Genomic DNA, 111,702 nt, shown 5'->3' with positions numbered 1-111,702 from the left:
TCCACCGTGCCGACCACGGTCACCCCGGCGGGCAGCGGTGGCCGGCGCACCAGCACGACGGGCAGCCCGAGCTGCCGGGCGGCCACCAGCTTGGCCTCGGTCAGGTGCCCGCCGGAGTCCTTGGCGACGACGACGTCCACGCCGTGGTCGCGCATCAGTGCCACCTCCTCCTCCACCGTGAACGGGCCGCGGGCGAGCAGCAGCACCGCCCCCGCCGGCAGCGGCTCGTCGGGCGGGTCCACCGCCCGCACCAGCACCCGGCCCGGCAGCGCGGCGAAGGCGCCCACCCCCTGCCGGCCGGTGGTGAGGAAGACCGTGCCGCGGCCGCGCACCGCCTCGGCCGCCGCGGCCAGCGAGTCCACGTAGCGCCAGTCGTCGCCCGGGCCCGGCGCCCACCCGGGGCGCTGGAGCCGCAGCAGCGGGGTGCGGTGCCGGGCCGCGGCCGCGGCCGCGTTGGCGGTGATCCGCGCAGCGAAGGGGTGGGTGGCGTCGACGACGGCGGCCGGCCGGTGCGTGGCCAGCCAGTCGGCCAGCCCGTCGGCACCGCCGAACCCGCCGACCCGCACCCGGCCCTCGGGCAGCAGCGGGTCGGCCACCCGCCCGGCGAGGCTGGAGAGGACGTCGACCCCGCCGGCCACCAGCTCGGTGGCCAGCCGCCGCGCCTCGGCGGTGCCGCCGAGCACCAGGACCTGCCCGCTCACCGCGCCTCCCCCTCGCTCCCGCGGGGCGCTCCGCTCCTCGCTCGTCCCTCGCTGCGATGCACCCGCCCCTGTCCGCTCAGGACCCGGCCGCCGGGGATCATGGGCCCGTGAGCAGGGACGGCGCCTCCGGGCTGCGGCACGGCTGGACCACCGGCGCGTGCGCGACGGCGGCCACCACCGCGGCCTACACCGCGCTGCTCACCGGCGAGTTCCCCGACCCGGTGACCATCGACCTGCCGAACGACCGGCACCCGTCCTTCGCGCTGGCCCGGGAGTCGCTGGAGCCCGGCGCGGCCCGCGCGGCGGTGGTCAAGGACGCCGGCGACGACCCCGACGTCACCCACGGTGCGCTGGTGGGCGTGCGGGTGACCCACGGCGAGCCCGGCAGCGGCGTCGTCTTCCGGGCCGGCGAGGGCGTGGGCACGGTGACCAAGCCCGGCCTCCCGCTGGCGGTGGGCGAGCCGGCGATCAACCCGATGCCACGGCGGTTCATCGCTGCGCACGTGGCCATGGTGGCGCACCGGCACGGCGGCAGCGGCGACGTCGTCGTCGAGGTGTCCATCGAGCACGGGGAGGAACTGGCGCGGCGGACGTGGAACCCGCGGCTGGGCATCGTCGGCGGGCTCTCGGTGCTGGGGACCACCGGCGTGGTCGTGCCGTACTCCTGCTCGTCGTGGATCGACTCGATCCGCCGCGGCATCGACGTCGCCCGCGCCGCCGGGCACCGGCACGTGGCCGGGTGCACCGGATCCACCAGCGAGCGGACGGTGCAGCAGCTCCACGGCCTGCCCGAGGACGCGCTGCTGGACATGGGCGACTTCGCCGGCGCCGTGCTCAAGTACCTGCGCCGCCACCCGGTGCCGCGGCTGACCGTGGCCGGCGGCATCGGCAAGCTGGCCAAGCTCGCCGACGGCCACCTCGACCTGCACTCGGGCCGCTCCCAGGTGTCCTTCGCGTCGCTGGCCGACCGGGTGGCCGGCGCCGGCGGCGACCCGGCGCTGGTCGAGGGCGTGCGCGGCGCGAACACCGCGCTCGACGCGCTGCGGCAGTGCCAGGCCGCCGGGCTGCCGCTGGGCGACCTGGTCGCCGCCGGTGCCCGGGAGACGGCGCTGGGGGTGCTGCGCGGCGCCCCGGTGGCGGTCGACGTCGTGGTGGTCGACCGCGCCGGGGCGATCGTGGGTCAGGCCTGACGGCACCGCGCCGTCGAGTACAGGTGGCTGTCGGGGAACTGCTCCGCGGTGAGCACCGGGCCCACGACGACGACCGCCGTCCGTCTCACCCCGGCGGCCTCGACCTGCGCGGCGATGTCGGCGAGCGTGCCGCGCAGCACCAGCTCGTCGTCGCGGCTGGCCCGGGCCACGACGGCGACCGGGCCGTCGTCGCCGTAGTGCTCGGCGAGCTGCGGCGCGAGCTCGGCGATGCGCTGCACGGCCAGGTGCAGCACCAGCGTCGCGCCGGTGGCGGCGTACGCGGCCAGCTGCTCCCCCGGCGGCATCGGTGTCGACCGCGCCGACGTGCGGGTGAGCACGACGGTCTGCCCGACGCCGGGCACGGTCAGCTCCCGCTTGAGCGACGCGGCGGCCGCGGCGAACGCGGGCACCCCCGGGACGACGTCGTAGGGGACGCCGGCGGCGTCGAGCCGGCGCATCTGCTCGGCCATCGCGCTGTAGACGCTGGGGTCCCCCGAGTGCAGCCGGGCGACGTCGAGACCGGCCTCGTGCGCGGCGACCAGCTCGGCGGTGATCGCGTCGAGGTCGAGGTCGGCGGTGTCGACCAGGCGGGCGCCGGGCGGGGCGGTGTCGAGCAGCTCGCGGGGCACCAGCGCGCCGGCGTAGAGGCACACCGGGGCGGACGCGATGATCCGCGCCGCCCGCAGCGTGACGAGGTCGGCGGCCCCGGGCCCGGCCCCGATGAAGTGCACCGTCACGATGACACCGTCGTCCTACCGGACGACACCGCGACCAGGTGCCGTCCCCTGCCACGAGGAGCCCACCCGGCCGCTCCTCGCGGAGGCCTCCGGCCCCCACTCGTCGCGCCCATCACCACCGGGTCACCGACCAGATCGTCACGGGCATCGCCGGCTTCCAGCCGGTGAACGACCCCACCGGCTCGGCCCGCGACACCTCCACCCGCACCAGGTCACCGCCCACCTCGGCGTGCCACTGGGCGAGCACGGCCTCGCTCTCCACCGTCACCGCGTTGGCCACCATCCGCCCGCCCGGCGGCAGGGCGTCCCAGCACGTCTCGACCAGCAGCGGCGTGGTCAGCCCGCCGCCGATGAACACCGCGTCGGGGGCGCCCAGCCGGGACAGCACCTCGGGCGCGTGCCCGTGCACCACCCGCAGGTAGGGCACGCCGAGCCGGGTGGCGTTGCGGGCGATCCGCTCGGCGCGCTCCGCGGAGGCCTCGACGGCGACGGCGCGGCAGGTGCGGTGGGCCCGCATCCACTCGATGCCGATCGACCCCGCGCCGGCGCCGACGTCCCACAGCAGCTGTCCCGGCACCGCCGCCAGCCGGGCCAGCGTGACCGCGCGGACCTCGGAGCGGGTGAGCTGCCCGTCGGACTCGTAGGCACCGTCGGGCAGTCCGGGCGTGGTGGGCAGCGGCATCGTGCCCCGGTCGGCACGGCACTCGACGGCGGTGACCACCAGCGCCGGCGCCGGCTGCGACCAGGTGGCCGCGGTGCCGGTGCGCACCTCCTCGTCGGGGCCGCCCAGGCCGCCGAGCACGGTGAGCAGGCTCTGCCCGTACCCCCGGCCGGCCAGCAGCGCGGCCACCTGGGCCGGGGTCTCGCCGTCGGACCCGAGCACCAGCAGCCGCCGGCCGGGCTGCACGTGCGGGTGCAGCAGCTCGATCGGCCGGCCGACCAGGGTGACCACCTCGGTGTCCTCCACCGCCCAGCCCAGCCGGGCGCAGGCCAGCGACACCGACGACGGCGCCGGCAGCACCCGCACCCGGCCGGCGCCGAGCAGCCGGGTGAGCGTGGTGCCGATCCCCGACAGCATCGGGTCGCCGCTGGCCAGCACCACGACCGCGCGGCCGGCGTGCTGCTCGACCAGCCCGGGCAGGGCCTCGGTGAGCGGCGAGGGCCACGGGACCCGCTCGGCACCCACCTCCCCGGGCACCAGGTCCAGCTGCCGGGCGCTGCCGAGGAGCACGTCGGCGCGCTCGACCTCGGCGCGGGAGGTGGGCGCCAGCCCGTCCCACCCGTCCGCGCCGATCCCCACGACGACGACCGGCGCGGGCGGCGCCGGCTCGGCGGCCTCCGCCGTCCCGTTCACGCCGGCAGCTCCCCCTCCGGCCCGGCGGCCTCGGCCAGCAGCCGCTCGCGCAGCTCCGCGGGCAGCCGGTCGACGTAGACGACGCCGTCGAGGTGGTCGACCTCGTGCTGCAGGCACCGGGCGGCCATGCCGGTCGCCTCGATGGAGACCGGACGGCCCGTCACGTCCACGCCCTCGACCCGGGCGCGGAAGGCCCGGGGGAGCTCGGCGTAGGGCCCGGGCACCGAGAGGCAGCCCTCCTCGGTGACCTCCTCCGCCGGCTCGCCGTCGGCCGGCTGCACCGGCGTCAGCGACGGGTTGACGACGTAGCCGACGACGTCCTCGCCGTCGGCGTCGGGGCAGTCGATGACGAACACCCGTGCGTCGACGCCGATCTGGTTCGCGGCCAGCCCCACGCCGTCGGCCTCGCGCATGCTGGCGAACATGTCGAGCACCAGCCGGCGCAGCCGCTCGTCGAACTCGGTGACGGGGGCGGTCGGGCGGTGCAGCACCTCGTTGCTGCCGTAGGTGACGATCGGCCGGGCGACGCCGTCGTAACGGCCGGGCAGGCGCATGGCCGCGATCCTAGGAAGCGCCCTGGGCAGGATGGACGTCGTGCCCCGCCGCCGAGACGTCGCCTCCGCTCTCGGCCTGGCGCTCGGCGCGGGCGCCGACCTGCTGCTGGCCGACCCCGCCCGGCGGCACCCGGTGGCGGGCTTCGGCTCGCTCGCCGCCGCGCTGGAGCGCCGCCTGTGGCGGGACTCCCGGGCGGCCGGGGCCGGCCACGCCGCGGTGCTCGTCGCCGCGGCCGCGGGCCTGGGGACGGCGGTCGACCGGGCCACCCGGGACCGGCCGGCAGCGCGCACGGCCGCGGTCGCCCTCGCCACCTGGACGGTGCTCGGCGGCACCTCGCTCGGCCGGGCCGCCGGGGCGATGGCCGGTGCGCTGGCGGCCGGGGACCTGCCCGCCGCCCGGGCACTGCTGCCCACGCTGGCCGGGCGGGACCCCTCGGCGCTCGGCGCCGGGGAGCTGGCCCGCGCCACCGTCGAGTCGGTCGCGGAGAACACCTCCGACGCCGCCGTCGCACCGCTGGTGTGGGGCGCGCTGGCCGGGCTGCCCGGGCTGCTCGGGTACCGCGCGGTCAACACCCTCGACGCGATGGTGGGTCACCGCTCCCCGCGGTACGCCCTCTTCGGCTGGGCCGCCGCCCGCGCCGACGACGTCGCCAACTGGCTGCCCGCCCGGCTGACCGCCGCGCTCACCGTCGCCCTCGCACCGCTGGCCGGCGGCTCCCCGCGCGGGGCGCTGCGCGTCTGGCGCCGCGACGGCGCCGCCCACCCCAGCCCCAACGCCGGCCGCTGCGAGGCCGCGGCGGCCGGCGCGCTGGGACTGCGGCTGGGCGGGCGCAACGTCTACGGCAGCAGGGTGGAGGACCGGCCGGTGCTCGGCGACGGCCGGGCGCCGGACAGCGACGACGTCGCCCGGGCGGTCCGCCTGTCGCGGGCGGTGTGGCTGGCCGCGGCGGCGCTGGCCGCGGCCGGCCGGCTGCTCCGCCGCGGCTGACCGGTCCGGGGACCGCGCCGGTGCAGGGCCCCGCGCGGCTCCGGGAGCACGGGGAAGCCGGCCGGATCGGTGTGGAGGTGGCTGGCCGGCGGGTCGGCCGGCCCGCGCCCGCCGCGCACCGCGACGACCAGCGTGCCGGCGGCCAGGCCGCCCACGGCGAGCAGGAACAGGAGCACGAGGACTGATCCGGTGGTCATGACCACGACAGTGGCACCATCTGCACTGGACGGGACGAGTCCAATCCGGCATGGTGGCCTGCATGCCACTGGAGCGGGGCCAGTCCACTGCCGCCGAGTTGGCCGGGCTGGTCGGGCCACTGGACGACGCACCCGGTCCCCGGTACGCCGGCCTGGCCCGCCGGATCGGTGAGCTCGTCGCGCTGGGCCGGCTCCCCCCGGGGAGCCGGCTGCCCGCCGAGCGGGACCTGGCCGCGGCGCTGACGGTCAGCCGGGTCACCGTCGCGTCGGCCTACCGGCTGCTGCGGGAGCAGGGCCGCGCCAGCACCCGCCACGGCGCCGGCACCGTGCTCGAGGCGCCGCCGGTGGACGCGGTGTGGACCGCGCCGGCCACCGACCCGGAGGTGCTCGACCTCGCGCACGCCGCGCCCGAGGCCGCGCCCGAGCTGCTGCCCGCCTACCAGCAGGCGCTGTCCCGGCTGCCCGCCCTCGCCGCCGGCCACGGCTACGCGCCCGGCGGGCTGCCCGAGCTGCGCGCGGCGGTCGCCGACCGCTACACCGCCCGCGGCCTGCCCACCGACCCCGAGCAGGTCGTGGTCACCGTCGGCACCGGCGACGCCACCGCGACGGTGGTCGAGGCACTGCTGCAGCCCGGGGACCGGGTGCTGGTCGAGCACCCCACCTACCCCGGCGCGATCGGCATGGTGACGGCGGCCGGCGGGCGGTGCGTGCCGGTGGGCGTCGACGCCGCCGACCCCGACGCCGTCGTCGGTGCCGCCCACCTCGCCGTCCGGCAGAGCAGCCCGCGGCTGGCCTTCCTGATGCCCGACTTCTCCAACCCCAGCGGCGCGCGGCTGTCGGCGGCCGGCCGGCGGCGGCTGGCCGCGACCCTGTGGCAGCAGGGCGTGCTCACCGTCGTCGACGAGGTCACCGCGGAGCTGTGGCTCGACGAGCAGGGGCCGCTGCCGCCCTACGCCGCCGGCCTGCCCGACGCCGCCACGGTGACCGTCGGCGGGCTGTCCAAGGCCGTCTGGGGCGGGCTGCGGATCGGCTGGCTGCGCACCGACGCCGCGCTGGCCGCCTCGCTGGCCGCCACCCTGGGCCGCCGGCAGCTGTCGGTCGGCCTGCTCGACCAGGTCGCCGCGGCGGCGCTGGTCCGCGACCTCGACGCCGTGCTGGCCGGCCGCCGCGCGCTGCTGCGGGAACGCCGGGAGGCGCTGCTGGCCGAGGTGGCCGCGCGGCTGCCGCACTGGAGCGCGCCGCGCCCCGGCGGCGGGCTGTCGGCGTGGTGCGCGCTGCCACCGGGGACCAGCTCCGCCGCGCTCGTGGCCGCCGCGGCACCGCTGGGCCTGCTGCTGGCGGAGGGGCGCGTCTTCGGCACCGGGACGCTCTTCGACGACCGCCTGCGGCTGCCCTTCACCCTGCCGCCGGACCGGCTGCGCGCCGCGGTGGCCACGCTGGCCTCGGTGGACGCCGCTCTGCGCAGCGGTCCGGCCGTCCGGCGGCAGGCGCGGCCGGCCACGGTCGTGTGACCCGCGTCCCGTCGATGCGCCCGGACGGCGTGCGCCCGCCGCCCCGGGCGACTACGGTCTCAGGAGACGAGAGCGGCCGGTCCAGCACCGGCAACCGCAGACGGTCGAACAGCCGGCTGAGCGGCCATCGCCGGGCGCTGCCCGGTGCGCCACCCGGAGAGCACCATGACGTCGACCCCGTCCCGACTCCTGCCGCGCCACCGTCCCGTCGACCTGCGGGGCGCCGGTGCCGCACCCCCGTCGCGCCCGCCGGCACCTCCGCTGCCCACCGGCCGGCGCACCCGGCTGGCCGGGCGCTGGAGGTACGACCGCGCCACCGGCGAGTGGGAGTGGTCGGCGGAGATGAGCGCCCTGCACGGACTGCCCGCCGACGGCGCCGGCGCCTGCACCGAGGCGCTGCTGGAGGCGCAGCACCCCGACGACCGGCCGCGGACGATCGACGCCCTGTCCGCGGCGCTCACCGGTGGGCAGGCCTTCTGCCTCGAGGTGCGGATCCGCACCGACGACGGCGGGCACCGCGCCGCGATCCTGCTCGGGGAGCCGCGCCTCGACGACGAGGGCCGCGTCGTCGCCGTCGAGGGCCTGGTCGTGGAGAGCCCGCGGCCGGCCGCCGGCGAGGAGCGCGTCCGGGCCCTGGAGGTCGAGGTGGACCAGTTGCGGGCCGCCATGGCCAGCCGGGCCCCGATCGAGCAGGCCAAGGGCGTGCTGATGCTGCTCACCGGCTGCGGTGACCAGGTGGCCTTCGACCTGCTGGCGCACATCTCCAGCCACACCCACCGCAAGGTCCGCGACGTCGCCGTCGACGTGGTGGCCTCGGCCTCGGGCCGCCGGCCGCTGTCGGCCCAGGTGCGGGAGATCCTGCGCGACGCCTGTCCGCCTCCCGGCTCCGGGCACTGACCCGGTCGCCTCCCCTGCCGCCGCCCTCCTCCCGGCGGCAGGGGAGGATGCCCCGGGGGGTCCGGCGGGCGGGCCGGACCGAGGGAGGTGGACGGCGTGTTCTACCTCGTCGCGCGGTTCCTGCTCAGGCCGCTGTTCCACCTGCTGCTGCGGCCGCGGGTGCGGGGACGGGAGAACGTGCCGGCCACCGGCGCGGTCATCATCGCGAGCAACCACCTGTCCTTCATGGACAGCATCGTCATCCCGCTCGCCGCCCCGCGCCGCGTGCACTACCTGGCCAAGGCCGAGTACTTCACCTCGCCCGGTATCGGCGGGTGGCTCACCCGCACGCTGTTCACCGCGCTGGGCGCGGTGCCCGTCGAGCGGGAGACATCGCGCGCCGCGCAGGGGGCCCTCGACACCGCCCTGGGCGTGCTGCGGCGCGGTGAGGGCTTCGGCATCTACCCCGAGGGCACCCGGTCCCGCGACGGCCGGCTGGCCCGGGGCAAGACCGGCGTCGCCTGGCTGGCGCTCACCGCCGACTGCCCGGTGGTGCCGGTCGCCGTCGCCGGGACCGACCGGGTGCAGCCGGTCGACTCCCGCTGGCCGCGCCCCCACCGGGTGTCGGTCACCTTCGGCCCGGCGCTGACCTTCCCCGAGCACCGCGGGCAGGCCGGCAGGGGACGGCCGCGTCGGGAGGTCACCGACCGGATCATGGAGGCGATCGCGGAGCTGTCGGGCCAGGAGAAGGCCGGGTGGGGGCAGCAGCGGACCTCCCCGGTCGCTCCCCCCGCCACGCCGTGAGCGGCGCGCTCCTCGTCGCCGGCACCACCTCCGACGCCGGCAAGTCCGTCGTCACCGCCGGCATCTGCCGCTGGCTGGCCCGCGGGGGCGTGCGCGTGGCGCCGTTCAAGGCGCAGAACATGAGCAACAACTCGGTGGTCACCGCCGACGGCGCCGAGATCGGGCGGGCGCAGGCCATGCAGGCGGCGGCCGCGGGCGTGGAGCCCGAGGCGGCGATGAACCCGGTGCTGCTCAAGCCCGGCGGCGAGGACGCGAGCCAGGTCGTCGTGCTGGGCCGGCCGGTGGCCGAGGTGACCGCGCTGTCCTACCGGCCGATGAAGGCGGCGCTGCTCGAGCAGGTGCTGGCCAGCCTGGCCGACCTGCGGTCGCGGTTCGACGTCGTCGTGTGCGAGGGCGCCGGCTCCCCCACCGAGATCAACCTGCGCGCCGACGACATCGCCAACATGGGCCTGGCCACCGCGGCGGGCCTGCCGGTGGTGGTCGTCGGCGACATCGACCGCGGCGGCGTCTTCCCCGCCCTCTACGGCACCGTCGCGCTCATGCCCCCCGCCGACCAGCGGCTGGTCGCCGGGTTCCTGGTCAACAAGTTCCGCGGCGACGTCCGGCTGCTGCGCCCCGGGCTGGACCAGCTCACCGCGCTCACCGGCCGGCCCACCCTCGGCGTGCTCCCCTGGCTCCCCGGCGCGGCGCTCGACGTGGAGGACTCCCTGGGCATCCCCACCGGCGTCTCCGCGGCCGGGCCGCCGCACGGGGAGGACGTGCTGCGGGTGGCCGTGGCGCGGCTGCCGCGGCTGTCGAACTCCACCGACGTCGACGCACTGGCCGCCGAGCCCGGCGTCCTGGTCCGCTTCGTCACCCGCCCCGAGGAGGCCGCCGACGCCGACCTCGTCGTCCTCCCGGGCACCCGCTCGACCGTGGCCGACCTGGCGTGGCTGCGCTCGACCGGGCTGGCCGGCGCCGTCGTCCGGCGGGCCGCCGAGGGCCGGCCGGTGCTGGGCATCTGCGGCGGGCACCAGATGCTCGCCCGGACCATCACCGACGACGTCGAGTCGCGCGCCGGCACGGTCGCCGGCCTCGGGCTGCTGCCGGCCGACGTCCGGTTCGCGCGGGAGAAGACGCTGGGCCGCCCGTCCGGGGCGGCCCTCGGCCACCCGGTGCGCGGCTACGAGATCCACCACGGCCTGGTCGACTACGGGGACGGGGCCGAGCCCTTCCTCGACGGCGGCCGGGTCGGGTCGGTGTGGGGCACCACCTGGCACGGCGCCCTGGAGAACGACGGCTTCCGGCGGGCCTTCCTCGCCGAGGTCGCCCATGCGGCCGGCCGGCGGTTCACGCCCGCGCCGGACACCTCCTTCGCCGCGGTGCGCGAGCAGCGCCTGGACGCCCTCGGCGACCTCGTGGCCGAGCACGCCGACACCGACGCGCTGCGCCGGCTGGTCGAGCAGGGCCCGCCCGCAGACCTGTCCCTGCTCCCTCCCGGGGGCGCGCTCAGCCGGCGGTGAGCCGCTCGCGCACGTCGTCGGGCCAGGGCACGGGCGCACCACCGGCCGTGCCGACGTAGGTGTTGCGGACGACGCAGCACACCCGCCCCCCCACGCGGACGGTGAACCGCACGGTCACGCTGGTGCGGCCCACCCGCTCGGACTCGGCCTCGACGGTCACCGTGTCGCCCCACCGGGCCGACGACGACCACTCCAGCGTGCTGGCCTTGACCACCGGGTCGGCGCGGGCGGCGATCTCGTCCCACGGCAGGCCGAGCGAGGCCCACCACAGGTTGCTGGCCTCGTCGGCCCAGACCAGGTAGTGCGCGTTGAACACGACGCCCTGCTGGTCGCACTCGACGAAGCGGACCGGGGAGCTCCAGGTGACCGGCACGGGCAGGCAGGCTAGCCGGGCGGGCGGGTCCGGCGGTTACCGTCGTCGCCATGCCCGACGACGGCGCGCCCGCTCCCGACCCCGTCCTCGCGGGGTACCGCCCGCCCTCGCAGCTGGTCGTCGACAAGGAGATCGACCACCTCGACACCCACTGCCGCTCGTTCATCGGGCTCTCGCCGTTCCTCACGATGTCCACGGCCGACGCCGACGGCTGGCCGGAGATCTCCCCGCGCGGCGGGGACCCGGGCTTCGTGCGGGTGCTCGACGAGCGCCGGCTGGTGCTGCCCGACCGGCAGGGCAACAACCGGCTCGACAGCCTGCGCAAGGTGGCGGTCAACCCGCGCGTGGCGCTGCTGTTCTTCGTGCCCGGCGTCGAGGAGACGCTCAAGGTCTACGGCACCGGGCAGCTGCTGCCCGCCGACGCCCTCGACCTCGACCTCACCGAGTTCGGGCGGGCGCCGCGCTCGCTGCTGGTCGTCACCGTGCAGCGCGTCTACCTGCAGTGCGCCAAGGCGGTCATGCGCTCGCGGCTGTGGGACCCCGACGCGCGGATCGACCGCGCGGCGTTGCCACCCTTCGGCGTCATGATCCGCGACCACTGCCGGCTGGAGACGCCGCTGCCCGACGACGCGACGATCCGCGCGGAGCTGGCACTGGAGTTGTAGGAGGACCACCCTCCTCCCCACGCCTCGCACGCTCGGCGCGGGCCCCTGGAGGGCGGCCGTTCCAGAACGTCACCAGGGGCTGCCAGGCTGCGGGCATGGCGACCGACTTCCAGGTGGTGATCGACTCGGCCGACCCGCACGCGCAGGCGGACTGGTGGGCGGAGGCGCTGGGCTGGCAGGTGGAGCCGCAGGACGAGGCGTTCATCCGGCGGACGGTCGAGGCCGGGCACGCCTCCGAGGCCGACACCACCACGCACCGCGGCGCCCTGGTGTGGGCCTCGGGTGCGGCCGTCACCTCGCCCGACCCGGACCGCCCGCGGGTGCTGTTCCAGCGCGTCCCCGAGGGCAAGACGGTCAAGAACCGCCTGCACCTCGACCTGCGGGTCGGCGACGACCGGCGGGAGGCCGAGGTGGCGCGGCTGCTGGCGCTCGGCGCCACCGAGCTGTGGCGGGCCTCGCAGGGTCCCTTCGACTGGGTGACGCTGGCCGACCCGGAGGGCAACGAGTTCTGCGTCGCCTGACGGCTCGGGGAGCGCGGCGGGCCCGGTCAGCCGACGGGGAGGTCCCGGGCGAGGCGGCGGGAGACCACGGTGCGCTCGGCGATGCGGCGGGTCCGCCGGCGCCGGCGTCCGCGTCCGGCGCCCAGGTACCTGGCGTCCTCGACCAGCTGGAAGGCGGCGAGCACGCTGGCGCGGGGTTCGCGCGCCAGCGGGACGGCGGCGATGACGGGCTGGGCCGAGGTCATGGGGAGTCCCCTCTCCCGGGCGCGGTGGCTGCGCGCTCCGTGACTCGATGGTGCCCAGGAACGACGCTCCGGAACCAGAACCGGCCCGATTTGGTACCGGTGTGACGAACGAGTCAGTTGTGACGGCGTGTCCCCTCGCCGATCCGTACGGTGCGCGCATGAGCCGCTCGCGCCGTCTGGTGGACGCCGTCCTGTCGCTCGTGCGCACCGCCGCCCCGGCCGGTCGCCGTCCCACACCCCGCCCGGCACGCGCCACCGGGCAGCGCCCGCCCGCCGGCGTCGACACGGAGTACCGCCCGCGGGCCGACGGCCGGCCCGACCCCGGCGAGGTGGTGTGGGCCTGGGTGCCCTACGACGAGGGCGACGGCCGGGGCAAGGACCGCCCGGTGCTGGTGCTCGGCCGGCGCGGGGCGGACCTGGTGGGGCTGGCGCTCACCAGCAGGGACCACGACCGCGACGCCGCCGACGAGGCCCGGCACGGCCGGACGTGGATGGACGTCGGCCGCGGCGGCTGGGACCGGCAGGGCCGGCCGAGCGAGGTGCGGCTGGACCGCCTGCTCGTCCTCGACCCCGCGGAGGTGCGCCGCGAGGGCGCGGCCCTGGACCGGGCGGTGTTCGACCGGGTGGTGGCCGCCGCGCGCCGCGTCCAGGGATGGTGAGGGCTCAGCCCGCCGGCACCGGCGGCACCGGGCTCGGGCCGCGCTCGACGTAGGTCTGCAGCACCACGCGGGTGCGGGTGTTGCGGACGCCGGTGACGGCGTACAGGTCACGCAGCAGGTCCTGCAGGTCGTTCGGGCCGGCGACCCGCACCTTGACGAGGAAGTGCGTGTCCCCCGCCACCGAGTGCATCTCCTCGACGCGCGGGTCGTCCCGGACCGCCTCGGCCAGCGGCTCGGTCACCCAGCCCTCGGTGTCGACCTCGACGAAGGCCAGCAGGTGGCGTCCCAGCGCGTCGGGGTCCACCTCGACCGTGGTGCGCCGGATGACGCCGTCGCGGCGCAGCCGGCGCACCCGCTCGTGCACCGCGGCGGGCGAGAGGTGCACGGCGCGACCGAGCTCCGCGTAGGACGACTGGGCGTCGTCCTGCAGCAGACCCAACAGCGTTCGGTCCGTGGCGTCCACGCCTCATCCCCTCACCGGTTACGGCCGAACAGCATACGGACTCGACACTGTTCGGCCACAGGCCCGTATCGCTGAACCGCTTTCGGTCATACGGTCGGGGCGTGCCCAGCCTCCCGAACCGCCCGACCGGGGCCGTCCGGCTCGGGTCCGCACCGTGGCTGCTCATGGCGGCGGTGGCCGTCGTGGGCGCACAGTCGCTGCTGCTCGCCCCGCTGTTCGTCGACGTCGCCCGGTCGCTGGGCACCGGCCCGGCAGCGGTCGGCCGGGCCGCGGGCGCCTACGGCCTGGCCACCGCGGTGTCGGCGCTCGCGCTGGGGAGGACCGCCGACCGGCTGCCACGACGCACCGTGCTGCGCGCCGCCGCAGCGGTGCTGTCTGCCGGGCTGCTGCTCTCGGCGACTGCGCAGCACTGGGTGTGCCTGGCCGCCGGCCAGGCCGTCGCCGGCGCGGCCGCCGGTGTGCTGCTGCCCGCCGCCTACGCCACCGCAGGGGAGCTGGCACCGGCCCGCGCGCAGACCCGCGCGGTCGGCCGCGTGCTCCTCGGCTGGTCGGTGGCCATGGTGGTGGCCGTACCGCTGGCCGCGGCGGCCGGCGGCGCCGTCGGCTGGCGCGGCACCCTGGCCGGGGTCGCCGCGCTGTCGCTGGTGCTCGTCGGCCTGCTCGGGCGCCTCCCGGAGCCGCGGGCCCCGCGCGAGGGCGGCAGCGGCACCGGGTACGCGGCGGCCCTGCGGCGACCGGGCGTGCGCCCGCTGCTGCTCGTCGTCCTGGCCTACATGGGCGCCTTCTACGCGACCTACGCCTACCTGGGGCACCACCTCCGCGCGGAGGAGGGTGCGAGCGCCGCCCAGGCCGGGCTGCTGGCGCTCGCCTACGGCGCGGGCTTCGGCGCCGCCGGGCTGCTCGACGCCCGGGTCGACCGCGTCGGGCCGGCCCGGCTGCTCCTCCCGGCCGTCCTCGTCCTGGCCGCCGTCTACGGCCTGGTGCCGCTGACCACCGGCTCGCTCGCCACCGTCCTGCTGCTGGCCATGGCCTGGGGGCTGGCCAACCACCTCGGGCTGAGCCTGCTGGTCGGCCTGCTCTCCCGGGCGGGCGGGCCGGCGCGCGGTCCGGTCCTGTCGCTCTACAGCGCCGTCACCTACCTGGCCGCATCACTGGGCACCGCGGGCCTGGGGCCGGCGTACGAGCACTCCGGGCTGCCCGTCGTCGCCCTCGTCTCCGCCCTGGCGCTGCTGCTCGCCGCGGTCCCCGCCGCGCGGGTGCGTGCGAGAGTGAGGTGAGGACCTCCCTCAGCCGGTGCGGTCGCGGCGCGGCTGCGGGCCCGGCGGGCGGAGGTGGTAGACGCCGGCCTGTCCCGGCAGCGGGTGCAGGTCGTAGCGGGAGACGACCTTCGGCCCGTCGTGGAGGTGCACGTGCGTGACCGTGGGCAGCGGGTCCCCGTGGCGTGCGGCACGGATCTCCACCCGCCCGTCGAGCGGGCCGCCCACGAACAGCAGCACGGCGTCCTGCGCCGTCGCCGCCGCGTCCCCGGGCAGCTCGGTGGTGTCGACGTCGGACAGCTCGGTCTCCTCCCTCGGCGCGGTCACCCGGTCGAGGGTAGGCGCCCGGCGCACGCCGTCACCCCGGCCGGGGGCGCAGCCGACGGGCCACCAGCGGGGCCGCGAACAGCATCACGAACAGCCGCAGCACCTGGACGGCGAGCACGAACGTGGCGTCGGCGCCGCTGCCGGTGGCGGTGGCCAGGACGGCGTAGAGGCCGCCGGGCGTCGTCGCGAGGTAGCCGTCGAGCCGGCTGACGCCGGTGGCCGCGGACAGCACCAGGCCGAGGCCGGCGCAGGCGGCGACCAGCCCGAGGATGATCCCCAGCGCCACCGGCAGCGCCCGGCCGACGGTGCGCAGGCTCGCCACGGTGAAGCGCACCCCGACGGCCAGACCGATGAGCAGGAAGGACGCCGCCTCCACCCCCGGGGGTACGACCGCACCGCCGGAGACCCCGGAGAGGTCGGCCCCCGCCGCGACGAGGAGGGGGCCGAGCAGGGCGGGCACCGGCAGCCGCACCAGCCGCGCGATCAGCAGGCCGCTCAGTGCGCAGGCGGCGGTGAACAGCAGGTCCGCGGGCCGGCCCGGGCCGGGCGGTCCCGCCGGGACGGTGCCGCCGCCCGGGTCGGCGCCGTAGACCGTCGTCGCGACGACCGGCATCAGCACCACGATGAGCACCACGCGCAGGTACTGCAGGACCGCGACCATGCGGTCGTCGGCGCCGAGGTCGCGCGCCATGGCGGTGATCCCCGACGCGCCCCCGGCGATCATCGCGAAGGCGCCGGTCACCGGCGTGATGCCCGGCTGGCGGCGCAGCAGCAGCCCGGCGGCGACGGTGAGCAGCAACGTGGCGACGGTGACCAGCAGGACCGGCAGCCAGTCCTCGCCGAGGGCGGCGAGGGTGTCCGGGTCGACCAGGGTGCCGATCGCGATCCCGACGACGGCCTGCGCGGCCGCCTGCCCGGCCCGCGGCACGTCGGCGGGGGTGCGCCCGGCCAGCCCGCGGACCAGCCCGGCCAGCAGCCCGCCGAACAGCGCGGGGGACGGGACGCCGGCCCGGTCGAGCAGGACGACGGCTCCCACGGCGCCGGCGACGACCACGGCGGCGTCGAGGAGCCGGGCGCCCGCCATGCCGCAGACGGGACCCGCCCCGGCGGGCTCGCGTCAAGTCGGCGGCCCGGCCTGTCCGCCTGCGGTCGGGCGTGGTTCCATGGGCGCCGCCACAGCGACGGCAGTGGAGGAAGCCCGGTGCGACTCCGGCGCGGTCCCGCCACTGTGAGCCGGTCCCGTGCCGGTGAGTCAGGAACTCCCGCCGTCGCCTCCTGCCACCTCCGGGCGTGGACACCCGGGGAGAGGACACCTGCCGTGCGCGGTCGAGCCGCATGACCTACCCCTTCGGCGCCGTCGTCGGCATGGACGACATGCGGCTGGCGCTGCTGCTCAACGCCGTCTCCCCGGCCATCGGGGGCGTCCTGGTGCGCGGCGAGAAGGGGACGGCGAAGTCGACGACGGTGCGCGCGCTGGCCGCCGTCCTGCCGCCGGTCGCCGTCGTGCCCGGCTGCCGCTTCGCCTGCGACCCGGCCGCGCCCGACCCGGCCTGCCCCGACGGCCCGCACGACGCGGTCCCCGGGCACACGCGACCGGCGCGGCTGGTCGAGCTGCCGGTGGGCGCCTCGGAGGACCGCGTCGTCGGGTCGCTGGACCTGGAGCGGGCGCTGACCGAGGGCGTGAAGGCCTTCGAGCCGGGGCTGCTGGCCGCCGCGCACCGGGGCGTGCTCTACGTCGACGAGGTCAACCTGCTGCACGACCACCTCGTCGACCTGCTGCTCGACGCCGCGGCGCTGGGCACCGCCTACGTCGAGCGCGAGGGCGTCTCGGTGCGGCACGCCGCCCGGTTCCTGCTGGTCGGGACGATGAACCCCGAGGAGGGCGAGCTGCGCCCGCAGCTGCTCGACCGGTTCGGGCTCACCGTGGAGGTCGCCGCACCCCGCGACCCGGCCGAGCGCGCCGAGGTGGTCCGCCGCCGGTTCGCCTTCGACGCCGACCCCGCCGGGTTCGCCGCGGCGTGGGCGGCGGAGGAGGCTGCGCTCGCGTCCGGGATCGCCGCCGCCCGGGCCCGGCTGCCACGGGTGACCCTCTCCGACGCCGCGCTGCGCCAGGTGACCGCCGTCTGCGCGGCCTTCGACGTCGACGGCCTGCGCGCCGACCTGGTCACCGCCCGCACCGCGATCGCGCACGCCGCCTGGTGCGGCCGCGAGGAGGTCACCGAGGACGACGTCCGGGTGGCCGCCCGGCTCGCGCTGCCGCACCGCCGGCGCCGCAACCCGTTCGACGCCCCGGGCCTCGACGAGGACACCCTGGAGCAGGCGCTCGAGGACTCCCGCCCCGACGACGACCCGCCCCAGGGCCCGGACGACGGCGGTGCTCCCCCGCCCTCGCCTCCGCCCGGCGACGGTGCCGGTGACGGTGACGGCCCGGACTCCCCGTCGAGATCGCGCGATCTCGACGGCGACACGCCGGCGCAGGCGCCGAGATCGCGTGATCTCGACGAGGGGGACGAGCGCGGGGACGGCGGAGCGACGCCGGCGGCGGAGCGGGCGGCGGTCGCGCCGGGGGACCCGTTCCGCGCGCGCCGGCTGGAGGTGCCGGGCATCGGCGCCGGTGCGGCCGGGCGGCGGTCGCGGGCGCGGGCCGAGCGCGGCCGGGTCGTGGGGTCCACGCGCCCGTCGGGACCGGTGACCCGCCTGCACCTGGTCGACACCGTGCTCGCCGCCGCGCCGCACCAGACCGCGCGCGGCCGCACCGGCCCCGGGCTGCGGGTGCACCGCGGCGACCTGCGCCAGGCCACGCTCGAGGGCCGCGAGGGCAACCTGGTGCTGTTCGTGGTCGACGCCAGCGGCTCGATGGGCTCGCGCTCGCGGATGGCCGCGGTGAAGGGCGCGGTGCTGTCGCTGCTGCTCGACGCCTACCAGCGGCGCGACAAGGTCGGCCTGGTCACCTTCCGCGGCGCCGACGCCGAGCTCGCGCTGCCGCCCACCTGGTCGGTCGAGGCCGCCGCGGCCCGGCTGCGCGAGCTGCCCACCGGCGGGCGGACCCCGCTGGGCGCGGGCCTGCTGCGCGCCGCCGAGGTGCTGCGCGTCGAGCGGGTGCGCGACCCCCGGCGGCGGCCGCTGCTGGTGGTGGTCACCGACGGGCGGGCCACCGGCGTCCGCGGCTCCGACGCCCTGGGCACGGCGCACGCCGCGGCGCGGCGGCTGGCGGCGGAGGGCTCGGCGGCGGTCGTCGTCGACTGCGAGTCCGGGCCGGTGCGGCTGGGCCTGGCCGGCGTCCTCGGCGCGCACCTGGACGCGCGGACGCTGCGGCTGGAGGAGCTGGCCGCCGACGCGCTGGCCGCCACGGTCCGCTCGGTGCGGGAGGCCGCCTGATGCCGCAGGGACGGGTCGCGGTCACCCCGCAGGACGGGCTGACGACGCGCCAGCGCCGCAACCGGCCGCTGCTCGCCGTGCACACCGGCGAGATGAAGGGCAAGTCCACCGCCGCGTTCGGCATGGCGATGCGCGCGTGGAACCAGGGTTGGCCGATCGCGGTCTACCAGTTCGTCAAGAGCGCCAAGTGGCGGGTCGGCGAGGAGAACGCGCTGACCGCACTGGGCCGGCTGCACGAGCAGACCGGCGAGGGCGGCCCGGTGGTCTGGCACAAGATGGGCTCGGGCTGGAGCTGGTCGCGTCGGCAGGGCACCGAGGTCGACCACGCCGCCGACGCCGCCGAGGGCTGGGCGCAGATCAAGCGCGACCTCGCCGCCGAGGCGCACCGCTTCTACGTCCTCGACGAGTTCACCTACCCGCTGAAGTGGGGCTGGGTGGACGTCGACGACGTCGTCGGGACCCTCACCCACCGGCCCGGCACCCAGCACGTCGTCGTCACCGGGCGCGACGCCCCGCAGGCGCTGGTGGACGCCGCCGACCTCGTCGTGGAGATGACCAAGGTCAAGCACCCGATGGACGCCGGCCAGAAGGGCCAGCGGGGGATCGAGTGGTGAGCCCGACCGTGCACTGCCGCGGAAGTGCACGGGGCACTTCCGCGGCAGTGCACGCAACCGGGGGACGGCGGTGGTGAGCGTCCCGCGCGTCGTGGTGGCGGCGCCGAGCAGCAACGCCGGCAAGACGTCGGTCGCCACCGGGCTGGTCGCCGCGCTCACCGCCCGCGGGCTGGCCGTCTCGCCGCACAAGGTCGGCCCCGACTACATCGACCCCGGCTACACCGGCCTGGCCGCCGGGCGCCCGGGGCGCAACCTCGACCCGGTGCTGGTCGGCGAGGAGCGCGTCGTCCCGCTGTTCCTGCACGGGGCCCGCGGCGCGGACGTCGCCCTCGTCGAGGGGGTCATGGGCCTGTTCGACGGCGCCACGCGGCCGGACCTGGAGCCCGGGTTCGCCTCCACCGCGCACGTCGCCCGGCTGCTGCGCGCACCGGTGGTGCTGGTCGTCGACGCCTCGGCGCAGGCGCAGAGCGTCGCCGCGCTCGTGCACGGCTTCGCCACCTACGACCCGACGGTGCGGCTCGGCGGCGTGGTGCTCAACCGGGTCGGCAGCGACCGGCACGAGGAGATCCTCCGCGACGCGCTCGGCGGCTCCGGCGTGCCCGTGCTCGGGGCGATCCGGCGGCTGGCCGAGCTCGGCACGCCGTCGCGCCACCTCGGGCTGGTGCCCGCCGCGGAGCGGTCGGCCGAGGCGCTGGCGACCGTCGGCCGGCTCGGCGAGGTGGTGGCCGGCGCGGTCGACCTGGACGCCGTCCTCCGGCTGGCCCGCACCGCCCCCGCCCTGGACGCCGTCCCGTGGGACCCCGCGGCCGAGGTGTCCCCGGTGGCGGGCCGGCCGCGGATCGCCGTGGCCGGCGGCGCCGCCTTCACCTTCGGCTACGCGGAGAACGCCGAGCTGCTCGAGGCCGCCGGCGCCGAGGTGGTGCCGGTCGACCCGCTGCGCGACGAGGCGCTGCCCGAGGGCACCGCCGGCCTGGTGGTCGGCGGCGGGTTCCCCGAGGTGCACGCCGCGGACCTCTCGGCCAACGGGACGCTGCGCGCGGACATCGCCGCGCTCGCCGCCCGGGGCGGCCCGGTCGCCGCCGAGTGCGCGGGCCTGCTGTACCTGGCCCGCACCCTGGACGGCGTCCCGATGTGCGGGGTCCTGCCCACCGACGCGGTCATGTCCCCGCGGCTGACCCTCGGCTACCGCGAGGCCGTCGCACTGAGCGACTCCGTCCTCGCGCCGGCCGGCACGCGGGTGCGCGGCCACGAGTTCCACCGCACCGTCGCCACCCCGGCCGCCGGGGCCGCACCGGCCTGGCGCTGGGCGGGAGGCGGGCCGGAGGGGTTCGTCTCCCGGGGCGTGCACGCCTCCTACCTGCACCTGAACTGGGCCGGCAGCCCCGCGCTGGCCCAGCGCCTGGTCGCCTCCTGCGCGGCGGCCCGTCCCGAGGAGGCACGGCATGCACATCGCTGAGGGGTTCCTCCCGGCTCCGCACGCGATCGGCTGGACGCTCGCCGCCGCGCCCTTCGTCGTGCACGGCGCCCGGGCGGTGGTGCGGGAGGTGCGCGAGCACCCCGAGTCCACCCTGCTGCTCGGCGCGGCCGGCGCGTTCACCTTCGTGCTCAGCGCGATCAAGCTGCCCTCGGTCACCGGCAGCTCCAGCCACCCGACGGGCACCGGTCCCGGCGCGATCCTGTTCCGGCCACCGGTGATGGCGCTGCTGGGCACCGTCGTCCTGCTGTTCCAGGCGCTGCTGCTGGCGCACGGCGGGCTGACCACGCTGGGCGCCAACGCCGTCGCCTTCGCCGTCGTGGGTCCGTGGGCCGGCTACGGCGCCTACCGGCTGGCCCGCGCCGCCGGCAGCGGCCTGCTGCCCGCGGTGTTCGCCGGCGTCGCCCTCGCCGACCTGGCCACCTACGTCACGACGTCGCTGCAGCTGGCGCTGGCCTTCCCCGACGCGGCCACCGGGTTCGCCGGCGCGCTGGTCAAGTTCCTCGGCGTCTTCGCGCTCACCCAGGTCCCGCTGGCGGTCGGCGAGGGCCTGCTCGGCGTGCTGCTGTTCCGGGTGCTCACCGTCAACGCCCGGCCGGAGCTGGAGCGCCTCGGCCTGCTGCGCCCGGCGGCTGCGGAGGAGACGGTGGAGGAGGCCCGGTGACCCGCCGTCGGCTGGTCACCGCGCTGCTGGTGCTCGCGGTGGTCGCGCTGTTCGCGCTGCCGCTGCTGCTCGACGGCGGGGCCTCCGACTACGCCGGCACCGACGGCCGGGCCACCGCGGCGATCGAGGAGTCGGGCTACGAACCGTGGTTCGAGTCGGTCTTCTCCCCGTCGTCGGGTGAGGTCGAGTCCGGGCTGTTCGCGCTGCAGGCGGCGCTGGGCGGCGGCGTGCTCGGGTACGTGCTCGGCCGGCTGCGCGGCCGCCGCGCCGCACGGGAGACGACCTCGCCTCCCGAGCAGCCGTGACCGGCCTGGCGGTCGACGACGCCGCCTGGGCCAGCGCCTGGCGCACCCGCTCGCCGCTGGACAAGCTGCTGCTCTGCGTCGGCCTGGTCGTGTGCGCGCTGGTGCTGCCGGCCTGGCCGGGATCGGTGCTGGTCGGTCTCACCGCCGTCGTCCTCGCCCTCGGCCCGGCCCGGGTGCCGGCCCGCACGTTCGGCCGCGCGGTGCGCTGGCCGTCGGCCTTCGTCGCCGTCGGCGCGCTGACCGCCGTCGTCTCGGTCGACGGCGGCGGGCTCGGCTGGGCGCCGGGAGCCGCCGCCCGGGCCGGGGAGCTGGTCGGGCACTCGGTGGCCGGCGGTGCCGCGGTGCTGCTGCTGGCCACCACCACGCCGGTGAGCGACCTGCTGCCCGCGCTGCGCCGGCTGCGGGTGCCGGCCGCCGTCCTCGAGGTGGCCGGGGTGACCTACCGGATGCTGTTCGTGCTGCTGGAGAGCCTGCGCACCATCCGGGAGGCGCAGACCGCGCGGATGGGCCACTCGTCGCTGCGCCGCTCCTACCGGTCCTCGGGGGTGCTGGCCGCCGCGGTGCTGACCCGCTCCTGGGAGCGCGCCCGCCGGATGCAGGAGGGCCTGGCCGGCCGCGGCATGGAGACCGGGCTGCAGGTGCTGCCCGAGTCGCGGCCGTCCTCGCCGGCGTTCCTCGCCGCGACCGCGGCCGGCCTGGCCGCGCTGGTGGCCGTGGGCGGGCTGGCATGAGCCACCGCACGCTGACCGCCGAGCGGCTGGTCGTCGGCTACGGGCGCGGCTCCCGGGTCCTGGACGGCGCGTCGCTCACCGTCCCCGCCGGGCGCCGGCTCGCGCTGCTGGGCGCCAACGGATCGGGCAAGACCACGCTGCTGCGCTGCCTGTCCGGCGCGCTGCGGCCCGACGCCGGCGCGGTCGCCGTCGACGGGCAGCTGCTGCGGCACAGCCGCGGCGGCCTGCGGGCGCACCGGCAGGAGGTCCAGCTCGTGCTGCAGGACCCCGACGACCAGCTGTTCAGCGCCTCGGTGGCCCAGGACGTCTCCTTCGGCCCGCTCAACCTGGGCCTGCCCGAGGACGCGGTGCGCGAGCGGGTCGCCGAGGCGCTCGCGCTGCTCGCCGTCGACGCGCTGGCCGCGCGGCCGACCCACCAGCTCTCCTACGGCGAGCGCAAGCGCGTGGCGATCGCCGGCGCGGTCGCGATGCGCCCGTGCGTGCTGCTCCTCGACGAGCCCACCGCCGGCCTCGACCCGTCCGCCGTCGCCGAGGCGCTGACCGCACTCGAGCGCCTGCAGGCGTCGGGCTCGACGGTCGTCATGAGCACCCACGACGTCGACCTCGCGCTGCGCTGGGCCGACGAGGTCGCCGTCGTCGTCGACCGGCGGGTGGTCCAGGGCGCCCCCGCCGACCTCCTGGCCAACGACGACCTGCTCGCCCGCGCCCGGCTCGACCGGCCCTGGGCGCTCACCGTCGGCGCCCGGCTGCGCGGGCTCGGGCTGCTCCCCGACGACGGCCCGCTGCCCCGCGACGCCACCGAGCTGCTGGCCGCGCTCCCCGACCGCCCCGGTGTCTCCCCGTGGACGTGACCGTCGGCGTCGGCGCGGCCTCCGGGGTGTCGGCGGAGGAGGTGCTGGCCGCCGTCGACGCCGTCCTGCCCGCCGGCGCCCGCGTGGCGCGCCTGGCCACCCTCGACGCCCGGGCCGCCGAGCCGGGTCTCGCCGAGGCGGCGGCCGCCCGCCGCTGGCCGCTGACCGGGCACCCCGCCGCGGCCCTGGCCCGCGTCGCCGTCCCGTCGCCGTCGGCCCGGGTGGCCGCGGCGGTGGGCACGCCGTCGGTGGCCGAGGCCGCGGCGCTGCTCGGTGGCACGCGGCTGGTGGTGGCGAGGACCGTGCACGGCCGGGTGACGGTCGCGGTGGCGGCGTGACCCGGGACATCGACGACCACGTCGACCTGGACCACCACGGCGACCTCGACCTCGCGCCGGGCCTGGTCGACCTCGCCGTCAACGTCCGCGCCGGCACCCCGCCGCCGTGGCTGCGGCGGGTGCTGTCCGCGGCCCTCGACGACGTCGCCGGCTATCCCGACCTCCGCCCGGCCCGCGCCGCGGTGGCCGCCGCGCACGGCCGCGACCCGGCCGAGCTGCTGCCCACCTCCGGGGCCGCCGAGGCCTTCGTGCTGCTCGCGCGGGCGCTGCGGCCGCGGCGGGCGGTCGTGGTGCACCCCTCCTTCACCGAGCCGGAGGCGGCGCTGCGGGCGGCCGGGCACCCGGTCGAGCGGCTGCTGCTCGAGCCGCCGGGGTACCGGCTGGGGGCGGTCCCGGAGGACGCCGACCTGGTCGTCCTGGGCAACCCCACCAACCCCACGTCGGTGCTGCACGCGGCCGGCGACGTCGCCGCGCTGGCCCGCCCCGGCCGGGTGCTGCTGGTCGACGAGGCCTTCGCCGACACCGTGCCGGGCGAGCCGGAGTCGCTGGCCGCCCGCGCCGACCTGCCCGGCCTGGTCGTCGTCCGCAGCCTGACCAAGACCTGGGGCCTGGCCGGCCTGCGCGTGGGTTACGCCCTCGGGCCGGCGGACGTGGTCGCCGCGATGGCCGCCGCCCAGCCGCACTGGCCGCTGTCGACCCCGGCGCTGGCCGCGCTCGTCGCCTGCACGACCCCGCGGGCCCGCGCGGAGGCCGACGCGGCGGCGCACGAGCTGGCCGCACACCGCGCCGCCCTGCTCGCCGCGCTGCCGCCCGGCGTCGTCGTCGGCGAGCCGCGGTCGTCGTTCGTGCTGCTGCGCGTCCCCGGCGGCGAGCGGGTGCGCGCCGCGCTGCGCGGGCGGGGCTGGGCGGTGCGCCGCGGGGACACCTTCCCCGGCCTGTCGCCCGACCACCTCCGGGTCGCCGTGCGGGACCCGGCGACCTCGCGTGCGTTCGCCACCGACCTCGCTGGGATCCTCGACGGGAACGACCGCCGTCCTGGAGGAGCACCGCTGACCACCCGCCCGACCCCGTCCGCGACCCGCGGAGCGGGCCTGTGAGAGAGACCTCGTGAACGCCACCCCCGTCGACCCGGCCAGCGGCGTCGTCTACCCCGTCGGCCTGCGGCTGCTCGACCGCCGCGTCGTCGTGGTGGGCGGCGGCTCGGTCGCCCACCGCCGGGTGGCCGGACTGCTCGAGGCCCGGGCGCGGGTGACCGTGGTCAGCCCCGAGGTCACCCCCGCGCTCGAGGCGCTCGTCGAGCCCGGCTCGCTGTCGTGGGTGCGCCGCCGGTACCGGCCCGGCGACCTCGACGGCGCCTGGTACGCGGTGGCCGCCACCGACGACCCCGCCGTCAACGCCGCGGTGGCCGAGGAGGCCGAGCGGCTGCGGGTGTTCTGCGCCCGCGCCGACGACCGCTCCGCCTCCAGCGTCTGGACGCCCGCGGTGGGCCGCCAGGGCGACCTGGTGGTCGGCGTGCACGGCGGCGGTGACCCGCAGCGGGCGGTCGGCGTCCGCGACGCCGTCGTCGCCGGGCTCACCGACGGCAGCATCCGCGACCGCGCGGCCCGCGCCCCCGAGGGCCCCCGCACCGGCAGCGTCGTGCTGGTCGGCGGCGGTCCGGGCGACCCGGGGCTGATCACCGTCCGGGGGCAGCAGGCGGTCGCGCAGGCCGACGTCGTCGTGGCCGACCACCTCGCGCCGCAGTCGCTGCTGGCCTCGCTGCCGCCGGAGGTCGAGGTCATCGACGCCTCGAAGCTGCCGCGCGGGCGGTCGATGGCGCAGGAGCAGATCAACGCGCTGCTCGTCGAGCACGCACTGGCCGGCCGGCGGGTGGTGCGGCTCAAGGGCGGCGACCCGTTCGTGTTCGGCCGCGGCATGGAGGAGCTCGAGGCGTGCGTGGCCGCGGGCGTGCCGGTCGAGGTCGTCCCCGGGGTGACCAGCGCGATCGGCGTCCCCGGCCTGGCCGGCATCCCGGTCACCCACCGCGGGCTGACCCACGAGTTCGTCGTCGTCTCCGGGCACGTGCCGCCCGGGCACCCGCAGTCGCTGGTCGACTGGCCGGCGCTGGGCCGGCTGCGCGGCACGGTCGTCGTCCTCATGGGCGTCGACACCGCGGGGCCGATCGCGGCGGCGCTGGTCGAGCACGGCCGGTCGCCGGGGACCCCGGTCGCCGTCGTCGCCGACGGCTCCACCCCGACCCAGCGCGTCGTCCGCACGACGCTGGCCGACCTGGCGCGGACCCTCGCCGACGAGGGGATCCGGCCACCCGCGGTGTGGGTCGTCGGTGAGGTCGTCGGCCTGGCGCCCGCGTTGGAGCGGCCCCGCTGACGACTCCGACGGAGTAGTTGTGCTCCGGATGTAGCACTCCTACTATCAGCCGCACCCCGATGTCCGAGGGAGCGGCGATGAGCCAGCACGGATCCGAGCACCCCGTCGTCCGGGTGCGGGACCTGCGGATGAGCTACGGCAGCACCGAGGTGCTCACGGGGGTGGACCTCGACGTCCACGCCGGTGAGGTGGTCTGCCTGCTGGGCCCCAACGGGGCCGGCAAGACGACCACGATCGAGGTGCTCGAGGGCTTCCGGCTGCCCTCCGGCGGCGAGGTGGAGGTGCTCGGCGCGGACCCGGCGCGGGCCGGGGACGCCTGGCGGGCCCGCGTGGGCGTGGTGCTGCAGTCGTGGCGCGACCACGCCCGCTGGACCCCGCGCCGGCTGCTCGAGCAGCTGGGCGGCTACTACGCCCCGTACGGCACCCCCGAGCGGCCGCGCCCCTACGACGTCGGCCGGCTGCTCGACGTCGTCGGGATGGCCGAGCTCGCCGACCGCAGGATCGGCACCCTCTCCGGTGGCCAGCGGCGCCGCCTGGACGTGGCCGTCGGCATCGTCGGCCGCCCGGAGCTGCTCTTCCTCGACGAGCCGACGGCCGGCTTCGACCCGCAGGCCCGCCGGGACTTCCACGACCTGGTGCACCGGCTCTCGGACCTGGAGGGCACCAGCATCCTGCTCACCACCCACGACCTGGCCGAGGCCGAGCGGCTGGCCGACCGCATCCTGGTCCTGGCCGACGGCCGGATCGTCGCCGACGGCAGTCCCGACGCGCTGACCCGGCAGGTGGCCGGCACCTCGGAGGTGCGCTGGGCGTGCGGCGGGCAGCGGTTCGTGCACGGCACCGACGACGTCGTCGGGTTCGTCCGCGGGCTGTTCGACCAGCACGGCGACGCGCTGACCGACCTCGAGGTCCGGCACGCCAGCCTCGAGGACACCTACCTGGCCATGGTGCAGCGGTTCGAGGCCGGCGCCCGGTCCGCGCCGGTCCTCGCGGAGGTGACCCGGTGAACGCCACCCGCACCGCGATCACCCTCGGCGTCCGGCGCGGCTGGACGGAGTTCCTGCTCAGCCTCCGCAGCCCGCAGGACCAGGGCTTCTACCTGTTCGTGGGCGTCAGCACGCTGCTCTACCTGTGGTTCAACCGCGACGAGCAGCTCGAGGGCACCGACGTCTCGCTGGTCGCGTACAGCCTGCCGAGCATCCTCGCGGCGCTGCTGGCCTTCGGCGTGGTCATCGGCCCGGCGTTCTCCCTGGCGATGGAGCGGGAGGACGGCACCCTGCTGCGGCACAAGGCGGTGCCGCACGGCATGCAGGGCTACGTCACCGGCCAGGTGGTGTACCACTCGCTGGGGCTGCTGCCCATGCTGCTGGTCATCCTGGTGCCGAGCTTCCTGCTCTTCGACGGGGTGGTGGAGCGCGGCGCGGCGGGCTGGCCGACCGTCGCCTGGGTGGTCGTGCTCGGGCTGCTGGCCACCCTGCCGCTGGGCATGGTGCTGGGCTCGGTGGTCCCGAGCACGCAGAAGGTGAGCACCTGGGGGATGCTGCCGGTCTTCGTGGTCACCGCGATCTCCGGCATCTTCTTCCCCGTCCAGGCGCTGTGGGGCTGGGTGCAGGCCGTCGCGCAGGTCTTCCCGACCTACTGGATCGGCCTGGGCATGCGCTCGGCGTTCCTCCCCGACGCCGCGGCCGCCGTGGAGCTCGGCGACTCGTGGCGCACGGGCACGACCGTGCTCGTCCTGGCGGCGTGGGCGGTGGCCGGCCTGCTGGTCACGCCGCGGGTGCTGCGGCGGATGGCCCGCCGGCAGTCCGGCTCGTCGGTGGCGGCGGCCCGGGAGTCCGCGGCCCAGTGGGTGCGGTGAGCGGCGACCGCGACGCCGTCTACAACCGGATCGCGCTGCTGCGCGCGGAGCAGGGCGTGACCCGGCGGGAGCTGGCCGACGCCCTGGGGGTGCACTACCAGACGGTCGGCTACCTCGAGCGCGGCGAGTACAACCCCAGCCTGCACCTGGCGCTGCGGATCGCGGAGTTCTTCCAGGTGCCGGTCGAGGTGGTGTTCTCGACGCGGCCCTTCCCGCGGATCAGCGACGCCGCCCGCCCGGCACCGGGCGATCCCCCCGCCGCCACCGGGTGAGGTGGTGGAACGGCCCCTTCCAGGGACCCGCCCTGAGCCTCGTGACGGACTGGAACGGCCACCGTTCAGGGACCCGCGCCGAGCATGCGAGGCGTGGGGGAAGGGTGGTCCTCCTAGATGTTGGCGCCGTCCGGAGGCGGGCCCTCGGGCAGCGGCGCGGCGAACCCGTTGCCGTCGGCCGCGGGCGGCGGCATGCCGACGGTGTAGCTGGTCATCGACAGCGAGCCGTAGGCGTACCCGTCGACCAGCACCTCCGCCGTCGTCCCCGTCGCGCCGGCCATCCCGGCGATGTAGAGCAGCGGCAGGAAGTGGTCGGGCGTGGGGACGGCGAGGTCGAAGTCGCGGTGCCCGTCGAGGCGGGCGATCGCGGCCGGGTCGCTGAGCATGACGTCGCGGGCGGCCTCGTCGAACCGCTGTGCCCAGTCGAACCCGGCGTCGGGCATCGCCCGGCTGACCCCGCCCAGGTTGTGCACCACGTTGCCGCTGCCGACCACCAGGACGCCGTCCTCGCGCAGCGGGGCCAGCGCCGCGCCCATCTGCAGGTGGTAGTCGGCGCTCTTGAGCGCGTTGATCGACAGCTGCGCCACCGGCACGTCGGCGTCGGGGAAGGCGTGCAGCAGCACCGACCAGGCACCGTGGTCGATGCCCCAGCTGTCGAGGTCGGCGCCGACCCAGGTCGGGGAGACGACGTCGGCCACCTGCTCGGCCAGCTCCGGCAGCCCGGGGGCGGCGTACTCCACGTCGAACAGCTCGGGCGGGAAGCCGAAGAAGTCGTGGATGGTGCGCGGCCGGGGCATCGCGGTCACCGCGGTGGCGTGCACGTACCAGTGCGCCGAGACGACGAGGACGGCCCGCGGTCGGGGCACGGCGCGGCCGAGCGCCCGCCACGCCTCGGTGTAGCGGTTGCGCTCGAGGGCGTTCATCGGGTTGCCGTGGCCGATGAAGGCGGCGGGCATGACGGTCATCCGGCTCTCCTCCCCGGGTGCGGTCCCGTCCGGATCATCGCCTCCCGGGCGCGGGGGCGCGAGGTGCGGCGGAGACCCCGGCCCGGCCGCCCGGGGGCAGCCGGCGCAGCACCGGGGACAGCCGGCGGGCTCCGGGACCCTCCGCCCCGGCGACGTCGCCGGGGTTGGACAGGCCGCACGAGGTCAGCGACAGGCAGCCGCAGCCGATGCAGGACGACAGCCCGTCGCGCAGCTGCACGAGGGCGGCGATCTGCTCGTCGAGCCGGTCCCGCCACGAGCGGGAGAGCCGCTCCCAGTCGCGGGCCGAGGGCGTGCGCCCCTCGGGCAGCGAGGCCAGCGCCTCGCGGATCTCCGGCAGCGACAGGCCGACGTTCTGCGCCGCGCGCACGAAGGCCAGCCGGCGCAGCACCGAGCGCGGGTAGCGGCGGGCGCCGCCCGGCGTGCGCTCGGCCGACACCAGCCCCTCGGCCTCGTAGAACCGCAGGGCCGACGGCGCCAGCCCCGAGCGGGCCGCCACCTCCCCGATCGCGAGCAGCTCCACGGGCAGCCTCCTTGACCTCAACTCGACTTCAGGTCGCAGCGTAGCGCCATGACACCCACCGCCCTCGTCACCGGCGCCTCCCGCGGCCTCGGTCTCGCCCTCGCCACCGCGCTGTCCCGCCGCGGCTGGCGGCTCGTCGTCGACGCCCGCGACGCCGCCCGCCTCGCCGCCGCGGTCGCGACCCTCCCCCACCCCGACCTGGTCACCGCCCTGCCCGGCGACGTCGCCGACCCGGTCCACCGCGCCGCGCTGGCCGCCGCGGCCGGCGACTCCCTGGACCTGCTCGTGGCCAACGCCTCCGCGCTCGGGCCGACGCCGCTGCCCCGGCTGGCCGACCTCGCGCCCGCCGACCTTGAGGACCTGCTGCGGGTCAACACCGTGGCCCCGCTGGCGCTGGTCCAGGCGGTGCTGCCCGCGCTGGAGCGGGCCGGCGGCACCGTCGTCACGGTCACCAGCGACGCCGCCGTCGAGGCCTACGAGGGCTGGGGCGGCTACGGCGCGAGCAAGGCGGCGCTGGACCTGCTGACCGCCGTCCTCGCCGTCGAGCACCCGCGGCTGCGCGTCCTCGCCGTCGACCCCGGCGACATGGCCACCGACATGCACGCGGCCGCCGACCCCGGCGCCGACCCGGCCGACCTCGCCGCACCGGAGGACGTCGCGCCCGCGCTGCTGCGCGTGCTCGACGGCGACGTCGCCGGCCCGCGCGTCCGCGTGGCCGACGTCGCCGCGGCGGTGCGCCGGTGACCGCCCCTGCCCTGCCGATGGGGGCACTGGCCACCGTCCCGCCGGAGCGCCGGGGCCTGACCCGCGACGGCGTCCGGCTCCTGGCCGTCGGCCCGGGCCGCACCACCTCCGCCCGCTTCTCCGACCTGCCCGAGCTGCTCGAGCCCGGCGACCTGCTGGTGGTCAACACCTCCGCGACGCTGCCCGCCCGCCTCCCTGCCCGGCGCGCCGACGGCGCGACCACCCCGGTCCACGTCTCGACGACGCTCGACGACGGCTCGTGGGTGGTGGAGGTGCGCCGCCCCACCGACGACGGCCCCGAGACCGGCCTCGAACCCGGCACCGCGCTCGACCTGCCCGGCGGGGTGCGCCTGGTCCTGCGCGACGGCTTCCCCGACCCGGCGGCACCCGGGCGGCTGTGGCGGGCGCACGCCGGCCCGGCGGTGTCGGTGCCGGCCTTCCTCGCCCGGTACGGCCGGCCGGTGCACTACGGGTACCTCCAGGCGCCGGTGTCGCTGGCCGACGTCCGCAACGTCTACGCGACCGAACCCGGCAGCGCGGAGAACGCCAGCGCCGGGCGGCCGTTCACCGACCGGCTGCTCGTGCGGCTCCTGGCCCGCGGCGTCCCGGTCGTCCCGCTGGTCCTGCACGCGGGCGTCTCCAGCCCCGAGGTGCACGAGCCGCCGGCGCCCGAGCGCTACCGCGTCCCCGAGGTCACCGCCCGGCTGGTCACCGCGACCCGGGCGGCCCGGCGGCGGGTGGTCGCCGTCGGCACCACGGTCACCCGGGCCCTGGAGACGGTGACCGGCGAGGACGGCGTCACCCGGCCCGGCGAGGGCTGGACCGACCTCGTGCTGGGTCCCGACCGCCCGGCCCGGGCGGTGACCGGGCTGGTCACCGGCCTGCACGCCCCCGAGGCCAGCCACGTGCTGCTGCTCGAGGCGGTCGCCGGCGCCGATCTCGTGGCCCGCGCCTACCGGGCCGCGGTCGACGGCGGGTACCTGTGGCACGAGTTCGGCGACTCGCTGCTGTTCCTGCCCTGACGCCTGCCTCACCCCGGCCGGGCCGGGGGCCCGACGAGGCCGGCCTCGTGGGCGAGGACGACCAGCCGGATCCGGTCGCGTGCGCCGAGCTTCTCGAGCAGCCTCGCCACGTGGGTCTTGACCGTCGCCTCGCCGATCCCGAGCTCGACGGCGATCTCGGCGTTGGTGGCTCCCCGGGCGACCACGCCCAGCACCTCCCCCTCCCGCGGGGTGAGCCGGCCCAGGAGCCGCCGCGCGGCCGGGGTGGCCGGTCCGCGCAGGTGGCGGTCGACCAGGCGGCGGGTGACCCCGGGGTCGAGGAGGACGTCCCCCTCCGCGACGGCGCGGACCGCGGCCAGCAGCGAGGGGCGCGGCGTGTCCTTGAGCAGGTAGCCGCTCGCACCGGCCGCGAGCGCGTCGAGGACGTGCTCGTCGAGGTCGTAGGTGGTCAGCACGAGGACGCGGCACCCCGGCGCCGCGGCCTGGATCCGCCGGGTGGCCTGGATCCCGTCGAGCCGCGGCATCCGCACGTCCATCAGGACGACGTCGGGCGCGAGCTGCCGGGCCAGGGCGACCGCCTCGACGCCGTCGGAGGCGGTCCCGACGACGTCGACGTCGGGCTGGGCGCCGAGGATGAGGGCCAGCCCCTCGCGCACCAGCTCCTGGTCGTCGGCGACCAGGACGCGGATCACCCGGCACCGCCCGCCCTGGCGGGCAGCGGGAGCTCCGCCGCCACGGTGAAACCGCCCGCGGCGTCCGGCCCCGCGGCGACGGTGCCGCCGGCGGCCGTGACCCGCTCCCGCATCCCGCGCAGGCCGTGCCCGCGGCCACCGGGGCGGTGCCGCACGGGCGGGGCGCCGGGCTCGTTGTGCACCTGCACGGCGAGCCGGCCGTCGGCCACCGTCAGCCGGACCTCGGTCGTCGGCCGCCCGGCGTGCCGCAGCACGTTGGTCAGCGCCTCCTGGACCACCCGGACGGCGACCGCTCCGGTCCCCGGGTCCAGCCCGTCCGCCGCACCGGTCACGACGAGGGAGACCGGCACGCCGGCCGCGCGGACGGCGGCCACGACGGTCCCGATCTGCTCGACGGCCGACCCGGAGGGGCCCTCGCCGCGCGGGTCCACCGGCCCGCGCAGGGCCTCCAGCACCCCGCGGACGTCCTGCATGGCCGAGCGGCCGGTGTCCTGGACGTGGGCGAGCGCCCGGTGGGCGCGGTCCGGGTCGGACTCGAGCAGCTCGTCGGCGACCCCGGCCTGCACGAGCATCACGACCAGGTCGTGGGCGAGCACGTCGTGCACCTCGCGCGCGAGGCGCACGCGGTGCTCGGCAGCGGCCGCCGCCGCCCGGGCCTCGACCTCCGCCCGCGTCCGCTCGACCGCACCGGCCTGCTGGCGCACCCACGCCCCCGCGGCGTAGATCCAGACGGGGTGGAGCGCCCAGACCCAGGAGGAGGCCACGCTGCCGAGCGGGTCCCAGGCCAGGTGCAGCAGCACCGCCGCCGACCCGACGGGTACGCCGACCAGGGCCCCGGGCCGGTGCCCGTGGCGGCCGCAGGCGTAGACCCCGGCGGCGATCACCGCCGCCTGGGCCCCTGACTGGGAGGCGCCGTCGAGCGCGGCCGGCAGGAGGAGCACGGCGCAGGCGACGAGCAGGACGGTGACCGGCGCCCGGCGGCGCGCCGCCAGCACGAGCGCCGCGGACGCCCCGGCGACCGCGTCCGCGGCCGGGTGACGGGACGCCGACCCCAGGAGTGCCTCGGCGACGCACAGCCCGGCCATCGCCACGGCGGGGAGCCACTCCCCGAGGGACGTCCCGGGCAGTCCCGTCCCCGCCCGCCGGCGGTCCAGCACCCGTTGCCGGGTCACGGGGGAACGGTAGCCGCCCGCGCCCCCCGGCTGGTCCGTCCGCGGAGCGATCCGGGTCCACCGGCAGGCGGAGGCGGACCCACCTGCCGCCCGATGTGCCGGCCCACCGCCGCCCGAGAGGCTCGGACCGTCCACCGACCCACACCTGGAGGTCCTCATGGACACCCGCTCGCAGCCGCGGCGCCGTGGACCGGCAGCTCCCGACCGGACCGGTGCCGAGCACTCCCCTCCCCGGGTGCGCCCCCGCCGCCGACGGCGGCCCGCGCTGGTCGCCGCGCTCGCCGCGGCCGGGGTGGCGCTCCCCTCCGCCGCCTGGGCCGGGCCGCCGTCCACCCACTACGTCGTGACGGTCCCCGTCCAGGAGACCCACCAGGCCACCGGCGCGGACGGGGACACCGGGGTGTGCACCCCGCAGGAGACCGCCCACTTCACCGGCACGCAGACGATCCGACTGCGGTCGACGGTCGCCGGCCTGACCGACGCGCAGGTGGTCGCCCTGACCGAGAGCCCCGAGGTCGATGCCAGCGTGCTCGACGCACGCTCCGAGACGCGGGGGACCCTGGTGGTCCGCTCCGGCGCGCACACGTACACCACCCGGTACACCGACCGGTGGGCCGTGCGCCCGCGCGAGGGCGTCGTGACGATCACCAGCAGGTTCCTCGCGGTCGGCCGGTCGGAGCAGGGGACCCCGTTCACGATCTCGGCGACCGGACTGCTCGTCCAGGCCGGTGACCGGACCCTGGCCGACCGGGAGGACCAGTCCGTGCGCGGCTGCCTCCCCTGACCCCCGGCCGCGGCCACCGGCGTCACACCCGGTACCGGTCCGGCGACCCGCTGCTCCTCCGTCCCGGTGGCGGGACGGGAGCCGACCGGCGAGGCTGGCGGAGCCGGGACGACCGGGCCAGCACGGCCCTCCTCCCCGGCCACGGCGGCCGGGGAGGCCGGGATGCCAGGCACGTGGCTGCTCGGAGCACGACAGGAGGGGACGGCGGCCGGGGACGGCGCGGAGCCGCCCCGCGCGGTGCTGCTGGGGCTCCGGCCCGACGACGCCCGTGGGGACGGTGAGGGGGACGGGCACGCCGTCGACCCGCTGGACGAGCTGGAGCGGCTGGCCGACACCGACGGCGTGGCCGTGGTGGGCCGCATGGTGCAGCCGCGCCAGCACCCCGACCCGGCCACCTACCTCGGCTCGGGCAAGGTCGCCGAGCTGTCGGAGCTGGTGGCGGAGAAGGGGGCCGGGCTGGTCATCGCCGACGGCGACCTCTCGCCGGGACAGGTGCGCAACCTGGAGGACCGGGTCGGCGCCCGGGTCGTCGACCGGACCGCGCTCATCCTCGACGTCTTCGCCCAGCACGCACGCAGCAGCGAGGGCCGGGCGCAGGTGGAGCTGGCCCAGCTGGCCTACCAGCTGCCGCGGCTGCGCGGGCAGGGCACGGCGCTCTCGCGGATCGGCGGCGGGCGCACCGCCGGCGGCGCGGGGACCGGCGTCCGCGGACCGGGCGAGCAGCGCCTGGAGAGCGAGCGTCGCCACCTGCGCCGCCGGATCACCCTGCTGCGGCGACAGGTGCAGCAGACCGCCGCCCGCCGGCAGCGCACCCGCAGCCGCCGCCGGTCCAACCGGGTCCCCGCGGTGGCGCTCACCGGCTACACCAACGCCGGGAAGTCCGCCCTGCTCAACCGGCTGACCGGCGCCGACGTGCTGGTGCAGGACGCGCTGTTCGCCACCCTGGACCCCACGGTCCGCCAGGGCCGCACCCCGGACGGCCGGCACTACACGCTCACCGACACGGTGGGCTTCGTCCGCCACCTCCCCCACCAGCTGGTCGACGCCTTCCGCGGCACGCTGGAGGAGGTGGTCGAGGCCGACCTGGTCCTGCACGTCGTCGACGCCTCCGCGCCCGACGCCATGGCGCAGGTGACGGCGGTGCGCGGCGTCCTCTACGAGATCGGCGCGCGCGACCACCCGGAGCTGCTGGCCCTCAACAAGGTCGACGTCGCGCCGGACGGGTGGCTCGCCGGGCTCCGGGCGGCGTACCCGGACGCGGTGCCGGTCTCCGCGGTGACCGGTGAGGGCATCGACGACCTCCGGGCGGCGATCGCCCGCGCGCTGGCCCGGTGAGCTCGCCTCACCACAGACCCGCGGCGGCCTCGAGCAGCACCCGCCGGTGCTCCGGCGGGCGGCCCGGGCAGGCGGTGCACGTCGGCTGCCCGGGCAGCCGCAGGAGCAGGCAGCAGGAGACCCGGCGGACGAACCGGGTCCCGCCGACGTCGGTGTAGCGCGGCGCCGGCAGCGGTGGGCCGACCGCGGCGGCCACCGGCGCGGCCAGCGCGGTCACCGCCGCGACGTCGCCCAGGGCCCGGCCCAGCGCCAGCAGCCGGCCGGCCAGCGCGTCGGTGGCCACCGCCCACAGCGGGCGCTCGCGCACCCCGCCCGCCGCGGCGACGGCGGCGACGGCCGCGGCGAGCGACTCCCGCAGGTCCCCCGCCGGGTCCGGCCCGGCCGGCGCCGCGGACACCCCGGCCAGCAGCGTGCCGCCGACCTCGTACAGCGTGGTGTCGGCCAGCCGCGCCGACAGCGGGCGCCCGGTGGCCAGCCCCGCCGCCACGGGGGTCACCAGCACCGCCGACGCCGAGTACCACCACACCGTGGCCAGCGCCCGGCGGTCGCCGCTGCGGTACCGGCGGCCCAGCGCACCGACCCGCTCCGCCGTCCAGCCGGCGTCGGCCAGGAGCACCGCCGGCAGCGGCCGGGCCGCGGGCGGGGCGAGCAGACCGAGCGCGGCGGCCCCGGGCACCCGGGCCGCCACGGCCCCCTGCGGTCCGCCGTCCACCGGGCCAGTCTCCGGCAGGCCACCGCGGGGTGGTCGCGACGGGCCCTGCCCCGGCGTCCTCCGGGCCCTACGGTGTGTGCTGGGACACGCCGCCCGCCGGCGGCGCGCGACACCTGACACGGAGGGAGCCCCACGTGAGCGAGTCGACCGGGCCGGAGGGCCGCCGCTTCCCCGCGCCGGAGGCACTGGCTGCCGAGGCGAACGTCGGCCCGGACGTCTACGCCGAGGCCAAGCGCGACCGGCTGGCGTTCTGGGAGGAGGCCGCCCGCCGGCTGAGCTGGTCGCAGGACTGGGACCAGGTGCTGGACTGGAGCAACCCGCCCTTCGCGAAGTGGTTCGTCGGCGGGAAGCTCAACGTCGCCTACAACTGCCTCGACCGGCACGTCGAGGCCGGCCACGGGGACCAGGTCGCCTACCACTGGGAGGGCGAGCCGGGCGACACCCGCACGATCACCTACGCCCAGCTCACCGAGGACGTGTGCCGGGCGGCCAACGCGCTGGTCGAGCTCGGCGTCCAGGCCGGTGACCGGGTCGCCATCTACATGCCGATGATCCCCGAGACGATCGTCGCGATGCTCGCCTGCGCCCGCATCGGCGCGGTGCACATGGTCGTCTTCGGCGGCTTCTCCGCCGACGCCCTGGCCAGCCGGATCACCGACGCCGGCGCCGTCGTCGTCGTCACCGCCGACGGCGGCTACCGGCGCGGGGCCCCCAGCGCCCTCAAGCCCGCCGTCGACGACGCCCTGACCCGCACCGAGGGCGTCCGCAACGTGCTGGTCGTCCGGCGCACCGAGCAGGACGTCGACTGGACCGAGGGCCGCGACCTGTGGTGGCACGACGTCGTCGACCGGCAGTCGCCGCAGCACACGCCCGAGGCGTTCGACGCCGAGCACCCGCTCTACATCATGTACACGTCGGGGACGACGGCGAAGCCGAAGGGGATCCTGCACACCTCCGGCGGCTACCTGACCCAGGTCGCCTACACGCACTGGGCGACGTTCGACCTCAAGCCCGACAGCGACGTCTACTGGACCGCGGCCGACGTCGGCTGGGTCACCGGCCACAGCTACATCGTCTACGGCCCGCTGGCCAACCGGGCGACGTCGGTGATGTACGAGGGGACGCCGGAGACGCCGCACCGCGGCCGCTGGTTCGAGCTGATCGAGAAGTACCGCGTCACGATCCTCTACACCGCGCCCACGGTGATCCGGACGTTCATGAAGTGGGGCGAGGACATCCCGGCCGGCTTCGAGCTCTCGTCGCTGCGGGTCCTGGGCTCGGTCGGCGAGCCGATCAACCCCGAGGCGTGGCTCTGGTACCACCAGAACATCGGCGGCGGCCGCTGCCCGATCGTCGACACCTGGTGGCAGACCGAGACCGGCGCCCACATGATCACCCCGCTGCCCGGGGTCACGCGGCTCAAGCCGGGCTCGGCGCAGACCCCCTTCCCCGGCATCAGCGCCAAGGTGGTCGACGACGAGGGCAACGAGCTCGGTGACGACTCCACCGGCCTGCTGGTGCTCACCGCACCGTGGCCGTCGATGCTGCGCACCATCTGGGGCGACGACGACCGCTACGTCGACACCTACTGGTCGCGGTTCGGCAAGGAGGTCTACTTCGCCGGCGACGGTGCCAAGAAGGACGAGGACGGTGACATCTGGCTGCTCGGCCGGGTCGACGACGTCATGAACGTGTCGGGGCACCGCATCTCCACCACCGAGGTGGAGTCCTCGCTGGTCGCCCACCCGGCGGTGGCCGAGGCCGCCGTCGTCGGCGCCAGCGACCCGACCACCGGGCAGGGCATCGTCGCGTTCGTCATCCTCCGCGGCAGCGCCGAGCAGCAGGGCGAGGGCGCCACCGGCGACGACCTGGTGCAGCAGCTGCGCACGCACGTGTCCAAGGACATCGGCCCGATCGCCAAGCCGCGCCAGATCATGGTCGTGCAGGAGCTGCCCAAGACCCGCTCCGGCAAGATCATGCGGCGGCTGCTGCGCGACGTCGCGGAGAACCGCGAGCTCGGCGACGTCACCACGCTGACCGACTCGTCGGTGATGAACCTGATCAAGGAGAAGCTGCCGGCGTCCAGCGGCTCCGACGACTGAACCAGGCATTGGAAGCTCTCCCCACGTCCTGGCGCCCGGGACGTGGGGAGAGCTTCCAATGCCCGGGCCCACCCCTGCCGGACGCACCTGCGGGGGACGCCGGGGCGCGGCGGACGCGATCATGAGGGACGATCACCGTCAGGCCGTCTCCGGCGGCCGGTCCGACGAGCCCGACCAGGGAGGAGCCCCCGTGGCCCACAGCGCGTCGTCCACCCAGTCCACCGGGCGGCATGCCGTCAGCGCCGAGCCCTCGGTGGGGTCGCTGGTGCAGAGCGCCATGGCCGACGTGTCCACGCTCGTCCGCGCGGAGATCGAGCTGGCCAAGGCCGAGGTCAGCCGTTCGGCGAAGAAGGCCGGCGTGAGCGTCGGGCTGTTCGCCGTCGCGGGCGTCCTGCTGGCCTTCGCCGGCCTGTTCCTGTTCATCATGCTCGCCGAGCTGTTCACCTGGCTGGGTCTGCCCCGTTGGGTGTCCTACCTGATCGTCACGGTCGGCCTGCTGCTGGTCGCGGCCGTGGCCGGGCTGGTCGGCCAGCGGATCCTCAAGAAGATCGACAAGCCCGAGCGGACGATGGAGTCGCTGCGTGAGCTGCCCGAGGTGATGCACCGCGAGGCTCCCGGCACCCGCCGCCGCGCCCTGCCGACGGTGAGCAACGGGCGCGTCGAGCGGCGCTCCCCCGACACCTACCTGGTCTGAGCGGCGCGAGCGGGCGGCCCGGGGGCGCCCCCGCCGACGAGCGGCCCGACGCGACCAGCGTCCTGCTGCCCGGCCCCTGGCTGCACCGGGACGCGTCGGCCAACGGCGTCCGGCTGCACCTCGCCGAGGCCGGGGAGGGCCCGCTGGTCCTGCTGCTGCACGGGTTCCCGCAGTACTGGTGGACCTGGCGCGCCCAGCTGCCGGTCCTCGCCGAGGCGGGCTTCCGCGCCGTCGCCCCCGACCTGCGCGGCTACGGCGCCAGCGACAAGCCGCCGCGCGGCTACGACCTGCCGACGGCGGCCAGCGACGTCGCCGCGCTGGTACGCGCCCTCGGTGAGCAGGACGCCGTCGTCGTCGGGCACGACTGGGGCGGGCTGGTCGCCTGGACGATGGCCGCGCTGCACCCGCGCAGCGTCCGCCGTCTCGTCGTCGTCTCGATGGCCCACCCGAGGCTGCTGCGCGCGGGGCTGCGCGACCGCGCCCAACGGCGGGCGCTGCGCCACGTGCTGGGCTTCCAGGTCCCCCGGCTGCCCGAGCGGCGGCTGACCCGGGCCGACGACGACCCGGTCGCCGACTTCCTGCGCCGCTGGGCCGGGCCGGACTGGACGCACACCGCCGACTTCGCCGAGGCGGTCGAGCGCTACCGCTCCGCCGCGCGGATCCCGCAGGCGGCCTACGGGTCGATGGAGTACTTCCGCTGGGCCGGCCGCTCGCAGGTGCGGCCCGACGGGCTGCGCTTCGCCCGCCGGATGGCCGCCCCGGTCACCGCGCCCACCCTGCAACTGCACGGCGCGCTGGACCCGCTGGTCCTGCCACGGACCGCGCGCGGCTCGGGCCGCTACGTGGCCGGAGCCTACGAGTGGCGCGAGCTGCCCGGCGTCGGGCACTTCCCGCCCGAGGAGGCCGCCGCCGAGGTCAGCGCCGCGATCGCCACCTGGGCGAGGTGACGTGCGGCCCCTCGCAGGGGCCTGGTGACGTGCTGGAACGGCCCCCTCGCAGGGTCCCGCGGCGAGCCTGGTGACGTGCTGGAACGGCCTGCCCGCAGGGGCCTGCCACGAGCGGAGCGAGTGGTGGGGGGGCGGGGAGGTCCTTTCACTCGCAGGGGCCGGTGTCGGCCGCGGCGGTCGCGGTGGCGCCCGCCTGGGCGGCCGCGGCCACCTGCTGCGCGGTCAGCGCGTACCCGGTGGCCGGGTCGTCGATCGCCGAGGCGAACACCACCCCGAGCACCTGGCCGGTGGGGTCGAACAGCGGCCCACCGGAGTTGCCGGCACGCACCTCGCCGCGGAGGGCGTAGACGTCCCGCTGCACGGTCCCGGTGTCGCGGAAGTCCGGGCCGCTGATCGGGAGCCGGTCGCGGACGCGGGCGGGCCCGACGAACAGGGGGCCGCCGCCGGGATAGCCCATGATGATCGCGTCGTCGCCGGTGTCCGACACCTCCGCGGCGAAGCTGAGCGGCACCTGCGGCAGGTCCGGGACGGCGAGCACGGCGACGTCGAGCTGCTCGTCGACGTACACCGCCGTCGCCTCGTACTCCTCACCCTCGGCCTCGACCACGGGCTCGGCCACCCCGGCGAGCACGTGGGCGTTGGTCATCACGCGACCGGGCGCGTAGACGAAACCCGACCCGTCGATCTGCCGCGAGCACGACGGCGCGATACCGCTGATCTTCACCACCGACCCGCTCACCTGGCCGACGACGGGGCTGCTGGCCAGCGCCTGGTCCGGTGTGTCGACCTCGCGCGCCTCGGTGGGGGTCAACGGGTCGAGGACGTCGGGCAGCCCGCGCCGGTCGATCGCCTCCCGCAGCGAGTCGTAGACCGCCCGCACGCTGCCGGGCACCGTCTGGTCGACGGCCTGCACGAGGGCGGACTTGCGGACCTGGCCGGCCAGCTGCGGGAACGGTGCGAGGGCCAGCGGCGTGGCCACCATCCAGGCGACCAGCAGCACGGCCACCGCCGACAGCACGGCGCCCGCGACGGAGTCGAGCACCTCCGCCGGCTCCCAGGTGACCCGGCGGCGGACCGCCCGGCCGACGGCACCGGCGACCAGCTGCCCGAGCAGGGCCCCGGCGAGGACGACGACGAGCGCGGCGAACACGCGGGTGACCGGTGTGCTGTCCAGCCGGTCGGCGACGGGCCCGGACAGCTGCGCGCCGAGCACCGCGCCGCCGAGGAAGCCGAGGAAGGACGTGGCCGAGACCAGCAGGCCCTGCCGGAAGCCGGAGTAGGCGAAGACGAGCGCGAGCCCGATGAGGACGACGTCCACCAGCGACATGGCTCAGCCGCGCACCGTCATGACGCCGACCTGGCCGAGCTGGATGTGGAAGGTGCAGTCGAACGGGTGGTCGCCGGGTGCGGTCACCTCGAACTCGATGGTCTCGCTCTCCCCCGGCGCGAGCAGCGGGATCTCCTCGGTGATCTCCTCCGGACCGGCGCCGGGGCGGAACCGCAGGTTGTGGGTCATCTGCTCGGCGGTGCTGGTGAGGGTCAGCCGCACCCGCCCGGGGTCGACGGTGAACGTCTCGGGCACGAACACGTAGTCGTCGGGGGTCTCGATGGTGACCTCCTGGACGCCGTCCTCGGCCACGGTCACCCGGCCCAGCGACGGGTCGGTCGACGGCGCCGCCGCGGCCCCGCCGTCGTCGCCGGAGCCGCAGCCGGCCAGCGTCCCGGCCGCCAGCACCGCACCGGTCAGCGCCACCGGGAGGCGGCGCGTCCACATCGCGCTCATCGCCGCGGAACCGTACGCGCCGCGGGGGCGCCCGGGGCGCCGTCGGCGACCGTCGGCGCGGCGGCGTCCTCGGCGCCGCCCTCGCCGAGGGAGCCCGGGACCGCGGCCGGCCGCACCCCGGTGGAGGCCAGCGGCCGCACGTCGCGGGCGTTCCAGGGCCGGGCGAGGCCCGCGGCCTCGAGCAGCGCGTCGAGCAGGCCCGCGGTGAAGCCCCACACGACCATCCCGGCGACGCCGAACGCCGGGCCGACGTAGCCGGCCGGGTGGCGGACGCGGAACCGGTTCGCGGGGTCGGTGAGCTCGGCCAGCGGCACCCGGGCCACCCGCGCCACCTCCGCCGGGTCGCCGACCGCGACGTCGGCGGGGTCGTCCCACCACGCCACCACGGGGACGACGAGGTTGTCCGACGGGCCGAGGAACAGCTCGGGCAGCGTCGCGAGCACGCGCACGCCGGCCGGGTCGACGCCGGCCTCCTCGTGCGCCTCCCGCAGCGCCGTCGCCACCGGGTAGTCCTCGCCGGGGTCGGCGCCGCCGCCGGGGAACGCCGGCTGGCCGGCGTGCGTGCGCAGCCGGGCGGACTTCTCGATGAGCAGGACGTCGGCGCCGCGCGGGCCCTCGCCGAAGAGGACCAGCACCGCCGAGCGGCGGGCGGTGTCGCTGGGGGCGCCCAGCCGGTGCCGCAGCGGCAGGTCGGCGGAGGCGGTCAGCAGCCGCTGCAGGTACTCGGGCAGGTCGGCGGTGTCGACGCCGGGCAGCACGCCGGTCACAGCTGCACCCCGAGGTGCTCGGCGACCAGCGTGCGCAACTCGTCGACCGAGGCCACCGGGCCGACCTTGGTGTGCACGAGCGCGCCGTCGGCGTCGACGAAGTAGGTGAACGGCAGGACGTTGAGCCCGAGGGCGTCCATCAGCGCGCCGTCGCCGTCGAAGGCGCTGGGGAAGGTGACGCCGGCGTCGGTGGCGAAGGAGTCGGCCTGCGGCACGCCGTCCTTGCTGATGACGCCGACCACGGCGACCCGGCCGGCGGCGGTGTCGGCGAGGTCCTGCACCAGCGGGAGCTCCTCGCGGCAGGGGGTGCACCAGCTCGCCCACAGGTTGACCACGGTGGGCACGCCCGGGGCGCGGCCGAGATCGAGGGTGCCCCCGCCCGGGCAGGGCAGCTCCACCGCGGGCAGGGTCGCCGCCCCGCGGGCCGGCGCGTCGGGCTGCTCGGCACAGGCCTGGAGCGGCGCGCTCCAGGTCGGGGAGACGGCCGGGGGCTGCCCCGCGTCGGCGTCCTCCGCCGCCGTGCACGCCGACAGGGTGGCGGCCAGCCCGAGCAGGAAGGCGGCCGCCCGCCGTGCCGCGCTCCCCCGGGACCCGGCGCTCACTCGGTGTCCGAGGCCGCGGGCGTCTTGACCAGCTTCACGGCGGCCTCGGGGTCCGTGGGGCCGATGCCGTAGGACGGGCACCAGCGGGCGAGCCCGCACGCGCCGCAGGCGGCCTTCTTGGCGTGGCAGACCCGGCGGCCGTGGAAGATCACGCGGTGGCTGAACATGGTCCAGTCGCGCTTGGGGACGAGCTCGGCGACCTCGGCCTCGACCTTGACCGGGTCCTCCTCGGCGGTCCACCCGAAGCGGCGGACCAGCCGGCCGAAGTGGGTGTCGACGGTGAGCCCGGGGACGTCGAAGGCGTTGCCCAGGACGACGTTCGCCGTCTTGCGGCCGACCCCGGGCAGCGTGACGAGGTCGGCCATCCGGCCGGGCACCTCGCCGTCGAACCGCTCGACCAGGGCCTGTGCGAGGCCCAGCACGGAGGTGGCCTTGGCGCGGAAGAAGCCGGTGGGCTTGAGGATCTCCTCGAGGTGGGCCCGGTCGGCACCGGCCAGCGCCACGGCGTCGGGGTACGTGGCGAAGAGCGCGGGGGTGACCTTGTTCACCGTCTTGTCGGTGGTCTGCGCCGAGAGCACCGTGGCCACGAGCAGCTCGAAGGCGCTGGTGAAGTCGAGCTCGCAGTGCGCGTCGGGGTGGAGGACGGCCAGCTCACGGGCCATGCGGCGGGCACGGCGGGTGCGGGCCAGCGGCGTCTCGTCCGGGTCGAACGGAGAGGCCGGGCGGGCGGGAGCGCGGCGCCGCGAGGGGCGCGCGTAGGCCGGCGTGGACACGCGGTCGAGGGTATGCGTCACCGGCGACAGCACCGGGGCCGTGCCACCATGGCGGTGGAGGCCCGCCTGCAGCGACGGAACCAGGAGGTGACGTGGTCGCGCTCATCGTCATCCTCTTCCCGCCGATGGTCATCGCCTTCCTGCTCGTCATGGAGCGCGTCGAGGAGCCCCTGCGCCGGCCGACGTCGCCGCGCGAGGTGGCCGAGTTCCTCCAGTCGGCGACCCCGGGCGAGGTCGACACGCTGGCCGCCTCGGGCATCCGCCGGGCCATGGCGCGGTGGCGCCGCCGGCGTCGCTCGCGGGTGCAGCGCAGCACCGAACCGATCGTCTGAGCGAGGACCACCACCTCACCAGTCCGGGGGGCCCTCCCGTACCGATCGGGTGACGGCGGGCACAGCCGCCTAGACTCCCTACGGATGCGGGCGGCTCCGTCCGCAGGGAGACGCGACGCGAACGGTGGGTGGAGAGACACGTGGTGGACGAGGTGCTGGCCCAGTCCGGGCTCTTCCAGGGGCTCTCGGAGGAGGCCGTCGACCCGGTCGCCAGCCGTCTGGAGACGATCACCCTCCCGCGGGGCCGGGTGGTGTTCAACGAGGGTGAGCCCGGCGACAGCCTGTACATCGTCCTGACCGGGAAGATCAAGCTGTCCCGCCGCTCCCCCGACGGCCGCGAGAACGTCCTCGCCGTCATGGGGCCCTCCGACCAGTTCGGCGAGCTGTCGGTGTTCGACCCCGGCCCGCGCACGGCGACCGCCACCGCGGTCACCGACGTCAAGCTGGCGAAGATGCCCCAGTCGGTGCTGCGCCCGTGGATCGAGGCGCACCCGGAGGTCGGCGAGCGGCTGCTGCACGTGCTGGCCCGCCGGCTGCGCCGCACGAACGACTCCGTCGCCGACCTGATCTTCACCGACGTCCCGGGCCGCGTCGCGAAGGCGCTGCTGCAGATGGCCGACCGCTTCGGCAGCCGCGAGACCGACGGCCTGCGGGTCAAGCACGACCTCACGCAGGAGGAGCTGGCCCAGCTCGTGGGCGCTTCCCGCGAGACGGTGAACAAGGCGCTGGCCGACTTCGTGCACCGCGGCTGGATCCAGCTGCAGGGCAAGTCGGTCGTCGTCCTCGACGAGGACCGACTCCGCCGCCGCGCGCGCTGACCGACTCGACGCCAGAGGCCCAGGACCCGTCGGGTCCTGGGCCTCTGGCACCTGGTGGCGGTGTGACCCGGAGGGTCACGAGGGGAGCGGCACCACGAGGCCGATGCGGGTGCCGTCGGGGAGCTCGGCGTAGCGGCCCTCGGGGGTCGTCCGCAGCTCCGGCATGATCGGCGTCAGCGGCTCCGGCGGGCTGCCGGCCAGCGCCGAGGCCACGTCGGGGAAGGCCGCCAGCTGGCCGAGCGTGTGGATGGTCGGCGGCAGCATGGGCCGCGCGCCCGTGCGCATCTCGGCGAGCGCGGCGTCCGGCGTCAGCCAGCTGGCCTCGTCGGCCTCCCCGGAGACGTCGCGGGCCTCCTGCCCGGCGGGCAGGGCCGCGGCGAAGAACCGGGTGTCGTAGCGCCGGGTCTCCTGGGGCGGGGTCACCCAGTGCGCGAAGGGCCGCAGCAGGTCCGCCCGCAGCGCCAGGCCGCGGCGGGCGAGCAGCTCGGCCAGGGACAGCTCCCGGGTGAGCAGCGCCTGCCGCTCGGCCTCCCAGTCGTCGCCGGAGACGTCCGGGACGACGTCGCGGCCGTCGGGCGACCCGGCCAGCAGCACGCCGGCCTCCTCGAACGTCTCCCGGACCGCGGCGCAGACCAGCTCCCGGGCGACCCGCTCGTCGCACCCCAGCGACGCCGCCCACTGCGCCGGTGGCGGTCCGGCCCACGCGACGTCGGTGTCGCCGTCGCGGGGGTCGACCCCGCCGCCGGGGTAGGCGGTCATCCCTCCGGCGAACGGCATCCCGCGGGTACGCCTCAGCAGGTGGACCTCGAGGCCCGCCGCGCCGTCGCGCAGCAGCAGGACCGTGGCCGCCGGGCGGATCTCCGCCGTCATCCCCTCAGCTCGACGGTCAGCTCGACCTCCACCGGCGCGCCCAGCGGCAGCTCGGCGACGCCCACGGCGCTGCGGGCGTGCCGGCCGGCGTCGCCGAAGATCTTGCCCAGCAGCTCGCTGGCGCCGTTGACCACCCGCGGCTGGCCGCTGAAGCCCTCGGCGCTGGCCACGTAGCCGACCACCCGCACCACACGGGCGACCTGGTCGAGGCCGACGAGCTCGTCGACGGCGGCCAGCGCGTTCAGCGCGCACAGCTTGGCGTCGGCGGCGGCGTCCTCGGGGTCGACCGAGCCACCGACCTTGCCGGTGCGCCGCAGCCCGCCGTCGACGAAGGGCAGCTGGCCGCTGGTGAACACCAGCTGCCCGGAGCGCACGGCCGGCACGTAGGAGGCGACCGGCGCAGCGACCGGGGGCAGCCGGATGCCCAGCTGCGCCAGCCGGGCGTGCCAGCTCTGGGTCCGGGGGTCCTGGGCGGAGGTCATCGCGGGCGCCTCAGCCGATCGGGCGCTTGAGGTAGGCGACCGGCTGCTCGGACCCCGCCGGGCCGGGCAGCACCGTCACGAGCTCCCACCCGTCGGTGCCCCACGAGTCGAGGATCGCCTTGGTGTTGTGGATCAGCAGCGGGATGGTGGCGTACTCCCACCTGCGGCGGGCCGGTTCGCTCATGGGCCACGACGCTAGCGCAGGACCACGGCCCCGTCCCGGCCCCCGCCTCGGCCCTCCTGCAGGGCCCCGCCGTGAGCTCGGGAAGGGTGGGGAGCAGGAGGGTCCTCCGACTCCTAGGCTGGGCCGGGTGAGCCCCGACCTGCCCGTGCGCTGCCACTTCGTGACCGGGAAGGGCGGCACCGGCAAGACCACGGTCGCCGCGGCCCTGGCCCTGGCCCTGGCCGCCGAGGGGCACACCGTCCTGCTGGTCGAGTGCGAGGGCCGCCAGGGCATCGCGCAGCTCTTCGACACCCCGCCGCTGCCCTACGAGGAGCGCCGGGTGGCCGTCACCCGCGGCGGCGGGGAGGTGCGGGCCCTCGCGATCGACGTCGAGGAGGCCCTGCTCGAGTACCTCGAGATGTTCTACAACCTCCGCCGCGCCGGCCGGGCGCTGCGCAGGATGGGCGCGGTCGACTTCGCGACCACGATCGCCCCGGGCCTGCGCGACGTCCTGATCACCGGGAAGGTCAAGGAGGCGGTCACCCGCCGCAAGGACGGCCGTCGCGTGTACGACGCCGTCGTCGTCGACGCCCCGCCCACCGGGCGGATCACCCGCTTCCTCAACGTCACCAGCGAGATGGCCGGCCTCGCCCGCTCCGGCCCGATCAAGACCCAGAGCGACGGCGTCATGGCGGTGCTGCGCTCCCCGCAGACGGCGGTCCACCTGGTCACCCTGCTCGAGGACATGCCGGTGCAGGAGACCGCCGACGCCATCGCCGAGCTGACCGCGGTCGGCCTGCCGGTCGGGACGGTGATCGTCAACATGGCCACCGAGCCGGCGCTCCCGGCCGACGACCTCCGCCGCGCCGCCGAGGGCCGGCTCGCCGGGTCCGACCTCGCGCCGGGCCTGACGGCGGCGGGCCTGCCCCAGGACGGCGAGCTGGCCGACGCGCTGGCCGCCGAGGTCGTCGAGCACGCCCAGCGCTGGGCCGCCCAGGACGCGCTGCGCGCCCGCGTGGAGTCCCTGGGCCGCCCGACGGTGGAGCTGCCGCTGCTGCCCGGGCCGATGGACCTCGGCTGCCTGTTCGAGCTGGCCGGCCGGCTCGAGGACGCGCTCGGCGCGGAGGTGGCGGCGTGAGCGCGGCCGCCGCTGACGACGCCGCCGCCCGCCCGGGCCGCGCGGCCGGCTCGCCCCGGCAGGCACCGCCCATGGACCTCGCCGCGCTCATCACCGACCCCGCGACCCGCATCGTGGTCTGCTGCGGCTCCGGCGGGGTGGGCAAGACGACGACGTCGGCCGCGCTCGCGCTGGCCGCCGCGGAGGCCGGCCGCCGGGTCGTCGTCCTGACCATCGACCCCGCGCGCCGGCTGGCCCAGTCGCTGGGCCTCGAGGAGCTCGACAACGAGCCACGGCGGGTCGAGGTCCCGGGGATCCCCGGCGACCTCAACGCGATGATGCTGGACATGAAGCGCACGTTCGACGACATCGTCGTGGCGCACTCGACCCCCGAGCGGGCCGAGCAGATCCTGGCCAACCCCTTCTACCAGACCCTCTCCTCGTCCTTCGCCGGCACGCAGGAGTACATGGCGATGGAGAAGCTGGGCCAGCTGCGGGCGGCCGACACGTGGGACCTCATCGTCGTCGACACGCCCCCGTCGCGGTCGGCGCTGGACTTCCTCGACGCCCCCAACCGGATGAGCCGCTTCCTCGACGGCACGATGATCCGGCTGCTCATGGCGCCCAGCCGGGCCGGGTTCCGGTTCGCCAGCGCCGGCTTCCTCTTCTTCAGCCGGATCATCAGCAAGGTCCTCGGCGGCCAGCTGCTCCGCGACATCTCCGCGTTCGTGTCCGCCCTGGACACCATGTTCGGCGGGTTCCGCGAGCGGGCCACCGCCACCTACGAGCTGCTGCACCGGCCGGGTACGTGGTTCGTCGTCGTCGCCACCCCCGAGCCCGACGCGCTGCGCGAGGCCTCCTACTTCGTCGACCGGCTCTCCGCCGAGGGCATGCCGCTGGCCGGCCTGGTGCTCAACCGGACCCACCCGCCGGCGAGCACCCGGCTGTCGGCCACCCGTGCCGAGGCCGCCGCCGAGGCGGTCGGTGACGGCGACGGCACCCCCGCCGCCCTCGTCGCCGGGGCGCTCCGGGTGCACGCCGAGCGGATGGCGCTGGCCACGCGCGAGCAGCGACTGGCCGACCGGTTCACCAGCGCCCACCCCGAGGTGGGCATGCGGGCGGTGCCGGCCGCTGCCGGCGACGTCCACGACATCGAGGGGCTGCGGGCGATGGCCGAGGCGCTGACCGGCCCCGACGACGACACGCCGACCGGCGTGCCCCGCACCCGGGTGCTGCCCGCGCGCCGCGGCTGAGGGAGCGCCACGGGGGGTCACGCACCGTACATTGGCGGTGATGTCTGCTGCCTCCCGCGCCAGGGTCCTGGCCAAGCTCGCCGCGATGATCGTCGTGGCCGGCGCGCTCGTCGCCGGCATGTTGCTGCCCGTGGTCGGAGGCGCGGGAGTGGCGGCGCGCAACTCGGCGTCGCTGCTCGACGCACTGCCGGTGGAGCTCACCGACGCCACCCCCGCGGGCAACTCCCGGGTGCTGGCGGCCGACGGCTCGCTGATCACGAACTTCTACACCAACAACCGCACGGTGGTGACCTCCGACCAGATCTCGGAGGTCATGAAGCAGGCGCTGGTCGCCATCGAGGACTCGCGCTTCTACGACCACAACGGCCTCGACGTGCAGGGCACGCTGCGCGCCGCGGTGACCAACCTGTCGGCCGGATCGGTGCAGGAGGGCGGCTCGACGATCACCCAGCAGCTGGTCAAGCAGACCCTGCTGGAGACCGCCGACACCCCGGAGGAGCGGACGGCGGCCACCGAGCAGGACGGCGTCGAGGGCCTGTCCCGCAAGCTGCGCGAGGCCCGGCTGGCCCTCGCCCTGGAGGAGACCTACTCCAAGGACGAGATCCTGACCCGCTACCTCAACATCGTGTACTTCGGGCGCGGCGCCTACGGCATCCAGGCCGCCGCCCAGCGCTACTTCAGCGTCAACGCGATCGACCTGACCCTCCCCCAGGCCGCGATGCTGGCCGGGCTGGTGCAGAGCCCGGCCAACGACGACCCGATCACCAACCCGGAGAACGGCCAGACGCGGCGCAACCAGGTGCTGCAGCGGATGTTCGACCTCGGCCTGGTCAGCGAGGCCGAGCTGACCGAGATCTCCGCCCAGCCGGTGCAGGTGGCCGAGGGCCTCAGCCCGCCCAACGGCTGCATCGACGCCGTCGTCGGCGGCTTCTTCTGCTCCTACATGCAGGGCTACCTGACCGGCGTCCTCGGCATCACCCAGGAGCAGCTGGACAACGGCGGGCTGACCATCCAGACGACGCTGGACCCGCAGCTGCAGACCCTCGGCGACCAGGCCGTCCTCAACACCTTGCCGATGGGCGCCGAGCTGGCCGGCGTGTTCACCGCCGTCAAGCCGGGCACCGGCGACGTGCTGGCGATGAGCGTCAACCGGCGCTTCGGCTGCTCGGACCCCGACTGCGAGTCCGTCGTGCTCCACGCGGCGGCCAGCAAGGGCGCCGGCTCGACCTACAAGACGTTCACCGCCGCGGCAGCACTCGAAGCGGGCATCGGGGCGGGCACCGTGATCACCACGCCGGGCAACCAGTACACGTCCCGCGTCTTCCGCGGTCCCTCCTGCGGGGGCGACCGCGAGCAGTCCGACGGGATGTACTGCGTCCGCAACGTCGGCAACTACCCCGACACGCTCGACATGGTGGGGGCGCTCGTCCGCTCCTCCAACACCTACTTCCTCGCGCTGGAGGACCGCCTCGGCAGCGTGGAGGGCCCGGTGCGCATGGCCGAGCGGATGGGCATGACCTTCGACCAGCCCACGCAGAACTCCGCCGACACGATCATCGACGGCGAGTTCGGGTCGTTCACCCTGGGCGCGGAGGCCACCAGCCCGCTGGACCTGGCCAACGCCTACGCCACCCTGGGGGCCCAGGGCACGATGTGCCGGCCGATGCCGCTGGTGCAGGTCCTCGACCGCAACGGCCAGCCCCTCACCGGCGACGACGGCCAGCCCCTCGTCACGGACGACAACTGCACCCCGGAGTCGATCCCGGCCAACATCGCCAACACGCTGGCCACCATCCTCGTCGGTGACACCGCCCTGCCGGAGGGCACCGGCACCCGGGCGGCGATCCCCGGGCACGTGATCGCCGGCAAGACCGGTACCGCTCAGGGCCGCGACTCGGTGGCCTTCGTCGGGGTCATGCCCGAGTACGCCGGCAGCGTCATGGTCTTCAACCCCAAGACCAAGCAGGACGTCGGCGGCTACGGCGGCAACATGCCTGCGACCATCTGGCGGGACGCCTTCGCGCCCTACCTCGCCGACAAGCCCACGTCGGCCTTCCCGCCGGCCGACCCGGCACTGATGGGTGGCGGCCCGGCTCCCGGCCCGCCCGGTGGCGGCGGCAACGGCGGCGGCAACGACGGCGGCAACGACGGCGGCAACGGCGGTGGAGGAGACGGCGGCCGGGGCGGCTGGAACGGCGGCGGCGGGCGGAACGGCGGCTAGACGAGAGCGCGCGGCTCATCCCAGCTGACGGCGGACCTCCGCGGCGACGCGGCCGCCCTCGGCCCGGCCGGCGGCGGCCGCGTTGGCCGCGCCCATGACCCGGCCCATGTCCTTCATGCCGGTGGCGCCGGTGCGGGTGATCGCGTCGGCCACCAGCGCGGCGAGGTCGGCGTCGTCGAGCTGCGCGGGCAGGTAGTCGGCCACGACCTCGCCCTCGGCGCGCTCGCGGCCGGCCTGCTCGCCGCGGCCGGCGGCGTCGAACGCCTCGGCCGCCTCGCGGCGCCGCTTGGCCTCCCGCCGCAGCACCCCGAGCACCTCGTCGTCGGACAGCTCGCGGGCCTCCTTGCCGGCGACCTCCTCCGCGCTCACCGCCGCGAGCACCATCCGCAGCGTCGCGGTGCGCAGTTCGTCGCGCGACTTCATGGCGGAGGTCAGGTCGGCGCGCAGGCGATCCTTGAGGTCGGACACGCCTCCAGCCTGGCACGACGCCGCAAGCACGCCCGCGCCGGCGGCAGGGCCGGCCCGTAGGCTCGGGCACCGTGCGCTGGTACACCGCCCTGCCCACGGCCGCCGTCGCCACCGGCACCGCGACCGTGGCCTACGCCTCGCTGTACGAGCGCACCCGCTGGACCCTGCGCCGCTTCGACGTCCCCGTCCTCGCCCCGGGCTCGGCGCCGCTGACCGTGCTGCACCTCTCGGACCTGCACATGACCGCCGGGCAGCGCTCCAAGCAGGACTGGGTGGCCGCGCTCGACGGGCTCGAGCCCGACCTGGTGGTCGACACCGGCGACAACCTCGCCGGCACCGACGCCGTCCCGGCCGTGCTGCGCTCGCTGGACCCGCTGCTGGACCGCCCGGGCGTCTTCGTCACCTCGTCCAACGACTACTACGCCCCGCGACCGAAGAACCCGGTGAGCTACCTCACGCGCAGCGAGAAGCGGGTGCACGGCGACGAGCTGCCCTGGCGCGACATGCGCGACGCGTTCACCGGCCGCGGCTGGCTGGACCTCACCAACGCCCGCGGCGAGCTCACCGTCGCCGGCCGGCGGCTGTCCTTCGCCGGCCTCGACGACCCCCACCTGGAGCGGGACCGCTACGACGAGGTCGCCGGGCGCGCGGACGCCACCGCCGACCTGCGGATCGGCGTCGTGCACTCCCCCGAGCCCCGGGTGCTCGACCGGTTCGTCGCCGACGGCTACGACCTGCTGCTGTGCGGCCACACGCACGGCGGCCAGTTGCGGGTGCCCTTCTACGGCGCGCTGGTGACCAACTGCGGCATCGACCGCGAGCGCGCCCGCTGGCTGCACCGGTGGGCCGGACCGTCGCCGGAGCGGCCCGCCGGCACCTGGCTGCACGTCTCCGCGGGCCTGGGCACCAGCCCGTTCGCGCCGGCCCGCTTCGCCTGCCCGCCGGAGGCGACGCTGCTCACGCTGACCGCGCGACCCGCATGACCCGGCGCCGGGCCGGCTCCGCGGCTCGGTTACAGTGGTCGAGGCACACCCGGGGTGTGGCGCAGCTTGGTAGCGCGCGTCGTTCGGGACGACGAGGCCGCAGGTTCAAATCCTGTCACCCCGACCCACCGCTCAGGGGCCGCCGGAAGGCGGCCCCTGAGCGCGTTCCGGGCCCGTTCCGGTTGGACTCCGCCCGTGGCGGGCACCGAGGAGCCCGATGACCGAGTGGTTGCTCCTCCTCGCCGCCGTGGTGCTCACGGCCTGCACCGGCTTCTTCGTCGCGGCCGAGTTCTCCCTGACGACGGTCGACCGCGGCCGCGTCGAGGACGCCGCCCGCGCCGGCGACGCGGGTGCGGGCAGCGTCGTGGCCGCGCTGCGGTCGCTGTCGACCCAGCTGTCCGCGGCCCAGCTGGGCATCACGCTGACCACGCTGGTCGTCGGCTACCTGGCCGAGCCCGCCATCGGCCAGCTGCTGCACGGCCCGCTGGAGACCCTGGGCCTGTCCGCGGGGGCGGCCACGGGCGTCTCCTACGGCCTCGCGCTGGCCCTGGCGACGACGCTCCAGATGCTGCTGGGCGAGCTCGGGCCCAAGAACCTCGCCATCGCCAACCCGCTCGGGGTGGCCCGCTGGGTGGCGCCGGGGATGCGCGCGTTCACCGCCGTGTTCGGCGTCGTCGTCCGGTCGCTGCAGCGGCTGGCCAACGCCATCGTGCGGCGGCTGGGCTTCGAGCCGAAGGAGGAGCTGGACTCCGCGCGCGGCGCCGAGGAGCTGGCCTCCGTCGCCCGCCGCTCGGCCGCCGAGGGCGACCTCTCCCCCGTCGCGGCCCGGCTGCTCGAGCGGTCGCTGGGCCTGCGCGCCAAGTACGCCACCGACGTCATGACCCCGCGGACCCGGCTGTGGACGCTGCGGGCCAGCGCGACCGCCGCCGACGTCATCACCGCGGCCACCGAGTCGGGCAACTCGCGCTTCCCCGTCTACGGCTCCGACCTCGACGAGGTCACCGGCGTCGTGCACGTCAAGCGGGCGGTCGCCGTGCCGGAGGCCGAGCGCACCCGGCGCACCGCCGCGGAGCTGGCCGACCCGGTGCTGGCGGTGCCGTCGTCGTTGCGGCTGGAGCGGCTGCTGGACCTGCTGCGCGAGCAGGGCCTGCAGATCGCCCTGGTCGTCGACGAGTGGGGCGCCACCCACGGGGTGGTGACGCTGGAGGACATCGTCGAGGAGCTGGTCGGCGAGATCACCGACGAGACCGACCGCCCGCTGCGGACGCTGCGCCGCCTGGGGGAGAACCAGTGGGTGGTGTCGGGGCTGCTGCGGCCCGACGAGGTGCTCGAGCGCACCGGGGTCGCGGTGCCCGAGGGCCGGTACGAGACGCTGTCGGGGTTCCTCGCCGAGCGGCTGCAGCGGCTCCCCGAGGTGGGCGACACCGTCGAGCTGGAGGGTGCCCGGCTGACCGTGGAGTCCCTCGACGGCCGGCGGGTCGCGCGGGTGCGGGCCGAGCGGACGGTCGTCCTGCCGGCCGGGGCGACCGCGTCGGCCCGGCAGCGCGCCGAGCGGGCGGTGGCGGCATGAGCGACGCCGTCAGCCTGCTGGTCCTGGTCGCCCTGCTGCTGGGCAACGCGTTCTTCGTCGCCGCGGAGTTCGCGCTGGTGTCGGCCCGGGTCGACCAGATCGAGCCGCGCGCCGAGGCGGGCTCCCCGCGGGCGGTGAAGACGCTGGCCGCGATGCGCAACGTCTCGCAGAACATGGCCGGCGCGCAGCTGGGCATCACGCTGTGCTCGCTGGGCCTGGGCGCCGTCGGCGAGCCCGCCGTCGCCCACCTCATCGAGGCACCGCTGCACGCCCTCCACGTCCCCGACGCGCTGCTGCACCCGATCGCGCTGGTCATCGCGCTGTCGCTGGTGACGGTGCTGCACATGGTGCTCGGGGAGATGGTGCCCAAGAACATCACCATCGCCGGGCCCGACCGCGCGGCGATCGTGCTGGGCCCCGCGCTGGCCGCCTTCACCCGGCTGCTCAAGCCGGTCATCTGGTTCTTCAACACCACGGCCAACGTGTTCGTGCGGCTGTTCGGCGCCACCCCGACCGACGAGGTGGCGGCCAGCTTCGACGAGGCCGAGATCCGGTCGATGATCACCCAGTCGCGGCGGGAGGGGCTGCTGGGCACCGAGGTCAGCGAGCTGGCCGCCGGGGCGCTGCAGTTCGAGCAGCACACGGTCGAGGACGTGCTGCTGCCGATGGACACCGTGGTCACCGTGCCGCGCTCGGTCACGCCGCGGCAGCTGGAGGCCGTCGTCGCCGAGCACGGGTTCAGCCGCTACCCGGTCACCGGCGGGGACGGCGCCCTGCTGGGCTTCGTGCACGTCAAGGACGCCCTGCGCATCGCCGGCGGCGACCGCGACCGGCCGGTGCCCGACGAGCTCCTGACGCCGCTGGTGCCCATCGCGCCGGGCACGAAGCTGCCCGAGGTGCTCTCGGAGATGCGCGCGCAGGGCGCCCACCTGGGCGGCGTGGTGGCCGCCGACGGCGGGGAGCGGCGCACCGTCGGCCTCGTGGCGCTCGAGGACGTGCTCGAGCTGCTCATCGGCGACGTCCGCGACGCCGCCGCCGAGCACACCCGCGCGATGGCCGACCGGGCCACCCGCGGCGGCCGGAACCGCAGCGAGTACCCGGCCGGTGCCGGCGCCGGAGGCCGCTGACCGCAGGTCCCGCTGCCCCTCCCGGGGCGCGGGCACAGGTCCCACGTCGCATCATCGGGGTGACCGACGCCACACCGACGAGGGGCACGGGCATGAGCACCGACGCAGGCACCGACACCGGGGGTCCCGCCCCCGTCGACGGCTACGACGCCGCCGCCATCCGCGAGGCGCTGTACACCGAGGGCATCACCGCGCTCAAGGGCGCCTTCCCGCGCTCCTGGGTCGAGCAGCTGCGCGAGGACGTCGACGCCGCGTTCGAGGAGGCCCGCGGCCGCGAGGGCGGCGCCGTCGGACGGGGTCCCAACCGCTGGTACGTGGAGATCCACCCGCAGGCGCTGCGCGGCTTCGTCGACCTGGTCGACCACCCCTGGGTCCGGACCGCGTGCGAGACCGTCCTCGGGCCGGACTACACGATCGTCGAGGTGGGCTTCGACGTCCCGTTCCCCGGTGCGATGGACCAGCCGTGGCACCGGGACTTCCCCAGCCCGCGGGAGACGCGGGAGGAGCGGCGGCTGACCTCCCTGGCCTTCAACGTGACCACGGTCGACACGGTCGACGAGATGGGGCCCTTCGAGGTCGCCCCGGGGACGCAGTGGGAGACCGGCGAGGACTTCGACCACGGGATGTTCCCGCCGGAGAGCGAGTACCCGCGCTACGAGGCACTGGCCGTCCGGAAGTACCCGCAGATGGGCGACATCTCGGTCCGCTCCGCCCTGACGCTGCACCGCGGGACGCGGAACCGCTCCCAGCTCTCCCGCCCGGTGCTGGTCCTGGGCGTCGACGCGCCCGGAGCCGGCAACGACGAGCACCACGACCTCGCGGTGACCCACCACTACTGGGCGGAGCTGCCCCAGCGGGTGCGGGACCACCTGCGCTGCCCCGTCGTCGACGAGCTCCGCCCGATCGTCCAGAAGCACACGATCGAGGGCCTGGTGATGGGCTGAGCCCGACACCCCGACGGCGCGCTCGGGGGTGCGGGCACGATGGACCGGTGACTGCCGAGCCGACCGCGTCCACCCTCCCGCCCGACGTCACCACCCGGTGGCAGGCCCGCTTCCGCGCCCCGCGGGTCAGCCTGCCCGACTGGGCGCTGCACGCCCCGCAGCGCAGCCTGTACGCCTCCGACGTCAGCGGCGTGGTCGAGCAGTACGCCTGGGACCGCACCACCGACGCCCACCGGCAGGTCACCGACCGGGCCAACGGCACGCTGATCGGCACGCTCTCCCCCGACGGGGAGCAGATCTGGTGGTTCGCCGACACCGACGGCGACGAGTTCGGCGTCTGGATGGTGCAGCCCTTCGCCGGGGGCGAGGACCGGGTCGCCGTCCCCGAGGTCGGGCCGGCCTACCCCGCGGGGCTGGAGATCGGCTCCTCGCTGGTCGCGGTCGGCCGGTCCACCGACGACGGCAGCGAGCTGTGGCTGGCCCCCGCCGGCGGGACGCCGCGGGTGGTCTACCGGCACGAGGACCCCGCGTCGGTGGACGCGCTCACCCTCGACGACGAGCTGCTGGTGATCTCGCACTCCGAGCACGGCGACCCGCGCTACCCGGCGCTGCGCGTGCTGCGCACCGACGACGACTCGGTCGTCGCCGAGAAGTGGGACGGCGAGGGCCGCGGCCTGCACGCCCTGGAGTTCGCCCCCCTGCCCGGCGACCGGCGGCTGCTGGTCGGCCACGAGCGCCGCGGCCGCGAGGAGCTGCTGGTCTGGGACGTCGCCGCCGACACCGAGACCGAGATCGTGCTCGACCTGCCCGGCGACGTGACCGCCGGCTGGTACCCCGACGGGTCGGCGCTGCTGGTGGGCCACGACCACGCCGCCCGCAGCGAGCTGTACCGCTACGACCTCGGCAGCGGGACGCTGGAGCGGCTGGACACCCCGCGCGGCGTCGTCCGCGGCGCCACCGCCCGGCCCGACGGCACCGTCGAACTGGCCTGGTCGAACTCCGAGCGCCCGCCGGTGATCCGCCGCGCCGACGGGCCGGTGGTGCTGGCCGCGCCCGGGGAGGAGCCGCCGGCCGCCTACCCGGTCGAGGACCGCTGGGTGCCCGGCCCGGGCGGTGACGTCCACGCGCTGGTGGTGCGTCCGGCCGGCGAGCCCCCGTACGCCACGGCGTTCCTCGTCCACGGCGGCCCGGAGTCGGCCGACGACGACAGCTACCGCGCCCGGCGCGCGGCCTACGTGGACGCCGGGTACGCGGTCGTGCACGTCAACTACCGCGGCTCCACCGGCTACGGCAGCGCCTGGCGCGACGCCCTGACCGGCCGGCCCGGGCCCACCGAGCTCGAGGACGTCGCCGCCGTCTACGACGCGCTGGTCGCCGAGGGCTTCCTCGACCCGGAACGGGCGCTGATCACCGGCGGGTCGTGGGGCGGGTTCCTCACCCTGCTGGGCCTGGGCACCCAGCCCGAGCGCTGGGCGGCCGGGATCGCCGAGGTGCCGGTGGCCGACTACCTGGCCGCCTACGAGGACGAGATGGAGGGGCTGCGGGCCTACGACCGCGCGCTGTTCGGCGGCTCTCCGGAGGAGGTGCGCGACCGGTACGTGCGCTCCTCGCCGATCACCCACGTCGAGTCGGTGCGGGCGCCGGTGCTGGTGGTGGCCGGGGCCAACGACCCGCGGTGCCCGATCCGGCAGATCGAGAACTACCTGGCCCGGTTGGACGAGCTCGGCAAGCCGCACGAGGTGTACCGCTTCGACGCCGGGCACGGCTCGCTGGTCATCGAGGAGACGATCCGCCAGGTCGAGACGGCGCTGTCGTTCGCGCTGGAGCACGTGCGACCGTGACCCGGGCGGGCAGGAGCGCGACGACGGCGAGGGTGGCCAGCAGGTAGAGGTCCTCGACCACGATCCCCGTGACGCCGCGGTCGTGGTGGTGGCCGGCGCGGGCGTTGGCGAACCAGATCGCCGACGACGCGAGCACCGCGGCGGTGACGGCGGCCAGCGACCCGGCCAGCGCCCGTGAGCGGTCCCGCCACCACCGCGGCGTGCCGGCCGCGGGCGGCGTGCCGAGGGCGAGGTCGACCAGCACGACCAGGGCCGGCACCAGCCAGACGAAGTGGTGCGACCAGGAGACGGGGCTGACCAGGCAGGCGGCCAGCCCGGTGAGCGCCACACCGGCCAGGTCGTCACCGGCCCGGGTCACCCGGACCGCGCGGGTCAGGACGAGGACGAGCGCGGCGGCGGCCAGCACGGCCCACACCGCCCGCGGCGGCTCCGCGGGGTCGGTCAGCCGGGCCAGCGCGCCGAGCAGCGACTGGTTGGAGGTCTTGTCCAGCGCGCCGACCCGCTCGGTCTGCCACAGCGTCTCGGTCCAGAACCGCCACGACGTCGCCGGGGCCACCGCGAGGGCCAGCAGCGTGGCGGCGGCCGCCGTCGCCACCGCGACCCCGGCGGGCCGCCACCGGCGGGTGAGCAGCAGCCAGACGACGAACAGGCCCGGGGTCAGCTTCACCGCCGCGGCCAGCCCGATGCCCACGCCGGCCCAGCGCGAGCCGCGGCGCAGCGCCGCGACGTCGGCCAGCACCAGCGCCATCAGCATCAGGTTCACCTGGCCGAAGCCGATGGTCTCCCGCACCGGCTCGACCACGAACAGCAGCGGCAGCGCGAACAGCCAGGCCCACGGCAGTGGCCAGCCGTGCCGGCGGGCCAGCGGCGTCACCAGCCACCAGGCCAGCCCGACGAGGACGGCGGTGTTGAGCAGCACGTGCACGGTCGCCACCACCGGATAGGGCAGCAGCCCCATCGGGAGCACCAGCAGCGCGGCGAACGGCGGGTAGGTGAAGCCGTAGGGGCTGGGGCCGTAGGTGTAGTCGTAGAGGGGCTGCCCGTCGAGCCACGAGGCGACCGCGCCGCGGTAGACCCGCAGGTCGAAGAAGTCGTGCCACGGGTCGTTGGGGACGACCACCGACACGACCGCGGCGACCGCGACCAGGGCGAGGAACACCCCGACCCGGACGGCCACCCGAGTCGCCCCGTCTAGCGGCCGCGGCGGGCGAGCAGCAGCTCGGCGATCTGCACGGTGTTGAGGGCCGCACCCTTGCGCAGGTTGTCGTTGCTGACGAACAGCACCAGGCCGCGGTCGTCGTCGACGCTCCGGTCCTGCCGGATGCGCCCGACGAAGCTCGGGTCCTGGCCGGCCGCCTGCAGCGGGGTCGGGACGTCGCTCAGCTCCACGCCCGGGGCGTCGGTGAGCAGCTCGGCGGCCCGTGCCGCGGTCAGCGGCCGGGCGAACTCGACGTTGAGCGACAGCGAGTGCCCGGTGAAGACCGGCACGCGCACGCAGGTCCCGGACACCCGCAGGTCGGGGATGCCGAGGATCTTGCGGCTCTCGTTGCGGAGCTTCTGCTCCTCGTCGGTCTCGAGCGAGCCGTCGTCGACGACGCTGCCGGCCATGGGGAGCACGTTGTAGGCGATGGGCCGGACGTACTTCCGCGGCTCCGGGAAGGCCACCGCCGACCCGTCGTGGGTCAGCTCGGCGGCCTTGTCGACCACGGCCCTGACCTGCCCGTCGAGCTCCTCGACGCCGGCCAGCCCGCTGCCGGAGACCGCCTGGTAGGTGCTGGCCACGAGCCGGACGAGCTGGGCCTCGTCGTGCAGCGGCTTGAGCACCGGCATCGCGGCCATGGTGGTGCAGTTGGGGTTGGCGACGATGCCGCGCGGGATCTCGTCGAGCGCCTGCGGGTTGACCTCGGCGACGACCAGCGGCACGTCGGGGTCGCGGCGGAAGGCCGAGCTGTTGTCGACGACGGTGACCCCGGCCTCGGCGAACCGCGGCGCCTGGACGCGGGAGGTGCTCGCGCCGGCGGAGAAGAGCGCGACGTCGAGGCCGGTAGGGTCGGCGGTCGCGGCGTCCTCGACGGTGATCTCGCCGTCGCCCCACGGCAGGGCGCTGCCGGCGCTGCGGGCGGAGGCGAAGAAGCGCAGCTCGCTCACCGGGAAGCGGCGCTCGGCGAGCACCTGGCGCATGACGGCGCCCACCTGGCCGGTGGCGCCGACGATCCCGACCCGCAGGCCGTCACTGGAGAAGGTGGTCATCGTCCGGTCCCTCCGTAGACCACGGCCTGCTCCTCCTCGGTCCCGAGGTCGAAGGCGTCGTGCACCGCGCGGACGGCGAGGTCGACGTCGGTGTCGCGGCAGACCACGGAGATGCGGATCTCCGAGGTGCTGATGAGCTCGAGGTTGACGCCGGCGTCGGCGAGCGCCCCGAAGAAGCGGGCCGAGACACCGGGGTGGCTGCGCATGCCGGCACCGACCAGGCTGACCTTGCCGATGTGCTGGTCGAAGCGGACGTCGCTGAAGCCGACGGTGTTCTTGACCGCCTCCAGCGCGGCGAGCGCCGTGGGGCCGTCGCTCTTCGGCAGCGTGAAGGAGATGTCGGCGATCTTGCTGCCCTCAGCCGACACGTTCTGCACGATCATGTCGATGTTGATCTCCGCGTCGGCGAGAACGCGGAAGATCTGCGCGGCCTCGCCCGGCCGGTCCGGGACGCCGTAGACGGTGATCTTGCCCTCGCTGCGGTCGTGCGCGACGCCGGTGATGATCGCCTGTTCCACGCTGAGGTCCTCCATCGAGCCGGTCACCACGGTGCCGGGGAGCTGTGAGTAGGAGCTGCGGACGTGCACCGGGATGCCGTAGCGGCGGGCGTACTCGACGCAGCGGAGCATGAGCACCTTCGCGCCGGAGGCGGCCAGCTCGAGCATCTCCTCGTAGGTGATCGTCTCCAGCCGGCGGGCGTTGGGGACGATCCGCGGGTCGGCGGTGAACACGCCGTCGACGTCGGTGTAGATCTCGCACACGTCGGCCCGCAGCGCCGCGGCGACGGCGACGGCGGTGGTGTCCGAGCCGCCGCGGCCGAGCGTGGTGACGTCCTTGGTGTCCTGGCTGACGCCCTGGAAGCCGGCGACGATGACGATCGAGCCCTCGTCGAGCGCCGAGCGCAGCCGACCGGGGGTGACGTCGATGATCCGCGCCTTGCCGTGGCTGCTGGTGGTGATCACCCCGGCCTGGGAGCCGGTGAAGGACCGGGCCTCGTAGCCGTGGGTGTTGATCGCGATGGCGAGCAGGGCCATGGAGATGCGCTCACCGGCGGTGAGCAGCATGTCGAGCTCGCGGCCGGGCGGCTCGTCGGTGATCTGCGCGGCCTGGTCGAGCAGCTCGTCGGTCGTGTCGCCCATCGCCGAGACGACCACGACGACGTCGTTGCCGGCCTTCTTCTCCGCGACGATGCGTTCGGCCACGCGCTTGATGTGGGCGGCGGAGGCCACGGAGGAGCCACCGTACTTCTGCACGACGAGGGCCACGGGTCCACAGGCTACCGATGCCGGGGTCCGGGGCCGGGATCGAGGCAGGCCCGCGCCTTGCGTGCCCTCCCCCGGCGCGATGTGATCACCGGGTGACCGATCCCGCGGAGTGGCTGCTCGGCCCCGAGGAGCGGGGCAACGCGGCCACCGACCTGCCGGCCTGGACCGAGGGCAACCTCGCCGTGCCGCTGGTGCACGGGACCACCTACTTCGACGCGCTGGTGTCGGCCGTCGAGGTCCTCGACGAGAACGACCACCTGTTTTTCACCGACTGGCGCGGCGACCCCGACGAGGAGCTGCGGCCGGGCGGGCCGACGGTCGCGGAGCTGTTCACCGAGGCGGTGCGCCGCGGGGTGACGGTGCGCGGGCTGGTGTGGCGCTCGCACGTGGACTGGCTGTCGTTCAGCGGCCGCGAGAACCGGGCGCTGGACCGCGAGGTGGAGGACGGCGGCGGCCTGGTCGTGCTCGACCAGCGGGTGCGCCGGATGGGCAGCCACCACCAGAAGCTCGTCGTCTGCCGGCACGACCAGGACCCGACGCAGGACGTCGCCTTCGTCGGCGGCATCGACCTGTGCCACAGCCGCCGGGACGACGCCGAGCACCGCGGCGACCCGCAGTCGATCCCCATGGCCGCGGCCTACGGGCGGACACCGCCGTGGCACGACGTGCAGCTCATGGTCCGCGGTCCCGCCGTCGCGGCGCTGGACACGGTGTTCCGCGAGCGGTGGGACGACCCGACCGACCCCGACGAGGGGAACCCGATCGCACACGTGGTCGACCGGCTGCGGCGGAGCCGGATGTACGCCGACCGGCTGCCTCCCCGGCTGCCGCCCCCGCCGCCCTGCGGCCCGCACCTGGTGCAGAACCTGCGGACCTATCCCGCCATCCGCCCGCGGTACGACTTCGCCCCCGACGGTGAGCGCTCGATCGCCCGGGGCTACTCCAAGGCGATCAAGCGGGCGCGGCGGCTGATCTACCTCGAGGACCAGTACATGTGGTCGGGCGAGGTCGCCCAGCTGTTCGCCGACGCGCTGACCGAGCACTCCGACCTGCACCTGGTCGTCGTCGTGCCCCGCGTCCCCGACCAGGACGGCGCGCTGGGGTCGCGGCCGCAGTACGTGGGGCGGTGGCAGGCCCTGGAGATGTGCCGGCGGGCCGGGCGGGACCGGGTGCACGTGTTCGACGTCGAGAACCACGAGGGCACGCCCGTGTACGTGCACGCCAAGGTGTGCGTGGTCGACGACGTGTGGGCCAGCGTCGGCAGCGACAACTTCAACCGGCGGTCCTGGACGCACGACAGCGAGCTCTCCAGCGCGGTCCTCGACACCACGCTCGACCCGCGGGAGCCGCGCGACCCCGCCGGCACCGGCGACGGCGCGCGCACCTTCGCCCGCGACCTGCGCCTGGCGCTCGCGCGCGAGCACACCGACCGGGCCGAGGACGGCAGCGAGGACACCGACCTGCTCGACCCCGACACGTTCGTCGCCACCCTCGAGGCCCAGGCCGCCGAGCTCGACGCCTGGTACGAGAGCGGCCGCAGCGGCCCGCGCCCGCGGGGCCGGCTGCGCCACCACAGCCCCGAGCAGCTCTCCCTGGCCACCCGGCTGTGGGCCACGCCGCTGTACCGGCTGGTCGACGACCCCGACGGCCGCCCCCTCCGCCTCCGCCGCCGCGGCGAGTTCTGAGCCGCCGCCCGCCGCGGACCGGGAGCCGGCGCCTCCTCCGCGCCGCCGCCCGGCTCCCCGGTGTGGTGTCCTGCGCGCAGTAGTGCTCTGCCCACACCGGTGTGCAGAGCACGAGTCAGCGAGGACCCCTACCGCCAACGACCCTCGAGCTCTGACCACACCTGTGTGCAAAGCACCACTGTCCCCAGTTCCACATGCCTGGGACCGTCCGCAGCGCACCGACCCGATGCTGGCGACGTGTCCGACCTCGACCTGTCCGGCCTCCTGCGCCGCATCCGGCGCCTCGCCGACCTCTCGCAGCGCGAGATCGCGCAGGCGACCGGCACGCCCCGGGCGACGATCGCCGCCGCCGAGGCCGGCACGCGAGGACTCGACGCCCGGGCGCTGGCCCGGCTGGCGGCCGTGGCCGGGCTGCGCCTCGCGCTGCTCGACGCCGAGGGGCGGGAGGTGTCGCCGATGGACGCCGCAGCCGTCCGGGACGGCGGAGGGCGGCACTTCCCCGCCCACCTCGACACCCGGCACGGCGACGACGGCTGGTGGCACGGCCCGCACCGGTTCGACCGCGAGCCGGTCACCTACACCTTCACCCGCGTCCGGTCGCACCGGGACGAGGCACGGGCACGCCGCGGCACCCCGGACGACCACCAGCTGCCGCAGCCGGGCGACTCGCTCGCCGACCGGGCCCGGGCCCGCCGGGCGGCCGCGCGGCGGGCCCGCGAGGAGGAGCTCGAGCGACGGCGGGCGGCCGGCCTCCTCCGGCCCGCCGCCGAGTTCCGCTGCGTGTGCCCGCCGGCTTGCGACGCGTTGCTGCTCGACGAGCCCCCGCCGGCGCCGGGCCGGGCCGCGACGCCCGCCCCACACGCGCCCGACTGCGCGTGTGGCTGCGACCTGAGCTGACCCGCTGCTACCGTGGGCTCCGTGCGCGGCAGCCTCCTGCTTACCCGCCGCGGCGAGGCCTCCTCCTAGGTCGGCTCCCTCGCCGCGGAGATCCTGCCGTGGTCGATGACGTCCCGGTGCCCGCTGACCGCCCCCACAGGAGCGACAGTCCAGCCCGCGCCAGAGGAGTCAGACCACCGTGAGCAGCCCGCAGCACCCGCACGCCCGCAACCCGCAACGTCCCTCGGGGATGCCGATCTCGCGCTACGCCCCGTTCCAGCAGATCGACCTGCCCGACCGCACCTGGCCGGACCGGGTCACCACCGTCGCGCCGCGCTGGTGCGCGGTCGACCTGCGCGACGGCAACCAGGCCCTGATCGACCCGATGTCGCCCGACCGCAAGCGGCGGATGTTCGACCTGCTGGTCCGCATGGGCTACAAGGAGATCGAGGTCGGCTTCCCGGCCGCCAGCCAGACCGACTACGACTTCGTCCGCCAGCTCGTCGAGGACGACCTGGTACCCGACGACGTCACCATCCAGGTGCTGACCCAGGCCCGCGACGAGCTGATCGAGCGCACCTTCGAGTCGCTGCGCGGCGCGAAGCAGGCGATCGTCCACCTGTACAACTCGACGAGCACGCTGCAGCGCCGCGTCGTCTTCGACTCCGACCGGGCCGGCATCGTCGACATCGCCGTCCACGGCGCCCAGCTGGTGCGCAAGCTGGCCGAGCAACTGCGCGACACCGAGGTCCGCTTCGAGTACAGCCCGGAGTCCTTCACCGGCACCGAGCTGGACTTCGCCGCGGAGATCTGCAACGCGGTCACCGACGTCTGGGAGCCCACGCCCGACCGGCCGACCATCCTCAACCTGCCGGCCACCGTGGAGATGGCCGAGCCGACCGTCTACGCCGACCAGGTCGAGTGGATGCACCGCAACCTGGCCCGCCGCGACGCGGTCGTGCTGAGCCTGCACCCGCACAACGACCGCGGCACCGCCGTCGCCGCCGCCGAGCTGGGCTACCGCGCCGGCGCCGACCGCATCGAGGGCTGCCTGTTCGGCAACGGCGAGCGCACCGGCAACGTCGACCTGGTCACCCTGGGCCTGAACCTGTTCAGCCAGGGCATCGACCCGCAGATCGACTTCTCCGACATCGACGAGATCCGCCGCACCGTCGAGTACTGCAACCAGCTGGGCGTGCACGAGCGGCACCCCTATGGCGGCGACCTGGTCTACACCGCCTTCTCCGGCTCCCACCAGGACGCCATCAACAAGGGCTTCACGGCCCTCGCCGCCGACGCGCAGGCCGCCGGCAGGAGCGTCGACGAGATGCCGTGGGCGGTCCCCTACCTGCCGATCGACCCCAAGGACGTCGGCCGCAGCTACGAGGCCGTCATCCGGGTCAACAGCCAGTCCGGCAAGGGCGGCGTCGCCTACATCATGAAGACCGAGAACCACCTCGACCTGCCGCGGCGGCTGCAGATCGAGTTCAGCGCGGTCATCCAGCGGCACACCGACGACGAGGGCGGTGAGGTCACCGCGCAGCAGATGTGGGCGGCCTTCCGCAACGAGTACCTGCCCGACCCCGAGATCCCGTGGGGCCGGTTCGCCCTCAGCGGCCACCGGCACACCGCCCACGGCGAGCAGCTCGACGAGATGGTGGTCGAACTGGTCGACGACGGCGTCCCGGTCACCGTGCAGGGTCGCGGTAACGGCCCGATCGCGGCGTTCGTCGACGCGCTGGCGACCCTCGGCGTCGACGTCCGCGTCCTGGACTACGCCGAGCACGCGCTGTCGGCCGGCGGGGACGCGCGCGCGGCTGCCTACGTCGAGTGCGCCGTCGGCGACCGGGTGCTGTGGGGCGTGGGGATCGACCCGAACATCGTCAGCGCCTCGCTGCGCGCGGTGGTCTCCGCGGTCAACCGGGCCCAGCGGGGCTGACCCGGCTCCCCGGACCAGTCACCCGAGGCCGGCTCAGCGGGGTCCCGGCGATCCCGCCGGGCCGGCCTCGGGCGGGGCGTCGCCGGGCTCGTCGCCGTGGTACCGCTCGTCCTGGTGCCCGGCGCCGCGGTACTCGTCGACCAGCAACAGGTCGCGGCGCACGTGCCGGCGGCGGTAGGCCACTCGGCTCACCAGGTGCGCGCTGACCGGCGCGGTGAGCAGCTGGAAGGCCGCCACCAGCAGCAGCATCCAGGCGTTGGCCCAGCCCTCGAGCCGGATCGCCGCCCCGACCATGACCAGCAGCACCCCGACGACCTGCGGCTTGGTGCCGGCGTGCATCCGCGAGAGCACGTCGGGGAACCGCACCAGGCCCAGCCCGGCGGTCAGGCAGAGGAAGGCGCCGGCCAGCAGGCAGGCGAGGGCCACGACGTCGGTCACCGCGGTCACGACCCGGTCTCCCGCTCCTCCGCGGCCACCGGCAGGCCGAGGTCGCGGCCGTCCCCGCTGGCCGAGCGCAGCAGCATCCCGCCGATGTAGCGGGCCACCGACACCGAGCCGACGAAGGCCAGCAGCGAGACGACGACCAGCACCGGCACCAGCGTCGGGTCGCCCACCAGCGCGGCGTGGACCGCCAGGCCGGCGGAGATGATGACCAGCAGGGTGTCGGTGGCGACCACCCGGTCGAGCAGCGAGGGGCCGAGGGCCAGCCGCACGAGCGCCAGCAGCGCTCCCCCGCCGATCAGCGCGTACAGCGCGAAGTCCACGACCGTCACGGCGTCGACACCCCCGTGCTCCGGAGCCCGTCGAGGGCGGCGATGTCCGCGGCCGAGCCGAACGCCTGGACCAGGCGCCGTTCGACCACGAGGATCCCGGCCTTCTTCCGCGCCACGTGGTCGAGGTCGCGCGCGGGCAGCAGGTGGCAGGTCATCACCCGGTGTTCCCGGTCCAGGTCGAGCACCAGGGACCCGGGGACCAGCGAGGTCGCCTCGGCGACCATCGTCAGCAGCAGGTCGGAGTCCACCCGCAGCTGCACCTGCACGATGGCCGTGCTGCGGACGCCGCCCGGGCGCAGCGTCTGCCAGGCCACCTCGGCACCGGAGACGACCAGGTCGACGACGAAGTGGCCGAGGAACACCAGCATCGGCAGCAGGCGCACCCGGGCGCCGCCGACCACGTGCGGCAGCGGCAGCAACACCAGCACGGCCAGCGCGACGAGCAGGCCGGAGAGCAGGTTCGCCCAGGACCAGGTGCCCCAGAGCAGCACCCACACCAGCACCAGCCAGACGACCAGCGGGACCTGGTGGCGCAGCCGGGTGGCCGCGGGCTCGACGCTCACGCCGCCCCACCCGCCCCGAACACCGACGTGAGGTAGGGCGTGCGGTCGAGCAGGTCCACGGCGGCCCGGTCGGCGAGGCCGTAGAGCGGTCCGGCCAGCCCGGTGAGGGCGACGGTGAGCGCGACCAGGGCCGTCGTCGCACCGACCATCGTGCGCGGCAGCGGGCGCAGCGCCCGGACCGCCCCGGCCGCGGGCGGGAGGTCGGGCTCGGCCGCCGTCGCCACCGCCGTGTGCCGCCGCCAGGCGTCCTGCAGCGCGGTGCGCGGCCGGCCGTCGTCCGACGCCGCGCCGTCGTCACCGGCTCCCCCGCCCGGGCGGCGGCGCGAGGTGGCGTCGGCGGCCGCGGCGGCCGCGGTGTCCTCGGCCGGCGGCTGGCTCGGCGGACGCCAAAAGGCGCGGGTCCAGACGCGGGCGACCGCCAGCAGGGTGAGGAGGCTGGTGACCACCCCGCCGGCGACCAGCGTGAACGCGAGCGCGCTGCCCTCGGCGACCCCGGCCTGCAGCAGGCCGAGCTTGCCGATGAAGCCCGACAGGGGCGGGATGCCGGCGAGGTTCATCGCCGGCACGAAGAACAGCGCCGCCAGCAGCGGGGCGCGCCGGGCCAGCCCGCCGAGGCGGTTGACCGAGGTGGTGCCGCCCTGGCGCTCGACCAGCCCGGCGACCAGGAACAGCGTGGTCTGGATGGCGATGTGGTGGGCGACGTAGAACACGGCTCCGGCCAGCCCGGCCGCCGTCCCCAGGGCGATGCCGAACACCATGTAGCCGATGTGGCTGACCAGGGTGAACGACAGCATCCGGCGCAGGTCGCTCTGCGCGACCGCGCCGAGGATGCCGATCAGCATCGTGGCCAGGGCCGCCCACATCAGCAGGTCGTCGAGGGCGCCGTCGGGGAACAGCAGGGTCTGCGTGCGGATGATCGCGTAGACGCCGACCTTGGTGAGCAGGCCGGCGAAGACCGCGGTGACCGGGGCGGGGGCGGTCGGGTAGCTGTCGGGCAGCCAGGCCGAGAGGGGGAAGACCGCGGCCTTGATCCCGAAGGCGATCAGCAGCATCGACTGCAGCAGCACCTGGGTGCCCTCGGGCAGCTCGCCCAGCCGCACCGCCAGCTGGGCCATGTTCACCGTGCCGGTGGCCGCGTAGGTCAGCGCGATCGCGGCGAGGAACACCAGCGAGCTGGTCAGGCTGACGACGATGTAGGTGATGCCGCCGCGGATGCGCGGCGCCGTGCCGCCCAGGGTGAGCAGCACGTAGGAGGCCATCAGCAGGATCTCGAAGCCGACGTAGAGGTTGAACAGGTCGCCGGCAAGGAAGGCGTTGCCCACGCCCGCGACCAGCACCAGGAACGTCGGGTGGAAGATCGACAGCGGCGTCTCCTCCTGCCCGTCGGCCGCGCCCTGGCCGATGGCGAAGACGAGGACGCCCAGCGCCACGGTCGAGGCGACGACGAGCATGAGCGCCGAGAGCCGGTCGACGACGAGGACGATGCCCAGCGGCACCGGCCAGCCACCGACGGAGACCGCGCTCGCCCCCTCGGCGTCGGCGACGAGGAGCAGGACCACCGAGACGCCGAGCACCGCGGTGAGCACCACCGTGCTCAGCGTCCGCTGGAACGTGGGGTGCCCGCTGACCAGCAGGGCGCCGGCGGCTCCCAGCAGCGGGAGGAGCACCGGTAGCGGGGCGAGGACCTCGATCACCGGCGGGCGCTCCCGGCGGGCAGGTCGACGTCGTCGGCGAGGTCCTCGGCCTCCCGGGACAGGCTGTCGGCGTGCCCGGCGATGCGGTCGTCGGGGGACAGCTCGTCCGGGTCGAGCTCGTCGGCGTCGGTGGCCCGCCGGGCGGCGACGCGGCGGTCCTCCTCGTCGGTGCCCACGACCTCCTCGCGCACCAGTCGCCAGGAGCGGTGGATGATCGCCAGCAGGAACGCCGAGACACCGAAGGTGATGACGATCGCCGTGAGGATCAGCGCCTGCGGCAGCGGGTCGTTGATCTCCTCGGGGTCGGAGTAGCCCAGGATCGGCGCCAGGCCCGCCGGCCCGCCGCTGGACAGCAGCAGCAGGTTCGTGGCGTTGCCGAGCAGGACGAAGCCCAGCAGCACGCGGGTCAGGCTGCGGTCGAGCAGCAGGTACACGCCCGCCGCGTAGAGACCGCCGATCATCAGCGGCAGCACGACCGTGGGGGTCATCGCAGCACCATCTCCCCGGGGGTGAGCTCGACGGGGTCGGCCTCGTCCTCCTGGCGGTCGAGCTCGGCGCCGAGGCTGCGGAGCACGTCGAGGACCAGGCCGACGACGATCAGGTAGACACCGATGTCGAAGAACAGCGAGGTCACGAGCTTGACGTCGCCGAGGACGGGCACCGTGGCCTCCAGGATCGCCGTCTCCAGCACCCCGGCCCCCAGCGCCAGCCCCACGACGCCGGTGCCGCCGGCGAACAGCAGCCCGCTGCCCAGCAGCAGCCCCGGGGCGACCGGCGCGGCCTCGCCGAGCTCGTAGCGACCGCCGGCGAGGTAGCGCAGCACCAGCGCGAGGCCGGCCACCAGGCCGCCGGCGAACCCGCCGCCGGGCTCGTTGTGCCCGGAGAAGAGCAGGTACAGCGAGAACACGACGATCGTGTGGAAGAGGATCCGGGTGACCACCTCGAGCACGACCGAGCGGCGGGCCGGGTCGAGGGTCGCGGTGGCGGCCAGCCAGCGGTTGCGCGGGGCCCGCCGGCCGTGCCGGGCCCGCTGGGTCAGGTCGGCCCGCGTCGCCCGGTCGACCCCGCCGGTGCGCCCGCGGAGGAAGACGAGGCTGGCGACGCCGGTGGCCGCGACGACCAGCAGGGAGATCTCGCCGAGGGTGTCCCAGGCGCGGATGTCGACGAGGGTCACGTTGACGACGTTCTTGCCGCCGCCGAACTCGTAGGCCGGGCCGGGCCAGCCCTCCGACACCGGCGTCGCGGTGCGGGCGGACAGCGCCACCGCCCCGACGGCGGCCATGAACGCCCCCACGGCGACGGCGATGACGCCGCGGACGGCGCGCTCCCGTGGCCGGTGTCGCTCGGTGATGTCCTTGGGCAGCTTGCGCAGCACCAGCACGAAGACGACGAGGGTCAGCGTCTCGACGAGGAACTGGGTGAGCGCGAGGTCGGGGGCGCCCTGCAGCGCGAACACGACCGCGAGGCCGTAGCCGGTCACACCGACGACCAGCACGGCCGAGAGCCGCTGGCGGATCCGCAGGGCCAGTGCCGCCGCGGTGACGACGACGACCCCCACGACGGCCTGGACCGGGGTGTCCCAGGCCCGCCACTCGCCGGGCCAGGGGGCGCGGGTGAGCAGCAGGGTGCCGGGCAGGGCCAGCACCACGACGAGGATCGTGCCGAGGTAGGCCGGCAGCGAGCCGCGCTGGGTGGTGCCGGTGACCAGAACCGCGAGCCGGTCGATCGCCTGGATGACGTTCCAGTAACCCTCGTCGGCCGAGGCACCGACGGCCCGCCGCCGCTGGAAGCGGTACAGCGGGTCCCGCAGCGCGAACAGCGCGGCGCCGCCGAGCAGGGTGACCGCCGACAGCGCGAGCGCCGGCTTCCAGCCGTGCCAGAGGGCCAGCTCCTCGTACTCCGGTGCCAGCAGCGGCAGCGCCTCCGCGTAGGTCGTCACCAGCGGCGCGAGCAGCGGGCTGGCCGGCCCCGCGGCGAGGCCAGCGAGGGCCAGCAGCCCGGGGGCGGTGAGGAACAGCGGGCCGGGCGGGTGCGCGGGGTCGGTGTCGGGGACCCCGGGCTTGCGGGCGAAGGCGCCCCACAGGAAGCGCAGGGTGTAGGCGGCGGTGAGGACCGAGCCGAGGACCAGGCCGGTCAGCTCGAAGGCGGCGGCGGTCCGCGAGGGCAGCCCGCCCTCCCACAGCGCGGCGAAGGCCGCCTCCTTGCCGACGAAGCCGAGCAGCGGCGGGACGCCGGCCATGGACGCCCCGGCGAGCAGCCCGGCGCCGGCGAGCACGGGCAGCCGCCGGCCCAGCCCGGACAGCTGCCGGAGGTCGCGGGTGCCGGTCGAGTGGTCGACGACCCCGACGGTCAGGAACAGCGTGGACTTGAACAGCGCGTGGGCGACGGTCATCGTCAGCCCCGCGGCGGCCAGCTCGCGGCTGCCCCCGCCCACCAGGACGAGCAGGAACCCCAGCTGGCTGACCGTGCCGAAGGCCAGCAGCAGCTTGAGGTCGTTCTGCCGCAGCGAGCGGTAGCCGCCGACGAGCATCGTGGCCAGCCCGAGCCCCAGCACGACCGGCCGCCACCCGGGGACGTCGGCGAAGCCGGGCGCCAGCCGGGCGACGAGGTAGATGCCGGCCTTCACCATGGCCGCGGCGTGCAGGTAGGCGCTCACCGGCGTCGGCGCCTCCATCGCGGCCGGGAGCCAGAAGTGGAAGGGGACCATCGCCGACTTGGTGACCGCCCCGGCGAGCACCAACGCGGTCCCGGCGACCATGGCGGTGCCGCTGCCGGGGTCGGCGACCACCTCGGAGAGCAGGAACGAGCCGCTGGCCTGCCCGACGAGGACCAGTCCGACCAGCATGGCCAGCCCGCCGGCGGTCGTGAGGATCAGCGCCTGCGACGCCGCGCGCCGCGAGGCCAGCCGGCGTCCGGACCCGCCGATGAGCAGGAACGAGAAGACGGTGGTGAGCTCCCAGAAGACGTAGAGGAGCAGCAGGTCGTCGGCCAGGACCAGGCCCAGCATCGACCCGGCGAAGGCGGTGAGGTTGCCGGCGAAGCGGCCGGTGCCCTCGTCGTCGGGCTCGAAGTAGCGTGCGCAGTAGACGAAGACCAGGGCGCCGATCCCGGTCACCAGCGCCGCGAAGGTCAGCGCGAGGGCGTCGAGGCGCAGCGCCACGTCGAGGTCGAGGGCGGGGATCCAGGGCACCGTCTCGCGGACCTCGTCGCCGGCCAGGACGGTGCGCAGCTGCAGCACCGTCCAGACGAAGCCGGCGGCCGGCACCAGCGCCAGGACGAGGAAGGCCTGCCTGCCCCACCACCGCACGAGGAGAGGTGCCAGCAGCGCAGCCAGCAGGTGGAGGGACAGCAGTGCGATCACGGGTCTCCCGGGAGTCGGAGGGCGGCTCGGGGACCACAGACGTCGGTCGGCGACGGCCGGCGGCAGGCCCCAGCCTATCTACCCGGTGTCACCAGCCCCGACTCGTAGGCGAACGCGACCGCCTGCACCCGGTCGCGCAGCCCCAGCTTGAGCAGGACCCGGCTCACGTGCGTCTTCACCGTCGCCTCGCCCAGGTAGAGCCGGGCGGCGATCTCGGCGTTGCTCAGCCCGGCGGCGACGAGCGCGAGGACGTCGGTCTCCCGCTCGGTGAGCTGGGCGAGCGCGGCGGCCCGGCCGGGGTCGGCCGCGGGGGCGCCGGCGAAGGACCGGATCACCCGCAGGGTCACCGCCGGGTCCAGCAGCCCCTGGCCGGCGGCCACGGTGCGCACCGCGGCCACGAGGTCCTCCGGCGGGGCCACCTTGAGCAGGAAGCCGCTGACGCCGGCGCGCAGCGCGGCGGTGACGTACTCGTCCTCGTCGAAGGTGGTGAGGACGACGACCCGCGTCGGCAGGCCCCCGGCCAGGATCTGCTGCGCGGCCTCGAGCCCGTCGGTGCCGGGCATGCGGACGTCGAGCAGCACCACGTCGGGCACGAGCTCGGTGACCACCCGGACCCCGGCGGCCCCGTCCGCGGCCTCGCCGACCACCTCGATGTCGGGCTCGGCGGCGAGGACCATGCGCAGCCCCGTGCGGATCATCGACTGGTCGTCGACCAGCACCACCCGGATCGTCACGCGCCCACCGCCGCGGGCGGCACGGCGACCGGCGCCGGCACGGGGAAGCCCGCCCGCACCCGGTAGCCGCCACCGCGGACCGGGCCGACGTCGAGGTCACCACCGGCGACGGCGACCCGCTCGCGCATGTGCAGCTGCCCGTGGCCGCCCGGGGCGTGCGGGGCGGGCTCGAGGCGCGGCCGGCCGTCGTCGGTGACCGTGACCGTCACCCGGCCCGGCGTCCAGGCCACCTCCACGCGCGTGGCCGCGGCGCCGGCGTGCCGGACGACGTTGGACAGCGCCTCCTGCACCACGCGCACGGCCGAGACGTCGACCAGCGGCGGCACCTCGGCCGGCTCACCGGTGACGACCAGCTCGACCGGCATGCCGCCGGCCCGCAGCTCGGCGAGGACGGCGTCGAGCCGGGCCAGCGAGGGCTGCGGACCGGCGTCCCCGGCCGCCCCCTCGCGCAGGATGCCGACCACCCGGCGCATCTCGTCGACCGACTCCCGGCCCAGCCGCTCCAGCCCGAGGAGCACGTCCTGGGCCTCGGGGTGGTCGGGCAGCAGCCGGCGCAGGCCGCCCATCTGCAGGACCATGACGCTCACCGCGTGGGCGACCGAGTCGTGCACCTCGCGGGCGATCCGGGCGCGCTCGGCGGTGGTGGCCGCGGCGGCGACCGCCTCCTGCTGCTCGGCCAGCCGGGCGGCGAGCACCTGCAGCTCCCGCGCGCGCTCGCGCGACTGCCGGACGAGCACCCCCACGCCCCAGGCCGCCGCCGTCACGAGCAGGTAGAACACGCCCTCCCAGGTCGAGGGGCCGAACGCGACGCCCGCGACCACCACGACCAGCGTGGCCACGACGGCGGCCCGCAGCCCGCGCCGCAGCGGCAGGACGGCGGCCGCGTGCCCGACCAGCAGCGCCATGCCGACCAGCTGGGCGCCGCCCGGGCCGGGCGTGCCCAGCGCGTAGTTGCCGAGCACCGACAGCGCGCCGAGCACCGCGGCCGCCTCGGGCGCCGGGACGCAGGCGGCGACGAGCACGCCGACGAGGACGCCGGGCAGCGCGGTGTGCAGCGGGAAGTCGAACGCCTCGTCGATCGCCGTCTCGACGAGCGACAGCAGCGCGAGCAGCAGCCCGACGACCGGCCAGACGAGCCGGCGCGCGGTGGGTGAGGAGGACCAGCGGGGCACGGCGAGCACGGTAGGTGCCGCGGAGGTCACCGGGGATCACCCACGCGGCCGATGGACGGGCGCGGCGCCTCCCCCGTGCGACGGACGGCGACCGGTCCGCCGCGACGGACGTGCCCGGTACGGGTCCGGCCGCAGAGTCCTCGCCGACGCACCGCACCGACGTGGTGCCCGACCGACGAGGACCGATGACCACCTCCCCGCTCCCCACCCGCACCCCCGCCGCCACCGCGGACCGCCCGGTCCGCAGCGCCGGCTCGCTCATGCTGCCGATCGCCGGCGGTGCGCTGATCGCCGGCTCGCTGCTCTACGTGGCCGGCATGGTGACCTCGCCGCCGCAGGACTCCCAGGCCGCGGCCGACTACATCGCGGCCCTGGGTCGCGACGAGGGCCGCACGACGCTCTCGGCGATGCTGCTGCACTACGGCAACATGGCGCTGGCCCTGGCCTGGCTGGCCGTCCCGACGCTGGTCCGCGGTCGCCGCGGCCGCATCCCGACCGTCGTCGGGGCGCTGATGTCGGCGATCGGCCTGGTCACCGTGGCCGGCTTCGTGCTCTACGACTACTGGACCGGCGCCATCGGCCGCGAGCTCGACCCGGCCACCGCCCTGGGCCTCTACGACGCCGTCGGGGCCGACCCCGGCGTCGCGGTCGTCGGCGTGCTGACGCTGTTCGGGCTCCTCGGCCCGATCGTCGGCTACGTGGGTCTGGCCCGCGCCGGGGTCACCGGCTGGTGGCTGCTGGTCCCGACCGTGGGCTGCCTCGTGGCCTCCGCGGTGATCCCCTTCTCGCCGCTGACCCACGGTGCCCTCGCACTGGTCGGCGCCGTCCCCGCGGTCGTCGTCGGCCTGCGGATCCTCGCCCGCACCCGCGCCGAGGCCGCCGTCGCCGCCTGATCCGGGATCAGGTGACCTGATCGCGGCGCGTCCCCCCTCACGTCCCACCGTGAGGGAGGACGCGCTGCGGTGAGGGAGGACGCGGGTCAGCCCTCGGCGAGCTCCGCGGCGGCCAGCCAGTCGGTCTCGACCTGCTCCTTCTCGGCGTGCAGCGCCCGCAGCCGGGCGTCGAGCTCCAGCACCCGCGCGTGGTCGGTGGCCGCGGCCGCGAGGTCGGCGTGCAGCCGCTCCTCCTCGGCGCCGAGCCGCTCCAGCCGGCGCTCGAGCCGGGCGGCCTCCTTGCGGGCGGCGCGCACCTCGGCCGCCGACGGGCCTACGGGCGCGGGAGCCGCGGCCGGGGCGGGCCCGGCGGCCGCCGACGGCAGGGCCGCCTCGCCGGCGGCCCGGCGCGCGAGGTACTCCTCGACGCCGCCGGGGAGCGCGGCCAGGGAGCCGTCGCCCATCAGCGCCACCACCGAGTCGCACACCCGGTCGACGAAGTACCGGTCGTGACTGACGACGAGCACGGTGCCGGGGAAGCCGTCGAGCAGGTCCTCGAGCTGGGTGAGCGTGTCGATGTCGAGGTCGTTGGTGGGCTCGTCGAGCAGCAGCACGTTGGGCTCGGCCATGAGCAGCCGCAGCAGTTGCAGCCGCCGGCGCTCTCCGCCGGAGAGGTCGCCCACCGGCGTCCACTGCCGCGACGCCGGGAAGCCGAACCGCTCGGCCAGCGACGACGCCGACACCTCCTGCCGGCCGATCCGCGCGATCCGGGCGACCTCCTGGACCGCCTCGAGCACGCGCAGCCGGGCGGGCAGCTCGGTGACGTGCTGGGACAGGTAGGCCGGCGCCACGGTCTGCCCGCGCACCACCCGGCCGCGGTCGGGCTCCACCTCGCCGACCAGCATCCGCAGCAGCGAGGTCTTCCCCGCCCCGTTCACCCCGACCACGCCGATCCGGTCGCCGGGACCGACGTGCCAGGTCAGGTCGCGGAACAGCGGTCGCGGTCCGGCGTCGGAGGGCACGGCGAGGTCGACGTCCTCGACGTCGTACACCGTCCGCCCCAGTCGCCGGGAGGCGAAGCCCTCCAGCTGCACGGTCTCCCGCGGCGGCGGCTCGTCGGCGATGAGCGCCTCGGCGGCCTCGATCCGGAACCGCGGCTTGCTGGTGCGCGCGGGCGGGCCGCGGCGCAGCCAGGCCAGCTCCTTGCGCACGAGGTTGAGGCGTCGTTCCTCGGTGGCCGCCGCCACCCGGGCCCGCTCGGCGCGGGCCAGGGTGTAGGCCGCGTAGCCGCCCTCGTAGGAGTGCACCGCGCCGTCGGCGACCTCCCAGGTCTGCGTGCACACCTCGTCGAGGAACCACCGGTCGTGGGTGACGACCACCAGCGCGCCCACCCGCCGCGTGACGAAGTCGGCCAGCCACGCGACGCCCTCGACGTCGAGGTGGTTGGTCGGCTCGTCGAGGACCAGCAGGTCCAGCGGGCGGATGAGCTGCGCGGCCAGCGCGACCCGGCGCCGCTCGCCACCCGACATCGGCGCCACCGGGCTGTCGAGGCCCAGCCGGTCGAGCTCCAGACCGGTCAGCACGCTGCGGACCCGCGCGTCGGCGGCCCACTCGTGCTCGGCGGCGAACAGACCGGCCGGCAGCACGACGTCGCGCACGGTCGTCCCCCGCGGGAGCGTGCCGGACTGGTCGAGGGTGCCGACGGCGAGGTCGCCGCGGCGGGTGACCCGCCCGCTGTCGGGCTCCTCGCGACCGGTGAGGACACCGAGCAGGGTGGACTTGCCGCTGCCGTTGCGCCCGACGACGCCGATCCGCTCCCCGGCCGCGACGCCGAGCGAGACGTCGTCGAGCAGCACGGTCGTGCCGTGGGCCTTGGACACCCGCTCGAGGTTGAGCAGGTTCAGCGGGGCGCTCACCGGCGGGTCCAGGTCATGAGGACCCCAGTATCGCCGGACCGCGACGGCGCCCGGCGACCGCCTGACACCGGCCGCTAGTGGACCCCAAGGCCGTCGCAAGTGGCGTCCGGAGAGTCGTCCCCAGCACACCCCGGGTGCCCGGGGCGGACGAGCGGAGGACGACATGAGCACGACGGCAGCGGCCCACTCTGCGGCCCACTACGCGACGGTCCCGGCGCCGGCGACCCCCCGCCTGCGGGCGGTCCCCCCGCTGGCCGCACCCCTGCTCCCCGTGCCCGCCGCCGAGACGACGGCGCTGTGGTGGGCGCGGCTGCTGCGCCGCGGCCCCGGCCCGGTCGAGTACTCGCTGGTCGCCGTCAACTCCGACCGCTTCCCCGACGGCACCCCGGTCGACATGACCGCGGTCGACGCCCGGGGCCGCCGTCCCGCCGGCTGGCAGGTCGACGTGCGACACCGCGCCGCCGACGGCCGGGTCGTCCGCATCGACGTCGCCGACGAGATCTCCGACCGCTGCCCGCCGATCTGGTTCGCCGAGGTGCACCACGCGTCCTCCCCGGTGCCCTGCACCTCGCTGCTGGCCTTCCGCGGCAACGCCTTCCGGCCCGGCTCGCTGGTGGGGGTGCACGAGGTGGCCGCCGTCGGCGTCGCCCCCACCGACCGCATCGCCGAGGTGCGCTGGTGGACCCGCTCCGGCCTGGTCGACACCGTCAGCGTGGAGCCGGTGTACCGCCGCCGCGGCGTGGCGCAGACACTGGTCACCGCCGCCGAGGGGCTGCGGTTCCTGCGCGGCTGGGCGCCGCTGCGCTCCGACGGCCGGCTGACCGACGCCGGCGCCGGCTGGCTGGAGCAGGCGCCCCCGGCGTGGCGGCCCCGGCTGGCCGAGCGCACCGAGGTGCTGCCCGACGCCGACGTCGAGGAGGGCCTGACGGGGGTCGCCCGCCTGCTCCGTTGACGGTGCGCCACCGGTCGACCTGCAAGAAGGTCGCGCCCCGCCTATCGTCCGGGTGGTGCACCTCCCCGCGGTGAGCTGGTCGGCCGTCGAGCACCGCGCACGGGGTGTCCCCGGCGGGCCGGTCACCCGGTCGGGCGGGGACGACGGCCTGCTCGTGCGCGGCCTGGTCACCGACTCCCGGCGGGTCGTCCCCGGCTCGCTGTTCGCCTGCGTCCGCGGCGCGGCCAGCGACGGGCACCGCTGGGCCGCGGCGGCCGCCCGGGCCGGCGCCGCGGCCCTGCTGGCCGACCGGCCGGTCGACGTCGCGCTGCCCACGCTGTCGGTGTCGTCGGTGCGGGCGCAGCTCGGACCGCTGGGCGCGCTGCTGGCCGGCGACCCCGCCGACGCGCTGGACCTGGTCGGCGTCACCGGCAGCAACGGCAAGACGACCACCAGCACGCTGGTCCGCGGCGTCCTCGAGGCGGGCGGGACCCCCACCGGCGTCGTCGGCACGCTCGGGGCGGCGGTGGGCCGCCGGACACGAGGCACGGCGCTGACCACGCCCGAGGCCCCCGAGCTGCACGAGCTGCTGCGGTGGATGGTCGAGGCCGGCGCCCGGCGGGCGGTCGTCGAGGCCTCCTCCATCGCGCTGGACATGGGCCGCATCGACGGCCTCCGCTTCGACGTCGCGGTGTTCACCGGGTTCGAGGAGGACCACCTCGACCACCACGGCACGATCGAGCACTACTGGTCGAGCAAGGCGCGGCTGTTCGAGCGGGACCGGTCGGCGGCCGGCGTCGTCGTCGTCGACGACCCCTGGGGACGGCGGCTGGCCGACCAGGCGCCGGTGCCGGTGACGCGGGTGGGGTCGGCCGCGGACGCCGACGTCCGGGTGCTCGGCTGGCGCACCGGCGCGGCCGGCACCGAGGTGCTGCTCGGCGACGACACCGGCGGGCACCGGGTGTCCAGCCCGCTGGTGGGGCGGGTGCACGTGACCAACCTGGCCGCGGCGTGGGCGGCAGGACGGGCGCTCGGCGTCCCGGCCGACGCCATCGCCGACGGGCTCGCGGGCGTCGCCGCGCCGCGCGGGCGCAACACCGTGCTCGGCGGGGCCGGGCGCCCGGTCGTCGTCGTCGACTACGCGCACACGCCGCGCGCCCTGGCCGCGGCGATCACCACCGCGCGCGACCTGCGCGGCCCCGGCGGGCGGCTGCACCTGGTGCTCGGCGCGCGGGGCCGCCGCGACCGCTCCAAGCGGCAGGGGCTCGGCGAGTCGGCCCGGGCCGCCGACGTCGTCTGGCTGACCAACGAGGGCAGCCACGGTGAGGACCCGGCCGCGATCATCGGCGAGCTGCGGATCGGACTGCTCGGCGGTGGAGCGGCCGTGCGGACGGTGCCCGACCGGCGCGCGGCGATCTCCGCAGCGGTCCGCGCCGCCGGCCCGGCCGACGTCGTCCTCGTCGTCGGCCGCGGGCACGAGACACGGCTGCTCGACACCACCGACCCGCGCGACGCCGTCCACCTCGACGACGCCGAGGTCGCCAACACCGCGCTCATCGTCGAGCACGGCCCGCCGGACGCCGCCGGCGCCGACCGCGGGGAACGCGCCTCCTGACCGGAGGCGGTCCGCGGGAAGACACGAGGGCGGTCCGGCGCTACAGTCGCCACCAGTTGAGCGCTCAACGAGGAGGCCGGCCATGCCCGCCGTGACCGTCGAGGACACCACCACACTCCCTCGGGTCCCGCTGCCCGCCCCGCGCACCGTCCGCCGCCGGACCCGCTCGGTGACGACGGCGCCCGCCGGCTTCGAGGGCGAGGGGTTCCCGGTGCGCCGCGCCTTCGCCGGTGTGGACCTGCGCGACCTCGACCCGTTCCTGCACATGGACCAGATGGGCGAGGTCGAGTACGCGCCCGGCGAGCCGAAGGGCACCTCCTGGCACCCGCACCGCGGCTTCGAGACCGTCACCTACATCATCGACGGCACCTTCGAGCACGCCGACTCGCACGGCGGCGGAGGGACGATCAGCAACGGCGACACCCAGTGGATGACCGCGGGTGGCGGGGTGCTGCACATCGAGCGGCCCCCGGAGGCGCTGGTGGCCAGCGGCGGGTTGTTCCACGGCCTGCAGCTGTGGGTGAACCTGCCGCGGGCGCAGAAGTGGGTCGAGCCGCGCTACCAGGACCTGCGCGCGCGGGAGTCGGTGCTGCTGGCCAGCCCCGACGCCGGCGCCCTGCTGCGGGTCATCGCCGGAGAGGTCGGCGGGCACACCGGCCCGGGCTCCACCTACACGCCGATGGCCATGGTGCACGCGACGATCGCGCCCGGCGCCACCCTCGACATCCCGTGGCGGCCGGACTTCAACGCGCTGGTCTACGTGCTCTCCGGCGCGGGCTCGGTGGGCATCGACGGGGCGCCGGTGCGCACCGGGCAGCTCGCCGTCCTCGGCCCCGGCGACACCGTCACCGTCCGCGGCGCGGTGCACCAGGAGTCGCGGACCCCGGCGCTCGACGTCGTCGTCCTGGGCGGCCGGCCGATCCGCGAGCCGATCGCCATGTACGGCCCGTTCGTCATGAACACCCGGCAGGAGCTCGTCGAGGCCTTCGACGACTTCCGCGCCGGGCGGCTCGGCTCGGTCCCCGCAGTGCGCTCCGCCGCCCCCACCGTCCCGCACGCGGGGGTCCACGGCGAGGCCGGACAGGAGTAGGAAGCCGGTCATGAGCGACACCGAACCGCGGCCGGTCCCGCGCGAGCTGGGCGGGCTCGACGGGACCCCCGCGGGCCCGGCCCTCGACCTGCTGCCCGGCCGCGAGGTCGTGCTCGGCCCCGGTACCCCGGTGCGGCGGCTGCTGCCCACCCTCGGCCGGCGGATGGTCGGCGCCTGGGCGTTCGTCGACCACTACGGCCCCGACGACGTGTCCGGCAGCGCCGGCATGCAGGTCACCCCGCACCCGCACACCGGGCTGCAGACGGTGTCCTGGCTGATCGAGGGCCGGGTCCACCACCGCGACTCCCTGGGCAGCGACGTCACGTTCGGCCCGCGCGAGCTGGCGCTGATGACCGCCGGGCACGGCATCGCGCACGCCGAGCAGTCGCCGGTGCCGCACCCCCGGTTCCTGCACGGCGCGCAGCTCTGGGTGGCGCTGCCCGACGCCACCCGCGACACCGCGCCGGCGTTCGAGCACCACACGACCCTGCCCGGCACGACCTCCGACGGGCTGACCACCACGGTGCTCCTGGGCTCCTTCGCCGGGGACACCTCGCCGGGCACCGCGCACACCCCGATCGTCGGCGTCGACCTCGACCTCGTCGCCGGGGCCGACGTCGAGGTGCCGCTCGAGCCGGCCTTCGAGCACGCCCTGCTCGGCGCCGCGGGCGGGGCCGACGTCGAGGGCGCGCCGCTGGGCCACGGGGCGATGCTCTACCTCGGCACCGGACGCCGGTCGGTGCGGATCCGGACCGACGCGCCCGCCCGGCTGCTGTTGCTCGGCGGCGAGCCGTTCGAGGAGCGGCTGGTCATGTGGTGGAACTTCGTCGGCCGCTCCGGCGAGGAGATCGTCGAGTACGCCGAGCGGTGGAACGCCGAGGACGAGCGGTTCGGGATCGTCCCGGGGTTCACCGACGACGAGCGCCAGCTCTCGCCGGCGCTGCCGTCGGTGCCGCTCAAGGCCCGCGGGAGGGTGCGATGACCGTCGACGACCGCATGCTCGACTTCGTGGCCGGGCGCCGCTGGGGGGTCCTCGCCACGGTCAAGCGCGACGGCCGGCCGCAGGTGTCCAACGTCGGCTACGCCTACGACGCCGGGCAGCGGCTGTTCCGGGTGTCGGTGACCGCCGACCGTGCCAAGACCCGCAACCTCCAGGCCGACCCGCGGGTGACCCTGCACGTCTCGTCGGACGACTTCTGGACCTGGGTGGCCGTGGAGGGCACCGCGGAGCTCACCCCGGTGGCGGCCGACCCGCACGACGCCACCGTGGAGGAGCTGATCACCTACTACCGCGGCGCCTCCGGCGAGCACGGGGACTGGGACGACTACCGCCGGGCGATGGTGGCCGACCGCCGCCTGGTGGTCCGCTTCCGTCCCGAGCACACCTACGGCCAGGTCCGCGGCTGAGGGAGGACCTCCGGCAGCGGGTCCTCCCTCAGCACGACGACGTCACTGCATCACAGAGAAGGCCGCGCCCCATGGGTCGGTGACGACGGCGAACCGGCCGAACTCGGTGTCCTGCGCGGCCATGGTGACCTTCCCACCGGCGGCCTCGACGGCGGCGACCGTCTCGTCGGTGGACGCGACGGAGAAGCAGGTGGTCCAGCCCTTCGGCGCCCCCGGGGTCACGCCGCCGAGCCCGCCCAGCGGGCGCTCGTCGGTGGCGAAGGTCGCGTAGCCGCCCATGCCCTCGAGCTCGTCGAAGCGGAAGCCGAACACCGCGGAGTAGAAGGCCTGCGCGGCGGCCGGGTCGTCGACGGCGGCGTCGTTCCACGCCAGCGAGCCGGGCTCGTTGTGGACCTCGGCGCCGGTGTGGGTGCCGGCCTGCCACAGGCCGAACTGGTTCCCCTGCGGGTCGCGCGCCACGACCATCGTGCCCATCGGCCCGACCTCCATCGGCTCGACGACGACGGTGCCGCCGGCCGCGCGGATGCGGTCGCAGGTGGCCGCGGCGTCGCTCGCGGCGAAGTACGTCGTCCACGAGGGCGAGGCGCCCGGCTCCATCAGCGGACCGAGGCCGGCGGCCTGGCGCCCGTCCTTGAGCGCGTTGACGTAGCCGCCGAACTCCGGCGAGTCCGCCGTCCACTCCCAGCCCAGCAACGAGCCGTAGAAGGACTTGGCGGCCTCGACGTCGGCAGCGCCGTAGTCGACCCAGCAGGGAGTGCCGTCGGGCCAGGGGGTGTTCCGGGTGGGCATGGTTCCTCCTCGGGGTGGGGAGGGCACCGTCCCACCGGGCACCGACACTCCGGCAGACCCCTCGTGTGCACTTCCGCGGAAGTGCACACGAACGGGCGTCAGAAGCGGCCGCCGCCGGACCGGCCGCGGCTGCGGGAACCGCCGAAGCCGCCGCCGCGCGGCCGGCCCCCGCCGCCGAACCCGCCACCGCGCCCGCCACCGAGCCCCCCGCCGAACCCGCCGCCGTAGCCGCCGAACCCGCCGCCGCGCATGCCCCCGGCGAGGATGCCGCCGAGCACGAGACTGCCCAGGTCCACCCCACCGCGGCCGCCGTATCCCCCGCCGTGGCCGGGCCCGTGGCCGGGCCCGTAGCCGGGCCCGTAGCCGCCGCCGTACCCACCGCCGTAGCCCGACGACCAGGCCGACACGTCGGACTGCGCGTACTGCAGCGCCTGCTGGGCGAGCTGGTCGGCCAGCTGCGCCTCCTGCAACGCGGCCTGGGGATCCGAGCCGCCGATCCCCCCCGCGGCGTCGAGGTGGCGCTGGGCCTCGGCCAGCCGAGTGCGTGCCTCGGGCCCGACCGCGCCGCGCCGGGTGGCGACGAAGTCGGCGGCCGCGGCCACCGTCGACCGGGCGCGCAGCAGGGTCTGGTCCAGCGCGGCGGCCGCCCGGCGGGCACGGGTCTGCGCGTCGCGCGCCACGGCCAGCGCCTGCTCCAGCGCGAGGTCGGCCTCCTCGAGCCGGCGCAGCGCGGTGAGCGGGTCGGGCAGCGCTCCCCCGACGACGGCCATCGCCTCGTCGGCGGCGGCCAGCCCGGCCTCGGCGCGGGCGACCTGCGGCCGCAGCCCGCCGGCGTCCCCGGCGGCCACCAGCGCGCGGGCCTCGGCGAGGTCCTCCTCGGTCTCGGCGCGGACGGCGGGCAGGCGGGCGGCCGCGTCCTCCAGGTCGCGCTCGAGCCGGCCCACGGCGTCGAGCAGCGTGCCCACCTGGGCGGCGGCGTCCTCGGCCGCGCGCAGGTCGCCCACCGCCTCCCCGGACCGTCCGGCGTCCAGCGCGGCGCGGGCCTCCGCCGCCTCGTGCTCGGCGGCGGCCAGCCGGGCCCGGGCCTGCTCGACGTTGTCCGCGACCGGCGCCAGCGCGGCGGCCGCGTAGCGCTGCCGCAGCCGGGCCAGCCGCTGCTCGTCCTGGGGGAGCCGGCCGTGCAGCGCGGTGATCCGCGCGGCGAGCCCCTCCAGGACCTGGGGCGCGGTCCGCTCGAGGTCGCGCAGCTGCTCGAAGGCCTGGGCCTGCTCGTCGAGCCGGGCGTCGGCGGTCGAGGTCAGCTGCAGGATCTCGGCCAGCAGCGCCCGCCGCGTCGGCTCGTCCTCCGGCACCTCGTCGTCGAGCCGCTGACGGAGCGAGAACGCCCGGGTCAGCTCCTGCCGCGACTGCCCCAGCGCCTCGGTGAACCCGGCCACCGCCGCCTCGCCGTACTGCAGCCTGGCGAAGTCGAGGTCGAGCTGCGAGGTCTTCACCGCCTCGTCGAGGTCGAGCAGCGCGGCACTGGCCCGGCCCTGCAGCTCCTCGGTGGGCACGCCGGCGTGCGGGTCGGGCCGCTCCAGCCGGGTGGCCGGCGGTGGCTGTGTCCCGCGCCGGCGCCGCGAGCGGGACACCAGGTAGGCACCGGTGCCGACGACCGCGACCCCGCCGAGCACCGCCGCGGTCACCGCGCCGGACCCGCTGTCCGACCCGCCCGCGCCGGAGGAGCCGCCGATGCCCTCGGCGAAGGCCACCGCCGCCCCGCCCCAGTCGTCGGCGGCGAGCTCGGGCTCGACGTCGGTGGCGAGGAACGAGTCGATCTCGTCGGTGTTCTGCGGGAACGCGTCGTCGACCCAGTAGCCGTACTGCCGGTCGCCGACGGCCACGGCGAGCAGCACGTCGGTCCGGCCCAGACCCGAGGCCTCCGCCGTCTGCAGGGCCCAGTCGCCGGAGCGGATGCCGTCGAAGGAGGACACGTAGACGACGAAGACCTGCGTGCCGTCGTCGGCCTGCCGGTCGTCGACGGCCTGTTGGACCCGGGCGGCGTCCCCGCCGAGCACGCCGGCGACGTCGGTCACCTCACCGGGCACGGAGAACGGCTGCTCGGCCAGCGCCGGGCCGCCGCCGGCGAGCACGAGGGCCGCCGCGACCGCGAGGACTCCCACCATCCGGCGCACGGACCGACCCTAGGTCGGGCACGAGGGAGTCGCCGCCGGAGCGGCCGCCCAGGGTAGGACGCGCACCACCGGGTAGTGGGCTCCCGACCGCGCCCCGAGCCCAGGAGGACCCCCGTGAGCCAGTCCGACCGCATCCCCGCCGACCGGCTGCCCCCGGGGACGGTGGGCCGGGCCGGGAAGTGGGCCGTCGTCAACCGCGACGGGGAGTACTCCGCCCTCTCCCGCCGCTGCCGCCACCAGCTCGCCGACCTGTCGGAGGGGTCACTGGACGCCGACGGCTGCCTGGTCTGCCCGTGGCACCAGGCGCGCTACGACGTCCGCACCGGGGACATGGTCGAGGGCCCGCGCGGCTTCCTCGGCTACCACGGGCCGACCCCGGGCTACACCCAGCTCGTCCGCGGCTACGCGCACCTCCTGCGGCTGCGGGTCAGGAAGGCGCTGCGCCGCGGCGACGACGTCGTCGTGGAGTGAGGCCTCGCGGGCACCTGCCGCGCGCCCGCAGGAGTGGTGCGCTCAGCGCCACTCGATCGGCTCGTCGACGCCCTGCACCAGCGCGTCGGACTCCGGGTTGGCCACCCCCGTCGGGCGCACGCTGACGCCCTGGGTGGCGGCCACCTCCTCGGCCGACCGGGGCTGCAGCAGGCCGTCGCGGATCTCCTCGGCCCAGTGGCAGGCCACCAGGTGCCCCGTGCCCAGCTCGCGCAGCGCCGGGACCTCGTCGTCGCAGCGGGTCTCCTGCCGCCAGGGGCACCGGGTGTGGAACCGGCAGCCGCTGGGCGGGTTGGCCGGTGAGGGGAGGTCGCCGGCCAGCAGGATGCGCTCGCGGCTCTCCTCGACCACCGGGTCGGGCACCGGGACGGCGCTCAGCAGCGCCCGGCTGTAGGGGTGCAGCGGCTCGGCGTACAGGACGTCGGAGGGCGCCTGCTCGACCAGCGACCCCAGGTACATGACGCCGACGACGTCGCTGATGTGCCGCACCACGGCGAGGTCGTGCGCGATGACCAGGTAGGTCAGACCGAGCCGCTCCTGCAGCTCCTCGAGCAGGTTGACCACCTGCGCCTGGACGCTGACGTCGAGCGCGGAGACCGGCTCGTCGGCGATGAGCAGGTCGGGCTCGAGCGCGATGGCGCGGGCGATGCCGATGCGCTGGCGCTGGCCGCCGGAGAACTCGTGCGGGTAGCGGCGCAGCGCCGCCGAGGGCAGCCCGACGGCGTCGAGCAGGGTGCGGATCCGCTCGGCGATGCCGCGCCTGCCGCCGCCCAGGCCGTGCGCGTGCAGCGGCTCGGACAGCAGCGACTCGACGTTCTGCCGGGGGTCGAGGCTGCCCAGCGGGTCCTGGAACACCATCTGCATCCGGCGGCGCATCGTCCGCAGCGGCTCACCCTGGAGCGAGGCGACGTCGGTGCCGTCGAAGACGACCTTCCCCGCGGTGGGCTCGACCAGGCGCAGGACGGCGCGGCCGAGCGTGGACTTGCCGCAGCCGGACTCCCCCACCAGCCCGTAGGTGGTGCCGCGGTCGATACTCAGGTCGACGCCGTCGACGGCGCGGACGTGGCCCACGGTGCGGTCGACGACCAGGCCGCGCTTGATCGGGAAGTACACCTGCAGGCCCTCGACCCGCAGGAGGGGGTCGGCGGCGGGGACGGCGGTCATCGGGCGGCTCCGGACGCGGTGGCCCCGGCCGGGGACCTCGGGTGCTGCAGGGGGTGGCGGCAGCGCAGCTCGCGGCCGGGACCGTCGTCCTCGAGCGCCACGGTGCTGCCGGCGACCTCGGTGAGGCAGTCGTCCTGGGCGTTGTCGCACCGCGGGGCGAACGCGCACCCCTCGGCCCAGGGGATGACGTCGCGGGCGGAGCCGCGGATCGGGTGCAGCGGTGCGCCGCGGGCCCCGTCGAGCCGTGGCACCGAGGCGAGCAGCCCGCCGGTGTAGGGGTGGCGGGGCCGCGCGAACAGATCGTGACGGTCGGCGGACTCGATGATCCGGCCGGAGTACATGACGTGCACCCGGTCGCAGAGCCCGGCGACCACGCCGAGGTCGTGGGTGATCATCACCAGCGCTGTGCCCGAGTCGACCACCAGCTCGCGGAGCAGCTCGAGGATCTGCGCCTGGATGGTGACGTCGAGGGCGGTGGTCGGCTCGTCGGCGATGAGCAGGCGCGGGGCGCACGCCAGCGCCATCGCGATGAGCGCCCGTTGGCGCATGCCGCCGGAGAGCTGGTGCGGGTACTCCTTGAGCCGGCGGCCGGGGTCGGGGATGCCGACGCGGTCGAGCAGGCGGGTGGCCTCGTCGGCCGCCTCCTTCTTCGACATCTCCCGGTGCTCGAGCAGGACCTCGGTGACCTGGGTGCCGATGGGCACCGTGGGGTTCAACGACGACAGCGGGTCCTGGAACACCATGGCCATGTCCGCGCCGCGCAGCCGGCGCAGCGTCCGGTCCGGGGCGCCGATCAACTCCTGGCCGTCCAGCCGCACCGAGCCGCCGACCTGAACGCCGCGGCTGGGCAGCAGCCCCATGACCGCCAGCGAGGTCACCGACTTGCCGCAGCCGGACTCCCCGACCAGGCCCACGGTCTCCCCCGGCGCGACGGAGAAGCTGACCCCGTCGACGGCGCGGGTGGACTGCTCGCCCCTGCGCGTGAAGGTGACGGTGAGCCCGTCGACGTCGAGGACGGGGGCACCGGGGGCGCCCGCGTCGCGGGACGGCATCGACTCGATGGTCACCCGGTCACCTCCGGAACTTCGGGTCGAGGGCCTCGCGCAGTGATTCGCCCAGCAGCGTGAAGCCCAGGGCGACGACGACGATGCACAGGGCCGGGTAGATGGCCAGCTCCGGCCGGATGGACAGGAACGCCTGGGCGTTGGACAGCATGGCGCCCCACTCGGGACGGGCGAGATCGGGGTCGCCCAGGCCGAGGAAGGACAGCGCGGCCGCCTCGATGATCGCCGTCGCCAGCGACAGCGTCGCCTGGACGATCACCGGCGACAGCGAGTTGGGCAGCACGTGGCCGAAGACGATGCGGCCGCGGCGGACGCCCAGGGCCCGCGCGGCGAGAGCGTAGTCGCTGTCGCGCTGGGCGAGCATCGACCCGCGCAGCAGCCGGGCGAAGACCGGCACCTGGGTGACCGCGATGGCGATCATCAGCGCCCACTGGTTCGCCCCGAGGAGCACCGAGATGCTGATGGCCATCAGCAGGCTGGGCAGCGACAGCAGGATGTCGACGAACCGCATGACGACGGTGTCCACCCAGCCGCCGAACGCACCCGCCAGCACGCCGAGCGCCATGCCGACTGCGGCGCCGAGCAGCGTGGAGACCACGCCGATGAGCAGCGACTGCCGGGACCCGACGATCAGCCGGCTGAGCAGGTCGCGGCCGAGGTTGTCCACGCCCAGCGGGAAGCCCTCGCGGCTGCCGGGGATGGAACCCGGCCGGATCTCGCTGAGCAGGTACTGCGTCAGGGGGTCGCGCGGGGCCAGGAGCGGGGCGAAGGCCGCGACCAGCAGGAAGACGACGACGATGATCGCGCCGGCGATGGCCACGGGGTCGCGCCGCAGCCGGCGGAAGGCGCTGCGGGTCAGCGAGAGGCCGCCCTCGCCCTCGGGCACCTGACCCGCGCGGGCGGCGAGCTCGTCGATGCGCCGCCGCCGGACGTCGCCGACCGCGGTCATCGGACGCGCACCCGCGGGTCGAGCAGGCCGTACGAGATGTCGACGAGCAGGTTAATCAGCACATACATCACCGACAGCATGAGGATGAAGCCCTGGAGGACGGCGAAGTCCCGGGCGAATATCGAGTCGAAGATGGCCGAGCCGACGCCGCCGAACGCGAACACGGTCTCGGTGAGCACTGCACCGGAGAGCAGGAGCCCGGTCTGCAGGCCGATCGTCGTCGACACCGGCAGCAGCGCGTTGCGCAGGACGTGCCGCCGCCGGACGGTCGCCGTCGCCAGCCCCTTGGCGTTGGCCGTGCGCACGTAGTCCTCGTTCACCACGTCGAGGACCGAGGCCCGGGTGATCCGCACGATGATCGCCAGCGGGATGGTGCCCAGCGCGATGCCCGGCAGCACCAGGTGCAGGAAGGCGTCCCAGGCGGCGTCCCACTCCCGGGTGAGCAGGCCGTCGAGGACGTAGAAGTTCGTGACGCGGGTGGCGTCGATGCGCACCTCCTGGCGTCCCGAGCCGGGCAGCCAGCCCAGCTCCACCGCGAACAGCAGGCGCAGCAGGTAGGCGAGGAAGAAGACCGGGATCGCGACGCCGAGCAGCGAGCCGATGACCGACGCCGAGTCCAGCCAGCTGCCGTGCTTGCGGGCGGCCAGGTAGCCCAGCGGGATGCCGACGCCGATCGCGAACACCATCGCGAAGACCGTGAGCTCGATGGTGCCGGGCATCCGCTCGAGGAACTCCTCGGTGACCGGGCGCCCGGTGCGGGAGGAGTTGCCGAAGTCGAGCTGGACGGCGCGGCCGAGGAAGCGCAGGTACTGGACGTAGAGCGGCTGGTCGAGCCCGAACAGCTCGTTGTAGCGGGCGATCGCCTCGGGTGTGGCGCGCTCGCCGAGGGCGGCCTGGGCCGGCCCGCCGGGCAGGGCGCGCAGCCAGGCGAAGAGCAGCACCGACAGCCCCAGCAGGATCGGGATCAGCTGGAGGAGCCGCCGGACGATGAAGCGGAGCACGCGCTCGGGTCACCTCTCCACGACGGGGCACGACCGGACACGGGACCGGCCGCGCCGGGACAGGACGGGCCTGCCCCGGCGCGGCCGGCGGTGGAGCTCAGTCGCTGATCGACACCGTCGAGAAGACCTCGGCGGTCAGCGGGCTGGGCTCGAGGCCCTGCACGTTCTCGGCGACCGCCAGTGCCGGCGGGGAGTGCGAGATCGGGACACCCGGCAGGTAGTCCATGATCAGCCGGTTGGCCTCCTGGTAGAGCTCGGTGCGGCGGCTCGCCTCGGGCTCCTGGTCGGCCTCGGCCAGGGTCTGGAAGATCTCCGGGTTGTTGAAGGCCCCGAACTCCGCCTTCGCCAGGCCGTCGGCCTTCGCGGCGAAGAACGTGCCGATGAAGTTGTAGGCGTCGTTGTAGTCGCCCGTCCAGCCGAGCAGGTGGATGTCAGCGCCGCCGGCCTGCGCGACGTTGAGGTAGTCCGGGCTCCACGGCAGCGCGGTCGGCTCGATGGTGAACCCGGCGTCGGTGAGGTTCTGGTTGATCACCTGGAACATCGCGGCCGGGTCCGGCAGGTAGGGCCGGCTGACCTCGGTCGGGTAGAAGAACCGCAGCGTCGTCCCCTCGGCACCGGCCTCCTGGAGCAGCTGGCGAGCGCGGTCGGGGTCGTAGTCGTAGGTGGTGACGTCCTCGGTCCACCCGTCGACGGTCGGCGGCATGAACTGGGTGGCCGCCTCGGCGCCCTCGGGCAGCAGCGAGTTCACGATCGTCTCGCGGTCGATGGCGTGTGCGATCGCCTGGCGCACCCGGATGTCCTGCAGCGCCGGGTTGGCGCCCGAGTCCGGGATGCCCCCGCCGTTGATCCCCAGGTAGAGGACGTTGAACGGGTCACGGACCAGGATCTGCAGGCCCTCGTCCTCGAGGGTCTGGTAGTCCGCCGGGGCCACGAAGTCGTAGGCGTCGATCGAGCCGGCCTGCAGCTCCTGCCGCCGGGCGTTCCCGTCGGGGATGGCGCGGAAGATGATCTCGTCGAGCAGCGCGGCGTCGCCCCAGTAGTCCTCGTTACGGACGATGGTGACCTCGCCGTTGCCGCGGTCCCAGCTCTCGAACCGGAACGGACCGGTGCCCACCGGGTGCTCCAGGGCGTAGGCCGGATAGGTGAGCGCGTCCTCGCTGCCGGAGAGGTTGTCGGCGTCGTACTCCTGGAGCGCGGTCGGACTCGCGATCGAGAAGGCGGGCAGGGACAGGGCGGCCGGGAACTTGCTCGTCACCCGGTTGAGTCGGATCACCGCGGTGGTCTCGTCGGACGCCTCGCACCCGGCATAGATGTTGGGGGTCTCCGGCGTGCTGGCGAAGCCCCCGAAGACGTCCTGGTAGTAGGTCGAGGCGCTGGGGCTCTGCGCCAGCCCCTCGAAGTTGAACCAGCGCTCGAAGTTGAAGCAGACCGCCTCGGCGTTGAAGTCGGTGCCGTCGTGGAACTGCACGCCCTCGCGCAGGCTGAAGGTGTACTCGAGCCCGTCCTCGCTGGCCTCCCAGTCCTCGGCGAGAGCCGGAACGGGGTCCGTGCCTCCGGGCTCGTTGGTCAGCAGCCCCTCGTAGATCTGCCGGATGACCCGGAAGGTCTCACCGTCGCTGGCGAAGGCCGGGTCCAGCATCACGGGGTCGGAGGTGGCACCGAAGACGAGGGTGCCGCCGGACTGTGCCTCGCCGCCCTCCCCGCCGCCGCCGGAGTCCCGGTCGCTGGAGGCACATGCGGCCAGGGTGACGGCCGTCAGTGCGGCCGCCGAGGCGGCCAGCACTCGCTGTGGTCGACGCTGCATCGCGGGAGACCTGCCTTCTCGGCCCGGTGCTGGGCCGGATGAGATCCGGAGTGGTCGGCCGTCCGGAGCAGGACCTCCGGACGGCGTGCACAGGGACCCTAGGTCCGGCCTGTGACCGCGATGACAGAGGGAGGGGTTTCGACACCGATTCGAGACCTGACACCGTTCCCCCGCAGGTCACCCGCCGTTCACGACGAGTCAGGTGACGTGCCGGCGGGGTCCCCCCTCAGGCGTCGATGCGGCGGCGCCCCTCGAACGCGCGGCCCAGCGTGATCTCGTCGGCGTACTCGAGGTCACCGCCCACGGGCAGACCGCTGGCCAGCCGGGACACGGCCAGGCCCAGCGGGCCGACGAGCCGCGCGAGGTAGGCCGCGGTGGCCTCGCCCTCGAGGTTGGGGTCGGTGGCGATGATCAGCTCAGTGACGGTGCCGTCCATGAGCCGGGTCATGAGCTCCTTGACCCGCAGGTCGTCGGGGCCGACGCCCTCGATCGGGCTGATCGCCCCGCCGAGGACGTGGTAGCGGCCGCGGAACTCGCGGGTGCGCTCGATGGCGACGACGTCCTTGGGCTCCTCGACGACGCAGATGACGTCGTCGGAGCGGCGCGGGTCGCGGCAGATCCGGCACTGCTCGCCCTCGGCGACGTTGTAGCAGGTCACGCAGAAGCGGACCTCGGCCTGCACGCGCTGCAGCGCCGCGACCAGCCGGCCGACGTCGGCGGACTCGGCGGCCAGCAGGTGGAAGGCGATGCGCTGCGCGCTCTTGGGCCCGACGCCGGGCAGGCGGCCGAGCTCGTCGATGAGGTCCTGGACGGCCCCCTCGTACACAGTGCTCCTCGGGGAGAGACGGGAGGCGCCGGTCAGGCGCCGGGCAGCCCGGGCATGCCGGGCATGCCGCCGGCCAGCGGGCCCATGCGGTCGGCGGTCAGCTGGTCGACCAGGCGGGAGGCGTCGCGGACCGCGGCGACGACGAGGTCCTGCAGCGTCTCGAGGTCGTCGGGGTCGACGGCCGCGGGGGCGATGGTGACGGCGGTCAGCTCGCCGCTGCCGGTCATCGTGGCCGTGACCAGCCCGCCCCCGGCCGACCCGGTGACCTCCTCGCTCGCCAGCTGCTCCTGCGCGGCGGCCAGCGCCTGCTGCATCTGCTGGGCCTGCGCGAGGATCGCCTGCAGGTCGGGCTGACCACCACCGGGGAACATGACCCGAGCGTAGGCCGGGGAGCCGACATCCGGCGGGACGTGCGGTGGGCGGCCCGGCGCTCAGGAGTCGACCGGGCGCGCCCCCAGCTCGGAGCGCAGCAGCGCCAGGGCCGCCTGCTCCGGGTCGACGGCGGGCACGTGCTCGCGCTCGCCGCCGCCCTCGGACTCCTCGGCGGCTCGCTGGGCCAGCAGCTCGCGCGCCTCGGCGGCCTCGGCGGCGCGCGCGGCCTCACGGGCGGCCTCGCGGGCGCCCTCCGGGGTCGCGCCCGGCGACGGTGACCGGCCCGCCGCGCCCTCGACGACCGCCTCGACCTTCCACCGCACGCCGAGCAGCTCGTTGAGCGCCTCGCGCAGCACGTCCTTGTTGAGGTCGTCGCCGATGCGCCGGGCCAGCGCCGGGGACGCCGTGGACAGCGTCAGCACCCCGTTGGCCAGGTCGTGCACCTGCGCGTTCTTCAGCAGCGCCTCGGTCGTGCGCTTGTGCCGCTTGACGACGGCGAGCAGCTCGGGCCACACCCGGCGGACGTCGCTGGTGGTCAGCGTCCCGTCGCCCCCGGTGCCCGCCCCGGGCGGGTTCGCGGACACGACCGGGGTGGGCTCGCCGCCGCGCGGGGCGGGTGCCGACTCGGCCGCCGCGCGCGGCGGTGCGGCGGGCGGCCGCGGCTCGGCCACCCGGGCGGCGGCGGCCCGGGCCGCGGCCGGCTGCGCCGGGTGCGGCCAGTCCTCGTCGTCGGTGGGCTCGGGCGGCAGCGGGATGTCCGGCTCGCCCTGGGCGACGCGCGGGCCGGGCCGGGCCGCCGCCGGGGCCTGCCCGGGCCCGGCTGCCGGTGCGGGCGCGGGACCGGCCGAGCCGGGCGGCGTGGTCTCCGGCCAGTCGTCGGCCGCGGGCGACGGCGCGGCCGGGGCCGGACGGGACCCGCCGGAGCCCGGCGGGGTGGTCGCCGGCCAGTCGTCACCGGCGGCCGGCGCCGTGGCCGCGGGCGCGGACGGCGTCGACGGCTGCGGCGCGGGAGGCGCCGCGGGCTGGGGACCGGACGGCGCCGCGCCCGCCGGGGCGGCCTGCGCCCGCTGGGAGGGCCGGACGTACTCCCGCCGCGCCCCTCCGCCCCGCTCGGCCGGCGCCGGCTCCTCCCGGACGGGCGCCGGGCGCGGCGCCTCGCGCACCGGGACGTCGGCGGCCGCGGGGGCTCCGCCGTCGCCGGCGATCGACAGCCGCCGCTCGAGGCGCTCGAGCCGCTGCAACGTGGCGACGGCCGAGTCGTCGGTGGCCGGCAGCAGCATCCGGGCGCACACGAGCTCCAGCAGCAGCCGCGGTGCGGTCGTGCCGCGCATCTCGGTGAGCCCGGCGTGCACGGTGTCGGCCAGCCGGGACAGCGTCGCCGACCCCAGTGCCCGCGCCTGCTGGGCCATCAGGTCCAGCCGGTCGGGCGGGCAGTCGAGCAGGCCGTTGCCGCCGGCCTCGGGCACGGCGTCGAGGACGATGAGGTCGCGCAGCCGGTCGAGCAGGTCGGTGGCGAAGCGGCGGGGGTCGTGCCCGGCCTCGACGACGCGGTCGACGGCACGGAAGACGCCGGGCGCGTCGGAGGCGGCCAGCGCGTCGATGGCCTCGTCGAGCAGGGCGTCGTCGGTGACGCCGAGCAGGCCGACCGCGTCGGTATAGGTGACGCCCTCGGACCCGGCGCCGGCCAGCAGCTGGTCGAGGATCGACAGCGAGTCGCGCACCGAGCCGCCACCGGCGCGTACGACCAGCGGGAACACCGTGGGCTCGACCTGCACGCCCTCGGCGGCGCAGGTCTTCTCGAGCAGGCCGCGCAGCGTGGTGGGCGGCACCAGCCGGAACGGGTAGTGGTGGGTGCGCGAGCGGATCGTCGGCAGCACCTTGTCCGGCTCGGTCGTGGCGAAGACGAAGACCAGGAACTCCGGCGGCTCCTCGACCACCTTGAGCAGGGCGTTGAAGCCCTGCGTGGTGACCATGTGCGCCTCGTCGACGATGTAGACCTTGTAGCGGCTGCTCACCGGGGCGAAGAAGGCGCGCTCGCGCAGGTCGCGGGCGTCGTCGACGCCGCCGTGACTGGCCGCGTCGATCTCGATGACGTCGAGCGAGCCCGGGCCGTCGGGCGCCAGCGCGACGCAGGACCCGCACACCCCGCAGGGTGTCGACGTCGGCCCCTGCTCGCAGTTCAGCGACCGGGCGAGGATGCGCGCCGACGACGTCTTGCCGCAGCCGCGCGGGCCGCTGAACAGGTAGGCGTGGTTGACCCGGCCGCCGTCGACCGCGTTGACCAGCGGGGTCGTCACGTGCTCCTGGCCGACCACCTCGGCGAAGGTCGCCGGGCGGTACTTCCGGTAGAGCGCCAGAGCCACGCGGCGAGGTTACGTGGCGGGGACGACGTCCCGGGGACACCGGGACGCCGCCCGTGTCACCGGGTCAGGGCGACATGGCCAGCCGGAGCAGGAACTCGACCTGCCCGCGGTCCTCGACGCGCACGAAGCCCAGGTCGGGCGCGGTGATGCCGTGGTCGGCGAAGACCACCGGCACGGCGCCGGAGACCTCCACCCCCTCGGCGGTGCGGACGACGGCGAGGTCGGTCTGCACCTGCCGGGTCTGCCCGCGCAGGGTCAGGTCGCCGGTCACCGGGACGGTCACCGGCGTGCCGGAGAGCTCGGGCAGGTCGACCGGGCCGCGGACGGTGAACGTCCCCGTCGGGTGGGTGTCGGCGTCCATGACGTTGCCGCGGAAGTAGGAGTCCCGCTGACCGATGTCGGTGCGGATGCTCGCGACGTCGACCGAGACCTCCGCCGACGCCAGGTCCCCGCCCTGGATGACGACGGACCCGGTGACCTGGTCGGTGGTGCCGGCGACGGTGACGTTCGCGCCGTTGAGGACCTCGTCGACGCGGTAGCCGGCCGAGGACCCCGGGGTGACCGTCCAGGTGCCGTCGGTGTCGGGGACCAGCTCGACGTCGGAGGGCTGTGCCTGCACGGTCGGCGCGGCGGCGGCGTCCTCCCGGGACGCGGCGTAGAGCAGGGGCCCGATGCCGAGCCCGAGGGCGAGGAGGGCGAGGACGCCCCCGACGATCCACCAGGTGCGACGACGACGGGCCATGACCGCTCCTCTCCTTGACGGTTCAAGGATGCTGGCCCGTCAACCTGGGAACCGGCTGTGAGCCGCCCGGGAAAGAAGGGACCCCCCGCGCACCCGCCAGAGCCCGCTTATCCTTGCTGCCTTCCGGCCCTGGGGAGGTTCACAGGGTGACGCCACACGAGGGGTCTGCCCACCACTGTAGAGGACGCCGGCCGCTACGCTCCCAGGGCATGACGCCCCGGCGCGCCCTCGTGCTGCCCCCGCCCCGCTCCTGACCCGGAGCACCGCGGGCTGATCCCCGTGGCCGGTACCCGCCGGCCGCCGCTGCGCCGTGCTCCGGACCGCTGCCCCGTCCGGAACCAGCGCCCAGGAGCGTCATGTCCTCCCTCCCGTCCTCCCGCAGTTCGTCCTCGTCGTCCCGGCGTGGGTCCTCGTCGTCCCGGCGTGGGTTCGTCTTCGTCGTCCTCGCGGCCCTCTGCTGGGGCACCGCCGGCCTGTCCGGCCGCGTGGTCGCCGACCGCACCGGCCTGTCCGCGCTCGACATCGCCTGGTACCGCCTCGCGATCGGTGCGGTCGCCCTGCTCGCGGCGTGGGCGGCCACGACCCGTCGCCGCGGGCCCGCCGTCCCGCTGAGCCGGCCGCTCGCGGCCCGCCTCGTCCTCATCGGGGCCGGCCTCGCCGCATACCAGCTCGCCTACTTCAGCGCCGTCGAGCGGGCGGGCGTGAGCATCGCCACCCTGGTCGCCCTGGGTCTGGCACCGCTGCTCGTCGCCGTCGGCGGCGTCCTGCTCGGCGCCGGGCGGCCCAGCCGGTCGACGCTCACCGCGCTGGGGGTCGCCCTGGTCGGGCTCACCCTGCTGGTCGGGGTCTCCGCGGGCGCCGACACCGGGACGACGGTGCTGCTCGGCGCGCTCACGGCCACCGGCTCGGCGCTCGGCTACGCCGTCGTCACGCTGGCCGGCGGCGGGGTGCCCGCCGGCGTCCCGGTCACCCTCGCCGGGTTCGGCGGCGGCGCGCTGCTGCTCACCCCCGTGGTGCTCGCCGAGGGGCTGGCCGTGCCCTCCGACGGCGTCGCGCTGGCCGTGCTGCTCTACCTCGGGCTGGTGCCGAGCGCTCTGGCCTACGGCCTGTTCTTCACCGGCGTGCGGACGGTCCCGGGCGCGGTGGCCTCGATCGTGACGCTGCTCGAGCCGCTCACGGCGACGGTCCTGGCGACGGCGCTGCTCGGCGAGCGACTCGAGCCGGCCGCCGTCGCCGGCGGGGTGCTGCTGCTCGCCGCGGTCGCGGGGTTGTACCTGCGCGAGCTGGGCCGCCGGGCCCGGCCGGTCCCGGCGACCGGCGCGTGAACGGCGACGGGCCCCGGCGGTCTGCCGGGGCCCGTCGTCGCGGTGCGGAGGATGGGAGATTCGAACTCCCGAGGGGTTGCCCCCAACCCGCTTTCCAAGCGAGCGCCATAGGCCACTAGGCGAATCCTCCCGTGCCCCGATGGTAGCGGGCGGCGCCGCAGGGGTCAGCCGGCGGGCCGCGGGGCGCGGCGCGCCGCCCCGGGTGGTCACCTGCGGCGGTACGGGGCAGGCTGACGAGGTCGGGGAGGCCGGAGCCGGCGCACGGGAGCCGGCACAGCGGGTGAGTGCACAGACCGAGGAGCAGGACGATGAGCGAGCCGGGCCAGGTCCGACCGGAGGTGGTGGACGAGATCGTGGCCGTCCTGCGCGGCGCGGACCCCGCTGGGCTGCCGCCCTCGGCGACGGCGGAGGAGAAGGCGGCGGCCAAGGACCGCTACCTGTCGGAGTTCGCCGCCGAGCGCAGCAAGCGCGACCGCCAGGCCCAGGCCTGGGAGCTGCTGCTCACCCGCAGCTACGACGAGCCCCCGACGTGGGAGCGGCTCTTCGACGACCTGCCCCCCGGCGCCGTCGAGGAGCTCGGCGGGCTCTACGACGTCCTGCCCTCCGGCGCCCAGGAGGAGTACGCCCGCCGGTACGGCGTCCCCAGCAGCGTCTGAGGCAGGAGTGCCGGAGCGCCCGGCTGGGGTAGGGAGCGCCGGTGACCTCGACCGTTCCCGGCCGCCTGGTGGCCGGCCGCTACCGCCTGGTGTCGCGGGTGGGCACCGGCAGCATGGGCGCGGTGTGGCTCGGGCGTGACGAGCTGCTCGGTCGCGAGGTGGCCGTCAAGCAGGTGCTGCTGCCGGCCGGGACCGACCGCGCGGTGGCCGACCAGCAGCGCCAGCGCGCGCTGCGCGAGGGCCGCATCGCCGCCCGGCTGACCCACCCGCACGCGATCTCGGTCTTCGACGTCGCGCTCGAGGACGGCGTCCCGTGGCTGGTCATGGAGTACCTGCCCTCCCGCAGCCTCGCCGAGGTGCTGCACCAGGACGGCGTGCTGCGCCCGGAACAGGTGGCCCAGGTGGGCGCCCAGCTGGCCGACGCGCTGGTCGCGGTGCACGAGGCCGGGATCGTGCACCGCGACGTCAAGCCGGGCAACGTGCTGGTCGGCCGGGGCCCGCGGGTCGACGGCCTGGTGAAGATCACCGACTTCGGCATCTCGCACGCCAGCGGCGACGTCACGCTCACCCAGACCGGCCAGATCACCGGGACGCCGGCGTTCCTGGCGCCCGAGGTGGCCCAGGGCAGCGAGATGACCGCGGCCAGCGACGTCTTCTCGCTGGGCGCGACGCTCTACACCTGTCTGGAGGGCGAGCCGCCGTTCGGGATGGACGACAACGCGCTGCGCCTGCTGCACCGCGTGGCCGGCGGCGAGGTCCGCCCGCCGCGGCGTGCGGGGTCGCTGGACCGGCCGCTGCGGCGGATGCTCGAGGCCGACCCGGCGCGGCGTCCCTCGATGGGCGAGGTCCGCGACGAGCTCGCCCGGCTGGCCGCCGGGCGCGACGGCGACCCGACGACGGTCCTGCTGGCCCGCACCGCCCTGGGCGCCTCCCCGAGCCGCACCCGCACCGCGCAGCTGTCGCCCGACCCGCCGCTGCCGGTCGGCCCGCCCCCGGAGGTCGTCGACCCGCCGACCCCCGTCTCGCCGGCGACGCTCGTGGGGTCCCCGGCCACGGACCCTCCCACCGTCGAGCCCTCCCCCGCGGCGCCCCCGGCCGCGGACCCGCCCCGGCCGGAGCGGTCGGGACCGCTCGTGGGCCCGCGGCGGAGACGGCGCCGTCCGCTGCTCGTCGTCCTGGCTGTCGCGCTGGTCGCCCTCGCCGCCTCGGTGGGCACCTGGCTGGCGACCGGCGGGAACGACGACCCCGGCGGGACGTCGGCCGGCGCCGACGGTTCCTCGTCGGCCCCGGCGAGCGGGACGGAGGAGCCGGCCGCGGACCCGTCATCGGGATCCGCGCCGACGGCGGGGGGACCGCCGGCCACGGAGGCCTCCCCCACGTCGGAGAGCGAGCCGGTCTCCGAGAGCCCGGCCGAGGACCCGGGGCAGGAGAGCCCGGCGCCGGCGAACCCGGCCACCGAGGCCCGGGAGACCCTCGAGCAGTACTACGCGCTGCTGCCCGATGACGCGGCCGGCGCCTACGAGCTCACCGGGCCGACCCTGCAGTCCCGCGCGAGCCTGGGGTACTACGAGGACTTCTTCGGCCGCTGGTCGGAGGTCAACCTGCTCGAGGTGCGCGACGTCACCGACGCGGGCGACCGCATCACCGCCACGACGCGGGTCGAGTTCCTCAACCCCGGCGAACGGCTGGTCGAGACCCACGCGGTGACCTTCGTCCGCGGCGAGGACGGCCGGCTGCTCATCGACCTCGACGTGGTCGCCTGAGCCCGGACGCGACGACGGCGGCGCCCCGGGGAGGACGCCGCCGTCGTCGCGCTGCTGGCGGTGGCGGTGGGATTTGAACCCACGGAGGCTTGCACCTCACACGCTTTCGAGGCGTGCTCCTTCGGCCGCTCGGACACGCCACCGTCGGACAGACTACAGGCCCCGCTGACGGCGGAAGAACGCGCGTAGGAGCGCGGCGCTCTCCTCGGCCCGCACACCCCCGGTCACCTGCGGCCGGTGGTTGAGCCGGCGGTCGCGGACGACGTCCCACAGCGACCCGGCGGCCCCGGCCTTGGGGTCGTCGGCGCCGTAGACGACGTGCGCGACCCGGGCCAGGACGCTCGCACCGGCGCACATCGTGCAGGGCTCGAGGGTGACCACCAGCGTGGCGCCGGTCAGCCGCCAGCCGTCGCCGTGCACGCGCGCCGCCGCGCGCAGCGCCAGCACCTCGGCGTGGGCGGTGGGGTCACCCAGCCGCTCCCGCTCGTTGGCCGCCTCGGCGAGCACCCCGCCGCCGGGTCCGAGGACGACGGCGCCGATCGGCGTGTCACCCCACTCCTGCGCGGCGGCGGCGAGCTCCAGCGCCCGCGCCATCGCCGCGTCGAGGTCGTCCGGTCCCGGGGCCGTCACGGCCCGCCGTCCCGGGGAGGTGTCCCGCTGACAGTCGTGCTCTGCACACAGTGGTGTGCAGAGCACGACTGCCCGCGGAGGAGATCGTGCCCGGCGCTCACGTCAGCGGGAACCCGACCAGCGCGGACAATTCGGCCAGCGCGGCCGCGGGGTCGGTCACCTTGACGGTGTGCATCCCCAGCGCCCGGGCGGGCTTGAGGTTGATGCCGAGGTCGTCGAGGTAGGCGCAGTCGGCGAACGCCAGGTCCCGCCCGACCGCCTCGTTCAGCCGCGCCAGCGCCCGCCGGTAGATCTCCGGCTCGGGCTTGCGCACCCCCTCGATCGAGCTCTCGACGACGGCGTCGAACAGGTCGAGCAGTTCGGCCAGCCGCCCGGTGCGCTCCATCGGTGCCACGTTGTTCGACAGCATCCCCAGCGGCAGGCCCGCCGTCCGCAGCCGCCGCACGGCCTCGACCATCTCCGGGCGGATCTCGCCCGACAGCGCGGCCAGCACCCGGCGGGCGTCCACCCGGTGCCCGGCGGCCAGCGCCTCGGCCTCGAAGGTGTCGACGAACCCCTCGACGTCGAGCTCGTTGCGCTCGAACCGCGCCCAGGCGTTGGTGTCGGGGTCGGTGCTGTTGAGCCGGCGGATGAGGCCCTCGGGCAACCCGGCCTCGGCCTCGTAGGCGGCGAAGGCCAGCATCGGGCTCTCGGTGATCACCCCGCCGAGGTCGAAGACGACGGCGGAGACGCGAGCGGTCACCGTCCCACCGCGGCGGCCAGCTCGTCGGCGAACCCCAGCCGGGCGGCGATCTTGGCAACCATCTCGTCGGCCCACAGGTCGTCGGCGGTCACGATCGGCCGCAGCTCGTCGGCGGGCAGCCCGTCGTCGGCGAACACGTCGAGGTCACCTCCGGGCCAGCCGGTCTCGTCGTCGTCGAAGGCGCCGTCCTCGTCCACGGCGATCCCGTAGCGCTCGACCACCTCGGCGCCGAGCACCCACTCCTGCATCGTCGCGTCCGAGATCAGCGCCCGGACCATCCCGCCCGGGCCGTGCCGCAGCACGACGAAGTACAGGCGCGAGTCGACGACGACCACGAACGGTGCCGGCCAGGGGCCCGGCTCCCCCAGCGCCCGCTCGAGCACGGGCAGCTCGGCACCGGCGTCGGCGGCGAGCAGCTCGACCTGCCAGCGGTCCGCGGCGCGGCTGACCCGCACCGCCCAGCTCCCGCCCTCCGCGCCGCTCATCGCCGGCGCAGCAGGGTCAGGCCGTCGGCCACCGGCAGCAGCACGGTCTCCCAGCGCGGGTCGCCGGCCAGCGCCGCGTTGAGCGCCACCACCGCGTGGTCGTCGTCGGAGCGGGGATCGAGCACCCGGCCGCCGCGCAGCGTGTTGTCCAGCAGGACCAGCCCGTTGGGCCGCATCCGCGGGTGGAGCTCGTCGACGTAGGCCTGGTAGCCGGTCTTGTCGGCGTCGACGAAGGCGAGGTCGAACACGGGCTCACCGGGGAGGGCGCGCAGGGTGTCCAGCGCCTCGCCCAGCCGGACCTCGATCCGGCCGGCGACCCCGGCCCGCTGCCAGTACCGCCGCGCGATCGCCGTCCACTCCGCGTTGCGGTCCAGGCAGAGCAGCGAGCCGTCGTCGGGCAGGCCGCGGGCGATGCACAGCGCCGAGAGGCCGGTGAAGGTGCCGATCTCGATCGCCCGGCGGGCAGCCACGGCCCGGGTGAGCAGCTGCATGAAGACGCCCTGCTCCGGGGCGATCTGGAAGGTCGGTGACACCTCGCCGCGCTCGGCCAGGGCCGCGGTCTCGGCGACGAGGTCGGCCACCACCTCGTCGACCGGCTCGGAGCTGGCCCGCACGTAGTCGGCGAGCTCCGGCGTGAGGAGGAACGAGCGCGGCGTCATGCCACGCGCCTGGGGCACGGGGAGTGCGGCATAGCCTCTGATCATGGCCGATCCCGCCCCGGACCACGGTGCCCAGGTCGACGGCGCCCGGGTCGATCCCGCGCTGGCCGCCCGGCTCGCCGCCGACCCGCTCGCGGACCTGCTGGGCATCGTCCTCGAGGAGGTCCGCCCCGGGTACGCCCGTGCGGGCATGACCGTGGGCCCGCGCCTGCTCAACGCCGTCGGGACCGCGCACGGCGGCGCGACGATGGCGCTGCTCGACGTCGTCCACGCCGCGGTGGGCAACAGCCACGGCGTCGTCGCGGTCGCGCAGGACGTGCACACCGAGTTCCTCGCCCCCGGCCGGCCCGGCGAGCGGCTGGTGGCCGAGGGCACCGAGCTGCACCGCAGCCGGCGCACCGCCGTCTACCGGATCGACGCCCGCGGCGAGGACGGCCGGCTGGTGGCCACCGCTCTGGCCCGGGTCTTCCGCACCGACCGCACCTGGGGGACGCCGGAGTGAGCCTGCCGGTCCCGACGATGCCGCGTCCGCCGGTCGGCGTCGTCGGCCTGGGGCAGCTGGGCGGCTCGCTGGCCGCCGCCCTGGTCGCGGCCGGCCGCGAGGTCCGCGGGTGGGACGTCGACCCCGATGCCCGGGAGGCCGCCGCGGCGCGCGGTGTGCAGGTGACCCGGGAGCTGACCGGCGTCGTCGTCCTCGCCGTCCCGCTGCCGGTGCTGGCCACGGCACTCGACGGACTCGACGTCGACCCGGCCGCCACCGTCACCGACCTCGGCTCGGTGAAGGCGCCGGTGCTGGCCTCGGTGGGTGCCGCGCTGGGCGGACGGTTCGTCGGCGGGCACCCGATGGCCGGGACCGAGCGCTCCGGTCACGCCGCCACCGACCCGGCGCTGTTCCGCGGCGCCCGGTGGGCGCTGTGCCTGGAGCCGGGCACCGAGCTGCCCCGCTGGCTGCGCGCCGCCGAGGTGGCCCTCGACGCCGGCGCCGAGGTGGTGCCGGTGACCGCCGCCGACCACGACGCCGCCGTCGCCGCCGTCAGCCACGTGCCGCACCTGCTCGCCGCGGCGCTCGCCGCCGCCGCCGGTGCGGCCGGGCCGCTCGCCCTGGCGCTGGCCGCCGGCAGCTTCCGCGACGGCACCCGGGTCGCCGGGAGCGACCCGGCGTTCGTCACCGCGATGGTCGAGGGCAACGCCGGGCCGACGGCGGCCGCGCTGCAGCGGGTCCTCGACCAGCTCGAGCGCCCGTGGCCGGAGCTGGTGGCCGCCGGACACGCGGTGCGTGCCGGGCTCCCGGGTGGCGACGCCGGCCGGCGGACCGTCCGGGTGCCGCTGGACCGGGCGGCGCTGCTGGCCCTGGGCCGGGCCGGCGGGGCGGTCACCCGCCGGCTGGCCGCCTTCGTGGAGGGCTGGGTGCCGGAGAGCCGGCCGGGTTACGCCGCGGAGACGTAGGGCAAGGTGCGGGCATGGACGACGACGAGATCCGCCACCGCATCGACGCACTCGCCGACGAGGAGCGCCTGCTGAGGGAGAGCGGGGAACACACGGCCGAGCAGCGGGCCCGGCTCCGGCAGATCGAGGAGGAGCGGGACCAGCTCTGGGACCTGCGCCGTCAGCGAGACGCCAAGCGGCAGTACGACGAGGACCCCGACACCGCCGAGGTGCGGCCGAAGTCCGAGGTCGAGGGCTACCTCCAGTAGCAGCAGGAGGACCCCCTCGCCCCCCACCCCTCGCGAGCTCGGGGCGGGGCCTCTGCGAGGGGGCCGTTCCCGTCCCCAGCTATGCGGAGTCGCGGACCGGCCGGCGGCCTCCCGCGTCGTGGTGGCCGGTGCCCAGCAGCGCCAGCTGCCAGAGCAGCCGCGCCCGCGGGTCGGTGGGCTTGCGGCCGGTCACCGACTCGATCCGCCGCAGCCGGTGCATGACCGTGTTGCGGTGGCAGTACAGGAGGTCGGCGGCGCGGGTGGGTGAGCCGTCGGCGTCGAGGAAGGCCGACAGCGTCTCCAGCAGCACCTCGCGCTCGTCGCCGGGCAGCTCCAGCAGCCGGCCCAGGGTCTGCCCGACCAGGCGCTCGGTGATCTCCGGCGAGTTGGACAGCAGCGCCTCGGGCAGCCGCTCGTCGATGGGGACGACCCGGGCGGCGCCGGCGGGCAGCGTGCGCGCGGCGGTCTCCGCCAGCCGGTAGGCGCCGGCCACGCCCGCCGCGCCGTCGACGACGGCCGACACCCCCACCGGGCCGGTGGCCAGTCCCCCCAGCCAGCCCAGCAGCTCCGGGAGCCGGCGGGCGCCCAGGGCCACGACGCCCACCAGCGCCTGCGACCGCGTGGCCCAGGCCGAGCGGATGCCGCGCTTGAGCAGCGCCGACACCGCGTCGGGCAGCGGGCACGACCCGTCCTCCGCCGCGGGCGCGACGACGACGGCGAGCCGGCCGGACAGCGGGACGGCGAGCAGCTCGGACGCCGTCCGGACGAAGGCCGGGTCCCCGCCGCGGCCGTCGAGCAGGCCGTGGACGAGCCGCTGCTGCTCGGCGGCGTCGAGGCCGGTGCGCCGGCGCTCCTCGGCGCGGTAGCCCGCGGCCACCGCGCTGCACTCGCGGTCGTTGGTGCGCCAGAGGGACCCGGCCACCTCGAGCAGCAGGCCGTCGTCGTGGCCGGCGCACTGGCGCGAGGCCGCGACCAGCGCCTCCCAGAGCACCTGCCCGCCCAGCCGGTAGCCGCGCAGCACCGCCTCGAGCGGAACGCCCTGGGTGGCCCGCAGCCGGCCGACCTCGGCGGCCGCGGCGGCACCGGCCTCGCGCTCGGCGACCGAGCCCTCCGAGAGCAGCGCGCGGACGCCGACGGCGAGGTTGCCCTTCAGGGAGGCGTGCATCGCCGCGGGGTCGGCCTGCAGCGCCTCCCGGTAGGCCGGCTCGGTGCGCACGAGGATGTCGACCATCCGGTCGGTCATCCGGTCGAGCTCGGTGAGCAGCACCGGCGCGAGCTCCGCCAGGCGGCCGGCCACCGCACGCTGGGTCGCCTGCACGTGATCACCTCCGGTAACGCACTGCTGACAGCACAACAGCTGGCACCGATCACTGTGCGGTCAGCCCATTGTGACGCCCCCCACCGGTCGGCAGGCTCATCGGGACGGACCCGTGACCCATTCGCCACCGTGCGCTGCGGTCGCGGTCACCTCCCCGACGCAGAGGAGACGTGGGCCCCTTGGCGCACCCGCCGGACACCACGGGCAGCACCCCCCACGCGGAGAGACGGCCCACCGCCCGGCTGGAGATGACCGGGATCAGCGTCGCCTTCGGTGGGGTCAAGGCCCTCACGGACGTGTCGCTGACCGTGGAGCCGGGGCAGGTCCACGGTCTCATCGGCCCCAACGGCGCCGGCAAGACGACGCTGTTCAACGTGGCCTGCGGCCTGGTCCGCCCGACCGCGGGCCGCATCGCCTGGCGCGGTCAGGAGCTGCGGCGGCTGCGGCCGAACGAGCTGGCGGAGCTCGGCATCGCGCGCACCCTGCAGGGCGTGGGCCTGTTCCCCGGGCTGACGGTGCTCGAGAACGTCATGGTCGGGGCGCACAAGCACGCGAAGGCGGGGTTCCTCTCCGCGCTGTTCGCCCTCCCGACCTCGGACAAGGACGACGCCCGGCTGCGCGAGCGCGCCCTGGGCGCCCTCTCCGAGCTCGACGCCGAGGGCTACGCCGCCCGCTACCCCGGCAGCCTCCCCTACCCCGTGCAGAAGCGGGTGGCGCTGGCCCGCGCCCTGGTGTCCGAGCCGGAGCTGCTGCTCCTCGACGAGCCGGCCAGCGGCCTGTCCGAGGACGAGATGCACGAGCTGGGCACCACCATCGGCCACCTGTCGGGGCGGATGAGCGTCCTGCTCGTCGAGCACCACATGGACCTGGTCATGCGCGTGTGCGACCGGATCACCGTCCTCGACTCCGGGCAGCAGATCGCCGCCGGGACCCCCGAGCAGGTGCAGAACGACCCGGCGGTCACCGAGGCCTACCTCGGCGACGCCGTCGACGACACGGTCGACGCCAGCGAGCTGGCGGCGACGGACGGGGGCACGCAGCGTGGCTGAGACGCACGGCAGCACCGCCTCGGGCGCCGGCGGCCCCTCCACCGGCCTGACCAAGGGCGTCCCGTCGGGCGGCTCCGCCACGGTGACCGCCGACGCCGTCCTCTCCGTCGAGGGCCTGTCGGCCGCCTACGGCCCGGTCCGGGCGCTCGACGGCGTGACGCTGCGCGCCGAGCAGGGCCGGATCACCGCCGTGCTCGGCGCCAACGGCGCGGGCAAGACGACGCTGCTGCGGACCGTCAGCGGCCTGGTCCGCCCGACCGCCGGCCGGGTGGTCCTGAACGGCGAGGACGTCACGCGGGCACCGGTCGAGGCCATGGTCACCAAGGGCATGTCGCACGTGCCGGAGGGCCGCGGCGTCATCGCCGAGCTGACCGTCGACGAGAACCTGCGGGTCGGCTCGCTGTTCCGCGGCAAGGTCGCGCAGGAGGAGTTCGACCGGGTCTACGACCTGTTCCCGCGGATCAGGGAGCGCCGCAACCAGACGGCGCACACGCTCTCGGGCGGCGAGCGGCAGATGCTGGTCATCGGCCGCGCGCTCCTGGCCCGGCCGAAGGTGCTGCTCCTCGACGAGCCGTCGCTGGGCCTGGCCCCGCGGATCGTGGCGCAGATCTTCGCGCTGCTGCGCCAGCTCGTCGACACCGAGGGTCTGTCGGTGCTGCTGGTCGAGCAGAACGCCCGCAGCGCGCTGTCGGTGGCCGACACCGGCGTGGTCCTCAACCTCGGCCGCGTCGTCGTCACCGACGACGCCGCGCGACTCGCCGGCGACGAGGACCTCCGGCACGCCTACCTCGGCTTCTAGCCCCCCGCTCCTCCGCACCGCCTGGAAGGCAGCCTCCTCGTGCAGGAATTCGTCAACCTCACCCTCGGCGGGGTGATCACCGGCTCGGTCTACGCCGCGTTCGCCCTGGCCCTGGTGCTGATCTGGCGGTCCACCCGGATCGTCAACTTCGCGCAGGGCGCCATGGCGGCGCTCACCACGTTCATCGCCCTGTCCCTCATCGAGTCGGGCCAGTCCTACTGGGTCGGCCTCGTCGTCGCGCTGCTCGCGGGGCTGGTCCTCGGCGCGGTGGTCGAGCGGGTGGTGATCCGGCCGGTGGAGGGCGGGCCGGAGCTCAACGCGGTCATCGTCACGCTGGGTCTGTTCATCGCCATCCAGGCGCTGATCTCGGTGCTCTTCGGCGTCAACCAGCGCGCCTTCGTCCCGCCGTTCTCCAACATCGGCTTCGAGGTCGGCGACTTCACCCTGGCGCTGAGCCCCAACACCGTCTACACGCTCCTCGCGGTCCTGCTCGTGATGGTCGGGCTCACCGCGCTGTTCCGCTTCACCCGCGTCGGCCTGGCCATGCGCGCCTCGGCCTTCGGGCAGGAGGTCGCCCGGCTGCTCGGGGTCCGGGTCGGCCGGATGCTCACCCTCGGCTGGGCGCTGGCCGCCGTCGTCGGGTCGCTGGCCGGCATGCTCATCGCCGCCGAGACGTCCTTCGTGTCGCCGACCTTCATGGACTCGCTGATCGTCTTCGGCTTCGTCGCCGCGGTCCTCGGCGGCCTGGACTCCCCCATCGGCGCGGTCGTCGGCGGGCTGCTGCTGGGCCTGGCGCTCAGCTACGTCCGCGGGTACGTCGACGAGACCCTCGTCGGCATCGCCGCCCTGGTCATCCTCGTGGTGGTCCTGCTGGTGCGGCCCGGTGGCCTCTTCTCGACGACCCAGACACGGAGGGCGTGACCGCCGTGAGCGACCTGCAGACCCCGGCCTCGTCCCCCGGCGCCGGCGCGGCGACCTCCGACGCGCCGACGACGGCCACCGCGGCCAGCAACGCCAGTTCCGCGCAGGCCTCCGGCGGGCGCTCGTTCCTGCCGCGCAACACGCTCCTGCGCCACCTGCTCGTCGTGCTCCTGTCCGCCGTCGGCGCGGTCGTCCTGCTCGAGGCGACCGACCTCGGCTTCAACGCGCAGATCAGCTACGTCGCCTACTACGCGATCGCCGCCGGCGGGCTGACCCTGCTCACCGGGCTCAACGGGCAGATCTCGCTGGGTCACGGCGCCCTGATGGCGGTGGGCGGCTACACCACCGCGCTGCTGCTCGACACCGAGGAGCCGCTGCCGCTGGCCGTCGTCTTCCTCATCGCGGTCGCGCTGACCTCGGTCGTCGGAGCGATCGTCGGCGTCGCCGCCGCCCGGCTGCACGGCCCCTACCTGGCCGGCGCGACGCTCGCGCTGGCCGTCGGCCTGCCCGGCCTGGCGCTGTTCTACGACGAGCTGCTCGGCGGCGAGCAGGGCCTGACGGTCTCCAGCCCGGACCGCCCCGACTGGTTCGTCGAGACGATCCGCACCCTGTCGGGCAACTCGGCCTCGGGCGTCAAGTGGATCGCCTACATCGCCGTCGCGTGCCTGATCATCACCTACTTCCTGCTGGCCAACCTCATGCGCAGCCGGATCGGGCGCACCTGGCGCGCGGTGCGCGACCAGGAGGTGGCCGCCGAGCTCGCGGGCATCAACCTCGGCGCGTGGCGGGTGACGGCCTTCGTGGTCAGCGCCGCCTGCGCGGGCCTGGCCGGCGCCGTCCTCGCCCTCGTCGTCCGGCTGACCGCACCGACCGCCTTCACCATCGTCCTGTCGCTGTCGCTGCTGACCGCCATCGTCATCGGCGGTCTGGGCAGCCTGTTCGGGGCGCTCATCGGCTCGGCGCTGCTGGTCTTCCTGCCGCGCTACCTGCGCGACGCCGGGGAGTCGCTGGACATGGACGCCGCCCAGGCCGCCGAGATCTCCTACGTCGTCTACGGCGTGATCCTCGTGCTGGTCATGCTGTTCGCCCCCGCCGGCCTGGTCGGGTCGATCCGGCTGGCCTGGATGAGGCAGCGCGGGCGGCGGGCCGCCGCCCGCGCCAGGGGGTGAGGAGCCCGGACCCCGTCGGCTGTCCCCCGGCCCGGCCACCGGCCACCTCGACACTCCCCCACCCAGACCTCCCGGGCACCGGTGCCCGGGTCCCCCTCAGAGGAGAACCCTTGACCAGTTCCTCACGACGCCTCGTCAGCTTCGTGGCCGCGGCGACCGTCGCCACCACCCTCGCCGCCTGTGGCGGCGGGGACTCCGGTGGAGGTGGCGGCGGAGGCAGCGAGGACAACGAGGCCTCGGACATCGGCATCACCGAGGACAGCATCAAGCTCGGCGCGCACTACCCGCTGACCGGTCCGGCCGCGCCCGGCTACAGCGAGATCCCCTCCGGTGTGACGGCGTACTTCGACTACGTCAACGACAACGGTGGCGTGAACGGCCGCCAGCTCGAGTTCGTCTACCGCGACGACGCCTACAACCCGACCAACACCAGCCAGATCGTCAACCAGCTCGTCCTCGAGGACGAGGTGTTCGCGATCATGTCGGGCCTCGGGACGCCGACCCACAACGCGGTCACCGACTTCCTCAACAGCGAGGGCGTGCCCGACCTGTTCGTGTCGTCGGGCTCGCGGCTCTGGGACGACCCGGAGGAGAAGCCGTACACCTTCGGCTGGCAACCGGACTACGAGATCGAGGGCAAGATCATCGGCCAGTACGTGGCCGAGAACTTCCCCGACGCCAAGGTCGGCCTGTTCCTGCAGGGTGACGACTTCGGCGAGGACGGCTCGGCCGGTGCCCGCCAGTTCCTCGAGGATCAGATCGTCGCCGAGGAGACCTACGTCCCCGGCGCCACCGACCTCCGTCCGCAGATCTCCGCCCTGCAGGCCGCCGGCGCGGACCTCGTCCTCGGCTTCAACGTGCCGACCTACACCGCGCTCTCGCAGCTGACCGCGCTCCAACTGGGCTACGACCCGCAGTGGTTCTACTCGAACGTCGGGTCGGACCCGTTGCTGGTCGGCACTCTGCTGGCCCGCTTCTCCGAGGGGCAGGTCAGCGACGCCAGCCTGCTCGACGGAGCCCTCACCACCGAGTACATGCCCACCCTGGACTCCCCCGACAACGAGTGGGTGCAGCTGTGGCAGCGGATCTGGGACGAGTACGGCGAGGAGGGCGAGCTCACCAACACCCGGATCTTCGGGATGGCGCAGGCGTACACGATGGTCCAGGCCCTGCAGTCCGCAGGGCAGAACCCCACCCGTGACGACCTGGTCGCCGCCGTCGAGCAGGCCGGCTCCGAGTGGGAGGGACCGGGCTTCACGCAGTTCCGCTACTCGGAGGACAAGCACGCCGGCTACAGCGGCATGCTGGTCAGCCGGATCACGGGCGACGTCTCCGAGGACCTGACGCCGGTGCTCGTCACCGACAACGGCGACGCGGAGATCACCGAGTCCGACTACGAGCCCGTCAGCCCGCCGGAGAACGGCATCCCGGAGGAGGAGCCGATCAACTGAGGTAGCCGTTCCAGCACCTCACCGGCGGGCCGCCGGTCTCCTGCAGGAGGCCGGCGGCCCGTCGGCGTTCCCGGCCGCGTAACCCGGGCGGTGGACACTCAGCTGTCGAAGTGTCGGGTCGTGGTCTCCGGGTAGGAGCCGCGGTGGTCGGCACGGGCAGGACCGGGACGGGAGCGTGGATGGTGCAGGCGGCACGGACGATCCGGCGGGCGGTGGTGACCGGCGGCGCCGGGTTCCTCGGCTCCCACCTCTGCGAGCACCTCCTCGACCGCGGCGTCGAGGTGGTCTGCCTCGACAACTTCCTCACCGGCTCCCCGGAGAACGTCGTCCACCTACTCGAGCACCCCGGCTTCCGGCTGGTGCGCTGCGACGTCACCGACTTCGTGCACGTGCCCGGCGACGTCGACCTGGTGCTGCACTTCGCCTCGCCGGCCAGCCCGCTGGACTACCTCCGGATGCCGATCGAGACGCTGAAGGTCGGCAGCCTCGGCACGCTGCACACCCTCGGCCTGGCGCACGAGAAGGGCGCCCGGTACGTGCTGGCCTCGACGTCGGAGGTCTACGGCGACCCGCTGGTGCACCCGCAGCCCGAGGAGTACTGGGGCAACGTCAACCCGGTCGGCCCGCGCGGGGTGTACGACGAGGCCAAGCGGTTCAGCGAGGCGATGACCACCGCGTACCGGACGTCGAAGGGCACCGACACCGGCATCGTGCGGATCTTCAACACCTACGGCCCGCGCATGCGCGCCGACGACGGCCGCGCCATCCCCGCCTTCATCGGCCAGGCGCTGACCGGCCGGCCGCTGACGGTCGCGGGCGACGGCTCGCAGACCCGCTCCATCTGCTACGTCGACGACACGGTCCGCGGCATCCTCGCGCTGGCCTTCTCCGACCAGCCCGGCCCGGTCAACATCGGCAACCCCGACGAGCTCTCCATGCTGCGGCTGGCCGAGTGGGTCATCGAGCTGACCGGCTCCTCCTCGGGCATCGAGTACATCGACCTGCCCGTCGACGACCCGAAGGTCCGCCGTCCCGACACCCGCCGCGCGGAGAGCCTCCTCGGGTGGCGGCCGACCGTGCCCTCGGAGGAGGGGCTGCGGCGGACGGTCGCCTGGTTCGCCGAGCGGCAGCGGACCCTCGCGCTGCAGGCCGGCTGACGCGGGGCCGAAAGACCTTCGTCCGGCGGCCCGTGGACACTGTGGCCGACTTCGCATCTACATTGGTGACCGGCGGTCGTAGAACACGCCTAGGAACCGGACACTGACGGAGAGCGATCAATGGGCCGCCACGCCGACACGAGCAGCCTGCGCCGCAGCCAGCGTCCCGCCCCCGTCGCCCTGGTGGTCGCCCTCGTGGTGGTCGCGGTGGTGGCCGGGGGCGTGGTCTGGTACCTGGCCTCCGGGTCGGGCGCGAGCGGCTGCGAGGACACCCGCACCGTGCGGGTCACCGTCGCCCCCGAGATGGGCGCCGTCGCACAGGACCTCCTCGACGAGCCGCAGGACCTCGGCGGCGGCGCCTGCGCCGTCGGCGAGGTGACCGCCCAGGAGCCACTGCAGACCGTCGGTGACCTCTCCGCCCTCGAGCGCAGCGCACTGCCCCAGGTC

General features: G+C 75.9%; 114 protein-coding genes, 3 tRNA genes, 1 other RNA gene and 1 riboswitch (2 of these 119 running past the window's edge). Of the genes, 64 read left to right on the top strand and 54 right to left on the bottom strand.

Annotation, left to right across the window (positions count from 1 at the left end):
- Positions 1-701, bottom strand: the 5' portion of a protein-coding gene (locus tag ACI79O_RS02485; protein WP_456889994.1) for a cobalt-precorrin-6A reductase. Its footprint begins 34 nt before the window's first position; only the first 701 of its 735 coding nucleotides appear in the window; its start codon is at positions 699-701; its stop codon lies off the left edge, out of view.
- A gap of 107 nt (positions 702-808) precedes the next feature.
- On the opposite strand from ACI79O_RS02485, the gene ACI79O_RS02480 reads away from it, so the two are divergent.
- Positions 809-1,891 carry a cobalt-precorrin-5B (C(1))-methyltransferase gene (locus tag ACI79O_RS02480; RefSeq protein WP_456913279.1) on the top strand — a complete coding sequence of 361 codons (1,083 nt, stop codon included), beginning with the start codon at positions 809-811 and terminating at the stop codon, positions 1,889-1,891.
- On the opposite strand, the gene cobM is transcribed toward ACI79O_RS02480, so the two are convergent.
- From cobM to def, 3 genes are all read right to left on the bottom strand, one after another.
- The gene (cobM, locus tag ACI79O_RS02475; protein WP_456913277.1) at positions 1,882-2,628 is read right to left on the bottom strand and encodes a precorrin-4 C(11)-methyltransferase; all 747 of its coding nucleotides are present in this window, start codon (positions 2,626-2,628) and stop codon (positions 1,882-1,884) included. The two genes, ACI79O_RS02480 and cobM, sit on opposite strands and share 10 nt — an antisense overlap.
- A 112-nt stretch (positions 2,629-2,740) precedes the next feature.
- Positions 2,741-3,982 (bottom strand): precorrin-6y C5,15-methyltransferase (decarboxylating) subunit CbiE, encoded by a 1,242-nt coding sequence (gene cbiE / locus ACI79O_RS02470; protein ID WP_456913276.1) that lies wholly within the window; start codon positions 3,980-3,982, stop codon positions 2,741-2,743.
- Positions 3,979-4,536, bottom strand: a complete 558-nt coding sequence (gene def / locus ACI79O_RS02465; RefSeq protein ID WP_456889984.1) for a peptide deformylase — start codon at positions 4,534-4,536, stop codon at positions 3,979-3,981. The genes cbiE and def overlap by 4 nt, the downstream gene beginning before the upstream one ends.
- A gap of 40 nt (positions 4,537-4,576) precedes the next feature.
- On the opposite strand from def, the gene ACI79O_RS02460 reads away from it, so the two are divergent.
- The 5 genes from ACI79O_RS02460 (at position 4,577) to ACI79O_RS02440 (ending at position 10,414) form a co-directional block, all read left to right on the top strand.
- Entirely contained in the window at positions 4,577-5,524 is a 948-nt protein-coding gene (locus ACI79O_RS02460) for a cobalamin biosynthesis protein (protein ID WP_456889981.1), read from the top strand.
- Between the two features lie 259 nt (positions 5,525-5,783).
- The gene (gene yczR, locus ACI79O_RS02455; RefSeq protein WP_456913275.1) at positions 5,784-7,232 is read left to right on the top strand and encodes a MocR-like transcription factor YczR; all 1,449 of its coding nucleotides are present in this window, start codon (positions 5,784-5,786) and stop codon (positions 7,230-7,232) included.
- A 165-nt stretch (positions 7,233-7,397) separates the two neighbouring features.
- Entirely contained in the window at positions 7,398-8,129 is a 732-nt protein-coding gene (locus ACI79O_RS02450; RefSeq protein WP_456889978.1) for a PAS and ANTAR domain-containing protein, read from the top strand.
- A 96-nt stretch (positions 8,130-8,225) separates the two neighbouring features.
- Positions 8,226-8,912: a lysophospholipid acyltransferase family protein gene (locus ACI79O_RS02445; protein ID WP_456889977.1), complete on the top strand. Its 687-nt coding sequence runs from the start codon at positions 8,226-8,228 to the stop codon at positions 8,910-8,912.
- Positions 8,909-10,414, top strand: a complete 1,506-nt coding sequence (locus ACI79O_RS02440; RefSeq protein WP_456913274.1) for a cobyric acid synthase — start codon at positions 8,909-8,911, stop codon at positions 10,412-10,414. Before ACI79O_RS02445 ends, ACI79O_RS02440 begins: the two co-directional genes overlap by 4 nt.
- Here ACI79O_RS02440 and ACI79O_RS02435 read toward each other — a convergent pair.
- Entirely contained in the window at positions 10,401-10,787 is a 387-nt protein-coding gene (locus tag ACI79O_RS02435) for an acyl-CoA thioesterase (protein WP_456913273.1), read from the bottom strand. The genes ACI79O_RS02440 and ACI79O_RS02435 overlap by 14 nt on opposite strands.
- A gap of 50 nt (positions 10,788-10,837) precedes the next feature.
- On the opposite strand from ACI79O_RS02435, the gene ACI79O_RS02430 reads away from it, so the two are divergent.
- Together ACI79O_RS02430 and ACI79O_RS02425 are read left to right on the top strand one after the other, a co-directional pair.
- Positions 10,838-11,452, top strand: coding sequence for an MSMEG_1061 family FMN-dependent PPOX-type flavoprotein (locus ACI79O_RS02430; RefSeq protein ID WP_456913272.1), 615 nt, complete (start codon positions 10,838-10,840; stop codon positions 11,450-11,452).
- 95 nt (positions 11,453-11,547) lie between these two features.
- Positions 11,548-11,973, top strand: coding sequence for a VOC family protein (locus ACI79O_RS02425; protein ID WP_456889971.1), 426 nt, complete (start codon positions 11,548-11,550; stop codon positions 11,971-11,973).
- Positions 11,974-11,999: 26 nt separating this feature from the next.
- Here the strand turns inward: ACI79O_RS02425 and ACI79O_RS02420 are convergent, their stop codons facing one another.
- Positions 12,000-12,197: a hypothetical protein gene (locus ACI79O_RS02420; RefSeq protein ID WP_456875411.1), complete on the bottom strand. Its 198-nt coding sequence runs from the start codon at positions 12,195-12,197 to the stop codon at positions 12,000-12,002.
- A gap of 158 nt (positions 12,198-12,355) precedes the next feature.
- On the opposite strand from ACI79O_RS02420, the gene ACI79O_RS02415 reads away from it, so the two are divergent.
- A complete protein-coding gene (locus ACI79O_RS02415; RefSeq protein ID WP_456913271.1) occupies positions 12,356-12,856 on the top strand; it encodes a type II toxin-antitoxin system PemK/MazF family toxin in 501 nt (166 codons plus the stop codon).
- A gap of 4 nt (positions 12,857-12,860) precedes the next feature.
- Here ACI79O_RS02415 and ACI79O_RS02410 read toward each other — a convergent pair whose 3' ends face one another.
- Positions 12,861-13,319, bottom strand: a complete 459-nt coding sequence (locus ACI79O_RS02410; protein ID WP_456889966.1) for an Lrp/AsnC family transcriptional regulator — start codon at positions 13,317-13,319, stop codon at positions 12,861-12,863.
- Positions 13,320-13,420: 101 nt separating this feature from the next.
- On the opposite strand from ACI79O_RS02410, the gene ACI79O_RS02405 reads away from it, so the two are divergent.
- Positions 13,421-14,596, top strand: a complete 1,176-nt coding sequence (locus ACI79O_RS02405) for an MFS transporter (RefSeq protein WP_456913270.1) — start codon at positions 13,421-13,423, stop codon at positions 14,594-14,596.
- Positions 14,597-14,605: 9 nt separating this feature from the next.
- On the opposite strand, the gene ACI79O_RS02400 is transcribed toward ACI79O_RS02405, so the two are convergent.
- Positions 14,606-14,902: a hypothetical protein gene (locus ACI79O_RS02400; RefSeq protein ID WP_456889963.1), complete on the bottom strand. Its 297-nt coding sequence runs from the start codon at positions 14,900-14,902 to the stop codon at positions 14,606-14,608.
- A 31-nt stretch (positions 14,903-14,933) separates the two neighbouring features.
- Positions 14,934-15,986: an AbrB family transcriptional regulator gene (locus ACI79O_RS02395; protein ID WP_456913269.1), complete on the bottom strand. Its 1,053-nt coding sequence runs from the start codon at positions 15,984-15,986 to the stop codon at positions 14,934-14,936.
- A gap of 106 nt (positions 15,987-16,092) precedes the next feature.
- A riboswitch (cobalamin riboswitch) is annotated at positions 16,093-16,164 on the top strand.
- 73 nt (positions 16,165-16,237) lie between these two features.
- Here ACI79O_RS02395 and ACI79O_RS02390 point away from each other — a divergent pair.
- From ACI79O_RS02390 to ACI79O_RS02330, 13 genes are all read left to right on the top strand, one after another.
- Positions 16,238-18,280, top strand: coding sequence for a putative cobaltochelatase (locus tag ACI79O_RS02390; RefSeq protein ID WP_456913268.1), 2,043 nt, complete (start codon positions 16,238-16,240; stop codon positions 18,278-18,280).
- Positions 18,280-18,894: a cob(I)yrinic acid a,c-diamide adenosyltransferase gene (gene cobO / locus ACI79O_RS02385; protein WP_456913267.1), complete on the top strand. Its 615-nt coding sequence runs from the start codon at positions 18,280-18,282 to the stop codon at positions 18,892-18,894. The genes ACI79O_RS02390 and cobO overlap by 1 nt, the downstream gene beginning before the upstream one ends.
- A 73-nt stretch (positions 18,895-18,967) precedes the next feature.
- Positions 18,968-20,350, top strand: coding sequence for a cobyrinate a,c-diamide synthase (locus ACI79O_RS02380; protein WP_456913266.1), 1,383 nt, complete (start codon positions 18,968-18,970; stop codon positions 20,348-20,350).
- Positions 20,337-21,032 (top strand): energy-coupling factor ABC transporter permease, encoded by a 696-nt coding sequence (locus ACI79O_RS02375; protein ID WP_456890220.1) that lies wholly within the window; start codon positions 20,337-20,339, stop codon positions 21,030-21,032. The genes ACI79O_RS02380 and ACI79O_RS02375 overlap by 14 nt, the downstream gene beginning before the upstream one ends.
- Positions 21,029-21,337: an energy-coupling factor ABC transporter substrate-binding protein gene (locus ACI79O_RS02370; RefSeq protein WP_456890218.1), complete on the top strand. Its 309-nt coding sequence runs from the start codon at positions 21,029-21,031 to the stop codon at positions 21,335-21,337. The genes ACI79O_RS02375 and ACI79O_RS02370 overlap by 4 nt, the downstream gene beginning before the upstream one ends.
- On the top strand, positions 21,334-22,068 hold the full coding sequence (gene cbiQ, locus ACI79O_RS02365) for a cobalt ECF transporter T component CbiQ (RefSeq protein WP_456890215.1): 735 nt from the start codon (positions 21,334-21,336) through the stop codon (positions 22,066-22,068). The genes ACI79O_RS02370 and cbiQ overlap by 4 nt, the downstream gene beginning before the upstream one ends.
- Positions 22,065-22,919, top strand: coding sequence for an energy-coupling factor ABC transporter ATP-binding protein (locus ACI79O_RS02360; protein ID WP_456913265.1), 855 nt, complete (start codon positions 22,065-22,067; stop codon positions 22,917-22,919). The genes cbiQ and ACI79O_RS02360 overlap by 4 nt, the downstream gene beginning before the upstream one ends.
- Positions 22,910-23,257, top strand: coding sequence for a cobalamin biosynthesis protein (locus ACI79O_RS02355; RefSeq protein WP_456913264.1), 348 nt, complete (start codon positions 22,910-22,912; stop codon positions 23,255-23,257). The genes ACI79O_RS02360 and ACI79O_RS02355 overlap by 10 nt, the downstream gene beginning before the upstream one ends.
- A complete protein-coding gene (gene cobC, locus ACI79O_RS02350; protein WP_456913263.1) occupies positions 23,254-24,354 on the top strand; it encodes an Rv2231c family pyridoxal phosphate-dependent protein CobC in 1,101 nt (366 codons plus the stop codon). Before ACI79O_RS02355 ends, cobC begins: the two co-directional genes overlap by 4 nt.
- Positions 24,355-24,364: 10 nt before the next feature.
- A complete protein-coding gene (gene cobA, locus ACI79O_RS02345; RefSeq protein ID WP_456913262.1) occupies positions 24,365-25,624 on the top strand; it encodes a uroporphyrinogen-III C-methyltransferase in 1,260 nt (419 codons plus the stop codon).
- Positions 25,625-25,701: 77 nt separating this feature from the next.
- Positions 25,702-26,631, top strand: a complete 930-nt coding sequence (locus tag ACI79O_RS02340) for an ABC transporter ATP-binding protein (protein ID WP_456913261.1) — start codon at positions 25,702-25,704, stop codon at positions 26,629-26,631.
- The gene (locus tag ACI79O_RS02335; protein WP_456913260.1) at positions 26,628-27,482 is read left to right on the top strand and encodes an ABC transporter permease; all 855 of its coding nucleotides are present in this window, start codon (positions 26,628-26,630) and stop codon (positions 27,480-27,482) included. The genes ACI79O_RS02340 and ACI79O_RS02335 overlap by 4 nt, the downstream gene beginning before the upstream one ends.
- Positions 27,479-27,754: a helix-turn-helix transcriptional regulator gene (locus ACI79O_RS02330; protein ID WP_456890204.1), complete on the top strand. Its 276-nt coding sequence runs from the start codon at positions 27,479-27,481 to the stop codon at positions 27,752-27,754. Before ACI79O_RS02335 ends, ACI79O_RS02330 begins: the two co-directional genes overlap by 4 nt.
- Positions 27,755-27,867: 113 nt before the next feature.
- On the opposite strand, the gene ygiD is transcribed toward ACI79O_RS02330, so the two are convergent.
- Complete coding sequence (ygiD, locus tag ACI79O_RS02325) at positions 27,868-28,719, bottom strand: 4,5-DOPA-extradiol-dioxygenase (RefSeq protein WP_456913259.1); 852 nt, start codon at positions 28,717-28,719, stop codon at positions 27,868-27,870.
- A gap of 34 nt (positions 28,720-28,753) precedes the next feature.
- Positions 28,754-29,260, bottom strand: coding sequence for a redox-sensitive transcriptional activator SoxR (soxR, locus tag ACI79O_RS02320; protein WP_456875391.1), 507 nt, complete (start codon positions 29,258-29,260; stop codon positions 28,754-28,756).
- 48 nt (positions 29,261-29,308) lie between these two features.
- Between soxR and ACI79O_RS02315 the strand changes: the two genes are divergently transcribed.
- Together ACI79O_RS02315 and ACI79O_RS02310 are read left to right on the top strand one after the other, a co-directional pair.
- Positions 29,309-30,004, top strand: coding sequence for an SDR family NAD(P)-dependent oxidoreductase (locus tag ACI79O_RS02315; RefSeq protein WP_456913258.1), 696 nt, complete (start codon positions 29,309-29,311; stop codon positions 30,002-30,004).
- Entirely contained in the window at positions 30,001-31,026 is a 1,026-nt protein-coding gene (locus tag ACI79O_RS02310; protein WP_456913257.1) for an S-adenosylmethionine:tRNA ribosyltransferase-isomerase, read from the top strand. The genes ACI79O_RS02315 and ACI79O_RS02310 overlap by 4 nt, the downstream gene beginning before the upstream one ends.
- 8 nt (positions 31,027-31,034) lie before the next feature.
- On the opposite strand, the gene ACI79O_RS02305 is transcribed toward ACI79O_RS02310, so the two are convergent.
- Together ACI79O_RS02305 and ACI79O_RS02300 are read right to left on the bottom strand one after the other, a co-directional pair.
- Complete coding sequence (locus ACI79O_RS02305; protein ID WP_456875388.1) at positions 31,035-31,697, bottom strand: response regulator; 663 nt, start codon at positions 31,695-31,697, stop codon at positions 31,035-31,037.
- Positions 31,694-32,869, bottom strand: coding sequence for a sensor histidine kinase (locus ACI79O_RS02300; RefSeq protein WP_456890194.1), 1,176 nt, complete (start codon positions 32,867-32,869; stop codon positions 31,694-31,696). Before ACI79O_RS02300 ends, ACI79O_RS02305 begins: the two co-directional genes overlap by 4 nt.
- Before the next feature lie 235 nt (positions 32,870-33,104).
- On the opposite strand from ACI79O_RS02300, the gene ACI79O_RS02295 reads away from it, so the two are divergent.
- The gene (locus tag ACI79O_RS02295; protein WP_456890192.1) at positions 33,105-33,653 is read left to right on the top strand and encodes a hypothetical protein; all 549 of its coding nucleotides are present in this window, start codon (positions 33,105-33,107) and stop codon (positions 33,651-33,653) included.
- Between the two features lie 162 nt (positions 33,654-33,815).
- Positions 33,816-34,988: a GTPase HflX gene (gene hflX, locus ACI79O_RS02290; protein ID WP_456890189.1), complete on the top strand. Its 1,173-nt coding sequence runs from the start codon at positions 33,816-33,818 to the stop codon at positions 34,986-34,988.
- A 7-nt stretch (positions 34,989-34,995) separates the two neighbouring features.
- Here the strand turns inward: hflX and ACI79O_RS02285 are convergent, their stop codons facing one another.
- Positions 34,996-35,700 carry a (2Fe-2S)-binding protein gene (locus ACI79O_RS02285; RefSeq protein ID WP_456890186.1) on the bottom strand — a complete coding sequence of 235 codons (705 nt, stop codon included), beginning with the start codon at positions 35,698-35,700 and terminating at the stop codon, positions 34,996-34,998.
- 134 nt (positions 35,701-35,834) lie between these two features.
- Here ACI79O_RS02285 and acs point away from each other — a divergent pair, with 134 nt between their 5' ends.
- The 3 genes from acs (at position 35,835) to ACI79O_RS02270 (ending at position 39,443) form a co-directional block, all read left to right on the top strand.
- Entirely contained in the window at positions 35,835-37,802 is a 1,968-nt protein-coding gene (gene acs / locus ACI79O_RS02280; protein WP_456890184.1) for an acetate--CoA ligase, read from the top strand.
- 190 nt (positions 37,803-37,992) lie between these two features.
- A complete protein-coding gene (locus ACI79O_RS02275; RefSeq protein ID WP_456875382.1) occupies positions 37,993-38,496 on the top strand; it encodes a phage holin family protein in 504 nt (167 codons plus the stop codon).
- Complete coding sequence (locus tag ACI79O_RS02270) at positions 38,493-39,443, top strand: alpha/beta fold hydrolase (RefSeq protein ID WP_456913343.1); 951 nt, start codon at positions 38,493-38,495, stop codon at positions 39,441-39,443. Before ACI79O_RS02275 ends, ACI79O_RS02270 begins: the two co-directional genes overlap by 4 nt.
- Positions 39,444-39,588: 145 nt before the next feature.
- Here the strand turns inward: ACI79O_RS02270 and ACI79O_RS02265 are convergent, their stop codons facing one another.
- From ACI79O_RS02265 to nth, 5 genes are read right to left on the bottom strand one after another with little or no spacing between them, the layout of a single operon-like run.
- Complete coding sequence (locus tag ACI79O_RS02265; protein WP_456890182.1) at positions 39,589-40,770, bottom strand: MarP family serine protease; 1,182 nt, start codon at positions 40,768-40,770, stop codon at positions 39,589-39,591.
- Positions 40,771-40,773: 3 nt separating this feature from the next.
- On the bottom strand, positions 40,774-41,226 hold the full coding sequence (locus tag ACI79O_RS02260; RefSeq protein WP_456890180.1) for a plastocyanin/azurin family copper-binding protein: 453 nt from the start codon (positions 41,224-41,226) through the stop codon (positions 40,774-40,776).
- Positions 41,223-41,993 (bottom strand): NUDIX hydrolase, encoded by a 771-nt coding sequence (locus ACI79O_RS02255; RefSeq protein ID WP_456913256.1) that lies wholly within the window; start codon positions 41,991-41,993, stop codon positions 41,223-41,225. Before ACI79O_RS02255 ends, ACI79O_RS02260 begins: the two co-directional genes overlap by 4 nt.
- Complete coding sequence (locus tag ACI79O_RS02250) at positions 41,990-42,595, bottom strand: TlpA family protein disulfide reductase (protein WP_456890176.1); 606 nt, start codon at positions 42,593-42,595, stop codon at positions 41,990-41,992. Before ACI79O_RS02250 ends, ACI79O_RS02255 begins: the two co-directional genes overlap by 4 nt.
- Complete coding sequence (gene nth, locus ACI79O_RS02245) at positions 42,592-43,368, bottom strand: endonuclease III (protein ID WP_456890173.1); 777 nt, start codon at positions 43,366-43,368, stop codon at positions 42,592-42,594. Before nth ends, ACI79O_RS02250 begins: the two co-directional genes overlap by 4 nt.
- 92 nt (positions 43,369-43,460) lie before the next feature.
- Between nth and ACI79O_RS02240 the strand changes: the two genes are divergently transcribed.
- Both ACI79O_RS02240 and ACI79O_RS02235 read left to right on the top strand, forming a co-directional pair.
- Complete coding sequence (locus ACI79O_RS02240) at positions 43,461-43,700, top strand: hypothetical protein (RefSeq protein WP_456875376.1); 240 nt, start codon at positions 43,461-43,463, stop codon at positions 43,698-43,700.
- Positions 43,701-43,840: 140 nt separating this feature from the next.
- Positions 43,841-44,518, top strand: coding sequence for a Crp/Fnr family transcriptional regulator (locus tag ACI79O_RS02235; RefSeq protein ID WP_456875375.1), 678 nt, complete (start codon positions 43,841-43,843; stop codon positions 44,516-44,518).
- A 75-nt stretch (positions 44,519-44,593) separates the two neighbouring features.
- On the opposite strand, the gene ACI79O_RS02230 is transcribed toward ACI79O_RS02235, so the two are convergent.
- The 3 genes from ACI79O_RS02230 to ACI79O_RS02220 are packed head-to-tail and all read right to left on the bottom strand — an operon-like array spanning position 44,594 to position 46,054.
- Positions 44,594-45,388 carry an NUDIX hydrolase gene (locus ACI79O_RS02230; RefSeq protein WP_456890171.1) on the bottom strand — a complete coding sequence of 265 codons (795 nt, stop codon included), beginning with the start codon at positions 45,386-45,388 and terminating at the stop codon, positions 44,594-44,596.
- On the bottom strand, positions 45,385-45,870 hold the full coding sequence (locus ACI79O_RS02225; protein WP_456913255.1) for a RidA family protein: 486 nt from the start codon (positions 45,868-45,870) through the stop codon (positions 45,385-45,387). The genes ACI79O_RS02230 and ACI79O_RS02225 overlap by 4 nt, the downstream gene beginning before the upstream one ends.
- A 10-nt stretch (positions 45,871-45,880) precedes the next feature.
- On the bottom strand, positions 45,881-46,054 hold the full coding sequence (locus ACI79O_RS02220; protein WP_089406007.1) for a hypothetical protein: 174 nt from the start codon (positions 46,052-46,054) through the stop codon (positions 45,881-45,883).
- Between the two features lie 127 nt (positions 46,055-46,181).
- On the opposite strand from ACI79O_RS02220, the gene ACI79O_RS02215 reads away from it, so the two are divergent.
- Genes ACI79O_RS02215 through ACI79O_RS02205 form a run of 3 tightly spaced genes read left to right on the top strand, consistent with a single transcriptional unit; the run spans position 46,182 to position 50,624 of the window.
- A complete protein-coding gene (locus ACI79O_RS02215; RefSeq protein WP_456890165.1) occupies positions 46,182-47,171 on the top strand; it encodes an ArsA-related P-loop ATPase in 990 nt (329 codons plus the stop codon).
- Entirely contained in the window at positions 47,168-48,403 is a 1,236-nt protein-coding gene (locus ACI79O_RS02210) for an ArsA family ATPase (protein WP_456913253.1), read from the top strand. Before ACI79O_RS02215 ends, ACI79O_RS02210 begins: the two co-directional genes overlap by 4 nt.
- 40 nt (positions 48,404-48,443) lie before the next feature.
- Positions 48,444-50,624: a transglycosylase domain-containing protein gene (locus ACI79O_RS02205; protein WP_456913252.1), complete on the top strand. Its 2,181-nt coding sequence runs from the start codon at positions 48,444-48,446 to the stop codon at positions 50,622-50,624.
- A 15-nt stretch (positions 50,625-50,639) separates the two neighbouring features.
- Here the strand turns inward: ACI79O_RS02205 and ACI79O_RS02200 are convergent, their stop codons facing one another.
- Positions 50,640-51,092: a GatB/YqeY domain-containing protein gene (locus tag ACI79O_RS02200; protein WP_456875368.1), complete on the bottom strand. Its 453-nt coding sequence runs from the start codon at positions 51,090-51,092 to the stop codon at positions 50,640-50,642.
- A 71-nt stretch (positions 51,093-51,163) separates the two neighbouring features.
- Here ACI79O_RS02200 and ACI79O_RS02195 point away from each other — a divergent pair, with 71 nt between their 5' ends.
- The 6 genes from ACI79O_RS02195 to ACI79O_RS02170 all read left to right on the top strand — a co-directional run bounded on the left by ACI79O_RS02195 (position 51,164) and on the right by ACI79O_RS02170 (position 57,557).
- Complete coding sequence (locus tag ACI79O_RS02195) at positions 51,164-52,075, top strand: metallophosphoesterase (RefSeq protein WP_456913251.1); 912 nt, start codon at positions 51,164-51,166, stop codon at positions 52,073-52,075.
- 50 nt (positions 52,076-52,125) lie between these two features.
- A tRNA-Pro gene (locus tag ACI79O_RS02190) sits at positions 52,126-52,199 on the top strand.
- Between the two features lie 93 nt (positions 52,200-52,292).
- Entirely contained in the window at positions 52,293-53,645 is a 1,353-nt protein-coding gene (locus tag ACI79O_RS02185; protein WP_456890157.1) for a hemolysin family protein, read from the top strand.
- Complete coding sequence (locus tag ACI79O_RS02180) at positions 53,642-54,772, top strand: hemolysin family protein (RefSeq protein WP_456913250.1); 1,131 nt, start codon at positions 53,642-53,644, stop codon at positions 54,770-54,772. Before ACI79O_RS02185 ends, ACI79O_RS02180 begins: the two co-directional genes overlap by 4 nt.
- A 92-nt stretch (positions 54,773-54,864) precedes the next feature.
- Entirely contained in the window at positions 54,865-55,716 is an 852-nt protein-coding gene (locus ACI79O_RS02175; RefSeq protein ID WP_456890154.1) for a phytanoyl-CoA dioxygenase family protein, read from the top strand.
- A 47-nt stretch (positions 55,717-55,763) separates the two neighbouring features.
- On the top strand, positions 55,764-57,557 hold the full coding sequence (locus tag ACI79O_RS02170) for a prolyl oligopeptidase family serine peptidase (RefSeq protein WP_456890153.1): 1,794 nt from the start codon (positions 55,764-55,766) through the stop codon (positions 57,555-57,557).
- Here the strand turns inward: ACI79O_RS02170 and ACI79O_RS02165 are convergent.
- From ACI79O_RS02165 to ACI79O_RS02155, 3 genes are read right to left on the bottom strand one after another with little or no spacing between them, the layout of a single operon-like run.
- Entirely contained in the window at positions 57,490-58,734 is a 1,245-nt protein-coding gene (locus ACI79O_RS02165) for a glycosyltransferase 87 family protein (protein ID WP_456890152.1), read from the bottom strand. The two genes, ACI79O_RS02170 and ACI79O_RS02165, sit on opposite strands and share 68 nt — an antisense overlap.
- Positions 58,735-58,748: 14 nt before the next feature.
- Positions 58,749-59,807, bottom strand: a complete 1,059-nt coding sequence (locus ACI79O_RS02160; RefSeq protein ID WP_456890150.1) for an aspartate-semialdehyde dehydrogenase — start codon at positions 59,805-59,807, stop codon at positions 58,749-58,751.
- Positions 59,804-61,072: an aspartate kinase gene (locus ACI79O_RS02155; RefSeq protein ID WP_456890148.1), complete on the bottom strand. Its 1,269-nt coding sequence runs from the start codon at positions 61,070-61,072 to the stop codon at positions 59,804-59,806. The genes ACI79O_RS02160 and ACI79O_RS02155 overlap by 4 nt, the downstream gene beginning before the upstream one ends.
- 92 nt (positions 61,073-61,164) lie before the next feature.
- Between ACI79O_RS02155 and ACI79O_RS02150 the strand changes: the two genes are divergently transcribed.
- The 3 genes from ACI79O_RS02150 (at position 61,165) to leuA (ending at position 65,572) form a co-directional block, all read left to right on the top strand.
- Positions 61,165-62,757, top strand: a complete 1,593-nt coding sequence (locus ACI79O_RS02150; RefSeq protein ID WP_456913249.1) for a phospholipase D family protein — start codon at positions 61,165-61,167, stop codon at positions 62,755-62,757.
- Between the two features lie 237 nt (positions 62,758-62,994).
- Complete coding sequence (locus tag ACI79O_RS02145; protein WP_456913247.1) at positions 62,995-63,654, top strand: helix-turn-helix domain-containing protein; 660 nt, start codon at positions 62,995-62,997, stop codon at positions 63,652-63,654.
- Positions 63,655-63,832: 178 nt separating this feature from the next.
- Entirely contained in the window at positions 63,833-65,572 is a 1,740-nt protein-coding gene (gene leuA / locus ACI79O_RS02140) for a 2-isopropylmalate synthase (RefSeq protein WP_456875357.1), read from the top strand.
- A 33-nt stretch (positions 65,573-65,605) separates the two neighbouring features.
- Here the strand turns inward: leuA and mnhG are convergent, their stop codons facing one another.
- From mnhG to ACI79O_RS02100, 8 genes are all read right to left on the bottom strand, one after another.
- Positions 65,606-66,019 (bottom strand): monovalent cation/H(+) antiporter subunit G, encoded by a 414-nt coding sequence (mnhG, locus tag ACI79O_RS02135; protein ID WP_456913246.1) that lies wholly within the window; start codon positions 66,017-66,019, stop codon positions 65,606-65,608.
- Positions 66,016-66,345, bottom strand: a complete 330-nt coding sequence (locus ACI79O_RS02130) for a monovalent cation/H+ antiporter complex subunit F (RefSeq protein WP_456893402.1) — start codon at positions 66,343-66,345, stop codon at positions 66,016-66,018. The genes mnhG and ACI79O_RS02130 overlap by 4 nt, the downstream gene beginning before the upstream one ends.
- A complete protein-coding gene (locus tag ACI79O_RS02125; protein ID WP_456913245.1) occupies positions 66,342-66,908 on the bottom strand; it encodes a Na+/H+ antiporter subunit E in 567 nt (188 codons plus the stop codon). The genes ACI79O_RS02130 and ACI79O_RS02125 overlap by 4 nt, the downstream gene beginning before the upstream one ends.
- Positions 66,905-68,602: a Na+/H+ antiporter subunit D gene (locus ACI79O_RS02120; protein ID WP_456913244.1), complete on the bottom strand. Its 1,698-nt coding sequence runs from the start codon at positions 68,600-68,602 to the stop codon at positions 66,905-66,907. Before ACI79O_RS02120 ends, ACI79O_RS02125 begins: the two co-directional genes overlap by 4 nt.
- Positions 68,599-69,090, bottom strand: a complete 492-nt coding sequence (locus ACI79O_RS02115; RefSeq protein WP_456875352.1) for a Na(+)/H(+) antiporter subunit C — start codon at positions 69,088-69,090, stop codon at positions 68,599-68,601. Before ACI79O_RS02115 ends, ACI79O_RS02120 begins: the two co-directional genes overlap by 4 nt.
- The gene (locus tag ACI79O_RS02110; protein ID WP_456913242.1) at positions 69,087-71,963 is read right to left on the bottom strand and encodes a Na+/H+ antiporter subunit A; all 2,877 of its coding nucleotides are present in this window, start codon (positions 71,961-71,963) and stop codon (positions 69,087-69,089) included. Before ACI79O_RS02110 ends, ACI79O_RS02115 begins: the two co-directional genes overlap by 4 nt.
- 74 nt (positions 71,964-72,037) lie before the next feature.
- Positions 72,038-72,697: a response regulator gene (locus ACI79O_RS02105; protein ID WP_456913241.1), complete on the bottom strand. Its 660-nt coding sequence runs from the start codon at positions 72,695-72,697 to the stop codon at positions 72,038-72,040.
- Positions 72,694-73,869 carry a sensor histidine kinase gene (locus tag ACI79O_RS02100; protein WP_456893393.1) on the bottom strand — a complete coding sequence of 392 codons (1,176 nt, stop codon included), beginning with the start codon at positions 73,867-73,869 and terminating at the stop codon, positions 72,694-72,696. The genes ACI79O_RS02105 and ACI79O_RS02100 overlap by 4 nt, the downstream gene beginning before the upstream one ends.
- A gap of 185 nt (positions 73,870-74,054) precedes the next feature.
- Here ACI79O_RS02100 and ACI79O_RS02095 point away from each other — a divergent pair, with 185 nt between their 5' ends.
- Positions 74,055-74,762: a hypothetical protein gene (locus tag ACI79O_RS02095; RefSeq protein WP_456875348.1), complete on the top strand. Its 708-nt coding sequence runs from the start codon at positions 74,055-74,057 to the stop codon at positions 74,760-74,762.
- Positions 74,763-74,848: 86 nt separating this feature from the next.
- Here ACI79O_RS02095 and ACI79O_RS02090 read toward each other — a convergent pair whose 3' ends face one another.
- Positions 74,849-76,657: an ABC-F family ATP-binding cassette domain-containing protein gene (locus ACI79O_RS02090; RefSeq protein ID WP_456913240.1), complete on the bottom strand. Its 1,809-nt coding sequence runs from the start codon at positions 76,655-76,657 to the stop codon at positions 74,849-74,851.
- Positions 76,658-76,820: 163 nt separating this feature from the next.
- Between ACI79O_RS02090 and ACI79O_RS02085 the strand changes: the two genes are divergently transcribed.
- The 5 genes from ACI79O_RS02085 to ACI79O_RS02065 all read left to right on the top strand — a co-directional run bounded on the left by ACI79O_RS02085 (position 76,821) and on the right by ACI79O_RS02065 (position 81,700).
- Positions 76,821-77,609 carry a hypothetical protein gene (locus ACI79O_RS02085; protein WP_456891533.1) on the top strand — a complete coding sequence of 263 codons (789 nt, stop codon included), beginning with the start codon at positions 76,821-76,823 and terminating at the stop codon, positions 77,607-77,609.
- A gap of 55 nt (positions 77,610-77,664) precedes the next feature.
- A complete protein-coding gene (locus ACI79O_RS02080) occupies positions 77,665-79,203 on the top strand; it encodes a Mur ligase family protein (protein WP_456891532.1) in 1,539 nt (512 codons plus the stop codon).
- Positions 79,204-79,285: 82 nt separating this feature from the next.
- Positions 79,286-80,293, top strand: coding sequence for a pirin family protein (locus ACI79O_RS02075; RefSeq protein WP_456891530.1), 1,008 nt, complete (start codon positions 79,286-79,288; stop codon positions 80,291-80,293).
- A gap of 10 nt (positions 80,294-80,303) precedes the next feature.
- Positions 80,304-81,275 (top strand): pirin family protein, encoded by a 972-nt coding sequence (locus ACI79O_RS02070; RefSeq protein WP_456891528.1) that lies wholly within the window; start codon positions 80,304-80,306, stop codon positions 81,273-81,275.
- Positions 81,272-81,700, top strand: a complete 429-nt coding sequence (locus ACI79O_RS02065) for a PPOX class F420-dependent oxidoreductase (protein ID WP_456891526.1) — start codon at positions 81,272-81,274, stop codon at positions 81,698-81,700. Before ACI79O_RS02070 ends, ACI79O_RS02065 begins: the two co-directional genes overlap by 4 nt.
- 42 nt (positions 81,701-81,742) lie before the next feature.
- Here ACI79O_RS02065 and ACI79O_RS02060 read toward each other — a convergent pair whose 3' ends face one another.
- Both ACI79O_RS02060 and ACI79O_RS02055 read right to left on the bottom strand, forming a co-directional pair.
- The gene (locus ACI79O_RS02060) at positions 81,743-82,489 is read right to left on the bottom strand and encodes a VOC family protein (RefSeq protein WP_456891524.1); all 747 of its coding nucleotides are present in this window, start codon (positions 82,487-82,489) and stop codon (positions 81,743-81,745) included.
- 98 nt (positions 82,490-82,587) lie between these two features.
- A complete protein-coding gene (locus ACI79O_RS02055; protein ID WP_456913342.1) occupies positions 82,588-84,654 on the bottom strand; it encodes a TPM domain-containing protein in 2,067 nt (688 codons plus the stop codon).
- A gap of 123 nt (positions 84,655-84,777) precedes the next feature.
- Here ACI79O_RS02055 and ACI79O_RS02050 point away from each other — a divergent pair, with 123 nt between their 5' ends.
- Complete coding sequence (locus ACI79O_RS02050) at positions 84,778-85,134, top strand: Rieske (2Fe-2S) protein (protein ID WP_456891522.1); 357 nt, start codon at positions 84,778-84,780, stop codon at positions 85,132-85,134.
- 42 nt (positions 85,135-85,176) lie between these two features.
- Here ACI79O_RS02050 and ACI79O_RS02045 read toward each other — a convergent pair whose 3' ends face one another.
- From ACI79O_RS02045 to ffs, 10 genes are all read right to left on the bottom strand, one after another.
- Entirely contained in the window at positions 85,177-86,316 is a 1,140-nt protein-coding gene (locus tag ACI79O_RS02045) for an ABC transporter ATP-binding protein (protein ID WP_456913239.1), read from the bottom strand.
- Entirely contained in the window at positions 86,313-87,383 is a 1,071-nt protein-coding gene (locus tag ACI79O_RS02040) for an ABC transporter ATP-binding protein (protein ID WP_456913238.1), read from the bottom strand. The genes ACI79O_RS02045 and ACI79O_RS02040 overlap by 4 nt, the downstream gene beginning before the upstream one ends.
- 4 nt (positions 87,384-87,387) lie before the next feature.
- Positions 87,388-88,329 (bottom strand): ABC transporter permease, encoded by a 942-nt coding sequence (locus ACI79O_RS02035; protein ID WP_456891516.1) that lies wholly within the window; start codon positions 88,327-88,329, stop codon positions 87,388-87,390.
- Positions 88,326-89,330, bottom strand: a complete 1,005-nt coding sequence (locus ACI79O_RS02030; RefSeq protein WP_456891515.1) for an ABC transporter permease — start codon at positions 89,328-89,330, stop codon at positions 88,326-88,328. Before ACI79O_RS02030 ends, ACI79O_RS02035 begins: the two co-directional genes overlap by 4 nt.
- Before the next feature lie 97 nt (positions 89,331-89,427).
- A complete protein-coding gene (locus ACI79O_RS02025; protein ID WP_456913237.1) occupies positions 89,428-91,134 on the bottom strand; it encodes an ABC transporter substrate-binding protein in 1,707 nt (568 codons plus the stop codon).
- A 226-nt stretch (positions 91,135-91,360) separates the two neighbouring features.
- Positions 91,361-91,960, bottom strand: coding sequence for a recombination mediator RecR (recR, locus tag ACI79O_RS02020; protein ID WP_110004524.1), 600 nt, complete (start codon positions 91,958-91,960; stop codon positions 91,361-91,363).
- A gap of 32 nt (positions 91,961-91,992) precedes the next feature.
- A complete protein-coding gene (locus tag ACI79O_RS02015) occupies positions 91,993-92,331 on the bottom strand; it encodes a YbaB/EbfC family nucleoid-associated protein (RefSeq protein WP_456876780.1) in 339 nt (112 codons plus the stop codon).
- 60 nt (positions 92,332-92,391) lie between these two features.
- A complete protein-coding gene (locus ACI79O_RS02010; protein WP_456913235.1) occupies positions 92,392-94,695 on the bottom strand; it encodes a DNA polymerase III subunit gamma and tau in 2,304 nt (767 codons plus the stop codon).
- 64 nt (positions 94,696-94,759) lie between these two features.
- Positions 94,760-95,437 carry a YceI family protein gene (locus tag ACI79O_RS02005; protein WP_456913234.1) on the bottom strand — a complete coding sequence of 226 codons (678 nt, stop codon included), beginning with the start codon at positions 95,435-95,437 and terminating at the stop codon, positions 94,760-94,762.
- 73 nt (positions 95,438-95,510) lie between these two features.
- An RNA gene (gene ffs / locus ACI79O_RS02000) (signal recognition particle sRNA small type) lies at positions 95,511-95,606 on the bottom strand.
- Between the two features lie 187 nt (positions 95,607-95,793).
- On the opposite strand from ffs, the gene ACI79O_RS01995 reads away from it, so the two are divergent.
- Positions 95,794-96,762 (top strand): DMT family transporter, encoded by a 969-nt coding sequence (locus tag ACI79O_RS01995; RefSeq protein WP_456913233.1) that lies wholly within the window; start codon positions 95,794-95,796, stop codon positions 96,760-96,762.
- A gap of 45 nt (positions 96,763-96,807) precedes the next feature.
- On the opposite strand, the gene ACI79O_RS01990 is transcribed toward ACI79O_RS01995, so the two are convergent.
- A tRNA-Ser gene (locus tag ACI79O_RS01990) sits at positions 96,808-96,892 on the bottom strand.
- A gap of 178 nt (positions 96,893-97,070) precedes the next feature.
- On the opposite strand from ACI79O_RS01990, the gene ACI79O_RS01985 reads away from it, so the two are divergent.
- A complete protein-coding gene (locus ACI79O_RS01985) occupies positions 97,071-97,418 on the top strand; it encodes a hypothetical protein (RefSeq protein ID WP_456891505.1) in 348 nt (115 codons plus the stop codon).
- Positions 97,419-97,459: 41 nt separating this feature from the next.
- Entirely contained in the window at positions 97,460-99,181 is a 1,722-nt protein-coding gene (locus ACI79O_RS01980; RefSeq protein WP_456913231.1) for a protein kinase domain-containing protein, read from the top strand.
- A gap of 55 nt (positions 99,182-99,236) precedes the next feature.
- Here the strand turns inward: ACI79O_RS01980 and ACI79O_RS01975 are convergent.
- The 5 genes from ACI79O_RS01975 to ACI79O_RS01955 form a co-directional block, all read right to left on the bottom strand.
- Positions 99,237-99,324 (bottom strand) — tRNA-Ser (locus ACI79O_RS01975).
- 10 nt (positions 99,325-99,334) lie between these two features.
- Positions 99,335-99,811 (bottom strand): nucleoside deaminase, encoded by a 477-nt coding sequence (locus tag ACI79O_RS01970; RefSeq protein WP_456891501.1) that lies wholly within the window; start codon positions 99,809-99,811, stop codon positions 99,335-99,337.
- Between the two features lie 97 nt (positions 99,812-99,908).
- Complete coding sequence (locus tag ACI79O_RS01965; protein ID WP_456913230.1) at positions 99,909-100,553, bottom strand: HAD-IA family hydrolase; 645 nt, start codon at positions 100,551-100,553, stop codon at positions 99,909-99,911.
- Positions 100,550-101,038 carry a tRNA adenosine deaminase-associated protein gene (locus ACI79O_RS01960; protein ID WP_456913228.1) on the bottom strand — a complete coding sequence of 163 codons (489 nt, stop codon included), beginning with the start codon at positions 101,036-101,038 and terminating at the stop codon, positions 100,550-100,552. The genes ACI79O_RS01965 and ACI79O_RS01960 overlap by 4 nt, the downstream gene beginning before the upstream one ends.
- Positions 101,035-101,697: an O-methyltransferase gene (locus ACI79O_RS01955; protein WP_456913227.1), complete on the bottom strand. Its 663-nt coding sequence runs from the start codon at positions 101,695-101,697 to the stop codon at positions 101,035-101,037. Before ACI79O_RS01955 ends, ACI79O_RS01960 begins: the two co-directional genes overlap by 4 nt.
- A 43-nt stretch (positions 101,698-101,740) precedes the next feature.
- Between ACI79O_RS01955 and ACI79O_RS01950 the strand changes: the two genes are divergently transcribed.
- The 3 genes from ACI79O_RS01950 to ACI79O_RS01940 are packed head-to-tail and all read left to right on the top strand — an operon-like array spanning position 101,741 to position 103,391.
- Positions 101,741-102,199 (top strand): PaaI family thioesterase, encoded by a 459-nt coding sequence (locus tag ACI79O_RS01950; protein ID WP_456876771.1) that lies wholly within the window; start codon positions 101,741-101,743, stop codon positions 102,197-102,199.
- Positions 102,196-103,143, top strand: a complete 948-nt coding sequence (locus ACI79O_RS01945; RefSeq protein WP_456891494.1) for a prephenate dehydrogenase/arogenate dehydrogenase family protein — start codon at positions 102,196-102,198, stop codon at positions 103,141-103,143. The genes ACI79O_RS01950 and ACI79O_RS01945 overlap by 4 nt, the downstream gene beginning before the upstream one ends.
- A 14-nt stretch (positions 103,144-103,157) precedes the next feature.
- Positions 103,158-103,391, top strand: coding sequence for a DUF2630 family protein (locus tag ACI79O_RS01940; RefSeq protein ID WP_456876769.1), 234 nt, complete (start codon positions 103,158-103,160; stop codon positions 103,389-103,391).
- A 79-nt stretch (positions 103,392-103,470) separates the two neighbouring features.
- On the opposite strand, the gene ACI79O_RS01935 is transcribed toward ACI79O_RS01940, so the two are convergent.
- Positions 103,471-104,709, bottom strand: coding sequence for a PucR family transcriptional regulator (locus tag ACI79O_RS01935; protein ID WP_456891490.1), 1,239 nt, complete (start codon positions 104,707-104,709; stop codon positions 103,471-103,473).
- A gap of 170 nt (positions 104,710-104,879) precedes the next feature.
- On the opposite strand from ACI79O_RS01935, the gene ACI79O_RS01930 reads away from it, so the two are divergent.
- The 7 genes from ACI79O_RS01930 to ACI79O_RS01900 all read left to right on the top strand — a co-directional run.
- A complete protein-coding gene (locus tag ACI79O_RS01930) occupies positions 104,880-105,758 on the top strand; it encodes an ABC transporter ATP-binding protein (RefSeq protein WP_456891488.1) in 879 nt (292 codons plus the stop codon).
- The gene (locus tag ACI79O_RS01925) at positions 105,751-106,557 is read left to right on the top strand and encodes an ABC transporter ATP-binding protein (RefSeq protein ID WP_456891486.1); all 807 of its coding nucleotides are present in this window, start codon (positions 105,751-105,753) and stop codon (positions 106,555-106,557) included. The genes ACI79O_RS01930 and ACI79O_RS01925 overlap by 8 nt, the downstream gene beginning before the upstream one ends.
- Before the next feature lie 39 nt (positions 106,558-106,596).
- Entirely contained in the window at positions 106,597-107,478 is an 882-nt protein-coding gene (locus ACI79O_RS01920; protein WP_456876765.1) for a branched-chain amino acid ABC transporter permease, read from the top strand.
- Positions 107,475-108,647: a branched-chain amino acid ABC transporter permease gene (locus ACI79O_RS01915; protein WP_456891484.1), complete on the top strand. Its 1,173-nt coding sequence runs from the start codon at positions 107,475-107,477 to the stop codon at positions 108,645-108,647. Before ACI79O_RS01920 ends, ACI79O_RS01915 begins: the two co-directional genes overlap by 4 nt.
- 110 nt (positions 108,648-108,757) lie before the next feature.
- Complete coding sequence (locus tag ACI79O_RS01910) at positions 108,758-110,098, top strand: ABC transporter substrate-binding protein (RefSeq protein ID WP_456891482.1); 1,341 nt, start codon at positions 108,758-108,760, stop codon at positions 110,096-110,098.
- 179 nt (positions 110,099-110,277) lie between these two features.
- Positions 110,278-111,255, top strand: coding sequence for a UDP-glucuronic acid decarboxylase family protein (locus ACI79O_RS01905; RefSeq protein ID WP_456913226.1), 978 nt, complete (start codon positions 110,278-110,280; stop codon positions 111,253-111,255).
- A 120-nt stretch (positions 111,256-111,375) separates the two neighbouring features.
- Positions 111,376-111,702, top strand: partial view of a VWA domain-containing protein gene (locus ACI79O_RS01900; RefSeq protein ID WP_456891478.1) — the start only. 1,314 nt of this gene lie beyond the right edge of the window; only the first 327 of its 1,641 coding nucleotides appear in the window; its start codon is at positions 111,376-111,378; its stop codon lies beyond the right edge, outside the window.

It is taken from the genome of Geodermatophilus sp. SYSU D00696 (genome assembly GCF_054050235.1).
This window is presented reverse-complemented; position numbering and strand designations above follow the sequence as displayed.

What these genes read in the sequence shown, in the direction of transcription:
- ACI79O_RS02425 (WP_456889971.1), top strand. Translation starts at nt 11,548, where the DNA reads ATGGCGACCGACTTCCAGGTGGTGATCGACTCGGCCGACCCGCACGCG.
- ACI79O_RS02160 (WP_456890150.1), bottom strand. Translation starts at nt 59,807, where the DNA reads ATGACCACCTTCTCCAGTGACGGCCTGCGGGTCGGGATCGTCGGCGCC.
- ACI79O_RS01950 (WP_456876771.1), top strand. Translation starts at nt 101,741, where the DNA reads ATGGCCGATCCCGCCCCGGACCACGGTGCCCAGGTCGACGGCGCCCGG.
- cobO (WP_456913267.1), top strand. Translation starts at nt 18,280, where the DNA reads ATGCCGCAGGGACGGGTCGCGGTCACCCCGCAGGACGGGCTGACGACG.
- ACI79O_RS02430 (WP_456913272.1), top strand. Translation starts at nt 10,838, where the DNA reads ATGCCCGACGACGGCGCGCCCGCTCCCGACCCCGTCCTCGCGGGGTAC.
- ACI79O_RS02390 (WP_456913268.1), top strand. Translation starts at nt 16,238, where the DNA reads ATGACCTACCCCTTCGGCGCCGTCGTCGGCATGGACGACATGCGGCTG.
- ACI79O_RS02175 (WP_456890154.1), top strand. Translation starts at nt 54,865, where the DNA reads ATGAGCACCGACGCAGGCACCGACACCGGGGGTCCCGCCCCCGTCGAC.
- ACI79O_RS02415 (WP_456913271.1), top strand. Translation starts at nt 12,356, where the DNA reads ATGAGCCGCTCGCGCCGTCTGGTGGACGCCGTCCTGTCGCTCGTGCGC.
- ACI79O_RS02180 (WP_456913250.1), top strand. Translation starts at nt 53,642, where the DNA reads ATGAGCGACGCCGTCAGCCTGCTGGTCCTGGTCGCCCTGCTGCTGGGC.
- ACI79O_RS02315 (WP_456913258.1), top strand. Translation starts at nt 29,309, where the DNA reads ATGACACCCACCGCCCTCGTCACCGGCGCCTCCCGCGGCCTCGGTCTC.
- ACI79O_RS01960 (WP_456913228.1), bottom strand. Translation starts at nt 101,038, where the DNA reads ATGAGCGGCGCGGAGGGCGGGAGCTGGGCGGTGCGGGTCAGCCGCGCC.
- ACI79O_RS02065 (WP_456891526.1), top strand. Translation starts at nt 81,272, where the DNA reads ATGACCGTCGACGACCGCATGCTCGACTTCGTGGCCGGGCGCCGCTGG.
- def (WP_456889984.1), bottom strand. Translation starts at nt 4,536, where the DNA reads ATGCGCCTGCCCGGCCGTTACGACGGCGTCGCCCGGCCGATCGTCACC.
- ACI79O_RS02205 (WP_456913252.1), top strand. Translation starts at nt 48,444, where the DNA reads ATGTCTGCTGCCTCCCGCGCCAGGGTCCTGGCCAAGCTCGCCGCGATG.
- ACI79O_RS02085 (WP_456891533.1), top strand. Translation starts at nt 76,821, where the DNA reads ATGAGCACGACGGCAGCGGCCCACTCTGCGGCCCACTACGCGACGGTC.
- ACI79O_RS02095 (WP_456875348.1), top strand. Translation starts at nt 74,055, where the DNA reads ATGACCACCTCCCCGCTCCCCACCCGCACCCCCGCCGCCACCGCGGAC.
- yczR (WP_456913275.1), top strand. Translation starts at nt 5,784, where the DNA reads ATGCCACTGGAGCGGGGCCAGTCCACTGCCGCCGAGTTGGCCGGGCTG.
- ACI79O_RS02220 (WP_089406007.1), bottom strand. Translation starts at nt 46,054, where the DNA reads ATGAGCGAACCGGCCCGCCGCAGGTGGGAGTACGCCACCATCCCGCTG.
- ACI79O_RS02420 (WP_456875411.1), bottom strand. Translation starts at nt 12,197, where the DNA reads ATGACCTCGGCCCAGCCCGTCATCGCCGCCGTCCCGCTGGCGCGCGAA.
- ACI79O_RS02260 (WP_456890180.1), bottom strand. Translation starts at nt 41,226, where the DNA reads ATGAGCGCGATGTGGACGCGCCGCCTCCCGGTGGCGCTGACCGGTGCG.
- ACI79O_RS02075 (WP_456891530.1), top strand. Translation starts at nt 79,286, where the DNA reads ATGCCCGCCGTGACCGTCGAGGACACCACCACACTCCCTCGGGTCCCG.
- ACI79O_RS01955 (WP_456913227.1), bottom strand. Translation starts at nt 101,697, where the DNA reads ATGACGCCGCGCTCGTTCCTCCTCACGCCGGAGCTCGCCGACTACGTG.
- ACI79O_RS01985 (WP_456891505.1), top strand. Translation starts at nt 97,071, where the DNA reads ATGAGCGAGCCGGGCCAGGTCCGACCGGAGGTGGTGGACGAGATCGTG.
- ACI79O_RS02375 (WP_456890220.1), top strand. Translation starts at nt 20,337, where the DNA reads ATGCACATCGCTGAGGGGTTCCTCCCGGCTCCGCACGCGATCGGCTGG.
- ACI79O_RS02055 (WP_456913342.1), bottom strand. Translation starts at nt 84,654, where the DNA reads ATGGTGGGAGTCCTCGCGGTCGCGGCGGCCCTCGTGCTCGCCGGCGGC.
- ygiD (WP_456913259.1), bottom strand. Translation starts at nt 28,719, where the DNA reads ATGACCGTCATGCCCGCCGCCTTCATCGGCCACGGCAACCCGATGAAC.
- ACI79O_RS02395 (WP_456913269.1), bottom strand. Translation starts at nt 15,986, where the DNA reads ATGGCGGGCGCCCGGCTCCTCGACGCCGCCGTGGTCGTCGCCGGCGCC.
- ACI79O_RS02070 (WP_456891528.1), top strand. Translation starts at nt 80,304, where the DNA reads ATGAGCGACACCGAACCGCGGCCGGTCCCGCGCGAGCTGGGCGGGCTC.
- ACI79O_RS02265 (WP_456890182.1), bottom strand. Translation starts at nt 40,770, where the DNA reads ATGTCGCTGGTGGACGTCGTCCTCATCGGGCTCGCGCTCGTCTTCGCC.
- ACI79O_RS01905 (WP_456913226.1), top strand. Translation starts at nt 110,278, where the DNA reads ATGGTGCAGGCGGCACGGACGATCCGGCGGGCGGTGGTGACCGGCGGC.
- ACI79O_RS02185 (WP_456890157.1), top strand. Translation starts at nt 52,293, where the DNA reads ATGACCGAGTGGTTGCTCCTCCTCGCCGCCGTGGTGCTCACGGCCTGC.
- ACI79O_RS01940 (WP_456876769.1), top strand. Translation starts at nt 103,158, where the DNA reads ATGGACGACGACGAGATCCGCCACCGCATCGACGCACTCGCCGACGAG.
- ACI79O_RS02225 (WP_456913255.1), bottom strand. Translation starts at nt 45,870, where the DNA reads ATGACCTCCGCCCAGGACCCCCGGACCCAGAGCTGGCACGCCCGGCTG.
- hflX (WP_456890189.1), top strand. Translation starts at nt 33,816, where the DNA reads ATGCCAGGCACGTGGCTGCTCGGAGCACGACAGGAGGGGACGGCGGCC.
- ACI79O_RS02360 (WP_456913265.1), top strand. Translation starts at nt 22,065, where the DNA reads ATGAGCCACCGCACGCTGACCGCCGAGCGGCTGGTCGTCGGCTACGGG.
- ACI79O_RS02230 (WP_456890171.1), bottom strand. Translation starts at nt 45,388, where the DNA reads ATGACGGCGGAGATCCGCCCGGCGGCCACGGTCCTGCTGCTGCGCGAC.
- ACI79O_RS01995 (WP_456913233.1), top strand. Translation starts at nt 95,794, where the DNA reads ATGTCCTCCCTCCCGTCCTCCCGCAGTTCGTCCTCGTCGTCCCGGCGT.
- ACI79O_RS02045 (WP_456913239.1), bottom strand. Translation starts at nt 86,316, where the DNA reads ATGACCGCCGTCCCCGCCGCCGACCCCCTCCTGCGGGTCGAGGGCCTG.
- ACI79O_RS02450 (WP_456889978.1), top strand. Translation starts at nt 7,398, where the DNA reads ATGACGTCGACCCCGTCCCGACTCCTGCCGCGCCACCGTCCCGTCGAC.
- ACI79O_RS02015 (WP_456876780.1), bottom strand. Translation starts at nt 92,331, where the DNA reads ATGTTCCCCGGTGGTGGTCAGCCCGACCTGCAGGCGATCCTCGCGCAG.
- ACI79O_RS02005 (WP_456913234.1), bottom strand. Translation starts at nt 95,437, where the DNA reads ATGGCCCGTCGTCGTCGCACCTGGTGGATCGTCGGGGGCGTCCTCGCC.
- ACI79O_RS02035 (WP_456891516.1), bottom strand. Translation starts at nt 88,329, where the DNA reads ATGACCGCGGTCGGCGACGTCCGGCGGCGGCGCATCGACGAGCTCGCC.
- ACI79O_RS02115 (WP_456875352.1), bottom strand. Translation starts at nt 69,090, where the DNA reads ATGACCCCCACGGTCGTGCTGCCGCTGATGATCGGCGGTCTCTACGCG.
- ACI79O_RS02340 (WP_456913261.1), top strand. Translation starts at nt 25,702, where the DNA reads ATGAGCCAGCACGGATCCGAGCACCCCGTCGTCCGGGTGCGGGACCTG.
- ACI79O_RS02025 (WP_456913237.1), bottom strand. Translation starts at nt 91,134, where the DNA reads ATGCAGCGTCGACCACAGCGAGTGCTGGCCGCCTCGGCGGCCGCACTG.
- ACI79O_RS02060 (WP_456891524.1), bottom strand. Translation starts at nt 82,489, where the DNA reads ATGCCCACCCGGAACACCCCCTGGCCCGACGGCACTCCCTGCTGGGTC.